The sequence below is a fragment of the Flavobacterium sp. genome (genome assembly GCF_013823965.1).
GTDB lineage: Bacteria > Bacteroidota > Bacteroidia > Flavobacteriales > Flavobacteriaceae > Flavobacterium.
On sequence record NZ_PNNA01000101.1, the window covers coordinates 1 to 115,343 of the forward strand.

Here is a 115,343-nt window from a genome sequence, read left to right on the forward strand (position 1 = left end):
GGCTCAATTTGAAATTAGAGTAAAATCTACTTCTGGTGCTACTGCTCCAATGTTTTCTAATGTAAATACAATTGTTATAACTCCTTACAGTACTGAAATTCCTAAAATTGCCGTTCCTGGAAATCACCAAGGTTGGGCACCAGCCACAGCGCCTTTATTAGCTGCCACTAAATTTGGAAACACAGATTTTGAAGGATACGTTTGGTTAGATGGTGAATTTAAATTTTTAGCAGCAAAACCTGATGGTACTTTTGATTGGGGAACTACTGATTGGGGTGATGATGGTACTTTTTCAGGTGTTTTAAAAGCAGAAAACGAATCAAATTGTACAACAACTGCAGGATATTACAAAGTAAATGTTGATACAAAAGCATTGACTTATTCTGCAACTAAAACAGTTTGGGGTGTTATTGGTTCAGCTTCTCCTGGAGGTTGGGATAACAGTACAGTGATGACATATAGTGCTTCAACAAAAAAATGGACAGTAACCGTAGCTTTGACAGCAGGAAATGAAATCAAGTTTAGAGCAAACAACGCTTGGGCTATTGATTTAGGTGGTTTCGATGCTGCTAAACCAGGTGTGGGAACTGAAATGAGTTATGGAGGTAAAAACATCGCCATAGCTTCTGCAGGAACTTACTTAGTTACTTTAGATTTAAGCAATCCTAGAGCTTATACTTATACTTTAGTTAAACAATAGTATACTTAATCTTAAAAAAAAGGGCTATCTTTGGTAGCCCTTTTTTTAATTAAAAACGTTTGACATGAAAAAAATTACTTTATTGTTTTTGTTAGTAACCGTGGTAAGTTTTGCCCAAATTACCACTTCACCGTCGCCAGCAATTGCAAACGGAGCGGTTACAATTAATTTTAACAAATCAGGAACGGCATTAGCCACTTATAGCGGTACTATTTATGCACACATTGGTTTGACGGTTAATGGGGTGCGCTGGCAATATGTAAAGGGGAATTGGGGCAACAATACCACTCAACCCGCATTGACACTTGTTTCTGGGACTACCTATAAATTAGATCTTACGCCAGATTTATTCACTTATTTTGGTGTAACCGCCGGAAGTTCAATTACCGAAATTTGTGTCGTTTTCAGGAATGATGCAGGAAATATACAATCGTCGGATACTTTTTTGAGTGTTGGGGCTTTTCAGGCTTCATTGGCCCAACCAGGCTCAGGTAGTAATACAATTATTACTTCTGGACAAAACTTTACCGTTTCTGCTTCAAATACTAATGGAAATGCCAACTATAATCTTTTGGCCAATGGGGTGAGTATAAATACGGCCTCAACTTCATCTTATAGCTATACAGATTCCAACATAACGACGAATAAGAGTTATGAACTTCAAATCACTCAAGGACTGGATTCGTTTGTGTATAAATTCACGGCAATGATCAATCCCGGGACAATATCAGAGGCATTGCCATCAGGTGTTGAAGAAGGAATCAACTATAACACGGCTGATCCAACAAAAGCAACTTTAGTTTTGGACGCACCAGGTAAAGACTTTGTTTATGTGGCTGGAAGTTTCAATAATTATCAGCCTGGTTCAAGTTATGCTATGAAGAAAGACCCAACTACGGGTAAGTTTTGGCTTGAGTTGACAGGACTGGTTTCGGGAACAAATTATAATTATCAATATTGGGTAGTTGACACGACACCACTTGCAGGTTCGCCAGGATTAGTCAAAACAGCCGATCCTTATTCTACCTTGGTATTGTCGCCATTTGACGACCCTACGATTCCTTCGACATCTTATCCTAACATGCCCGTTTATCCAGCGGGTCAAGACAGAGAAGTTACTGTTCTTAAAACAGGGCAAACGGCCTACAATTGGCAAGTGACTAATTTCAATAAGCCAAAGAAAGAAGATTTAATTGTTTATGAAGTTTTGATTAGAGACTTTGATTCCCATAGAAATTTTCAAGATTTGATTAACAAAATTGATTATTTCAAGAATCTCAAAATCAATGCCATCGAATTAATGCCGGTGATGGAGTTTGAAGGCAACGAAAGTTGGGGATACAATACGGCTTTTCATATGGCATTGGACAAATTTTATGGAACTTCCGATAAATTTAAGGAGTTTGTGGACTTATGCCATCAAAACGGAATTGCCGTAATTCTTGACGTCGCTTTAAATCACGCTTTTGGAAGAAATCCAATGGTGAGAATGTGGATGAAAGATCCCGATGGTGATGGTTGGGGCGATGCAAGTTCTGAAAATCCATATTTTAATGAATTTGCAAAACACAGTTACAGTGTTGGAAATGATTTTAATCATTCAGTAGCGGTTACCAAGACTTATGTGAAAAGAGTTACAAAACATTGGATTCAGGAATATAAAATTGACGGTTTCCGTTGGGATTTAACCAAAGGGTTTACACAAAATTGTACTGCAAGCGATGGCTCATGTACGGATGGATATCAAGCAGACAGGGTAGCCATATTGAAAGATTATGCCGATTATTCTTGGAGTTTGGATCCTACTCATTATGCGATTTTTGAACATCTAGGTTCAGATAGTGAAGAACAACAATGGGCTAATTATAGAATTGGTGAAACACCTAGCAAAGGAGTGATGATGTGGGCTGAAATGACTTATCCTTATTCTCAACTTTTAGGAGGCTGGGCAACAGGCGCAGATATTTCTAGAATTGGTAATGTGGCGCATGGATTTGCTGCAAAAAGAGTAATGGGTTATCCTGAAAGTCATGATAAAGAACGACTAATGTACACTGCATTTACCAGTGGAAATAGTGGTGGCGCTAAGCCTGCATTTGATAATCTGGATAATTGTCTTGCCAGAATGTCAGCCATTGGAGCCTCTTCTTTATTGGTTCCTGGGCCAAAAATGATTTGGCATTTTGCTGATCTAGGAATGCAAAACTCCATTTACGATTGTAACAACGGAACCGTTAACACAGAAAGCGATCCTACTACTGGAGATTGTAAACTGAACACTAAACCACAGCCACAATGGACAGAAAATTGGTTGGGAATAGCGCAAAGAGCAAAAATATACAATGATTGGGCTAAAATGATTGCATTAAAAATCAATGAACCTGTTTTTGAAGGGAATTATGCAATTAGTCCTGATGCCAGCAATCTTAGACAAAGAATTTACATTTATGATGATGCTTTGCCTTCGACACAACTTAAAAACGTGGTGGCACTTTGTAATTTTTCGGTGGGTAATTTAACTATTATTCCAAGTTTTCCTTACGCAGGAACTTGGTACAATTTGATGGACAACACAACTATTAATGTTACGGACGTGAATGCTGCTTTGTCAATTCCATCTGGTCAATTCTTGATTTATGGAAACAAACCATCGACTTTGGAAACAAATGATTTTAATTTTCTTGAGGAAGTGCATTTGTATCCCAATCCATCTTCGACTTATTTCACCATAAACACGAATACGTCAAAAGTGGAGATTTACTCCATCACGGGACAATTGGTAAAAAGTTTCAACGAAAATCAATCTAAAGCAAATCAATTCCCTGTCAGTGATTTAGACAAAGGAATGTATTTTGTAAAAGCATTGAATGAAAACAACGAAATTAAAGTGATGAAGTTGTTGAAGCAATAAAAACAACTTGTTAAAAACAAAAAAGGCTGTCTTTTCGGACAGCCTTTTTTATTGCATAAAACGGGATAGTTTACAATTTTCCAGCTTTAATCTCATCCACGATTTCTGGATTTAATAAAGTGGTGGTGTCTCCAAAGTTAGAGAAATCACCTTCGGCTATTTTGCGAAGAATTCTACGCATGATTTTTCCCGAACGGGTTTTTGGCAAACCAGAAACAAACTGTATTTTGTCCAACTTGGCAATTGGACCAATGTGGTCTGAAACGTGTTGGTTGATCTCTTTGGTCAAGTTTTCCCTGTCACGGTATTCTCCAGATTCTTTCAAGATTACAAAACCGTACAAAGCATTTCCTTTGACATCGTGTGGGAATCCAACAATGGCACTTTCTGCAACTGCTGGGTGCTCGTTTATCGCATCCTCGATAGGCGCAGTTCCCAGATTATGACCAGAAACAATGATGACGTCATCTACACGACCCGTGATTCTGTAATATCCAACTTCATCTCTCAAAGCGCCGTCTCCCGTGAAATATTTTCCTGGAAAAGCACTGAAATAAGTTTCTTTATAACGTTGATGATCGCCCCAAATGGTTCTTGCCATTCCCGGCCAAGGGAATTTAATGCACAAACTTCCGGTAACTTGATTGTCTTCTATTTCGTTGCGTTTTTCATCCATCAAAACGGCTTGAATTCCTGGTAATGGCAAGGAAGCATAAGTTGGTTTTGTAGGAGTTATAAAAGCAAGAGCCGAAATCAAAATTCCGCCAGTTTCCGTTTGCCACCAAGTATCAACCAATGGACAACGTTTTCCACCAACGTGGTCATTGTACCAGTGCCAAGCTTCTTCATTGATGGGTTCTCCTACAGAGCCAATAACTTTCAACGATTTTAAAGGATATTTTTGTACGTAAGACAAGTTTTCTTTTGCCAAGGCACGAATGGCGGTTGGTGCTGTATAAAATTGGGTTACTTTGTGTTTTTCAATAATTTCCCAAAAACGACTGAAATCAGGATAAGAGGGTACGCCTTCGTAAATCACGGTTGTCGCACCATTCAACAACGGACCATATAAAATATAGGAATGTCCGGTAATCCAACCAATATCGGCGGTACACCAGAAAATATCATTCTCTTCATAACTAAATACATTCTTGAAAGAATAAGCGGTATAAACCATGTATCCAGCCGTAGTGTGCACCATTCCTTTTGGTTTTCCTGTGGAACCGGAAGTATAAAGTATAAACAAAGGATCTTCGGCGTCCATAATTTCGGCAACATTATTATCCGATGCTTCGTCTAAAAGGGGTTGCAACCATTGGTCACGACCTTCTTTCATCGTTATGGAAGAGTTGGTTCTTTTGACAACCAAAACTTTTTCGACACAAGGACAATTGGTCAAGGCTTCGTCGATAATTCCTTTTAAATCAATTGTTTTTTCGCCTCTAAATCCACCGTCTGACGTGATGACCATTTTGCAGGAGCTATCATTGATTCTTGCCGATACTGCCGATGCGGAAAATCCGGCAAAAACCACCGAATGTATGGCGCCAATTCTCGCACAAGCCAATGTAGTTATGGCTAATTCTGGAATCATGGGCAAATAAATACAAACTCTGTCGCCTTTCTCTACTCCTTGTTCGCGAAGTACATTGGCCATTTTTGATACTCTTGTATACAATTCATTATAGGAAATGTGTTGTGCTTCTTCATTTGGATTGTTAGGTTCAAAAATAATGGCTGTTTTATCTCCTTTTTTGGAAAGATGTCTGTCAAGACAATTCTTTACAATATTTACCTTGGCATCCACAAACCATTTTATTTTGGCTTCGGCCATGTCAAACTCCATTATTTTTTCGGATTCTTGGTACCAAGTGAAGTTTTCGGATGCAATTTTACTCCAAAATTTTCTTGGCTCACGAACTGATTTGTTGTAATGTTTGAAGTATTGTTCTAGATTTTCAATTTTGTAATAACTCATAATGACTCAATTTTATTTTTATTTCTTATTATAAACACCAATTTCATATTTTTTTAAAACTTCCATAATTTCTTCCACGATGGCTTCGTCGTCAATGGTCGATGGAATTTGGAAATTCTCGCCATCGGCAATACTTCGCATTAGTTTTCGAAGAATTTTTCCTGAGCGTGTTTTGGGCAGACGTTCTACAATAACGACGTTTCGAAGGGAAGCCACGGCGCCAATTTGATGACGCACTAATTTGACGATTTCCTGTTCCAATTGAAAATGTTCTATTTCCTCTCCTAATTTGGTCACTACCAAAGCTAATGGAGTTTGCCCTTTCAATTCGTCATTAATTCCTATTACGGCACACTCGGCAACAGCATAATGCGAAGCCACAATTTCTTCCATTTCGACAGTCGATAGCCTGTGTCCGGCAACATTGATAACATCATCAACCCTTCCGGTGATGTAAATGTAATCATCTTCATCTTTAAAACCTCCATCACCAGAAAAATAATATCCTGGAAACTTGTTCAAATATCCCGCTTTGAACCTCGGATTGTCATTCCATAAATCGAGCAAAGCCCCTGGAGGCAATGGTAATTTTAGCACTACATAACCTTCTTCATTTGGACCTAATTCGATTCCGTTTTCGCCAAATATTTTAATGTCGTAACCGCAAACTGCTTTCCCTACAGAACCCGGTTTCACGATGGCTTTTTCAACGCCTATCATGTTCGAAACTATGGGCCAGCCTGATTCCGTTTGCCACCAATGGTCGATTGCCGGCACGGGAATGTGTCCTAAATACCATTCCAAAGTAGGAATATCGCAGCGCTCTCCAGCTAAAAATTGTGTTTTTAAAGAGCTTAAATCATATTGTTTTATGAAATCACCGTTCGGGTCTTCTTTTTTTATGGCGCGAATCGCTGTTGGCGCTGTAAACATCGCATTGACTTTATGTTCGTCAATTACTCTCCAAAAAGTACTGGCATCGGGTGTTCTTATGGGTTTTCCTTCAAAAATAATCGTCGCATTGCGGTTGATTAACGGGCCATAAACTATAAAACTATGACCCACAACCCAGCCCACATCCGAAGCGGCCCAAAAAACTTCATCTTCTTTTATGCCGTAAATATAGTGCATCGAAAATTTTAGTGCGGTGGCATAACCTCCCGTGTCTCTCACGATTCCTTTTGGTTTTCCGGTAGTTCCCGAGGTGTATAAAACGTACAAAGGATGCGTTGCGCTTACAGAAATGCATGGCGCTTCTTCTGAGCCGTATACCAAGGCATCATAGTCGACATCATACTTTTTGAATGGAACTCTAGCGCCAAGTTTTCTGTTAAAAACAATTACTTTTTTTGGTTTGTAAGTAGCTAATTCGATGGCTTCGTCTACCAATGGTTTGTAAGCTATCAATCTGTCAATTTCAATTCCCGAAGAGGCCGTAAGGATTACTCGGGGTTTGCAATCGTCTATTCTGATGGCCAATTCGTGTGGCGCAAAACCTCCAAAAACCACGGAATGTGTAACGCCAATTCTTGCACAGGCCAGCATGGCAAACGCTGCTTGAGGAATCATCGGCATATAAATCACGGCTCGATCTCCTTTTTTTAAACCCAGGGATTGCATGCCTCCGGCAAGTTTTGCAACTTCGTTTTTCACTTCCGAAAAGGAATATCTTTTTACGGTTTGTGTTACCGGCGAATCATATATCAATGCGGTTTTGTCGCCAAATCCGTCCTGGATGTGTTTGTCCAAGGCCAAATAACAAATGTTCAATTCGCCATCTTTGTACCAAAGCGGATAGCCATTTTCATCGGTAGACAAAATGGTTTCAGGAACGTTGTACCATTCGATTGCCTTGGCTTGTTCAGCCCAAAATTCTTCGGGTTGCTCGATGCTTTTTGTGTATATATCTTTATAATTCATTTTTTTGTGTGCTTAAAATTATGAGATTAATTCATTTACCTGTTCTACCAATTTCTTGATGGAAAAGGGCTTGACCACATACAAGTTTGCTCCAAGAGCAAGTCCTTTTTCGATGTCTTTTTCTTTGTTTTTAGCCGATAGAAAAATGACCTTGCAATGACTTAATCGTTTGTCTTTTTTTATTTGTTCCAATGTGGCAAAACCATCCACCATTGGCATCATCACGTCAAGAATTATGATGTCTGGAAGTTGATTTTCCAGAATATCCAACGCTTCTTGTCCGTCACGGGCGATAAAAACTTCAAAATTGTGTTTTTTGAAAGTATATTCCAGCGTCATCACAATGTTGGGTTCGTCGTCTACAATTAAAATCTTCTTCATTTTTTAATTATTTTCTGTTGTGTTGTAATTGGGTAAGGTAAAGATGAACGTGGCGCCGTTGGTTACATTGTCTTCTGCCCAAATGGTTCCTTTATGATGTTCGATTATTTGTTTGCAAATGGCTAATCCCAATCCGCTTCCAATGGGTTTTTTGACGTTTTGATTCCTGGATTGATAGAATTTGTCAAAAATTGCCTCAAAATCTTCTTTCATGATTCCTTTACCGTTGTTATGTATTCGGACTTCTACATTGTCTTGGTTTTCGATGATTTGTATCGAAATTTTGCCTTCTGTTTCCGAGCAGAATTTTATGGCATTCGACAGTAAATTATGAATCACCTGAACGATTCGTTCCTCGTCATAAAAAGCTTTTATTTCTTTATTGGCATCATCGAATTCGAGCGTGATTTTTTTGTTTTTAATCAGTTGATTCAAGGATTCCAGGGTTTTTTTGATGGTTCTCGAAATGTTGTTTCTGGAAAGATAAATCTTTTGTTTCCCGGTTTCGAATTTCTCTAAATCCAAAATTTTATCAATCAACCGATTCAATCTGTCGGATTCTGAAATGATGTTTTGCAAAAATTGTTTTCGCACTTCTTCCGGAATATCGTCGTCGTCGTGCAGGATTTCGCTCGCAGCACGAATGGCGGTGATTGGCGTTCGCAATTCGTGGGTAACGGTGTCCAGAAATTCGTCTTTTTGAATGTCTTTGTTCACTAATTCCTGATTGGCATTTTTTAACTGTTCGGATATTTTTTGTAATTCGTTGGAGGTTTCCGTAAGTTTCTTGTTTACAATAATGTTTTCCTTCGATTCTTCCAAAATCCGCAAGACTTCGGTCAGGCTGATTTTGTCTTCTTTTATAACGCTTGAGATCAGAATTTTGGCAGAAGCCGTACCAATATGTCCGGTCAATAAATTTTCGGCAAATTTTATGAATCGAGCATCGGCGGTAGTTACTTTTTTATCAATGTTGTATTTTAGATTGAAAATTGTCAACGCCCGCTTGGTTCTTTCTTCGCCAAGAAACCGCTGTAAAACTTTTTGAATATCTGAAATATAAGCGGTTCCTTTCCACACAAAAGCATCTTCGTGATTGGTAATGTATTTGTCAATGTCCACAAACATTTCGGCATAATTGCGTTCCCTGTAGTTCCCTTTGAAACTCACGGAAATGCCCATGTAACAAACGACATTAAAAAGCAAACTCCAGAAAACGGCATGAGGAATTGGTTCCAAATAATCCAAGCCAAAGAGCTGAAATGGTTTTAGCAATTCGATTCCCCAAGGTCCTTCCTGAACGAATAAGTTGGAGGAATTCGTGATTCCTATGGCATACGGCAACAAAAGGGTGTAAAAACAAATCAAAAATCCGATAATCATTCCGATGATGGCTCCTTTGTTGGAACCTCTTCTCCAGAATAAAGCACCGAAAAAGGCAGGTGCCAATTGCGCAATTACCACAAAGGAAACCAATCCTATGGAAACCAATGAATAGTCCAAAATGAAAATTCGGTATATGGCATACGCCAAAATAATGAGCGAAAAAATTCCTATTTTCCGACTGTTTACAATTCTTTTGCTGTTTTTTTCTTGCGAAATATTTTCTAATGAACCAATGAAGCCATAAGGAATCAACAAGTTGTTGCTCAACATCGTAGCCAAGGCAATCGACGAAACAATTATCATGGATATGGCTGCAGAGAATCCGCCAAGAAATACCAAAACGGTCAGGGAATTATTGTCGAAGAATTGTGGAATCAACAACGAATAGGTATCGGAGTTAAGTCCTTTTCCTTCAAAAAGAATATTTCCTCCCCAAGCTATTGGAAAAACAAAAATATTGAACAACAATAAATACAAAGGAAACAACCAAATGGCTGTTTTGATATGCGCTTCTTTATTGTTTTCCACTATTGCGGCGTGAAATTGTCTTGGCAAAAGAAAAATGGCAAACATGGATAAAACACAAAGAAAAAACCAATTGATTCCGCTTGTGACATCGCCAAGAGAATTCTTTTTGTCAAAATTTTCAAGGACTGCAGCTTTGGTGTAAATGTCGCCAAAACCATCGTAAACAAAGTAAGTTACATAAACGCCAATAATGATAAAAAACACTAGTTTCAAAATCGATTCCATGGCCACTGCCGTCACGATTCCGCGTCTTTTTTCAGAAGCATCAACATAGCGCGTCCCATAATAGGATGCAAATAAGGCCAATGCGATACAAACATAAGTTGTCGTGTCGGTAAAAATATTGGAACTGGATTGGGTTTTTGTAACGATATGAAACGTGTCCGAAATTGATTTCAGCTGCAATGCAATATATGGAACAATTCCAAAAACGCAAATCATCGTGACCAAAGCTCCCAGAAACCGGCTGTTTCCGTATCGTAAAGAAATAAAATCGGCAATACTGGAGATTTTGTTCACCCTAGAAATTCGGATAATTTTTTTGAGGATAATTATCCATGTGGGAACAATTAGAACAGGACCCAAATAGATGGGCAAATAGCTTAAACCAGAATTTGCGGCAACGCCAATGCTTCCGTAATACGTCCAAGCAGTACAATACACTGCCAATGAAAACGAATAGATGTACGGATTGTTTGTCCATTTTGAATGGCTTCTTTTTTCTGCCCAATAGGCGATGTAAAAAAGAATGGATAAATAGATTCCCAGGATGGCTAAAAGCCCAATGCTACTCATAATATCTTTTTATGATTAAGTAAGTAACCGCAATTGAAAGTAGCCAAGCCGAGAAAATGTATATGTAAATGACAGGAAATCCGAAAAGCGGTTTGGAGCTGTCAAATAAAAGCAAAAGTGGAATATTCAACGCTAATAGCATTAGCATTGAAAGTATTACCAACTTTTGTTCATGTCTCTTTTTCATAATCCTAAAAATACGCAATCTCCACTATAAAATGTGGAGATTGCTATTTTTTATTTTAATCTAACTATTTGTGTCTTGTTTCGTCGTATTCTCCCATCAAGGCATAGTAGCCAAAAGTTCCCAATCCGATAACGATTAATGGAGTAAGTACAAAAAGGATGATTATTCCAAATACTAAGTCTTCTTGTTTTCCGGATGCAAATTTTGGCAGTCCAAATTCGAAGATGCAAAAATAGGCTGCAGCTACTGACAATGCTAGCCAAACCATTCCTAAAGCTCTTTTTAATTGATTCATGTTGTATGTTTTTAGACGTGAATATTTTTATTGTTATTTTTGATGTAAACCATTCCAATGACAAAACATACCGAGGCAATTATTATTGGATACCAAAGTCCTTCGAGATAATACTCGGCATCGCCAGCGTTTTGACCGTTAATTACCAAATAAGTGGAAATGGCAGGAAGCAATCCTCCAAAAATTCCGTTTCCGATGTGATAAGGCAATGACATTGAGGTGTATCGAATTCTTACCGGGAACATTTCTACCAAGAAAGCAGCGATTGGACCGTAAACCATGGTAACAAATATCACTTGGATGAATACTAAAAGCACTAACATCCAACTGTCGCTTGTGTTGATGTTGAGGGTTGTTTTGATTTCTGTTTTTGGTTTTCCATCAACAATCATCGCTTTACCGTTTTCCAAAGGAACTGTTTTTATTTCAAGAAGCTTGGTTCCATCTGTATACTCTTTGTTTGTGGTATAGATGGAGTCCATCGTTTGCTTTTTGTTTTCTTTTATTTCGGCCACAAGTTTAGTTTTTTCCACAATTTCGGTTTTGTTTTTTACCGAGGTGGTTTCATACATCGTTTTGTAAATAGGTCTGTAAAGCAAAATGGCCAATAGCATTCCTCCCATCATGATGTATTTTCTTCCCACTTTGTCGCTCAACCATCCAAAAAGAATGAAAAATGGCGTTCCAAGTACTAAGGCAATTCCAAGTAAAGTATCCACTTGTGACGAATCGATTGACATTACGGTTTTCAAGAAACTCATGGCGTAAAATTGGCCTGTGTACCAAACCACGCCTTGTCCCATAGTAGCTCCAAATAAAGCCAACAATACAAATTTGTAGTTGTAGCGATTTCCGAAACTTTCTTTCAAAGGATTTTTACTTGTGGTTCCTTCGCTTTTGGCTTTGGCAAAAACAGGAGATTCTTCCATGTTTTTTCGAATCAAGTACGAGATGAGAACCATAATGATGGAAACCCAAAACGGAACTCTCCATCCCCAAACGTCAAATTGTTCTGGAGTCAGTAAATTTCGGGTGGCTAGAATTACCATCAACGAAATAAATAAACCTACAGTTGCCGTAGTTTGAATCCAAGAAGTCCAATAGCCTCTTTCGCCAACGGGTGCATGTTCGGCCACATAAGTTGCAGCTCCTCCATATTCGCCGCCAAGTGCAAGACCTTGAAGCATTCTTAATATTAATACTAATAAAGGCGCCAAAAATCCAATGGTTTCATAACTTGGAATACAACCTATTAAAAAAGTGGCTCCACCCATTAAAAGTAAAGTTACCATAAAGGTGTATTTTCTTCCAATTAAATCACCCAATCTTCCGAAGAAAAGGGCGCCAAACGGACGAACCACGAAACCTACTGCAAATGTTGCCAATGTTGCCAAAAATGCGGCTGTAGGGTTGTCGGCAGGGAAAAATTTTGTTGAAATCACGACGGCCAAACTTCCGAAGATGTAGAAGTCATACCATTCAATCATTGTGCCCATTGAGGAAGCGGAAATCACTTTCCAAATTCCTTTTGTAGATTTTTTAGTCATAAATTAGTTGTTTTTGGTTATTGGTTTAAAATAAATATACACAGGAAACCATTGTTCTAAGATTTCCAACATCTTTTTTGTTTGTTGTCGCTTTACCGTATAAATCAGCATCTCCCCAGGTCGCAGCGGTATATTCTAATTCTGGAGAAACCCTGAATTTGTTTTTCTTGAAATCGACTCTCCCTGAAACTCGCCATACATTATCTACAACTCTTGATCCCGTAAGTCCTCTCATGTAGATGGAATTTAATGCGGTTGCAGCAGTATTGGCTCCATTGTTTTTTGAATTTCCAAAGAAGAAGCCTGGCGCAATGGATTTTCCGTTGCTCGCAATGTCAACCCAAAAAGAAGTGGTTTTTGTAGGGTCATAAGATTGGATTCCAGCGGTGGTGGTTCCTGTAAAACCTCCCAGCATAACCAAGTTGTTCATATTTCCGCCAGAGATTCCATAAGCTTTAATGATAACTTTATCATTTGAATATTTGGCATAGCCAAATACGGAAGAACTGTTTACTTTTTCTGTCGTAACAAGGTTGCTTGCGCTAACGGTCAAAGGTTGCATGGATTTGTATTCAACTCCAGCGCCTAAAAACACGTTTTTTCCTTTGTATTGAAGTTGTGCGTTTAATGAAGGTAAAGCAGAGTTGATGGATGAAGAATTTTGAGAGCCTGGACCAGGAGCCGTAAACTCTCTTTCTTTAAAAGCCGTGAACGTTGCCGAAAGTTCTTTGGTGAAATTTTGTTTCAATTTAACTTGGGAGGCCCATCCAAAAACATTAAACAGGATTCCGGTATTAAAGTTTTCAACCCCTGGAAAAACTTCTGGAATAAAAGTAGGATACCAAGTTTGTCCCATTGTCAATGAGGTTTTAGACCAATCCATGTTTACAAAAGCATGTCTTAATCTAAAAAGTCCAATTGTGCTTGTGGTTGCTGTTTCAGAGTTTCCGAAGAAATCGCCTTCAAGAGTTCCGCTCATTTTTGCACCCCAAACATCAGGACCTTTAACTTTGACACCCAATCTTGAAGTAATAGCCAAAAAATTTGATTGTCCAACGGCGTTTATGTCCTTGCCATTGGCATCAAGTGCCACATCTAAAGGGTAAAGATTTAGTTGTTCTTCTCTAACCTGGGCGCTTTTTCTGGTGTCCCAAATATAATCAGTTCGTATAAAGCCATAAAGGCTTACATCCCATTCTTTTGCTTGAACAGTTGGAGCGGCAGGAACCACGACTGGAGTTGAAGTAGCTGTTGGTGTTTGAGAATATCCTTTTATGGAAGCAATTCCGATTAAAAGAACAACGTAAATTTTTTTCATGATGAATCAGAATTTGGTTGGTTATCTGGATTGGTTTTAACAGTGCCAAAGTCTGATTTTTTATTTGATTAAAAAAATATTGATATATTTATATGTAAACTAATATAGTTAATCCTTGAATCGTTCCCATTTTATTAGCATAAACTTGTCGCCAAGTTCAGTTATTATCATTCCGGCTCCCGAAAGTAATTCTTTGTTTTTAAGGTATTCCACCAGTTCCATATGGTTAAAAATCTTGTAAGTAGGATGGTAATTGGTTTGCGAAGGTTTCTTGATGTTAAAGGTCCTTACCCAATTGCTGACAGTAACGTGTGAAACCCCGATAATCCGCTCGATTTCTCTATAACTCAGTCCTTCGAGATACAGTTGCAGTGCTTTGGTAACATAGTAATCGTCTATCTTTTTTCCTATTTTATTGACCGTAAAAAAGTAGTTGCATTTTTTACACAAATACCTTTGTTTGTTGTTGATTACGCCACTTTTTACGATATGATTGTTTTGGCATTTCGGACAGGATAAAATCTCCATATATATAATTTTTGCATAAATATAGTAAATTTGCAAATATGTTTATTTGAATTTCACAATTAATAGATAATAAAATTATGATACACGTATTTTTATTGGTAAATTCATACGATTTTAATAAGTTTATGTGGTTTTTGTAAAGAGGGCGGAATCAGTTTTACGGAATTACAAAAGTTGTGGATTGTTTTGTGTTTTCTAAAGGTGAACCCTGTTTGATTTTTTTGAGAAAGAAATGCAAATCGAAACAGCAGAGTGAAAAATGGCTTAAAAAATCTATATTTACAAATCTTTAAATTAAAAACCCATGTATAAAATCTGTCCGCTTTTAGTTTTCTTTTTTCTTTTAAATTGCAGAGCACAAGATAAACCGAACCTGCTTCCGATAGCAGATGAGGTTGTGAATTACAAGATTGAACAGGTTGCCACAGGAATTTCCATTCCGTGGGGCATGGTTATGTTGCCGGATGGAACTTTGCTTGTGACAGAAAAAAGCGGCATTCTTTTTCATGTCAAGAATGGCGTTAACACCGAGGTGAAAAACGTTCCTAAAGTGTATTCTCGAGGTCAGGGAGGGTTGCTGGATATTGTTTTGCATCCTGATTATGAAAAAAATGGCTGGATTTACATCAGCTTTTCATCACAAGATGTGGAGGGCGAAGGAGGAAACACAAAATTAATTCGGGCAAAATTAGTTGACGACAGTTTGACCGAAATTCAAGATTTGTACAAAGGCACCCCAAATACGACCGGTCCAAATCATTTTGGTTCTCGAATCGCTTTTGACAACGAAGGCTATCTTTATTTTAGCATTGGCGAAAGGGATAAAAAATTTGTCAACCCTCAAGACGTTAAAATCGATGGAGGAAAAATATATCGTTTACATGACGACGGGAGAATTCCTGCCGACAATCCATTTGTGGGACAAGCTGGAGCAAAGGAAGCTATTTTTTCTTACGGACACCGCAATCCGCAAGGGCTGGCCAAGCATCCGGCAACGGGCTTGATTTGGTCTCACGAGCACGGTCCGCAAGGAGGTGACGAAATCAACATCATCAAAAAAGGAGCTAATTATGGTTGGCCCGTAATCACTTACGGGATTAATTATGATGGCAAAATCATAAGCGATATCACTGAAAAGGAAGGAATGGAACAACCGCTTCATTATTGGCTTCCCTCTATCGCGCCTTGTGGGATGACTTTTGTTACCAGTGATCGTTATCCGGATTGGAAAGGACATTTGCTTGTTGGTGCCTTGAAATTCAAATACTTGGAGCTGCTTAAAATCAAGGATAATAAAGTGATAAGCAGACAAAAAATCGCTACTGATATTGGTCGTTTAAGAAACGTGATTCAAGGCAGTGACGGTTATATTTATATGGCGGTGGAACAAAAAGGGATTTTTCGAATTATACCAAATTAATGCATGGTTTTTAATAAATTATATTTTTGGATTAGTCCAATTTTACTCGGATTTTTTTATACAAGTTTAACCAGTTCAATTTCAAACCAAAATATTGACATACAATATGTATATCAAGAAAAAGCAAAATTGCAGCAAAGTATTAGCAGGGGAAATGATATTTATGTTGATTTCTGCATGCAATGTCATTTGGCAAACGGAAAAGGAGATTTGGTTAATATTCCGCCGCTTGACGGTTCTGATTGGCTTACAAAAAAAAGAAAATTAAGCATCCAGTCCGTAAAGTTTGGACAGAACGGGCCAATTACGGTCAATGGCAAAAAGTTTAACAACATAATGCCTCCGTTAGGTCTTTCGAATCAAGAAGTAGCCGATGTAATGAATTACATCATGAATTCCTGGAGCAACAAGCAAAAGAAAATGGTTACAATTGAAGAGGTTGCGGCTGTGGATAAGTTGTAATCTGGGTTCAAGTGTAAATTTATTTTATCCCAGAGACTTTTGTTGGTTCCATAATCTCAGGTTAAAATAATAGATTACAATACAAAAACCGTACAGTTCATAAATCAAAAAATCCCTGAAGCCTTATTTTATAAAGGATTAGGGATTTTTTTGTGGTACCTCCAGGGATCGAACCAGGGACACATGGATTTTCAGTCCATTGCTCTACCATCTGAGCTAAGGTACCTCGCTAATGCGGGTGCAAATATAGGATGATTTTTAATTTATCCAAAACAAATTTTAAAAAAAATCAATTCGTACCTTCGCATTATTAAAGATAAATTATGATTCTAGCTGTCGATATTGGAAATACCAGAATTAAAGGTGCTGTATTTGAGGATGCTACCCTTTTGGAAAATTTTGTTTTTTTGAAAACGGAACTTCAAAAAAATATTCAAAATATTTTGGAAAAACACAAAAATATAACCCATTTAGTGGTTGCATCGGTTTCTGATGTCGAAAAACAATCCTTTTCTCTCTTTGAAAAAGACGTAAACATTCATTTTCTTTCGAACAATGATTCTTTCCCGTTTGTCAATTGCTATGAAACGCCAAAAACATTGGGAATTGACCGATTGGTACTTGCAACAGGAGCAACACTCCAGTTTCCTGGGCAAAATCGATTGGTTGTTGATGCAGGAACGTGCGTTACCTATGATTTTATTGACGAAAACAACAACTATTTGGGCGGCGCCATCTCACCAGGATTAAAATTAAGATACGAAGCCTTGCATCATTTTACGGCAAAACTTCCGTTGTTGTCACTGCAAAGTCCTCAACATTTAATTGGAAATTCAACGGCTGAATCCATTCATTCCGGTGTGGTAAATGGACTTGCTTTTGAAATAGATGGCGTCATCAATCAATATAAAGCGCAATTTTCAAACTTTATAATAATTTTAACGGGTGGAGACACAGAATTTTTGGCTAAACGATTAAAAAATACCATATTTGCCAATTCAAATTTCCTTCTCGAAAGTTTGAATCAAACATTTCAATATAAAATCAAAAATGATTAAAAAAATTTTAATAAGCGCCTGCTTGTTTTTATCACTTGTTTCTTATTCTCAAGAAGGAACCTCGTCACCTTACTCTTTTTATGGAATAGGCGAGACAAAATTTAGCGGTACACTTGAAAATCGCTCCATGGCTGGATTGTCAATAGCCCAAGACAGTACTCATATTAATTTGCAAAACCCGGCAAGTTACGCAAACTTAAGATGGACTGCTTTTGCAATTGGAGGAAGTACGAATAAAACAAAACAAAAAACCGCCACCGAGTCAGGAAGTGCCCAAAAAACGACATTGGACTATTTGGCTTTAGGCATCCCGATGAAAAAATTTGGGGCTGCTTTTGGTATAATTCCATACTCTTCAGTTGGGTATAGAATACAAAACAACACTACAGACGACACCCAAAACAATAAACGTTTTAACGGTTGGGGAGGTTTGAATAGGGTTTTCCTGGGTTTTGGATATAAAATAACTTCAAATTGGAATGTTGGTGTCAATGCCTATTATAACTTTGGAAAAATTCAAACCAACAGTTTGGAATTTATTCCTTACGTGCCAATTGGCTCACGTGAATTGAATATCGCCACATTATCAGGGATGAATTACAACATTGGGATGATGTACAAAACTAAAATCAACAAAAAACTGTCCTTGTTCAGTGGTGTGTATTATACTCCATCGAGCACTTTGAAGTCCGAAAACACCAGAAATATTGAAACGGTAAGTTACAATTCAAGTTTCGATTTGCAAGTTGTGGATACTTTGGCAGTTCAAATCTCTAAAAAGGATTTGAAATTAGCCCAAAAATGGTCCTTTGGCGCAGGAGTTGGAGATTCCAAGAAATGGCTTGTAGGTGCAGAAATTTCCCTTCAAGATGTGGGTGAATTGGCAAATAATTACAATGCCTTGGACAATGTGGTTTATGGTAAAAATGAAAAATACAGCATAGGTGGTTATTATACTCCTAACCCAAGTCCTTATTCCAATTATTTCAAAAGAATTACTTATAGAGGAGGTTTTAAATATGAAAAAACGGGACTTATAATCAATTCACAATCCATAAATGATGTCGGAATGACCTTTGGGGCGGGATTGCCCATAACAGGTTCCTTGTCCAATGTAAACGTAGGCTTGGAAATTGGGAAAAAAGGAACAACAAATGCCGGTTTGGTTCAAGAAAATTATTTCGTTGTAAATCTGAGTTTTTCTTTGAGTGATAAATGGTTTGTCAAAAGAAAATTCAATTAAAATCCAATTCCGCTTTCCTGTTAATCAACAACTGCTTTGCTAAGTTTAAAGTATGACTTTATTAAAAAAATACCGAATCCTGATGCCTGTTTTGGTTGTGGCCACAACGCTGTTTGTTGGGTGTGAAAGTAATTTTAAGGAAGTGCAGAAAATCAATTTCTCGGAGTTTGTGCCCAGCGGCGAAGCCGACAAAATAAACCTGAAGTATACGGATTCCGGTCGAATAACGGCCATATTGGTCAGTCCAAAAATGCGGGAGTTTGCCAGTGTGGATTTCCCTTTTACGGAATTTCCAAAAGGAATTGACGTGACATTATACGACGCCAAAGGAAAAAGAACCTTCATTAAATCTGATTATGCCACTTCGTACAAGTTCACCAACATTATTGATTTAAAGGGAAACGTGAAAATAACTTCTCAAGACGGGCAAATTCTGGAAACCGAACAATTGTATTTCGACCAAAAAAACGAATGGTTTTTTACAGAAAAAGACTTTAAATTTACAGACCCAAAAGGAGTTTCAAACGGACATGGAATCGATTTCAGCAAGGATTTCAAAGTTATTAATTCACAAAGAATTGCTGGCGAACTAGAATCTTCCGATTAATTTTATACATTTATATTATGAATTACCTTAAATACACACAATACATATACCTGGTAGCGGCCGTTTTTTTTACGATTAGAGCCGTGGAAATTTGGGATCAAGACAACGACCAACATTTTCTTTTTCTGGGAATCGCTGTCCTTTCCGTTTTTATGTTCTTCTTTAGACGAAGATTTTCAAAGAAATTTGAAGATAGAAACGAGAAACCCTAATTTATGGGAATTGGTATCATAATAGTGTGTTTAATACTATGTGCCTTTTTCTCGGGAATGGAAATTGCCTTCATTTCTTCCAATAAAATTTACTTGGAAATAGAAAAGAAACAAGATGGTTTCATTTCCAATATTTTAACAAAACTTACCGAAAAACCCTCAAAATTTATTGCCGCAATGCTCATTGGCAACACCATTGCATTGGTGGTTTATGGGTTTTTAATGGGTGAATTGGTGATGCAATGGACCACTTTTTTGGGATTTCATTTCTCGAATTTTGCGGCCTTGGCCATTCAAGTCATTTTGACGACAATTGTGGTTTTGATGACAGCCGATTTTTTGGCCAAAGTTTTTTTTCAAATTTATGCCAATACCTTGATAAAGGTTTTTGCCCTTCCGGCTTATGGTTTTTATAGGTTGTTTTATTACATTTCCTCTTTTTTTATCTGGATTTCTGATTTTGTTTTGAAAATACTCTTCAAATCCGAAGGCGATCAAATGCCCTTGTATTTTAGCAAAGCGGAACTCGGAAATTACATTACCGAACAAATGAGCACCGTTGAAGATTCTCAGGAAATGGATTCCGAGATTCAAATGTTTCAAAATGCCTTGGATTTTTCTGGAGTAAAAGCAAGGGATATCATGAGTCCAAGAACCGAAATCGTGGCTGTTGATTTGTTTGATTCCGTTGCCGAATTGAAAGAAATGTTTATCGAAACCGGTTATTCCAAGATTTTGGTGTATCAAAATTCACTCGATGACATCATTGGTTACGTTCATTCTTTTGAGTTGTTCAAGAAACCTAAAAACATCAAATCGATTGTAATTCCGGTAGAATTTGTGCCCGAAACCATCTATATAAAAGACGCGATGAACTTGCTGACCAAAAAGCGAAAAAGCGTGGCAGTCGTTTTGGACGAATACGGAGGAACATCTGGAATTATTACCATAGAAGATATTGTCGAAGAACTTTTTGGCGAAATTGAAGACGAACACGATTCCGATGAAGAATTCATCGAAAAAGAACTCGAAGACGGCACTTATATTTTCTCGGCTCGATTGGACGTCGAATATTTAAACCAAACCTACAAACTTTCAATTCCAGAAGATGATTCATACGGAACACTCGGCGGATTTATAGTCGATTTTACTAAAGATATTCCTCAAAAAGGAGATGTAATCACCATAGGAATCTATCATTTTGTCATTGAAGAAGCGACAAACAAGAAGATAGAATTGGTTAAAATGACAATAAAAGAATGATTTTTTTTGGCAAATCAAATTTTCTTGCAAATTATAGTGTTAGTAGTATAATTATTAATTAGATAATTGTATTTTCGCAAACTGAATATAAAAATTAACAACAATAAAAATGGCAGTTTTAGCAAAAATTAGACAACGTTCCGCTTTAATGATAGTGGTTATTGCATTCGCATTATTTGCATTTCTAGTACCAAGTCTTTTCAACAAAGGGAATTTTGGTAGTACATCTAAAGACGTGGGAAGCATAGATGGGAAAGATATTTCATTTGAAGACTTTAGAGTAAAAGTAAGCAATCTTGAAAAAAGTCAACAAGGAATCACTCCAACCGCAGCAGCAAATAGAGTTTGGGAACAAGAAGTTTCTATTGCTTTGTTAACTTCTCAATTTGATAAATTAGGCTTGAGAGTTGGTCCAAAACACATTATGGAAGTGTTGAAAGCCGATCAAAATATAGGACAAAATCCACTGTTTTTAAACGCTGCAGGAGGTTTTGACGAAGCTAAATTCAAAGAATACTTCAAGTCAAATCCAGAGCAAGCACAGTTCTTGAAAGACAGGGAAAAAGACGCCGAGCTTAACGCCAAATATCAAATTTATAACAATTTGATAAAAGCTGGATTGTACACAACTGAAAGTGAAGGAAAATTGAAATATGAAATGGAATCCAACAAAGTGAATTTTGCTTATGTGGCTGGATTGTATTCTACAATTAAAGACAGTGAAGTAAAAGTTACAGATGATGAAATTGTGGCTTTCATGAAAAAGAACGAGAAAAAATACAAAGCGGACGAAACACGTGAAGTAGAATATGTTTTGATCGAAGACAAAGCCTCTCCAGAAGACGAAGCCGAAGTGAAATCCAAAATAAACGCATTGTTGTCCGGAAGAGTGGTTTACAACAACGCCACAGGCAAAAACGACACCTTGCCAGGATTTAAAGCCGCAACAAACACCATCGAATTCGTGAATTCAAATTCAGATGTTCCTTATGATTCTACTTATGTTGCCAAAAAAGATTTGCCTGCCATTGATGCCGACAAATTATACAACTTGGCGCCAGGTGAAATTTATGGTCCATACATGTTCGGAAAATACTATTGTATTTCAAAATCAATGGGCAGAAAAGTAGGAGCCAATGCAAAAGCAAGTCACATCTTGATTAGCTATGAAGGAACACAAGTTCCAAACCAAAAAGAAAAGAGAACCAAAGAAGAAGCCAAAGCAAAAGCAGAAGCGATCTTGGCCCAAGTAAACGCCAATCCGGATAGTTTCTTGATGTTGGCTTTCACGGCTTCTGATGATTCATCGGCTCAACAAGGTGGTGATTTAGGATATTTTGGTCCAAATCAAATGGTGAAACCGTTTAATGATTTTGTATTCAACAATCCTATCGGGAAAGTTGGATTGGTAGAAACTCCTTTCGGTTTCCACATCATTAAAGTAACCGACAAGCAAGACGGAATTCGTTTGGCAACAATCGCCCAAAAAGTGGAAGCTTCAGAAATGACTTCGGATAAAGTATTTACTCAAGCAACACAATTTGAAATCGATGCAATCGAAAAAGATTTTGCCAAAACTGCCGCAGCCATGAAATTGAAAATTGCACCAGCAGTTACCGTGAAAGGTATGGACGAATCTTTTGGAGCATTGGGTAACCAAAGAAACATCGTGAGATGGGCTTTCGAAGACGGAACCGATGTAGGAGCCATCAAAAGATTTGAAGTGGCTAATTTGGGTCACGTTATCGCAAAAGTTAAAAAAGTAAATCCAGAAGGATTAATGGCCATAGATTTGGTTAGACCTTATGCAGAACCAATTCTTAAAAACAAGAAAAAAGCTGAATTAATTAAAGCTAAAATGGCAGGAACTTCATTGGAAGCGATTGCAAAAGCAGTTGGTGCGCCAATTCAACAAGCTGTTGACGTTACCATGGATAATCCAGTTTTGACTGGTGGAGTTGGTCAAGAGCCTAAAGTGGTTGGAAACGCATTCGCATTGGCAGCAGGAAAACTTTCTGCTCCAATCGAAGGAAATACAGGAGTTTATGTAGTGTTGAACAAAAGCACGTTCAAAGCACCAGTATTGAAAAGCCACGCAGCTTATGTTTCTAAACTAAAAGCTCAAAGTGCAGGAGATGCTAACAGAGTTATTCCAGCTTTGAAAGACAATGCGAAAATTAAAGACAACAGAGCTCAATTTAATTACTAAATTGAAACTTAATTAAATATAAAAATCCCGAGCAATCGGGATTTTTTTTGTTTAAAATACAATCGGAAGATATAAAAAGACACTAATTTTTTTGACTTTGTAGCTACAAATCACAAAATCATGTCCTTATAAGAAACGATGGTTTTGAAACCTCTTTCCCTGAAATAATCTTCTGGATTTTCTTTGGCGATGGCCAAAACAAAATCGCCTCCCCAAGCACCAAGGCTTTTGATGATGCCATTAAAGTCGGGAAACAAGGATTCTTTTATGGTTTTCATTTCCAGGATGTTGCTCATTTTAGCTTCGTGTTCTTCCAATGCTAAGGCAAATTTATGAAGGGTTTTCGCCTTTAAAGCTGCTTGAGTTATTTTATTATTTTTGATAATCGCATCGGCTAAATCTTTGTTTTTGTTGTTGTGATATGAAGCGATAGCCGCTTTACTGTTTTGTTTTTTATCTAAATAAACGAAATATAGATTTTCAGAGAATTCAGGCTCGAAACTTACTTTTTCGACAATTGGTTTGCCCTTATCCAAATGATACAAAATAGGGCCGTCATTTTGTGCACAGGCAATGTCGTAACCGCTGCCGCCAAAACTATTATTAAGCAAAACAAAAGCATCAATATTTAGCCATTGTGCAATATTATTAATCAAGGTTGAAGAAGTTCCCAACCCCCAATTTCTAGGAAATGTGAGTTCCGTTGTAATTTTAAAACCTTCGGAAGGATTCATAAAATCAGGATTTAATAAATACCCTTCGTGCAGGATTTCTATCAGCGTGTTTCTTACAGATGTATTTTCTGTGATTATTTTATTCGAAATATCCGCAAACGAAAAAGTGTCTTCAAACCAAATGTGTCCATCAACGTCATAACTTGTCCATTTTATTTCTTGATTGTTTCCTTTTTCCACAATCAGGTTTTGTCCAAATTTTGTTGGCAAGGCAAAAGCATTGGCACCATCAAGAACCAAATATTCTCCCGTAATAAATAGTTTTCCGTTACTGTAAAATTCTTTCTTCATTTAGTTTATTGGGTTCTATTTCTAACCACAAATTGCACAAATTAATTCTCGAGAATTTGTGAAATTTGTGGTTGATATTAAATTTGCTTCCTTAAGGTTTCAATATAATCCACGACGGCACTGTGGGAAACCACGTGGTGTTTGAAATGTTTGCGAATGGCATGGCGTTCTTCATCATTGGCGTCAAACTGGTTCAGGATGTTGTTCAGGTGCATTTTCATGTGTCCGTCTTGGATTCCCGTGGTGGTTAATGAACGCAAGGCTGCAAAATTTTGTGCCAAACCTGCCACTGCAACAAACTGCATTAGTTCTTCGGCAGATGGATTTTCCAACATTTCCAATGATAATTTTACCAATGGATGCAACGAAGTCAAACCGCCAACCGTTCCCAAAGCCAACGGAACTTCCAGCCAAAAACTAAAAATACCATTTTCGATTTTGGCGTGCGACAAACTCGAATAGTTTCCGTTTCGGGAAGCATAAGCATGAATTCCAGCTTCAACGGCACGGAAATCATTTCCCGTGGCAAGTACAACGGCGTCGATTCCGTTCATGATGCCTTTGTTGTGGGTTACGGCTCGAAAAGGTTCCACTTCGGCAATTTGAACCGCTCTGATGAATCTTTCGGCAAATGCTTTTGGATTCGGGATGTGTTTTTCCACAAGGTCATCAACCAGACAGGAAACTTCGGCACGAACGATGCAATTGGGCACATAATTAGAGAGAATGCTCATCACGACTTCGATGTCTTTTTCTTCTTCGGAAAACAAATCATAAACTTGGGCTTCTTCTTTCAAGGTTTGGGCAAATTGCTCCAAACAGGAATTGATAAAGTTGGCGCCCATGCTGTCTTTGGTGTCAAAAGTGGCGTGCAGTTGAAAATAATTGGGCAATAAATCCGTCTTGTCTTTCAGGATAATATCCAGAATTCCGCCGCCACGCTTTTGCATGTTTTTGGTAATGCTTTCCGTATTGGTAAAAAAGTGGGCTTTGGTTTGGGCAAAAAACAGGGCAAGTTTAGATTCATCCCCTTTGAAAATAAAATGGACTTGGCCTATCTTTTCAGTATTTATGACGGTGGCTTTAAATCCGCCGCGAGTGGACCAGAATTTCGCTGACTTTGATGCTGCAGCCACGACAGAACTTTCTTCAATCGCCATCGGAATGCTGTTGTATTTTCCGTTAATCAGAAAGTTGGGCGCAACTCCAAGCGGAATGTAAAAATTGCTTATCGTGTTTTCTATGAATTCATCGTGTAGTTTTTGAATTTTCTCGTCAGAATTCCAATAGGTTTTTAGTAAAGCTATTGCTTCTGAAGGATTGGAAAAATATTCTTTGGCGACCCAGTTTATTTTTTCTTCTTTGGATAATTTTGAAAATCCAGCGACGGCGTTGCTCATATTTTTTAATATAACGGTTTATGATGCCGCAAAGATACGGTTTCCGTTTTATTAGATTAGCATTCTTTGAATATGGCCGAGTTATTGCTTTAAAGTTTTCGACCACAAATTGCGCAAATTGTCACAAATTTTACTGTGTTTAAACCGAATTTACTTCGCCTGTTTGCTTTGCTTGATTCAAGAATTTGCGTGAATTTGTGTAATTTGGGGTCAACTTTTTTATTAACCTGATTCCAAGAAAAACTACATTCCAGTCCTAATTGCTTCCACGGGATCCAGTTTTGCAGCTGAAATGGCAGGGAGAATCCCTGAGATTAAACCAATTAGCGCGGCCAATCCTGTTCCCAAAAGAATATTGCCTATTCCCAAAACGAATTCAAACTCCAGGGCTTTGGTCAAAACAAGGGCGATAATCCAAACCATGAATAAACCAATAATTCCTCCAATTACCGAAAGAATAATGGCTTCGAACAAAAATTGGAACAAAATAAAACGGTTTTTGGCTCCCAAAGATTTCTGGATTCCAATGAGATTGGTGCGTTCTTTTACGGAAACAAACATAATGTTAGCAATCCCAAAACCGCCCACAAGAAGTGAAAATCCGCTAATGATCCAGCCAACCATATTCATTTGAGAAATAATTCCGTCAATTAAATCTGTGAATCCCGAGAAAACATTAATGAAGAAATTGTCTATTTCTCCCGCTTTCACGCCACGAAAGCTTCTTAATTTTTGGCTGATTTCTGCTTTGTAAGCGTCCATGTCGACTCCGCTTTGGGGTTTGAAAATGATTACGTTTACCAATGCCTTGTTGTTGTCGCCAAATCTTTGTCTGACGAAATTCACGGGGATGAAAGCCGATGTGTCATTGTTGCCGAACATTCCGGATCCTTCTTTTTTCAAAACCCCGATAACGGTAAAACGCTGGCCATACAAACGTATTTTTTTGCCAATGGGATCTGCATCCTCAAATAATGATTTTGCAATTTCATTACCTATAACCACGACAGGAGCGGCCGAGTTTGCTTCGGATTCATTGTAAAATCGTCCATCTTCGAACTCAAGTCCTTGGATGTCGATAAACTCGTGCGAAACGGGAACAACATTGACGTCAGATACGGTATTCGAGCCACTTTTAATGGATTCTCTTTTGGTAAATATTTGGTAGCCCATTTGATCGGTATTGGTCATTGCACCTTTCAAATAAATGTATTCATCGTATTTTACATTCGGGAATTGCTCTCTTTTCCACTGCGGAATTTCTGAAGGACCAAACGACATTTTCATTAAATAAATGGTGTTTTTATCTAAAGAACTCAAATCTTTCGTGATTTTTCTGTCTAATGAATCTACGGCGGCAAGTACTGCTATAATCGAAAATATTCCAATGGTTACGCCAAGTAGCGACAATAATGTGCGCAGTTTGTTGTTGCGCAAGGCATTTATTGCAAAACGGAAACTCTCTGATAATAGTCGAAAATAAACTAGCATAAAACCGGGATTTGTGTTATTGTAAAATTCCAAAAATTTTCTTCATAAACCTAATGAAAACTCACTGCCGTATTGGTAGTGTTTTTTAAGATATTGTTACAGAAATACATTTGAATTTTAACATCAAAAAAACTACTTTTGCACCACAAAATTCTAACTACACGATGAACACAACTAAAACAATCAAATCGGCATTAATTTCCGTCTTTTCAAAAGAGGGTTTAGAACCCATAATAAAGAAATTACACGAGCAAAACGTAATCTTTTATTCTACTGGAGGAACGGAAGAATTTATTAAAAATCTTGGTATTCCAGTTGTGCCGGTTGAAGATGTCACTTCTTATCCATCCATTCTTGGCGGAAGAGTGAAAACCTTGCACCCGAAAGTTTTCGGCGGAATCTTGAATCGTCAAGACAACGAAAGCGATGTGCAACAAATGAAGGAATACGACATTCCTCAAATTGATTTGGTGATTGTTGATTTGTATCCTTTCGAAAAAACGGTTGCTTCGGGAGCCAGCGAAAGCGATATTATCGAAAAAATTGATATTGGAGGAATTTCATTAATTCGTGCTGCCGCAAAAAATTTCAAGGATACCGTAATCGTTCCTTCGGTTGCAGAATATCCTTTGCTTTTGGATACCATCAGTAAACAAAACGGAGCAACAACATTGGAAGACAGAAAATTATTTGCCACTAAAGCATTCCACGTTTCTTCTCATTATGATACGGCAATTTTCAACTATTTCAATACGGATGAAACCATTTTGAAAACCAGTATTGCTGACGGACAAGTGTTGAGATATGGAGAAAATCCACACCAAAAAGGATTTTTCTTTGGTGATTTTGACGCGATGTTCAACAAAGTGCATGGAAAAGAATTGTCATACAATAATTTATTGGATGTTGATGCAGCCGTGAATTTGATTAACGAATTCAAAAATGACGAACCAACTTTTGCCATTTTAAAACACAACAACGCTTGCGGATTGGCAACAAGACCAACCATTAGTGAAGCGTATAACGTGGCTTTGGCTTGTGATCCAACTTCAGCTTTTGGTGGTGTTTTGATTGCCAATTCAAAAATTGATGTTGAAACTGCTAACGAGATCAACAAATTATTTTGTGAAGTGGTGATTGCTCCAAGTTATGATGAAGCGGCCATTGCCATTTTGCAAGAGAAGAAAAACAGAATCATCTTGGTTCAAAACGATGTGGAATTGCCTCAAAAACAAGTGCGAACTTGCTTGAATGGAATTTTGGTTCAAGAAAGAAACAACATCACGGATACTAAAGCAGACTTAAAAACCGTTACCTTAACAGCGCCAACGGAACAAGAAATGGAAGATTTGATTTTTGCGTCAAAAGTGTGTAAAAATACCAAGTCCAACACGATAGTTTTTGCCAAAAATGGAACCTTGATTTCATCGGGAACAGGACAAACCTCAAGAGTGGACGCCTTGTTGCAAGCTATTGAAAAAGCACGTACATTTGGATTTAGCTTAGAAGGTGCTTCGATGGCGAGTGATGCTTTTTTCCCTTTTCCGGATTGTGTGGAAATTGCGAAAAATGCTGGAATAACAGCTGTTATTCAACCAGGAGGATCCATAAAAGACCAATTGAGCATTGATTATTGCAATGAAAATAAAGTTGCAATGGTATTTACAGGAACACGTCATTTCAAACATTAATTTGTTTAGCTTTGTACGTCACAAATTTATAACTTTTAAACCCTTAAAAATTTATGGGATTTTTTGATTTCATGACCGAGGATATTGCGATAGACCTTGGTACCGCAAACACTTTAATCATACACAATGATAAAGTCGTAATTGATAGCCCTTCCATAGTTGCTCGCGATCGAATTTCGGGAAAAATTATTGCCGTTGGTAAAGAAGCCAATATGATGCAAGGGAAAACCCATGAAAACATTAAAACGATAAGGCCTTTGAAAGACGGTGTAATTGCCGATTTTGATGCTTCCGAAAAAATGATCAGCATGCTCATCAAAAGCATTCCGGCATTGAAAAAAAGAATGTTTACGCCAGCATTGAGAATGGTGGTTTGTATTCCTTCCGGAATTACCGAAGTGGAGATGAGAGCGGTAAAAGAGTCTTGTGAAAGAGTAAATGGTAAAGAAGTATATTTGATTCACGAACCAATGGCTGCGGCAATTGGTATCGGCATCGACATCATGCAGCCAAAAGGAAACATGATTGTGGATATTGGAGGAGGAACAACGGAAATCGCCGTTATAGCATTGGGTGGAATTGTGTGTGACAAATCGGTGAAAATTGCCGGTGACGTTTTTACCAATGACATCGTGTATTACATGCGTACCCAACACAACCTTTTTGTTGGAGAAAGCACTGCGGAAAAAATAAAAATTCAAGTAGGAGCAGCCATCGAAGATTTAGAATCTCCTCCAGAAGAAATGTCGGTTCAAGGTAGAGATTTATTGACCGGTAAACCTAAACAAGTAGCGGTTTCTTATAGAGAAATTGCCAAGGCTTTGGATAAATCCATTCAGCGAATTGAAGATGCCGTAATGGAAACCTTGTCCCAAACACCTCCTGAATTAGCAGCGGATATTTACAACACGGGGATTTATCTTGCCGGTGGAGGATCGATGTTGAGAGGATTGGACAAAAGAATTTCACAAAAAACAGATTTGCCGGTTTACATCGCCGAAGACCCATTGAGAGCAGTAGTTCGTGGAACGGGAATGGCACTTAAAAATCTTGTAAAATTTAAAAGTGTTTTGATTAAATAAGGAAGTATTTAGTTGAGGGTGTTATATTTAAGGTTTTACATATATTTTATAAAGGTAGAAAATGCAGCAAATATTTAATTTTATTTATAAAAACAGCAATAGGTTGCTGTTTTTGCTGCTTTTGGGTATTTCGTTATTTCTTACCATTCAATCCCATTCGTATCATCGAAGTAAAGTGATTAGTTCTGCCAATTTTTTGAGTGGTGGAGTTTATGAACGCATCAACAACGTGAGCGAATATTTGAATTTGAGAACCCAAAACGATGCACTTGCCCAAGAAAACGCGAAATTAAGAAGCCTGCTTTTTGCTGTAAAGGATACAGCTGCAATTCCAAAATTGGACAGCATCAAAGGATTGCATCCCAAAGATATTATCGTTTCTAAAGTAATTCACAACTCCTTTAATTCGCACGAAAATTACTTGACCTTGAATTCTGGCAGTCTTCAGGGCGTGAAACCAGACATGGGTGTCATCAACAGTTTGGGAATTGTGGGAATCATTGACAACACATCGGCAAATTATGCTACCGTAGTCAGTATCTTGAACATAAAATCCCAAATCAACGCCAAACTTAAAAAGTCAAATCATTTTGGGTCTTTGACTTGGGACGGCAAAAGTACCGGTTATGTGCAATTGATGGATGTTCCTAGATTGGCAAGCATAAGAAAAGGAGATACCATCGTGACAGGTGGACAATCAGTAATATTTCCTGAAAACATCAATATTGGAACTATTGACAGAATTTATGAAGAAGTAGAAACTCATTATTTCAAGATAGAAGTAAAACTATTTAATGACATGACTAATTTGGGTCACGTATATATCATCAAAAGCAAGAATCGTGAAGAAATTATCAATTTAGAAAAAAAGGAAGAAAAAGATGAATAGTGCCTTATTCGTAAATATTTTTCGTTTTCTGCTTTTGCTGGCAGTCCAAATAGTTATTTTCAACAATATGAACTTTTTGGGTTACATCAGTCCATTTCCCTATGTTCTTTTTATAATATTATATCCGGTAAACGGCAATAAATTCGGGCTTTTATTGGCTGGTTTTTTTCTGGGAATTATTATGGACATGTTCAGTAATTCAGGAGGAATCCACACGACGGCATGTTTAATTTTGGCGTATTATAGACCGTATCTTTTCAAATTTTCCTTTGGGTTAAGTTATGAATACCAAACTATTAGGTTAAATGATGTTTTGACACCCGAAAGATTTTCGTTTATACTGCTTTCAGTGTTAATTCACCATTTTATTTTGTTCCTGTTGGAAGCCTTTAGTATCGGTTTCCTGTTGGATACTTTGTTTAGAACACTGTTAAGCACCATTTTTACAATTATTATCTGTATTATAATAATATATCTTATTAAGCCGAATAGAAGATGAGAAAATTGCTGCTTCCTTCCTTGATTATTATTGTAGCGTCTTTACTGGTATTACGTCTTTTCTATTTGCAAATTATTGATGATTCTTTTAAATTAAAATCAGACAATAATGCCATCAAAATTAAATATGACTATCCCGAAAGAGGTTATATTTATGACAGAAACGGAGTATTGTTGGTTGCAAACCAGCCTTCTTACGACATCATGGTCATTCCAAGAGACATAAAAAATATTGACACTTTGGAATTTTGCCAATTATTGGATATTACCAAAGAAGATTTTTTGAAAAAAATTGCCAAAGCCAAGGTGTACAGCCCTCGTTTGCCTTCCGTGTTTTTACCTCAATTGAACAAAAGTGAATTTGCAGCGTTCCAAGAAAAAATGCGAAAATTTGAAGGCTTTTATTTTCAAAAACGTTCCCTTCGAGATTATCAAGTTAATTTTGGGGCCAATGTTTTTGGGTTCATTACCCAAGTCAACGAAAAGCAGATTGAAAAAAATCCGTATTACAACAGCGGAGATTTAATTGGCAAACAAGGCGTTGAAGAGAGTTATGAAGAAATATTACGTGGTATCAAAGGCGTGAAATATTATCAGAAAGATAAATTTAATCGCGAAATTGGTTCCTTCAAGGATGGAAAATACGATACCATTGCCGTTCAGGGAGAAGACATCAACCTTACCCTGGATATGGTGCTTCAACAATATGGTGAGGAATTAATGGTCAACAAAAGAGGTGGAATTGTCGCCATCGAGCCATCAACTGGCGAGATTTTGGCATTGGTAACGGCACCGTCTTATGATCCGGCCATTTTGGTGGGTCGTCAAAGGTCCAAAAATTATACTTTGTTGTACCGCGATTCCATTGCAAAACCTCTTTATGACAGAGGACTATTGGCAGAATATCCTCCTGGATCTCCATTTAAAATCCTGACTGGACTTGTGGGACTTCAAGAAAACGTGATAGAATTGAATACCACTTTTATGTGTAATCACGGTTTTGCTTATGCGCCTGGTAGATTTCAAGGATGCCATTGTGGAGGAGGAGCTCGTGATCTTCACGTTGGAATTTATAAATCCTGCAATGCCTATTTTTCCAATGTTTATTTACGAACTATTGGAAAATATGCCAGTGCACCTTATGCCGTGGATGTTTGGAGCAACCATGTGAAAAGTTTTGGACTTGGACAATTTATGGGTTATGATTTGCCAACAGGAAAAAAAGGAAAGGTTCCCACATCTAAAACCTACAAAAAAATGTATCCAGATTGGGGTTGGAGTGGAAAAACCATTATATCAAATGCCATTGGACAAGGAGAGGTCTTGATGACACCCATTCAATTGGCCAATATGATGGCAACGGTAGCCAACAGGGGTTATTATTACACGCCCCATATCATCAAGAAAATTGAGGGTCATAAAATTGACTCGAAGTTTACCACCAAACACGTGACTACCATAGATAAAAAATATTTTGAACCCATGATAAGTGGTTTGTTTGATGTTTACAATATGGGAACAGCCGCTGGTTTAAGGGTGGAAGGTATTGATATTTGCGGTAAAACTGGGACTGCAGAGAATTTTGCAAAAATAGATGGCAAAAGAACACAACTAGAAGATCACTCCATTTTTGTGGCGTTTGCACCCAAAGACAATCCTAAAATCGCTATCGCCATCATGATCGAAAATGGAGGTTTTGGTTCAACCATTGCCGGACCAATAGCCAGTTTAATGATTGAGAAATACTTAAGAGGAAAGATTACCAGAACCGACTTGGAAAAAAGGACCTTGGAGAGAAGTTTGCAAGATCGATACGCCAAGTTAGGTGGTTTGTCTGAAGTGGTTAAACGAGAAATGAGAAGAAAGGATTCCATTTTGAAAAAGAAAACAGCAATTCTATTGCCAAAAATTGATACTACTAAAAGCAATTAACTAGCGATTCATTTGAAATGAAAAATCAAAGTATAAAGAACAATCTCGATTGGATATGTGTCATCATCTACAGCTTATTAGTAATAATGGGTTGGTTGAACATCTATTCCTCTTCGTTGTCGTCCATGGAAGATACTTTTGAAAAGCAGTTAATCTTTATTGTGTTGACCATTCCATTAATTTTCGTCATTCTTTCTGTTGATGGAAAATTTTATGAAAAATATGCCAGTATTATCTATGGAATTTCCTTGTTGTCCTTGGCAGGATTGTTTGCGTTTGGGAAGACTATAGCCGGTCAACGTTGCTGGTATGCTTTTGGAAGTTTTACGCTTCAACCTTCGGAATTTGCAAAAGCCGCAACAGCATTGGCATTGGCCAAATATTTAAGCGATACGCAAATCAATTTAAAAGATGTCAATCGACAAATCCAAGCATTGGCCATTGTCTTTTTGCCGGTGATGTTGATATTGCCGCAGCCGGATCCGGGAAGTGCCTTGATATACAGCATTTTTATTGTTGTTTTATATCGCGAAGGTTTGCCTGCCTGGTATATTTGGACTGGATTTTTGGCCATTCTTTTATTCGTGTTGACACTTGTGTTGCAACCTCAATATGTAATTCTTCTGGCTTTATTGGTGATAGTTTTGGTTCATTTCAAGTCTAGATTAGGTGACAGAAATATTGTTTTGAGCAGCATTCTTTTTGTTTTGATTTCCGGATTTGTCTTGTCCGTGAATTATGTTTTCGAAAATGTGTTCAAACAACACCACCGTGATCGTTTTAATATATTGTTGGGAAAAGCCGTCGACATGAAAGGGATTGGTTATAATACAAATCAATCTGAAATTGCCATTGGCTCAGGAGGCTGGTTTGGAAAAGGATTTCTTGAAGGAACACAAACCAAAGGAGGTTTTGTGCCGGAACAACATACGGATTATATTTTTACAACCGTGGGCGAAGAATGGGGATTTTTGGGTTCTCTTTTTGTAATTGCCCTGTTTGTGGGATTGTTTTTAAGGATTATTTACCTCGCCGAAAGACAGAAAACAAAATTTAGTCGCGTTTATGGCTACTGTGTGGCAGGAATTCTATTCATTCATTTCTTTGTGAATATTGCCATGGTATTGGGGGTATTTCCAACCATTGGCGTGCCGTTGCCTTTCTTTTCTTATGGAGGATCCGGACTTTGGGGCTTTACCATTTTGCTGTTTATTTTTATAAAAATGGATGCCAATAAGGTAAACGAATGGTAGTTAATTAAAACTCCAAGATTTATAATCGCTATTTTTCTCTAAACTGTTTTCGATTTTGTCATTCAATTTTGGAAAGAAATCTATTCCGGTCATTTTTTCGATTTGGTCCACTGAAACCACAAAATCATATATTGGTTTGTCACTTTTTTTGCTTGGAACCAAAAAAGCAATCATTTTATAACGGCCATTGGAATTGTCCAACAAGATTTTATAAAAATAATTGGGAACCGAAACGTTCTCTCTGCCAATTGTTTTCAGTGAAGGTTCCAAAATGCCTCCGGTAATTACATACACGCCATCATATTTTGTTGCCCAATACCGCGTTTTTTGTTCTAATCTATTCCAAATCCCGCTATTGAAATCGTGTCTTTGTGGAGAAATATTTGAGGTAAAAAAAGTGTCGTTATACGCATTGATGGCAAACTCCATATCACCGGCCGGACAAAGATGGCCTTTGTCATAACCTGATTTTTTATAATTGCGCCAATCAGCGGAACCTGTTTTTACTTTCGAATCCTCTATGAAATAGGGTCTTTTAAAATTGGCATTTTTTACATAACTTTTTTTCAATTCGTAGGCAACCCATTCTGCTTGTTCGTGTTTTTCGCTATAGGATAAAGTGAAATAATCGTGTTTTATGATTTGATTCGTAGTGGATGAAGGCAGGTAATCAAAGGAGTTGCTTGGGTTTCTTTTTTCGTTGTTGGAATTTTTGGGCAATAAAACGGAAACGGAAAGCGATTCGAAAAGAAAAACTACAATGATTCCAAAACTAAAAACGCTCCAGAAATTTTTCTTGAATTTCTGGAGCGTACTAGCAGTTGTTGATTGCTTTGTATGAGTCATTAATGAAGGTTAATGCTTATGTTTTAACTAGTTTTTGTTTCTTCAATGTTACGGGAACCGTTTTTTTCACGACAGGTTTGGTTTGTAAATCGTCCAGAACATTCAAGGCTTCTTCTACATAAATGTCTTTCGATAAACTCTCGTGCCATCTTTCCCTTTTTTCTTTGAGGGAAGCATCTTTATTCATTGCTTCGGCTTCTTGCGGCAAGGAAGTGAATTTTGCATGATAATCATAATCCGAAATTGGCTTGAATTTTTTATTGGTGTCTTCAATTGCTTTTTGGGTCTTTTTAAACGCTTCCATTTTCAGGCTGTACAAATTTTCTTTGCTTCTTTCATCAATCCATTTTGCATTTTCTTCGATTAATTTGAATTGTGGATTCAGCGCGATTCTTTTCTTTGAATCTGCAATTGCTTTTTCAAATTTTGCGTTTTTAGTCCAAACACTGTATGTTGCGGGGTCAATTTTGTCCCAAGGCATGGCATTGTCCACATCGCGCTCGCCCATTTTCAAATAAGCATAGCGATCCGGCATGACAATATCACTGCTCACGCCTTCTAGTTGAGTGGAGCCTCCGTTTATTCTATAAAATTTTTGCGTAGTTGTTTTCAATGCGCCTAAATCTCCTGAGCTGCTGCTTCGAACAAATGAATTCAAATCAATCACGTTTTGAACGGTTCCTTTGCCATAAGTTTGCTTGCTGCCAATGATGATTCCTCTTTTGTAATCTTGAATGGCTGCTGCCAAAATCTCGGAAGCTGAAGCCGAAAAGCTGTTGACCATGATTACCAACGGTCCGTCCCATTCAATTTTTTTGTCTCGATCATATAAAACTTCTTTTTTTCGTCCGGCGGATTTTATTTGCACAATGGGACCTTGTTCGATAAACAAACCGGCAATATCCACCACTGTCGAAAGCGAACCTCCACCATCATCGCGAACATCAAGCACAATTCCGTTTACCCCTGCTTTTTTCAAGGATTCCACTTCTGCGGCAACGTCTTTTCCAGCATCACGGCCGTCCTTGTTTTCAAAATCAATATAGAATTTTGGCAAATAGATTACGCCATATTTTACGCCATTTCTTTCCACCACGCTTGATTTTGCATAGGTTTCCTCAATTTCAACAATATCTCTTATGATTGAAATGGTTTTGATGCTTCCATCCACTTTTTTTACGGTAAGACGAACCTCGGAACCTTTCGGACCTTTAATTTTTTTGACCACATCGTCTAGACGCATTCCTACAATGTCAAGAGGTTCTCCATTTCCTTGGGCTACTTTCATCACGATGTCGCCTGCTTCGAGTTGTTTTCCTCTCCAAGCTGGACCTCCTGAAATAAGTTCCGTGATTTCGGTAAAGTCGTTTTTCTTTTGAAGACGAGCTCCAATTCCTTCAAATTTTCCGCTGATGCTTACATCGAAACGTTCTTTTTCTTCGGGTGGAAAATAATTGGTGTGTGGATCAAATCGGGAGGTGATGGAATTGATGTATACCGAAAACCAATCGTCTCGAGTTAAATCCTTCATGAATCCAAAATATTCGTCCAATGATTTCAAGGAACTTTCACGCGTGATTTTTTCTAATTCCTCAAAAGTTTTTGGCTTGCCGTCAGAAGATTTTTCTTTTTCAGAAATGGCTAATTCATCAACAAACTCACCAGGTTTTGCAACCTCCGAATTGGTTTTGACATCCTTGTCAACAATTCCTTTTTCTTTGTTTTCTTGAATTTTCAAGCGATCTGTCAACGAAGAAAGAGTGGACAATTTTATTTGTTTGCGCCATCTTTCCTTTAGTTCTTGCGTGTTTTTGACATAAGGCGCTTTTTCATAATCGGTATTGAAAGTCTCGTCAATGCTGTAATCAAACGGGCTGCTTAAAATATCTTTGTACAGTTTTTTGCCTTCTTCCATTCTTGTCATCAATCGGTCATAAGTAAGATTGAAAAAAGTCAAGTCTCTATTGAGTAATTGATCGTCTAATTCAGTTTCGAATTTTGAAAATTCGTCAATATCGGATTGCAGGAAAAACCTTTTGGATGGATCCAGTGCCTGAATATAATCTTTGTAAATTCCTTTGGAAAAAGTATCGTCAATTGTCGCGGGGCTGTAATGTCCTTTTTCGATTACAAACGTCAATAACTCCAAAAGCATTTTGTCCTTTTCGGGATCCACGCTTTTAGTGGAATTAATCTTGAATGCAAACAAGGTTGCCGAAAGTATAACTACAGCAAGTATTATTTTATAATTTCGTTTCATAAAACTAATAATAGTATCCATAAATATTTAAAATCCAAATTACGTAAAAAACTATGCCAACAACTGCTAATACTCGCATAAATTTTTGTTAAAGATATAAAATTGTTTTTTTTCTTTCGGGTTTAATCTACTAACTGTATTAATTTTGTTTCTTTGTTTGCTTAATGTCTCCAAGTTTTTATTTGGAATTTAATCCCAATAATTTGAATACACATCCAATGGAAAAAAAACAACCTTTAATCCTGGTCACTAATGACGACGGGGTTTCGGCTCCCGGAATCCGGGCATTGATAGCCGTTATGGCAGAAATAGGCGAGGTCGTTGTCGTGGCTCCTGACAGTCCCCAGAGTGCGACGGGTCATTCCATAACCATAAATGATACTTTGTATATCAATAAAATTTCCACGGACAAGGAGGGCATTCTGGAATACAGTTGTTCTGGAACTCCGGTGGATTGCGTGAAACTGGCAGTTAACGAAATCCTGAAAAGAAAACCGGATTTGTGTGTCTCAGGAGTGAACCATGGTTCGAATTCATCGATAAACGTGATTTATTCCGGAACGATGAGTGCTGCTGTCGAAGCTGGAATCGAGGGAATTCCCGCCATTGGTTTCTCTTTGTTGGATTACGATTGGAATGCCGATTTTGAGCAAATTAAATCCTTTATTCGAACCATTACGTTAGAAGTATTGGAGAAAGGACTTCCCGAAAGTGTGGTGTTGAACGTGAATTTTCCAAAATTGAAGGAAGAGCAAATTCAAGGCATAAAAATTTGTCGCCAAGCAAAAGCAATCTGGATGGAGAAATTCGACAAACGACAAACACCCCAGGGGAGAGATTACTTTTGGCTCACCGGAGAATTTGTCAACCAAGACCGCGGCGAAGATACCGATGAATGGGCACTTGCCAATGGCTATGTTTCAGTGGTTCCGGTACAGTTTGATTTGACTGCACATCACGCCATTCAACAACTCAATACTTGGAAATGGAATGAATAAGACGGAATTAGTAATTGGTTTTGTTATCGGGATTTTGGCTTCCGCGATTGGAAGTTATATTTTCATAACTTTTTTTACGGACTTTGATTTCTTGGCTGGAATTCAAGCGATGAAATCTGAGGGGAAAATAGGTAAATTAATTACATTGGGTTCCATTCTTGATTTGGTTGCTTTTGGTATTTTACTAAAAATGAATAAAGAGATTATGGCTCGAGGAGTAGTTCTGGCGGTTATTATTATTGCGATTGTTACTTTATTTGCATAAATTTGATGAAACGGCAAAAATGAAATACTACATTATAGCAGGAGAAGCTTCGGGGGATTTACACGGTTCAAATTTGATGAAAGGATTGTACAAAGAGGATTCCAATGCCGAGATTCGGTTTTGGGGAGGCGATTTGATGCAGGCCGTGGGCGGAACTTTGGTAAAGCATTACAAGGAATTGGCTTTTATGGGTTTTGTCGAAGTGCTTTTTCATCTAAAAACGATTTTGAACAATATCAAAATATGCAAGAAAGACATTGTAGATTTTCAACCCGACGTGATTATCTTTATAGATTATCCCGGTTTTAATTTGCGCATTGCCAAATGGGCCAAAGCAGAAGGTTTTAAAACCCATTATTATATTTCGCCACAAATTTGGGCTTGGAAAGAAAGCCGAATTGCAGACATCAAACGCGATATAGACAAGATGTACGTGATTTTGCCTTTCGAAAAAGATTTCTATGAAAGCAAACATCATTTCGCCGTTGAATTTGTGGGCCATCCACTGATTGATGCCATTCACGAACAACCAAGAATTGATGGCACTATTTTTAAAAAAGAAAACCAATTGAGCGAGAAACCGATTATTGCCATTTTGCCCGGAAGCCGCAAACAGGAAATTGCCAAAATGCTGTCGGTGATGTTGAGCGTGGTCAATGATTTTCCGGAATATCAATTTGTGATTGCCGGTGCGCCAAGCCAGGAATTTTCTTTTTATGAAGGTTTTATAACCAATGAAAACATCAAATTTGTTTCGAATCAAACGTATCCGTTATTGCAAAACGCCACGGCAGCATTAGTGACTTCGGGAACGGCAACACTGGAAACGGCGCTTTTTAAAGTTCCGGAAGTGGTTTGTTACAAAGGGAGTTGGATTTCCTATCAAATAGCCAAACGCATCATTACCCTAAAATATATTTCGTTGGTCAACTTGATCATGGATCAAGAAGTCGTGACCGAATTGATTCAAGAGCAATGCTCCCGGAAACCTATTCGGGAAGAATTGAAGAAAATCTTGAACCCTGATTATCGCAAAGCTCTTTTGCATAAATATGATGAGCTGGAAGAAAAATTGGGAGGTATTGGTGCCAGCGAAAAAACGGCCAAATTGATTGTCGCGAATTTGTGATGACTCTTGTTTTTTGCAATCATTCCCAATAGTCAAAAAATAAACACGAATTCCACGAGTTACAAACCGCAAGTTAGCGGTTATGGTAGGACGACCGCAAACCCAAAGTGAAAACATAAAACGAACAGACAATGGCCAACGAAGTATTATTTACAGAAAGTCAAAAATTTAAGCAATGGTGGTTATGGTTAATTCTGTTAGGAATTAATGGACTTTTTTTATTTGGACTATTCAAACAAGTTATCGGTGGCCAACAATTTGGTGACAAACCTATGAGTAATGTAGGACTTATTGTTACAACAGTGCTGACAATCGTATTGACAATTTTGTTTGTAAACTTTCGCCTTGACACAACTATAACAAAAGATGGAATATATGTTCGTTTTTTCCCGTTTCATTTAAAGTTCAAACATTACTCTTGGGACAGTTTGACAAAATCATACGTTAGACAATATTCACCGCTGACCGAATACGGTGGTTGGGGCTTGCGACTTGGACTTTTTGGAAAAGGAACTGCCTATAATGTTTCAGGTGACAAAGGTTTGCAACTTGAATTTACAGACAAAAAGAAATTGCTTATCGGAACAAACAAACCAGACGAATTAACCGAAACGCTTAAAAAAGTTGGACAACTAAATCAATGACAAGAATCACAACCGCTTATAGCCATTTTGCAAACGCGGGGGGCGTGCTTCTGTGAAAGTGAAGTGCTAAATTCAAGCTTTATATATCTAATGATGTTTAGTGCTAAAAATCTCCGTCTTCTCAAACGGCAAAACGTTGTTTTTTGTTACGGTTTGTTGCGGGAAGTAGGGGAAAGGCCGGGAGAAGAATCCACCCTGAAATAGGGGAAAAATACCACTTGTTGCTTATCGGAACTTTTTTTTAGTTGCAGGCTTTTTGTTCTTTGCGTTGCATTATTCGATTTGATTCGTACACCATTTGGCGGATTGTATGTACTGGGAGTCAATTTCATCCTTAGGAAACCAAAATTTCATAAAGTTCAATCAAACAATTGGCCGCGGCCAATTGTATAAATGACCGCGGCTATTTATACATTTGACCGCGGCCAATTATCAAGTTTCTACTGACTTTTTCCAAAATTCATCTTGAACAAAGGTATTGCTGACCTAAACCCAAGGGTAAAGACGTCGTTAAACCATTACTCATTGAACTCAGGTTAATAAATGATTTTCTTGGTAACGACTTGGCCGTTTTGCAAGCTTACTTTTACCAGTAGCGTTTGGTGGCTCGAAGTAAAATTTGTCAAGGTCAGTTCGTTGCTGTTGACTTTTTCTTTTTTGAATAGTTCTCTTCCCAAGAGGTCGTAAACCAAGATTTTGTCCATTATTTCCACTGCCGAATTGACTTTTATTTGTTTGTTTTTGGTGGAAACCAAGACATGATTTTCCTTAGTTTCTATATCAGTGGTTCCCAAAGTTTTGTTGGTGTAGCGCAGGATGAAACGGTCGTTGAAGGTGCCTGCCACGGTATTAAAAGTATAATTTCCGCTTTTTAAGTCAAACACGGTATTCATTAATTTGTCTTCAATAAACACGGCTTGATTAGCCAGTGCTCCATCCACTTGGTCAATGTTTATGGTAAAAGGTCCCTCGATGGATGTCCTGAATCCCAATGGGACTTCGTCGTTTTCATTAAATGGCAATGCCCTTCCTTGAATTACCAGATTTTTGTCTTGGTTTACACTATAAAAATCCACAAACTCATTGGCGTCAAAAGTCTCGCCATCAAAACGGCTGTCGTATCCATTTGTGGCATTTGTTATGTAACCAATTAGGGTTTGCTTGAAGGCCCCTTGAGGGTTTTTTAAATTTAACCAAATGCGGTGTTTCTCTAAAAGTGCTGTTTTTGTTGCAGGATTTCTAGTTTTGAAAAACTGGGAGTTGTTCAGAATACTTTCATTAATGTTGTCTACTCGCATACTATTGTTATATACAATGGTAGTTCCAGAGGTTATTGCTTTACTGGATGCAAAAAATCCTTGGCCAGAGGCAATTTTACCTGTTGGTTTTTCGCTACCGTTTGGAGCAGGTGATCCACCAGAAGAAAAAGCAACGTCATTTATGCCTATTCCTCCAACAGGATTGTAAGCGGCGTAATCGTCCAATGAATAGGTGTAAGCCCAGCCAAGACCGGGATTAGGGATGTTTTCCGCGAGATTCATTGGGGTTTTATGCGTCCAGAAATACAGTGTTCCATCTAAAACTGCAGAATTGGCGTCCAAAAATGCATCTGCATCCAAAGCAGAAGGATATGGGTTTCCCAGAAGATATGATTTGTCTTCAGCAACATTCGGGATTGAGTATACTCCATTATTTGGCACACCTGTAAAAAAAGCATCAAATGAAGCGAGAAAAGGGGATTCAGGACCTCGAATGATATAGCCGATACCTGCTAGCATAGAGGTTGCAGATGATTCTTGTTTCCAAGTTTCAGCAGAAGAATCATAAGAATAGTATTTGTCCCATAGTGTCAAATTTTGGGAAACGCCACCCAGGGTGTAATTCGCAACGGGAGAAGACCAATAGGTATAATCCGTGCGGAAAATAGGAGGAGTGATTCTTTCGTAACTAATGCTGCCCGTGTTTATGCCTGAATCACTTACTTGCACTAAACTGCCATCGTCTTCTATGTCTAGATAACCATTATTTGTCAAATCATTTTGAATTTTGACATATTCATTAGCAGTTATTGTCAATGTATATGATGTATTTACGACTACACTGCAGGCGGAAAAACTTCCATTCACGCTAGTGTCGTAATCTGCATTAATAACCGCAAGCTTGCTTATGGATGGAGTAGTTATTGCATTATTTACATCTCTCCAGTCAGTGCCGTTCCAAGTAATGGTGCCGTCAATAATCTTGACTGCGTTAGAGGCCGTGTAACATGTGTTTGTATTCTCTCTAATTTGGCAATAGTATTGATAATTGATTACGGTTGAAATGTTCGCTATTGATAAGGTTGCGGTTAAAGATCCTGTGTAATTTGTATTATCCGTGATTTCTGTCCAGCCGGTTGCGCCAGGAGCAGAAACGAACCATTGATAGGCTAATTCTTTTGTGTCAGCGGGAGCGGTTCCGTTATACCCTTCGGTTCCTGAGACAGTCAAAGTAGCGGTTTTACAAGTTGAAGTGTATGATGGGATTGTCACTGTTGGTGGAGTTCCTGAAATGAAATTATAAGTGCCAATGTCGGTATAGTCGTTGTTACTACAATCCTCTTTATTTGTACCCACAAAATCAATAATATCCCAATCCGAATTATCATAAGCTGTTGATGGAAGTGTAGCTGTATTTTTCCTTCTGAATGTTACTCCGTTAGTTTCTGTTGCAAAGATTGATAATGATGATGTTGCCCAATTTGCATTACCATACTCTCCCCAACTATCTATTTTAGTAGCACCATTAAATAATGCAATATGATCATTCTCATTTGCTTTAAAATTAACGCCTAAATTTGTTGTGCTTTGTGATGCCAATGAGCCATCTCCATAAAGAGTTGTACATAAATTATCATCTCCAAGTGCAACAATATAGGTTGAACCAGAAGCTAAAGTCACATTACTTAAATTAAGCGGAGTACCTGAATAAGTGCCCCCATTAGAAGCGGTATTAATAGAATATCCACTTAGGTTTTTAGAAACCCCAGTTCCGTTATAAATTTCTAGATAAGTCAAGCCACCCCAATTGGAATCCGTCACTTCACTAATAAACAAATCAGAAGCATTAGTTCCGCCTTGACAGGAATTTGCTTTATTATCCACAACTGTAAAAGCGTTTGTAGCCTGACAGCCTGTTGCATTTGTGGTAACTATATTTCCAGATGTTGCCCCACTTGGTATAATAACTTTTATTTGTGTTGCTGACACATACGTTATGGAAGTTGCTGCAACTCCATTAAAGGATGCTGTTGCTCCAGTCAAATTATTTGATGTTGCATTTATCGTCACTTCTGTACCAACTGGCCCGGAAGTTGGGGTAATGGTGTTAACTGCTGCGGTAGCGCAATTGCCCGTTCCTTGAATCAAAAAGGTATAGGGGTTTTCGTCGCTGTCATTGTTAGAAATAGAAATTGTTGCAGTTCTTGTACCTGTCATTGTTGGTGAAAAAGTAATCACAAAAGATGTACTTGAACCTCCAACAACCGTGGTAGAAGGGACTGTAGTGACAGTAAAATCTCCAGGATTTACTCCACCAATACTTACAATGGGTGCTCCTGTCAAGTTCAAGGCTGCAATCCCCAAATTCTGGATTTCATAATCTTTTGTTGTCGAGGAACCAATGCTTGTCGCTGCAAATAAAGTATTGTTCAATCCATTGGCAGTAGAACTTCCATTGACAATATTATTCGTCCCTCCCGTCAAACCTTTGATGTTAATTTCACGGTTTCTGTTTCCGGCACTAAAATGATTATCTGGTGTTGATACTGGTAAATCTGTAACAGCACTTATTATTAAAGTGTTTAAACTAATTGTAGATCCATTTGTCCATTTAGTTCCGTTCCAACTCGCAGAAACACTATTGCTTTCTGTGCCAACAATATCTATCGGCAAATAGGTTCCAGTAAAAGTGAAATTAGGATTTGTAAAAGCTCCTGAACGATATACAGACCAATATCTTGTAATATAATCGGTTGAAGAATCTATATTTGGATGAATAATGTCATTTACAGCAACATTTATGTAAGCTGTTGCTGAATATGTTGTTGCGCTAGAAAAACTTATAGTCGCAGGCGAATATTGTGCTCCATCGGTTGATGCAATTCTATCTCCAATTGGAAAAGTAAATGATGGATAACTAGTGGTGTATCGTTTTCTCAATATTCCTATTGACCCTGCCATATCTGCAATTACAAAACTATTTGAAGAAGCCCCATTTGTTGTAACAACATCTTCTAAAGTCATTGTATTTGCACCCAAATCAATCAAACCATTCGTCAAGTTTAAAGCCGTATTTATTGTCACGTCAGAACCCATTGTACAACCCACGGTTGCGGCTTGACGATTCATTGTTAATGTTCCTAAATTCAAATTAGAAGCAAAAGTCAAAGTCCCTATACTTCCTGTTCCTAATAAAGTAAGGTTTGAAGTTATAGTTCCTTTAAAAGTTCCGGAGCCATTAATCACATTAGCAACTCCGGCAGTTCCAATAGTTAATGTTTTACTATTCAAATCAAAAACATCGGTTGCACTACTAAACGAAATAGCGTTTCCGGCGTTTGGTGCCGAAACAATCAAATCACTTAATAATTGTACTGTTGTACTTCCGCTTACCGGCTGAAAAACGATATAGGGAATTGTTAATGCCGATACAGAAGAAACGATTTGTGTGCCATTTTTCGTAAAGAAAACTGCCCTACTATTTCCATTAAATGTTCCAGTATTGGTAAAATTACCTCCTAATTTTAAATCGTCGCCAACGGCATTTCCCAAAGTTAAATTACCATTGTTTATTAAATTGCCAGCAACAGTCAAAACACCTCCCGAAGCCCCTCCTCCGTAATCCATATAAAAACTGGAACCAGAATCTATGGTTAAGTTTCCATTTATGGCTTTTGCCAAAGGTGTTCCATTATTATAGTTCAAAGTTGTATTGCCACTTAATTTAACATTATTAGGATAACCCGGAGTTGTCCCTATGGTTCCAACACCCAATGCCTGCCACTCATTCCCTCTGCCATAATCAGATACCCCCCCTATATTGTAAATTAAGGTGGATGCACTACCATATATTGGCGATTGATTAAAAAAACCACCCCCATTTATTTGGGCAGTACCATTTAAAGTTAATGTCGAAGATGTTAAAGTCACCCCTGCAGCCGTGGCAAAAGTTCCGGCAACAGTTCTGTTGGCAGAATTTAAAGTAACACCACCTTGAAGTACATTTACATTAAAAGGACCACTCGTGGAAGGCCAAAAAACATCTGTATTGCTAACCCCATAACTTCCAGAACCATTAAAGTTTAAAGTTCCCGTAGCTCCATAAGTAAAGTTGTTTCCTGAAGCATATCCTCCACTATTTAATTGGAAAGAGCCATTCACGGTAGTTGTTCCTGTTCTTGTTAATGAGGAAGATGTGTAAACGGTATGTCCCGCTGAAATTGTAACATTATCGGTACTTACTGGAACTAGATTTGTTGACCAAGTTGCTGGAGTATTCCAATCCCCAGAAGTTATAGAATATGGACCGATTGAAGATACATTTCCATTAAATGTAAAATCATTAATACTAAAAGTTCCTCCAGAAGCACTCGCATTCCACCCGTAAATACGAAAAGTGATTGCTGAAGTTATATTTTGAAACAAACCTGCTGATAATGAAATCGTAGTTCCAGTAGCTGATGGCGTACCAATATCTGCATTATACCCATCTAAACTTGAGCGAAATGCAAAAGAAGTTGCACCTGTGCCTGAAGCTTGTGCTGTATACACGAAATTGAAGAAATTAATTTTATATCCTGGATTCGGAGTTAGTGTAAATTCAAAATAATCGTTTGCATTTAAAGATAATGAATTCCAACCATCTGCTGTATATCTATTTAATGCCGCAACTCCATTAATACCAGAACCTCTTGATATTCCTGTTGAGTTAATATTTAAATCTGTAGTTTGTCCAATTGAATATGGACTTGATTGAACAGTTGATGAAAAAGTTAAGGGATTAGTCAGAATACTTTGCCCATAACTCCCAAAACCAATAAACAAAGCAATTGTAACAAAAAGTAATTTTAATCTCATAAAGTGGGGGTCTATATCTTAATACTGGATGTCATTTTTATCCATAAGAGCATAGATTAAGAGAATATTTGGTAGGATTTGGGGATATAAACTTACAGCTAAAGACAATACTTTCAAAACTTTTACATTAAGAAATTATTAACAATTTACGGTAATAAGTCACTGGTTTCAAGGAGTTTTTGCAATATATCGACCAAATGCAATTATGTTCGATGAAAACTCGAAAATCTTCCAAAAACAAGTTTTTTCGTAGTCTTAATAGAATATAAAAAAACGTGTGTTTATGGAATATTTTTAAAAAAAAGAGCGGATTTTCTTAATGTTGTGCTTCTAGTGTAACTATAATATTTTTATCAAAGTTATTTCGTATTAAAAAAAGTGTACTTTTATCATTATGAAAGTGTTACAGTTTCCTTTGGCGAGAATAACGATAGGGTTTGTAACCGGAATTCTTGTTGCTTATTACTTCAAACCGGCTCTTTCTTTTGTATTTGGATTGCTTTTCATCGCGGTTTGCTTTTTTATAATTCTCTATTTTATTTCAAAAAACAAGGTTGTGGCGCCAATTTATTTTGGTCTTGCCACTTATTTTTTGGCTTTTAACATTGGCACAAGCACCCAAATCATCCACACGGATTCTTTTCAAGAAAACAACTACAGTAACGGGAAATCGATTTTTAATCAACCGCATTTGGTTGCTGTTACCGTCAGGGATAAACTGCGAAGTACTGCTTATCACGACCGTTATATTGTCTTGGTAAACCAGGTTGACGATGTGGCAAAGTCGGGAAGATTGCTCTTGAATGTTAGAAAGGACAGCTTGACGCATACATTTGAAACAGGAACTCATTTGCAAATCAACGGGAGTTTGTACCAAAACAGTCCCTCCAAAAACCCAAACCAATTTGATTACGGCCAATACCTTGAAAGCAAACAAATCTATGCCCAGCTTTATGCCGATGCTTCGGATATTAAAATTGGCTCCTTCATCACAAAAGATATCTGGTATTACACTTCAAAATTGCGGTCAAAAATCATTCGAAACTTGGAGAAAAGTAATTTCAACAAAGCCGAACTCCATGTTGCCGTTGCTTTGATTTTGGGACAGCAACAGGATATTTCGCCCGAGATTATCAAGGATTATCAATTTGCCGGAGCAGTGCATATTTTGTCGGTTTCGGGATTGCATATTGGGTTCATACTACTTTTTGTAACTTTTTTGCTGAAACCTTTTCCCAACACAAAACGCGGTTCGTTCCTCAAATTAATCGTCATTTTGTTCTCCTTGTCTTCTTTCGGATTGATTGCAGGCTTGGCTCCCTCGGTGCTTCGCTCGGTTACGATGTTTTCTTTTGTCGCTATCGGAATGTATTTGAGGAGAAGCACCAATATTTTTCACACTTTGCTGGTTTCCATATTGCTCATTTTGCTTTTTCAACCTTCTTTTTTGTTTGACGTGGGATTTCAATTGAGTTATGTGGCTTTGTTTTTCATTCTTTGGCTGCAACCTTTATTGGCAGGTCTTTGGTTGCCAAAGTATGTGTTTGCCAAATATTTTTGGGAAATTCTCACGGTTTCCTTTGCGGCACAAATGGGCACTTTTCCTTTGAGCATTTATTATTTTCACCAGTTTCCGGGCTTGTTTTTCGTGACTAATTTGGTTATCATTCCATTTTTGAGCGTGATAATGGGATTGGGTGTTTTGGTGATGGTCTTGGCAGCATTAGATTCTGTTCCGCTTTTTTTGGCCAAATCATTGGAATGGAGCATTTTTATCCTGAATAAAATCATCAACTTTATTGCTTCGTTGGAACAATTTATCATTCAGGAAATCTCGTTCAATTGGCAGTTGTTATGGAGCATTTATTTGTTGCTGATTGCCACGATTATTTGGTTCAAAAAGCCAAGTTTCAACAGACTGGTTTTGGCATTGTCAACAATAATCATTTTCCAAATCACTTATTTCCAAACGCATTGGGCAATCCAGCACCAAAGTGAATTGGTCATTTTCAACACGAAAAAAAGCACCTTGATTACGGAACGCAAAGGAGAGAAGATTACTTTGTATGCCAATGACAGTCTGTTGAAAACGGCTTTAGACAACAAAACACTTGCTTCTTATTCGATGGGAAATTTCAGTAGTTTGAAAGTTAAAAAAAGATTGCAAAACTTGATTTATTTTAACGGGAAAAAGATTTTGGTTATGGATAGTTTGGGTGTTTATCCAAAGGATATTCGGCCAGATATTGTCCTGTTTACCCAATCGCCAAAAATAAATTTTGAGCGTTTTCTGGAAACCATGAAACCCAAAATGGTAGTTGCCGATGCTTCGAATTTCAGGACCATTCAAAAGCAATGGAAAGCCACATGCCTAAAAAAGAAAATCCCTTTTCACGCTACTGCCGAAAAGGGATTTTATAGATTGGATTGAAGTTATTTCTTTTTCAGGATTTCATCGGCAACGGCCAGCCAAGCTTTTGGCCCTCCGGCAACATAACCCGTATTTCCAATGCCCGTAAAACTGGATTTCCCGTTTTTTACAGTGGCAGTGGCAAACCAAACTGTCGGAAATCCTTGTATCCCGAAGGTTTGTTGCAAACTGTTGTTTTGGTTTTTAATGGCATCGGACTGAGGCGTTTTTCTGGGAAAATCTAGTTCTACCAGTACAACATTTGTCTTTGCCCATTTGGCAAATTCTGGAGTTTTCAACACCTCTTTTTGCAAACGGATGCACCAACCGCACCAATCACTACCGGTAAAAAACAACAACATTGGTTTCTTGGTTTTATTGGAAACTTTTATGGCTTTGTTGATGTCGGTTTCCCAGGTTAATTCTTGTGCCTGAACGGCAAAAGAGGCCATTACCACTAATAATGTTATAAATGTCTTTCTCATATTTATATAATTTTTAAATTTATTTTTCAAAAATAGTGCCATTATCTAATGCCATGCATCAATCTTTTGATTACCGGAGACATTACAATGGCGAAGAGGCCGACCACAATAGAAATCAGTGTCAACATCCAAAAGAAATAACTCAATCCGTGTTCGTCGGCTATTTTATCGATGTTTTCGCCAAACATTCCCGCTCCTTTCATGCCAATTGCGACTGCAAGATACCAAACTCCAAACATAAATGCAATCATTCTAGCGGGGACTAGTTTGCTCACGTTAGACAGTCCCACGGGCGAAATACACAATTCGGCCATTGTATGAAAAAGATAAACCAAAATCAGCCAAATCATGCTTGCCGAAGCCGTTTTGGCTCCTGGCGCGATATCATTTGCACCAAAGGCAACGCACGCCATTCCCAAACCAAGCAATCCCATTCCGATTCCGTATTTGAAATTGGCGGAAGGATTGTATTTGCTTTCCCACCATTTCGAAAATAATGGCGCCAACGAAATGATGAACAACGAATTTAAAGTGGAGAACCATGTCGCGGGAACTTCGGTTAATGGAATGGTTACTTTCTCGATTTTTAAAAACCGCAATGTTTCATCAGACAAGGATAAATAACCGGAGGTATAATAATCTTTGGCCAACATCCATAAAGCAATTGTCCAAATGATTACGAAGCTGCTACTTAAAATAAAGGCGGCCAAAGTATATTTCTTGAAAGTTTGTTTGAATAATAATGCCAAAACCCATGTTATTATGGTCAAAGGCAAAACGGTAATCAGGGAGTTTACGACTAAAAAAGTCAGGCTCCAATTTCCTTCCAAAACGCGATTGGTGTAATCAGCGGCAAAAATGGTTAAACTGTTTGGCGATTGTTCGAATATTGCCCAAAAGAAAATAGTTAAAAAAGCGAAAAAAGTTACCGCCATTAATTTTTCCCTAGTAATTTTAGAGTATTGGGTAAATCGGTAAATAAGCAACATAATGAACAAAATCAAAGCCGTGACAATGGCTATATTATTACCGTTTTCGCCCAAGAATCCAAAAACATCTATTTTTCCGCCTGAAATTTTTGAAACCGGAGCATTCAAAATCCACAGTAATCCCAAGCTGGCCATTATGGCAATTAATCCCAATTGGATTGGCGTGAACGGATTTCTTTTGTCGCTATCCGATACTTCTATTTTTGCCTTGCTTTCTTTGTTTGGCTTTAAACCAATGTCGCCAAAGATGTTTTGGGACAACCAAAATTGCAACATTCCGAAGAACATAAAAATTCCTGCCAATCCAAAACCGTAACTCCAGCCCACTTTTTCGCCTAAATAGCCGCAAAGCAATATCCCAAAGAAAGCGCCAGCATTCACACCCATATAAAACAGGGTATAAGCACCGTCTTTTTTTTCTGGACGGTCTTTGTACATTTCGGAAATGATGGAAACCATGTTGGGTTTAAAGAATCCGTTGCCGAAAACCAGTAAAACCAATCCAAGGTAAATGGAAAATTCTGTTTCAACGGCCATCGAGGCGTGTCCGAAAGTCATCAAACTGGCTCCAATAACCACAGCCCACCGATACCCGATTTTTTTATCGGCAAAATATCCTCCCATCATCGTGGACAAATAAACCAGTCCCACATAAGAACCAAATAGGGAAGAGGCATTTTCGCGACTCCATTCCCAACCTCCGTCCATTGCCGAAGCCGTTAAGAACAAAATGAGCAGGGAGCGCATTCCGTAGAAGGAGAATCGTTCCCACATTTCGGTAAAAAACAGCACAAATAATCCGGCTGGATGTCCTAAAACGGGGTTCTTGAAAAATTGGTCGGTGGTGTTTTGAGTCATGGAATTTTATTTTACTTCCTGCATTAATTTTTTTACCAAAGGGGAAATCACTATTAAAATTACTCCTGCAATCAAGGCGTAAATGGCCAGTTGTTTGTAACCGTCGGCATACACGACCAGTTTTTCGGCATTGGAAGCGTTTTCTGAAGCTCCGGCGATATTGGCACCCAATAATCCGGCGAAATATTGTCCGTAAGCACTGGCGAGAAACCACATTCCCATCATTACGGCCTGTAATTTGGCAGGCGATAATTTGGTCATGATGGACATTCCTATTGGAGACAAGCATAATTCTCCAAAGGTGATTATGAACCATCCAAATGTAAATAAGTCCAACGAAGTAACACCATTGGCATCAGCAAAAAACTTGGTGTAATAAAACACCCAGAAACCGCCTGCCAGAAACAAAAATCCCAATCCAAATTTCACAACGGTGTTCGGTTCTATTTTTCTTTTACCCAACCAAAGCCAAACTAAGCCAACCAAAGCCGCGAAGGCAATCACGAAGAAAGAATTGGCTGAATTGTTCACGCCGTTGGGATCAAGTTTAACGCCAAGAACTGTATTGTCTAGATTGCTTGCCGCAAATAAACTCAATGAGCCACCACTTTGTTCGAAAAAAGCCCAAAATACAATGGAAAACAGAATGAAAACCAGGGCAGCAATTAGTTTTTTATTTTCTTTGATAGAGAAATTTTTCATTTCATAAAGTAAATACAGCAAGGAACATGGCCCGATGATGTACATGAACATATCGGTATATCCAGAATTGGAAACCAAAAGGATTACCATCGGAACAACAAGTATTGATCCTATGTAAGTGCTGTATTCGTATTTTTTTCTTTTTGAATTTTCTATGTCCAATAAAGGAGAAAGCCCAATTTCTCCAAGCGATTTTTGGGTTTGAACGAATGTCAATAAACTTATGATCATCACAACCGATGCAAATCCGAAAGCAAAATTCCAACGCAAATGTTCAGGAATTACGGAAGAAAGCATGTTTCCATTGGCAACGGCAATACACAAATAACCTCCAATTAAAGCGCCTAGATTAACTCCTGCATAGAACAATGAAAATCCGGCATCTCTTCGATTGTCGTCATCTTTGTAGAGTTTTCCAACCATTGTCGAAATATTGGGCTTGAAAAAACCGGTTCCTATTATGGTAAAACTAATTCCGAAAAAGAAGAATTGTTTAGGGTCGATTGCCAAGATTACGCTTCCCACAATCATTAGAAGTCCTCCCCAAAAAAGGGATTTTCGATAACCTAAAATCTTGTCGGCAAATAAACCTCCAATAAATGTAAATGCATAAACAAAAGCCTGTGTCGCTCCGTATTGCAAGTTAGCCACTTCGTCGTTCATCATCAACTGGTTTACCATAAAAATAACCAGCATTCCGCGCATTCCATAGAAACTGAAACGTTCCCACATTTCGCTGAAGAATAAGTACCACAATTGTTTGGGGTACTTGCCTTTGAAGTTTTGTATTTGTTCTAAAGTTAATTTGGTTTCCATAATTTTAATTGATTCCTTTTTCTTTCATTACTTTGTTCAGGTTTTTTACCAAGGCAAACATAATCAACGTGGCCAACATCAATAAACCAAAATTCACCCAAAAAAAGTTGGCTTTGTCATCATAAGTGTCCCACAAACTGGCCAAGACTCCGCTTAATTTATTTCCGATAGACGTCGATAAAAACCAACCGCCCATCATCAAGGCCGTGATATTTTTTGGACTTAACTTGGAAACTACCGACAATCCCATTGGACTCAGGAATAATTCTCCAATGGTAATCACGCCATAATTGGCCACTAACCACCACACGGAAACTTTTTCGGTGCCGTTATTTCCTATATGGACTGCGGCAATCATCACTAAAACGGATAGGGCAGAGATTAATAGTCCGAAGGCAATTTTTGTGGGCGTTGAAGGTTCTTTCTTTCGGCTTCTTAAAAAGGTGAAGAATGCCACGACCAATGGTGTCAACAAAATAACCCAACCCGGATTGATGGATTGGCTTAAATTGGCAGACCAAGTAAATATTTTATTTTCTTCTTTGGGCAATTTATCTTTGGCCACATTTCTGAAATACAAAGGATAATCGACCACTTTTGTTACTTTTCCATCTTTTTTCTGAATGCGAAAAGCAGAGTCGTATAAAGCCACAGAGTCTTTTTTATAGGTTAAAGTATCGGTAAGAACAAGCTTTGAACCTATCTGTTGTGCCGTTCCGGTCAATTCCCTGTCGGTGTATTTATCGCCCCAATTGTTTAGTGCGGAACCATTTAATTTGAATACAGCCCAGAACAAAATCACGACGGCAAAAATGGACAATAAAGCGCCTATTGGTCGTTTGTCTTCCACTTTGGCCTTGAAATAAAGGCTTCCGTAAAAGAAAATGATTGGAATACATGCAAAGACGAAAGCATCGGTGCTGTCAGAACCAAAAATCGAACTGTCGAGGTTGGCATCTGAAGTGACTCCTTTTAAAAGCCAACCGATTACACCGAAAATAACCGATGGCAACAAGATGAAAAGCACAATTTTATAAAAAGGCATGTCTCCTTCTTGTACTCCTTTTTTCTCTGTTTTGTCGCCATAATGTTTGGTTCCAATCAAGAATACGATTACGCCTATAAACATTCCCACACCAGCAGCCATAAAGGCTTCCTGCCAGCCAAAAAGAATTTTCAGGGCAGCACCAAAGAAATTGCAAATAAAAGCTCCAACATTTATTCCCATGTAGAAAATGTTGTAGCCTTCGTCTTTCTTGTCTTTGTATTGCTCGTCGTTGTAGAAATTACCCAGTAATGTCGAAATGTTTGGTTTGAAAAATCCATTGCCCACAATCACCAAAGTCATGGCCGTGTAAAGCATTGGCAAACTGTGAATTCCCATCATCATATAACCCACACCCATCATCAATCCTCCAATAACGATGGATTTTCGATAGCCTAAATACCTGTCGGCAACTAAACCGCCTATGAAAGGCGTCAAGAACACCAAGGCGATGAAAGTTCCATACAAATCAGAGGCTTCCTTTTCCGTCATGGCAAAACCAGCCTCGACATCTTTCAGGTATAGCGTAAAAATACCAATCATTAAATAATAGCCAAAACGTTCCCACATTTCGGACAAAAATAAATAAGGCAATGCTTTAGGGTGATTTTTCCACATAATGAATCGTATTAAAAAACAAACCTACAGGGAATTCTTGTAGGTTTGAAAGAGATATAAAATAGGTTAAAAATATTATCGAATGCCGTGCATCATTTTTTTCAAGAAAGGAGTCAATGCAAACAAAATTATGGATGCAATTCCTGTCAAAACAACAAAAACCATAAAGAATTCGAAGAGATTGTGAATTTCAAATCCCGCAAAAATGGGGTTGTGATCGCTAATTTGATTGGCTGCCAATAATTTTAATTGTTCAGCAGTAGGAGTGATTGTCTTGTCTAAAACGCCTTGCAAATCAATGCCAAGTTCTTTGGCTTTAACAAATTTATCGCCTGTAGCCGGCATAATGGAACCTAAAGTTCCCGCTAAAGCATAACCAGAAGCATTGGACAAAAAGAAAACTCCGTACAATAAGGAAGAAAAACGTTTTGGAGATAATTTTCCAACCAATGACAAGCCTATTGGCGACAAGCACAATTCAGCACAAGTTTGGATTAGATACAAAAGAATCAACCATTTGATGGCCAGCAATCCGCTGTTTCCTAAATCTTTTACGTTGTGGGCAATAATGAAATAACTCAACGCAATCAAAGCCAAGCCAAAAGCTTGTTTCATAGGCGAAATAGGTTCACTGTCCTTGCTTCTCAAATAATCCCAAAGCATGCTAAATGGAATAGCAAAAGCAACTACAAACAATCCATTAAAAATTTGAACCATTGACGGCGGCATGTTCCATCCAAAGAAATTTCTGTCCGTTTGGTTATCCGCGATAAAAGTCAATGAAGAACCTGCTTGTTCGAAAGCTGCCCAAAAGAATATGATGAAGAAAGCAACAATGTAAATTACAAATATTCGGTCTCGCTCAATTTTAGTCAATGATGAATCAGAAACAATTAATCCTGCCAATGTTAAACCACTGGAATAAATCAAGGTGTAAATTAAATTTTGATCAAAAACAAAATGGATTATCGCTCCCAATACCAAGAACATGATTCCGGCAATTATCAATGCTTTTTGAGAAAAAACCGCTTTTTGAGATTCACCTTCTTCAAAATCCGACGAATCATTTTTAGATGGCAATCCACCAAGAGGTCTTCCTTCCGGAGTGACAACATATTTATTTTTCAAAACATAAAAAATGGCTGTTCCAATAAGCATTGCTACTGATGCTGCCAAAAATCCCCATTTGAATGCGTGAATATCGCGAATTCCTTCAGCATCTTTAACATCTCCAACAATTGGACAAATTAATTGACCCAAGAAAGCACCTAAATTAATTCCCATATAGAAAATGGTGAAAGCAGTATCGAGTTTGCTTTTTTCTTGTTTAGGGTACAAACTTCCCACCATACTGGAAATATTGGGTTTGAAAAATCCGTTTCCAAAAATGATGATTCCCAAAGCAGACCACATCAAGGCATTGGCGAGACTTAAATTTGTTCCGAAAACACTGGCGCTGGTAAACAATAAAAATTGCCCAATGGCCATCATCAAGCCGCCCAATAAAATACAGTTTCTGTTTCCAAAGAAACGATCGGCAATAAAGCCTCCCAACATCGGGGTCAAGTAACAAAGTCCCAGAAAACCTCCATAAATCAAGGAAGCATCTTCCTCTTTCATCATTAATGAATTGACAAGGAACAATGTCAAGATGGCCCGCATTCCGTAGAAGTTGAAACGTTCCCACATTTCTGTTCCAAATAACACCCAAAGTCCTTTTGGATGTGCTGTTTTTACTGCTGCTTCACTCATTTTTTTATTTTGGTTAAGGTTATTGATGTAAATTATTTTTGTTTTAGATTAGTCATCACGCGATTTGATGATGTTTTACAAATTATCATGGATAAAAGTAGTCATTTTATTGTACAATTGAATTCTGGTTTTTCCGCCAAAAATTCCGTGATTTTTATCGGGATAAATTTGGGAATCAAATTGTTTGTTGGCTTGAATTAAGGCTTCCATCATTTGCATCGAATTTTGTACATGAACATTGTCGTCAGCCGATCCGTGGATCAACAAAAATTTTCCTTTGAGTTTGTCGACAAAATTGATTGGAGAATTATCGTCATAACCATTCGGGTTTTCTTGCGGCGTTTGCATGTATCTTTCGGTGTAAACGCTGTCATAAAAACGCCAATTGGTTACCGGAGCAACGGCAATCGCCATTTTGAAAACGTCATTCCCTTTCAAAATACAATTGCTGGACATGAATCCGCCATACGACCAACCCCAAATTCCAATTCTGGATTTATCTACATAAGGGTAGTTTCCAATGACTTTGGCGGCATCAATCTGGTCTTCGACCTCGTATTTTCCGAGTTGGTTTTGTGTTATTTTTTTGAAATTGGCGCCTTTGAAACCGGTTCCTCTTCCGTCAACGCAAGCCACAATGTAGCCTTGTTGGGTTAGCATCATAAACCAATATTCATTCGAACTTCCCCATTGATTTGCGACTTGTTGTGAGCCGGGTCCTGAATATTGAATCATGAAAACAGGATATTTTTTGGAGGCATCAAAATTCTTCGGTTTCATAATCCAGGCATTTAGCTCATTTCCTTTTTCTGTTTTTAGCACGAAAAATTCTTTTTGAGGCAATTCGTAGGATTTCAATTTTGAAGCGAGGGTTTGGTTGTTTTCTATGACTTGAACTTGTTTTCCTGTTTTGGACTCGTTCAAAGTATAAGTCGTTGGCTGGGAAGCCGTCGAAAAGGAGTTGATGAAATATTGAAAATTGGGGCTGAAAGTGGCTGAATTGGTTCCCGTATTCTGGGACAACTTGACTTTGTTTTTCCCGTCGAGGTTAATTTTGTAAATCCCCCTGTTGATGGAACCGTTTTCTACCGATTGATAAAAAATAGTTTTGGTTTTCTCGTCAAAACCGTAATATTTTGTCACTTCCCAATTGCCTTTCGTTACTTGATTTCTCAATTTTCCGGTTTTGTCATACAAATAAATGTGGTTGAAACCGTCTTTTTCAGAAGTCCAAATAAAACTGTTGTCTTTCAGGAAAGTTAAATTGTCAGTGTCGATAAAATCGATATACGATTTGTCTTTTTCATTCAGAGCCACCTTTGTTGCCGCAGTTGTTCCGTCAACAAACAACAAGTCCAAATTGTCCTGATGGCGATTCAGTATTTTTGCAGATAAAACATTGGCGTCGTTTGTCCATTTTATCCTTGGAATATAAAAATCATTGTATTGGCGCAAATCTACATTCTTAGTGGATTTTGTTTCCACGTCGTATAAGTGTAAAGACACCAATGCGTTCTTTTCGCCAGCTTTCGGATACTTGAAAGTTTCTATTTTTGGATACAAATCTTTTGCAAATACCGACATCGAAAACTCTGGAACCTGGCTTTCGTCAAATCGAATGAAGGCTATTTTTTTGCTGTCTTTGCTCCAGTCGAAGGCTCTTACAAAGGCAAATTCTTCTTCATAAACCCAATCCGTGATACCATTGATTATGGTGTTTTTGCTTCCGTCGGTGGTGATTTGGGTGTTAGATTGAGAAATGATGTCATAGATGAAAAGATTGTTTCCTTTGGCGTAAGCTATTTTTTTTCCATCAGGCGAGAAAGTAGGCTCTTGCACTTGTTCGAGAATCTTGCTCAGGTCCTTGGTTTCGATATTGTAGAGGAAATAATCGGCTGTAAAGGAATGTCTGTAAATAGAATTTGTATTATTGGCAATCAAAATCATTTTTTCGTCTGAACTGAAAGAATAACTTTGAATTCCACCGGTCAACTTGGGCTGATTTTTAGTATCGATTAAAGTGGAGACTTTTTTCAAGGTTGCAAAATCGAATAAATCAATTTGCGTGTTTCTTGAAGTTCGATCATAATTCAAGACGGTATATTGGTTGGTGTTTTGCATGGACTGGAGTTTGTCCATTCCTTTGGCACTAAATTCACCATTAAAAATGGCTTCAACAGTGATTTTTTGTTGTCCAAAAACGCACAAACCCAACAATAAAAACAAGAAGGTAATTCTATTCAAATGCATAAAATTTAGTTTGATATAATAACTGCCAATTTTAGTGAAAATTTTGCAATTATTTCACGTTTTGAGTGTTAAATGTTAAAAATATATTGGATAAATTTCCTTAAAAAAGTGAGTATGATGGAAATAAAAAGCCGCGAAGACCCCAAAAATTTAATTGTGAGGCATTCACGGCTTTTCTTGGCTTGTAATCCAAGAAACAAATTTATAATTTTTGCTTTTTTTTGATGCTTTTTTAGAATGAGATATCAAAAAAAAATCCCGATTATCTCGGGATTTTAATTATCTGATATTGTTATTCTGTATCAAATCTATATACAAATTGATGGAATCTTTCAACTCTTTTCGAGGAGTGATAAAGTCCAGAAAACCGTGTTCAAGTACAAATTCGGCAGTTTGAAAACCTTCGGGCAAATCTTTGCCTGTAGTGTCTTTTACGACTCTAGGACCTGCAAAACCAATTAATGCGCCCGGTTCAGAAATGTTGATGTCTCCAAGCATGGCATATGAAGCTGTTGTTCCTCCAGTTGTAGGATCAGTACATAAAGAAATGTAAGGAATTTTTGCATCGGCCAATTGGGCTAATTTAGCGGACGTTTTTGCCAATTGCATTAATGAATAAGCAGCTTCCATCATTCTGGCTCCACCTGATTTGGAAATCATTACAAAAGGAACGTTGTTGTTGATGGAATAATCAATGGCACGAGAAATTTTTTCTCCTACAACTGCACCAATGGATCCGCCAATGAAAGCAAAATCCATACAGCAAACTACCAAGTCTTTTCCTTTTGATTTTCCAACGCCTGTACGAACCGCATCTTTCAATTTGGTTTTAGCCATGACGTCTTTCAAACGGTCTGAATATTTTTTGGTGTCCACAAACTGCAAAGGGTCTTTTGAAGTCATTTTTGCGTCTAATTCAATGAATTCATTGTTGTCAAACAATATTTCAAAATATTCGGCGCTGCCTATTCTCACGTGAAAACCATCTTCTGGGCTAACCCAAAGATTTCGCGCTAATTCTTCGGCATCAATAACTTTTCCGGTAGGTGATTTGTACCAAAGTCCTTTTGGGACATCCATTTTGTCTTCGGTAGCTGTCGTAATTCCTTTTGCTGTTCTTTTAAACCAAGCCATATATTTAATGGATAATGGATAATTGACAATGGATTATTATTAATTGTCAATTATCAATTGTTAATTATAATGTGTTCACGTTATTCAAATCTGCAAATGCTTGTTCCAGTCTGGCGTTGAAAGTAACCTCACCTTCACGCAACCATTTTCTTGGATCGTAGTATTTTTTGTTTGGAGCATCAGAACCAGTTGGATTTCCGATTTGAGTTTTTAGGTAATCAATGTTGTCTACCATAAAGTCACGAATACCTTCAGCAAATGCAAATTGCAAGTCGGTGTCGATGTTCATTTTTACTACACCATAGCTGATACCTTCTCTTATTTCTTCTAATGTGGAACCTGAACCTCCGTGGAAAACGAAATCAACTGGGTTTGGTCCCGTTTTGAATTTGTCTTGAACGTAATCTTGGGAGTTTTTCAAGATTTTTGGAGTCAATTTTACGTTTCCTGGTTTGTAAACACCGTGAACGTTTCCAAAAGAAGCCGCAATTGTGAAACGTGGGCTTACTTTTGATAATTCTTCGTAAGCATAGGATACTTCAGAAGGTTGTGTGTATAATTTTGAACTGTCAACATCAGAGTTGTCCACGCCATCTTCTTCACCACCTGTAATTCCTAGTTCGATTTCCAATGTCATTCCCATTTTACTCATTCTAGTTAAATATCCTTTACAGATTTCGATGTTTTCTTCGATAGGTTCTTCGGATAAATCAATCATGTGAGAAGAGAACAAAGGTTTTCCTGTTTCGGTAAAATGTTTTTCAGAGGCATCCAATAATCCGTCAATCCAAGGCAATAATTTTTTGGCACAGTGGTCAGTGTGTAAAATTACGGTTGCTCCGTATGCTTCTGCTAAAGTATGGATGTGTTTTGCGCCAGCGATTGCACCAGCGATTGCTGCTTTTTCACCGGCATTGGAAAGTCCTTTCCCTGCATTAAATTGTGCTCCACCATTTGAAAATTGGATGATAACGGGTGCATTAAGTTTAGCTGCAGTTTCAAGAACTCCGTTTATGGTGTTTGATCCCGTAACGTTAACTGCCGGAAGTGCAAACCCTTTTTCTTTTGCATAATTGAAAATTTCTTGAACTTGATCTCCTGTAGCTACGCCCGGTTTGATATTGTGTGCCATTGTAATTTATTTTGTTGTTTATTTTATTTTGTTGTTTTTCCGACTGCAAAAATAAGAATTAATTAGCATTAGAATGGATAATTTATTCCAAAATTAAATACAGAATTACCGAAATCGTAATCGTTGAACCATCTTTTATCAATTTCATTGGCTGGATTGTACGTTTTAAACCCTAAATCTAATCGGGCCACGAAAAAACTAAAATCGTAACGCAAACCAAATCCAGTGCCTAGGGCCAATTCTTTTAAATCACTTAGATTGTTCAACCGTGCTTTTTCGTCAGTCACATCATCGAGCACATTCCAAATATTGCCTGCATCGGCAAATAGGGCTCCTTTTAAACTGCCCAATATTTTGAATCTAAATTCGGTGCTTAGGGCAATTTTCATGTTGGCTTCATTAAAATCATTGACGGCACCACTGCTTCCTGGACCTAAACGGTAAGGTTGCCATGCCCTGTTGTCGTTAGAACCTCCAGCAAAATAACTTCTGGAGAATGGAATGTTTTTTGAATTTCCGTATGGAATGGCAATTCCAAAAAAAGATCTAAAGGCCAATACTTTTTCTTTGGATAAATCCCAATATTTGATATAATCGAATTCAGTTTTTATGTATTCTGAATATTCTAAATTAAAAATTTTATAATTCCCATTGGCATTTTTAGGCAAATTTGCTGCGTTTGAAACCAATGATAAAAAAGAGCCCGCAGTTTCAATTTTTGTTCTAAAAAGGTAGAAGTTGTTGTCTTTCAAGTCGTTTCTGGTAGATTTAGAAAAAGTGTAATTTGTGGCCAGAATAAAGTCGTTTTCAGTAAGTCGAATCCTTCGTTCTTCAATGCTGTTAACGTCCATGTAAGCTTGGTCAGCCGGAATTAAAGCCGTATTGTTCGATAAAACGGCATTGGTAAATCCTGAAGTTCCTTCTTCAATTTTTAAATCGCCAGTGTCTTTGTCAGCCCAGTCGGGGTTTGTGTTGTAGACTCTTCCAATTTTATTTAAGGCATCATAGGACGATTCATAGACATTGAAATAATTCTTCGGGTTCAAATTTCGTACATATTGCATGTTAAAGAGGTCAAAACGGGCAGTATTGTTTTTTTTAGGAGTCCAATTGTAAGCCAATAGGGCGGTAAAATTCTCTTTGTCTAACCCAATATTTTTCTGGGTCGACAATCCCGTCGACAGTTGTGTGGACGGAATCATGCTTTTGGGAATAATTTTTTCGGTTGAAAAAGGAAACCAAATTCGAGGAATATTTAGTTTTAAATCAATTCCGTATTCCAATACATTAAAAAATTGGCTGTCCGGATTGGCTAAATCTTTTGAAGAACCTATGTTGCCTCGTGCTGAAACTTCGAGTGTTTCGGCTCCACTAAAGATGTTTCTAATGCTTTCCGTGACACTGCCAGCAATCCCGAAAGTTTGAATGTTGGAATGAGTCACGTCAAATGTGGTGTTCAAACTGTATTTTTTTCGAGGGGACAGATAGACTTTGGCTATCAAGGATTGGGCAGTTGTGTCTCTTTTGTCCATTTCGTAAAGAATGGTTGGATAGTTAAAAATCTTGAGATTATTCAAGTAACGTGTGGTCAAAACGGTTCTAAAATCGGCAAATAAACTTCCCTTTGTGATAAACACCGCATCGGTTATGGCTCGTGGTTTGTATTTTAATTTTTCATGGCTGTACAAATGAAAATTATTGTAGGTTGTGCTGTCCGTAATTTTATCGTTGCTGTTTGTTGCCGAATAATCGGTATAAATATTCACATCGCTTATTTTGTATATTTTGAAAGGGACTGTTCTGGTAGAGTCATTTTCTTGAATGGAATAGTTGTTTATTTTTAAATTTATGTTGGCCTTGTTTTTAGTATTTAGGGTGTCGATGTCAAACGTTACGTAATTAGGTTGAAAATTATATACGCCATTGTTCCTGAAATGAGTGGTGATTCTATTTTTTTCATTGTCAAAATCTTCTGTTTTATATTGATTTCCAGATTTCAATAAAGAATTGGCTTTGGTTGCCTGGTACATTGAATCTAATGCTGGAGTGTAAATTGTAGTCTTCAAAGAATCTAAAAAATAGGGATTCCCAGTAGTTATGGTATATTTTATTTTGGCTTTTTTGGCACTTATGCTGTCTAATTTATAATTGGCTTTTACGCCAAAAAAACCATTGTTGAAATAATAATATTTTAATCTCGAAATCGATTTGTTGGTTCTTATCGTGTCAATAATTACGGGAGCTTCGCCGGTTTTTTTCAAGAATTCGTGAATCCCCTTGTACCAAAAAGATTGCCCAAGTCGATCCACTTGTTTTGCTGACAGCCATTTGGATTGTTTTTCATACTTGCCGGGATTATTGATAAATTTGGCTTTATAGGATGAATCTGGCTTTGGTTTGGCAATGTTGAATAAGTTCAATCGCAATCGATAACCAAGGATGGAACTGTTTGGTTTTTGATACAATTGATTAATGACATCATCATTCTTCACGGTTTTGTCATTGGCCAAGATTTCATTTTTGGTTAGTAGCTGTTTTCCGTCCGGGACACGTTTTACAGTGTCGCAAGCCGAGATAATTATTCCTATTAAAATAAATGTTGCTATTTTTGTGCTAATCTTTTTCAAATGGTCTGAAATATTTAATTCAAAAGTACATTTTTTATGGTTAGTAAAAACCAAATAAAACTTATAACGAGTTTACAACAAAAAAAATATCGATCAATCAACCAATTATTTTTTGCTGAAGGCATAAAGGTAATTCAAGAATTGGTGGAATCAAATTTTGAATTGGTTCATTTGTACACGACCCAAAATGATTTTGAGGAAGTTTCGAATGACAAAAAAACGATAATTTCTGAAAATGATTTAAAAAAAATCAGTGCTTTGGCAACGCCAAATACTTGTTTGGCAATTTTTAAAATCCCCAGCGAGAAAAAAACCAATGAATCAGGATTGATTCTTGCACTGGATTCCATTCGTGATCCCGGAAATTTAGGAACCATTTTGCGATTGTGCGACTGGTTTGGCATCGAACAATTAATTTGTTCGAAAGAAACGGTTGATATTTATAATCCAAAAGTGGTTCAAGCCACAATGGGCTCCATTGCCAGGGTCAACGTCAATTATGTGGATTTGGAATCATTTATCGACAAAACCAAATTAGCCGTTTTCGGAACTTTTATGGACGGAAACAACATTTATAAAACTGATTTGCCCCAAGAAGGCATTATTGTCATGGGCAATGAAGCCAATGGGATTTCGCCAGAATTGGAAAGATTAATTAAAAACAGGCTGACCATTCCCCGTTTTGGGACACTTCAAAAAACAGAAAGTTTGAATGTCGCCACGGCCACGGCAATTATTTTGAGCGAATTTAGAAGATTGTCCTAAAGTTCAAATCTGCCAACTTTTTTACTAGTGGAACGTGAAATTGACAAATACCGCCCTAGATTTCATTGATTCAATGTTTCCTGTCCAAGGACTATTGGGGTCATTGTCTCGAATTAATTCGTCTTTAAGTCCAAAAACGCCTCTTATGGAAGGCGAGAAAATAAAATATTCCGAAAAAATATCAATTCCAAAACCCATTTCATAATTTGTTGTCCAAGGATTAACCCTAAAGCGATTTTCAGAATTATCGTCTATTGATTTCGAATTACTCGATAAATTTAATGTGGCCGAAACTCCACCCAACAGATAGGGTCGAACATTTCCAGTCCTGAGCGAGGAAAACTTTAGCAATAACGGAAAATGAAGGTAAGTACTATTAACTTGTCTAAGCATATCCATAGGAGTAGGTGTCGTTGGGAAATAGCTTAAGGGATATTGTAAATCCCGGGTTGTGTAATACAATCCGGGTTCAAATCGTAAACTGACGTATTCTTGAAGTTTCAAATTTGCAACAAGACCTACGTTGAAACCCGTGCTTTTTTTTACAAGAATGTCTTCACTGACCGTTTTGTAATCTATCTTGAAATCGTAGGAATTGAAACCCAGATAAAAACCAAAATACAGTCGTTGCTTTTGAAAATTTTCCAAGTTAATGATAGGGTCCCTGCCAAATAATTTATTGGGATTTTGCGCCTGTCCTTTTATGGCAATGCTGAATAAAATCAAGACGACTATTTTTCTCATACTATTTCTTGGAAGCTGAATAAATTGTTGCCACGCCAAATGTTTGCGGCAAAGCAACTACATTTATAAACCCAATTTTTTTCAAAATATTGTTCAAGGCTTCGCCATAAGGGAAAGCCGCCGCAGATTCTGATAGGTAGCCATAAGCAACATTGTCTTTTGAAAATAATTTTCCAATGATTGGCAAAATATTTTTGCTGTAAAAATTATAGCCTTGTTTGTAAGGAGTTTTGTCCGGCACCGACGTTTCTAAAATGACAAAAACGCCATTTGGCTTTAAGACTCTCAAAATTTCTGCCAATCCTTTTTCCAGATTTTCGAAGTTTCTAACGCCAAAAGCAACCGTGATGGCATCAAAATAATTGTCCTCAAAAGGCATGTTTTCGGAATCGGCCAAAACCATTTCGATAGTGTTGGACAGGTTTTTTTCTTCAATTTTTTTCTTGCCCACTTCGAGCATTCCAGCCGAAATGTCCAATCCAATAATTTTTTCGGCCTTGGTTTGCGTCATTAAAATAGCCAAATCTCCCGTTCCAGTCGCAATGTCCAGAATGGTTTTAGGATTGGTTTTGGCTACCATTTGCAAAACTTTTTTGCGCCATTTTACATCAATTCCAAAAGAAATAACCCTATTAAGATTATCGTAATTACCGGAAATGGTGTCAAACATTGATGCTACTTGTTCTTTTTTGCTTAAAGTGGAGTCTTTGTATGGAGTGATATTCTTTGACATTTTTTAAAATTTTAGCAAAGGTAAACTAGATTTTTGGATAATAAATGTTTAACCGCAGATTCGCAGAATTTTTTTAAAGTTTTTTTAATAAATCTGTGGTTGAATTAAGCGTTTCGTTTCTTGTTGCATTTTTATCCGTAAGATCCTGTCGTTAGATTTTTATTTTTTCCTGACGAATGTTTGAAAGGTATAATCATAAAGGTGTTTTTCATCTTTTGGATTAAATATTTCGGAAGCTAATTCCCAGATTTCAGGATTTATTTCCGGGAAATAAACATCAGCTTCAAACGAATGATGGACACGGGTGATGTCAAGTTGGTCTGCTAAATGGATGGATTGCGTGTAAATTTCGCCGCCACCTATAATGTATAAGTCTTCCTCTGTGGGGCAAACGGCTATGGCTTTTTCAACATTTGGAACCACGATGCAGCCGTCGTGCGTAAAATCTTTTTGTCGTGTAACAATTACGTGAGTCCTGTTAGGTAAAGGTTTTGGGAAACTTTCAAAAGTTTTTCTTCCCATAATGATATGGTGTCCTGAAGTGATTTCCTTGAAACGTTTGAAGTCAAGGGGCAAATGCCAAAGCAAATCATTATTTTTTCCTAGAGCGTTATTTTCGGCGACTGCCGCAATCATAATTATCATTTTTCTGTTGAGGTTAGGTTTGGAAAATCATTTTCTACTTTCGTTTGCAATTGGGTTATTTTTTTTTGTTGCAGCGCAATCAGTCTTTCTATTTGTTCTCTTTCCCAGTCTTTGTTCATAAAACAATCTGTTATGTACACTTTTATAAAATGCATGATCAGGACAAAAAGCCATGCCGTAATTACCCAAATAGACCAATTTGCCGTAAGTCCAAAAACTAAAAAATAATTGCCAACAGCCAAAAATATACTTCCTAAAAGAAACAAGACCAAATGAAAAAAGAGTGATTTTTTTTGGTTTATTCTTTTTCTGGCATATTCATATAGTTCGTGTTGTCCTTTTTCCATAGTGAATGATTTTGATTATAAAGATAAAATTTATTTTGAATTTCCATTATTTTGATCCAAGATTATTCCAAGAGAAAGCGTTTCGTGGTTTGGAATGTATAAATTTTATCAATTATTTTTATGAATAAGCCTTAAAATTACTAGTGTTGTTGGTATAGTCATAAAAATTGACACTAAATGTTGAATGTCCAAAAAAAAATATTTTCTTTGTCCCATAAATCTAAAAATGAAATAGTTATGGCAATAAAAAAACAATTTGTAAAAACCAAACCAGTTTGTAAAGTTACATTTTCGGTTGAAGCCAAAGAAGCAAATACAGCTTCGGTTGTAGGAGATTTCAATAATTGGAACCCAGCAGAAGGAGAATTGTCAAAATTAAAAAATGGCACTTTCAAAGGCGTTTTTGATTTGCCAAAAGATGCTGTTTATGAATTTAAGTATATTGTTGACGGTGCTTATGTCAACGAACCGGAAGCAGATTCTTTCAAATGGAACGATTTTGCAGGAGCCGAAAATGGAGTATTAGAAGTATAATAATAAGTAAAAAATCCGCTGAAAAGCGGATTTTTTGTTTTTATGGATTAAAGCAGACTTTATAATCTAGCTTTTATTTTTGCTATTACAAACAGTCAGAAACTGAAGTTGACATCTATTGTTCCTTTAAGAATTTAGGAGAATAAGGTAAAAAATATGCACTGTTGAGCAAAAATCACACAGCAACACTTCCTTTTATCGAGTCGTGCGGTTCGTAATTTTCTAACGTGAAATCGTCATAAGTAAATTCGAAAATGTCTTTTACGGCAGGATTCAAAATCATTTTTGGCAATGATTTTGGTTTGCGCGACAATTGCAATTCGAGTTGCTCAAAATGATTGTTGTAAATATGGGCATCGCCAAAAGTGTGGATAAATTCGCCGGCTTCCAAATCACAAACTTGGGCAATCATCATGGTGAACAGGGCATAAGAAGCGATATTGAAAGGTACTCCAAGAAAAATATCGGCACTTCTTTGGTACAATTGGCATGACAATTTTCCGTCGGCAACATAGAATTGGAAGAAAGCGTGACAAGGAGGCAAAGCTGCTTTATTGTTGGCCACATTTTCTGCAAATGATATCGAAGTGTCCGGTAAAACGCCAGGATTCCATGCAGAAACCAGCATTCTTCGGCTGTTTGGATTGGTTTTCAATTCTTTGATAAGATCAGTGATTTGGTCAATTTCCTCGCTGTTCCAGTTGCGCCATTGGTGTCCGTAAATGGGGCCTAAATTGCCGTTTTCATCAGCCCATGCGTCCCAAATTTTCACGCCATTTTCTTGAAGATATTTAATATTGGTGTCGCCTTTCAAGAACCAAAGCAATTCGTGTATGATTGATTTGAGGTGTAATTTTTTCGTGGTCACCATTGGAAAACCTTCTGCTAAATCAAATCGCATTTGGTAACCAAAAACGCTTTTTGTTCCTGTTCCTGTTCGATCTCCTTTTTGATTTCCGTTTTTTAAAACGTGTTTTACTAAGTCTAGGTATTGTTTCATGTCATTGCGAGGAACGAAACAATCTGTTCGTTCTTATGGTTGTTTTCTGTTTTCTAATCTTGTTTCTGCAACTGGTATTATTGTCTTCTCGAAATTTCGTCCCTGATTTTAGCTGCCTTTTCATAGTCTTCGTGGCTTACGGCTTGATCCAGCAATTCGTTTAATTCCTGCAAGCTGTTTTTTGTATAGGTTTCGCCAGATTTATTGCTTTCTTCTCCCAACCCAAAAGTTTCAGGGTTCGAAAGCACGTCGTCTAAATCCTGTGAACCTTTATCAGCGTCCAATGGATTTGCCTTCAAGTAAATACCGGCTTTGTCCAAAATGTTTTTATAAGTAAAAATAGGAGCATTAAATCGCAAAGCCAACGCAATGGCGTCGGATGTCCTGGCGTCAATTATTTCTTCGATTTTATCTCTTTCACAAATGATGCTGGAGTAAAAAACCCCGTCGACCAACTTGTGAATGATGACTTGTTTTACTACAATATCGAAACGTTCTGCAAAATTTTTGAATAAATCATGGGTCAAAGGACGTGGTGGTTTTATTTCTTTTTCCAATGCAATGGCAATGGATTGAGCTTCGAAAGCACCAATAACGATAGGCAACTTTCTTTCGCCATCAACCTCATTTAAAATCAAGGCATATGCTCCGTTTTGGGTTTGACTGTAAGAAATTCCTTTTATGGATAATTTAACTAAGCTCATAATTGAAGAGTTGAAAAGTACATAGTGTCTTAAATTTACGAATTTTTGCTTTGAGTGTAAAATAAAAATGCAATTTTAATCAAAAAACGCGAGACAAAAAAGCTGCCACAAGCAAAGATACGATTATCTTGTTTGTGGCAGCTATATTTTTGGGCGAATGCTATATTTAAGAATGCGACGCTTTAAAGGCTTTCAGTTTTTCGGTTAATCTAGGCACGACATCAAAAGCATCTCCAACAATTCCATAGTCGGCAACTTTAAAGAAAGGTGCTTCCGGATCTGTATTGATGACCACTTTTACTTTTGAGGAGTTGATTCCCGCAATGTGTTGAATCGCACCCGAAATTCCAATGGCAATGTATAAATTTGAGGCGACTGGTTTTCCTGTTTGGCCAACGTGTTCTGAATGAGGTCTCCAGTCTAAATCGGATACCGGCTTGGAACAAGCTGTTGCAGCTCCTAGAACTTCGGCTAATTCTTCAATCATTCCCCAGTTTTCAGGGCCTTTTAATCCACGACCTCCAGAAACCACGATATCGGCATCGGCAAGGGAAATTTTTCCGGAAACTTTTTCCACGGATTCCACTTTTATTCCAAAATCATTGTCTCCAATAGTTGGATTAAAATCTTCTTCGGTCAAATTGGAAGCACTTTCGAAAATGCCGTAAGAGTTTTTGGCCAAGCCAAGAATTTTCACGTCAGTGTCAATCTCGGTAATATTGAAAGCCTTGTTTGAAAAGGCATTTCTTTTTACTTGAAAAGGCGAAGTGCTCACGGGCAATCCCACCACATTCGAGGCAAAACCAGCTTCCAACGAAACGGCAACCAATGGTGCAAGATAAATGCTGTCAGTGGTTGAAGAAAGCAAAACCAGTTTGGCACCTTCTTTTTGGGCGGCTTGTTTGATGACATCGGCATAGGCTTTTGCCGAAAAACCAGATAGTTTGTCATTGGTTACTTTCAAAACTTTGTCCACTCCATATTTTGATAATTCCGAAACATCTGTGGTATTTATGGTTACGGCTGTAACGGTTGTTCCTAATGATTCGGCTACTTTTTTTGCATAAGAAGCCAATTCGAAAGCTACTTTTCTGAATTTTCCTTCTACGGATTCTGCATGTATTAATATTGACATAATGATTTTAGATTGCAGATTTTAGATTTCAGATTTCAGAATCTGGAAACTAAAAACTTGATTGATATTGTATTTTAAATTAACGATTTAGATGCGATTTTATACTGCTGTCTGCAATCTAAAATCTTAAATTACTTTTGCTTCGTTGTGTAATAAATTGATTAATTCGTCCAAGTTGTCGGCAGCGACTAATTTCACGGCAGATTTTGGTGCAGGTTTTTCGAATTTCACGGCTTTGGAGTTTATTGAAGCCTCAACGGGTTCTACCACGGTCAATGTTTTTGTTCTGGCGGTCATAATTCCTCTCATGTTCGGTATGCGTAAATCTTTTTCTTCCACCAATCCTTTTTGTCCTCCAATGATTAGGGGCAACGTTGTTGAAACGGCTTCTCTTCCGCCGTCAATTTCGCGGATGGCTTTTACGTTTGTTCCGTCTACGTTTATTTCGGTGCAAGCATTTAGAAAATTATAGCCCAGAATTCCGGCAATCATTCCGGGAACCATTCCGCCATTATAATCCAAGGATTCTTTACCGGCAATCACAAGGTCGTATGCGCCGTTTTTTATCACTTCGGCAAGTTGTTTGGCAACAAAGAAACTGTCCGTTGGATTAGCATTCACTCGAATTGCATCGTTGGCGCCAATGGCCAGTGCTTTTCTTAAAGTTGGCTCCGTTTCCGGTCCACCTACATTGACAACGGTAATCGTTGCGGCTTGTTGCTCTTGAAACCAAACGGCACGAGTCAAGCCATATTCATCATTTGGATTGATTACAAACTGAACTCCATTAGTGTCAAATTGGGAATCATCATTGGTAAAATTAATTTTTGAAGTAGTATCAGGAACGTGACTGATGCAAACTAATATTTTCATAATTTGGATTTTTTTCTAAATTGGTTTCACAAAATTATAATAAATAATCCGAATAATATACTATGCGTGCATAATATTTTAAACAAACTATTACGATTTCGCATTCTCATAGAATCGGCTTCCCGTGCTTTGGGCCTTGATGTTGCCTAACAGCTCGAGTGGCTATTGGGAAGTTCCTTGTTATTTTAAACAAAATTTATGCTTTTAAGTGGTATAAAATATTTATTTTTGCCTTTCGAAAATTACACAGAAACCAAAAATATGAGAACGATACAATTTAGAGAGGCTATTTGCGAAGCGATGAGTGAAGAAATGCGTCGCGACGAGTCGATATACTTAATGGGTGAAGAAGTTGCCGAATACAACGGTGCCTACAAAGCCTCTAAGGGAATGCTTGCCGAATTTGGCGAAAAAAGAGTAATTGACACTCCAATTGCAGAACTTGGTTTTACCGGAATTGCGGTAGGTTCGGCAATGAATGGTTGCAGACCGATTGTGGAATACATGACTTTTAATTTTGCCTTGGTTGGTATTGACCAAATTATAAATAACGCTGCCAAAATGCGTCAAATGACAGGAGGTCAATTTAACATTCCTATCGTTTTTCGTGGACCAACCGCTTCTGCGGGACAATTGGGAGCCACGCACTCACAAGCGTTGGAAAACTGGTTTGCCAACACTCCGGGTCTTAAAGTGATTGTTCCATCAACGGTTTATGATGCCAAAGGGCTTTTAAAATCTGCGATTCGTGACAATGACCCCGTTATTTTTATGGAGTCAGAACAAATGTATGGCGACAAAGGCGAAGTGCCAGATGGAGAATATACGATTCCTATTGGTCTTGCTGACGTGAAACGTGAAGGAACCGATGTTACAATTGTGTCTTTTGGAAAAATTATCAAAGAAGCTTTCATCGCTGCCGATGAATTGGCCAAAGAAGGAATTTCTTGTGAAATTATCGATTTGAGAACCGTTCGTCCAATGGATAACGAAACAATCTTGGCTTCGGTTAAAAAAACAAATAGATTGGTAATTCTTGAGGAAGCTTGGCCTTTTGCAAGCGTTTCTTCCGAGATTACTTATATGGTTCAAGAACGTGCTTTTGATTTTCTTGATGCTCCAATACAACGTATCACTACTGCCGACACTCCAGCGCCTTACTCACCGGTATTGCTCAAAGAATGGTTGCCAAATGCCGAAGACGTTGTAAAAGCAGTAAAAAAAGTATTGTATAAAAAATAATTTTTGATTTTAAATTTTTTCTGTTTCGGAACTTTAAAATTAATTTTTTATCGAATTAACTATATTTGAAACTTCATCAGAATTCTAAATTCGATGAAGTTTTTTTGATTATGAAAAAAAATATATTACTTCTTTTATTCGTTTTATTTGCCACATCAAACGCTTTTTTTGCCCAGACAAAAGTTAGCGGAGTTGTTGTGGACAAATCCAATAAACCTGTCCCGTTTGCCAACATAGCTTTCAAAAATTCCAATGAAGGTGTAGTGTCCAATGAAGACGGAATTTTTTATTTAGAATCCCCAAAAACGTATCAAACAATCGTAATTACTTCAGTGGGATTTTCCGACAGGGAAATCGAATTGGAAAAAGCAGTCAATTATAATCTTAAAATTCAATTACGGGAAATCGAGAGTTTGAAAGAAGTGGTTGTATTTAGGGGGAAAACCTCTAAAAAGAATAATCCGGCACTTGATATTCTGAAAAAGATTTGGGAACGAAGACGAAAAAATGGTTTGCATCTGTTTGCCCAATACCAAATGGAAAAGTACGAAAAAATAGAATTCGACTTGAATACCATTGACACGGCCTACATGAAAAAGAAACTTTTCAAAGGAATGGAATTTATTTTCAATCAAGTAGACACGTCAAAAATTACGGGAAAAACCTATTTGCCCATTTTTATAAACGAGGCCTTGTCGGATGTTTATGGAGACAATAAATTAAAGAAGGTCAAAGAAAAAACAAAAGCAAATAAAACCTCGGGATTTAATGGAAACCAGCAAATTTTGTCTTTTGTAAACGATTTGTATTCGGATTTTGATGTTTATGACAATCACATCACTTTTTTTGACAAAAGTTTTACAAGTCCTTTATCCACAACAGGAGTTGACGTTTATAATTATGTGTTGAGAGACAGTTCCTACGTTGATAATAAATGGTGTTACAACATTGTTTTTTATCCAAGACGTAAAAACGAATTGACTTTCAAAGGCGATTTTTGGGTGAGTGACACCACTTTTGCCCTAAAAAACATCAATATGGCAGCCACCAAAAGCGCCAATATCAACTGGGTAAAAGACATTTATATCGAGCAGGAATTTGAAGTAATGAACGATTCCGTTTTTCTTTTGACCAAGGATTACATGATGACCGATTTTGCCTTGAACAAAAAAGAAAAATCCAAAGGCGTTTACGGAAAACGAACCACTTTTTACCAAAATCATAAATTCAATATCCCAAAACCCGAGAAATTTTATAAGGATGAGGTCAATTATTTAGACAAAGAAATCTACAATAAACCAGAAGAATATTGGGAAGAAAATCGTTTCGAAAACCTGACCAAAGACGAGAAAGGCGTATATAAAATGCTCGACACCTTGCAAACCGTCAAGAAATTCAAGCAAATATACAGCTTGGTCGAAATATTGGACAGTGGCTACATTAATTATGGAAATTTTGATTTTGGTTCCCTATATTCGGTTGTTGGAAAAAATGTTGTCGAGGGATTGCGTTTGCGAGCTGGAGTGCGAACTTATTTTGGACCAAACGATCCTTGGCGATTGCAATCGTACCTCGCGTATGGGTTCAATGATAATAAATTCAAATACGGACTTACCGGAAAATGGATGGTCGAAAAGAAAAAAAGAATCATTATATCAGCCGGAAACCGCCGGGATATTGAACAAGTTGGTGCTTCCCTGACAACAACCAACGATGTTTTGGGTCGTAATTATGCTTCTTCGGGACTGTTGACATTTGGAAGCAACGAAAAATTGACCAACGTCAATTTGAGTAATATTCAAGTAGAAATAGAACCCGTAAAAAACCTCACTTTTGGAACGGGAATTTCTTACCGAACTTTGCTATCGGCCACGCCGGCATTTAGTTTGGATTATTACACGGATTTATCTCAAACAACTGTAAAAAGTGAAGTAAAACAATCCGAAGTGAACTTGCAGGTTGAATACACGCCAAACAGGAAAACAATAGCTTATGGAGTCGAAAGAGATTATGCAGACAGTCCTTTTACCAGTCTTTTTGTAACCTACAGCCAAGGGTTCAAAGGGTTGTTTTCCAGTGATTTTAACTACAAAAAACTGCAATTATATTACAAACAACCCATAATTATTGGTCCATTGGGGCGATCAAACATCACTGTCGAAATGGGAAAAACATTCGGTTACATTCCGCTGGGATTAATGAGTATTGTGCCGGGAAACCAATCCATTTTCGACATTACAAATACGTTCAGCAATCTTAAATACTACGAATTTGTAACGGATCAATACGTTACTTTGAAGTGGGATCACGATTTTCAAGGACGATTTTTTGCCAGAATTCCGTTTATGCGAAAATTAAATTGGCGTGAAAATATTGGCGTGAAATCAGTTTATGGAACGGTTTCGGATGAAAACAGGGCGATAAATGCTTCGGGATTGGTTTACAATGCGCCCGAAAAAGTGTATTGGGAATACAGCGCAGGAATTGGGAATATCTTCAAGTTTTTTCGTGTTGACTTTTCGTGGAGAGGAAATTATCTCGAAATGCCGGATGCCAGTAAATTTGCGGTAAAAGTCTCGTTAGGTTTTTATTTTTAGAAGCCAATCTTGCTGTAAATAAGTAAGGTTTCCATTTCTGTCAAGGCTAAAAACGAAATTATGCAACAAGCCATTCAACATCTTTTCAAAATAGACGCTGTTTTCAAACATATTGTCGAAAAATATGGAATGCCAATAATTCCAAAGCGTCCGCAAGGTTTTGAAACTTTGGTGCTTTTGATTTTGGAACAACAAGTTTCGATTGATTCAGCCAAAGCCACTTTTCTCAAACTCAAAGCCAAAGAAATAAATTTTCAACCGGAATTTCTGTTGCGTATTTCAGATGAAGAGTATAGAAACATTGGCGTAAGCCGACAAAAAGCGTCCTACATCAAGGCGCTGTCCCATTCGATAATTCACAATGAAATTGATATAGAAAGTCTGGCAACCAAATCTTCGCAACAAGTTCGGGAGGAATTAATCAAAATCAAGGGAATTGGCAACTGGACCATCGATGTATATTTGATGTTTTCACTTCAAGCACCGGACATCATTCCGCTGGGAGATGTTGCCGTAGTCAATACCATAAAGGAGTTGCTCAATGTTCATAACAAACAAGAAATGGAAAACTATGTTGTAAAATGGAGTCCTTATCGGTCAGCCGCAACATTTTTATTGTGGCATTATTATTTGAAAAAAAGAAATAGGACGGTAGTTTATTGATTCGCAATAAACTGTAATACGTAGATAAAACTACTTTTTTTATTGTAAAAGGATATTGTTTGTCTATTTTTGTGGCAATAAATATAGACACTAAAATGGGCAAAGCAGATTTAACATCTTTTGATGTACTTATAGAAATACCAAGAGGAAGCAGAAATAAATACGAATATGATTTCGAAATAAAAAGAATGCGTTTCGACAGAATGTTGTTCTCGTCGATGATGTATCCGGCAGATTACGGATTTATTCCAGAAACATTGGCATTGGACGGCGATCCATTGGATGTTTTGGTTTTAATAAACGAGCCAACATTTCCGGGATGTGTCATGCAAGTAAAGCCAATAGGTGTTTTCCACATGGCCGACGACAAAGGACCTGACGAAAAAATTATATGTGTCCCAGTTTCGGATCCCATTTGGAATTCTTTGAATAATTTATCCGATATCAATCCTCATTTATTGAAAGAGATTGAGCATTTCTTTCAAGTTTACAAAGACCTTGAAAACAAAAGTGTCGATGTTGAAGGTTGGGGAGACTTGGGTGAAGCATTGGCCATCATTGCTGAATGTACGGAGCGTTTTAACCAAATCGAGAATAAACCGGAAGGGTTGTTTAGTATTAAATAACAAAACAAAAAAAAGACCTCAACACTTTAGAGTTTTTTTTCAATTATAACGAATTGCAAAGAAAGTTTTTGTCATATTACCAATAAAAATCACGGTTTGTTTGGCATTAAATAAATTATATTCATTATTTTTTATAAAAAGCAATATTCTAATGTAAGAATATTGCTTTTTTGGTTTCATTATAGTACGTTTGCATCCTAATTTTAGTACTTTTGTACCCAAAAAAAATTTATAAAAAAATATATTTATGAATACAATAATGATTTATGTGCCAATAGTTATGGCATTAATTGGACTAGCTTTCATGGCTTTCAAAAGAGCTTGGGTTTTGAAACAAGATGCCGGAGACGGGAAGATGAAAGAAATTTCAGAACACATTTATGAAGGAGCATTGGCTTTCCTTAAAGCTGAGTATAGATTATTGGCAATATTTGTGGTTTTTGCAAGTGTCGTTTTGGCCGGAATTACCTTTTTGCCAGGAACTTCAACTCATTTATTCATAGTAATTGCTTTTGTTTTTGGAGCATTTTTCTCGGCTTTGGCTGGAAATATGGGAATGAAAATAGCAACAAAAACAAACGTTAGAACAACCCAAGCAGCTCGTACGAGTTTGCCACAAGCATTAAAAGTGTCTTTTGGTGGAGGAACAGTAATGGGATTGGGTGTTGCAGGTTTGGCCGTATTAGGTTTGACATCTTTCTTCATCATCTTTTTCCAATTCTTCATGAACGGGGTTTGGACTTCTACTGAAGACATGACAATCGTTTTGGAAACATTGGCCGGATTCTCTCTTGGAGCTGAATCGATTGCTTTGTTTGCTAGAGTTGGTGGTGGAATTTATACAAAAGCTGCCGATGTTGGAGCTGATTTAGTAGGTAAAGTTGAAGCTGGAATTCCTGAAGACGATCCAAGAAATCCTGCCACGATTGCTGATAACGTAGGAGACAACGTAGGAGACGTTGCCGGAATGGGTGCCGATTTATTTGGTTCTTATGTAGCAACAGTTCTAGCCGCAATGGTTCTTGGAAACTACGTGATTAAAGATATGGGCGGAAACATTCAAGATGCTTTCGGTGGAATTGGGCCAATTTTATTGCCAATGGCAATTGCCGGTTTTGGAATATTATTCTCCATCATTGGAACAATGTTGGTTAAAATTACGGACAATGATGCAAAAGAAAAACAAGTACAAGGAGCATTAAATGTTGGAAACTGGGTTTCAATCGCTTTAACTGCTGTAGCTTGTTTCTTCTTGGTTCAATATATGTTGCCAGAAACCATGAAAATGAATTTCTTTGGCGAAGGAACACAAGAAATTTCTTCGATGAGAGTTTTTTATGCAACAATCGTTGGATTGGTTGTTGGTGGAGTTATTTCCTCAGTGACTGAATATTACACCGGTTTGGGAACAAAACCAGTTATGGCAATTGTCCAAAAATCTTCAACAGGAGCAGGAACAAATGTAATTGCCGGTTTGGCAACAGGAATGATTTCCACGTTTCCAACGGTATTGTTGTTTGGAGCCGCCATTTGGACTTCTTATGCTTTTGCAGGTTTCTACGGAGTGGCCCTTGCAGCTTCTGCAATGATGGCCACAACGGCAATGCAATTAGCAATCGATGCTTTTGGGCCAATATCTGACAACGCTGGTGGAATCGCCGAGATGAGTGAATTGCCAAAAGAAGTTAGAACTCGTACCGATATTTTGGATTCAGTAGGGAACACAACGGCTGCAACAGGAAAAGGTTTTGCAATTGCTTCGGCTGCGTTGACCTCTTTGGCTTTGTTTGCTGCTTACGTAACCTTCACGGGAATCGACGGGATCAATATTTTCAAAGCGCCAGTTTTGGCTATGTTATTCGTTGGTGGAATGATACCTGTGGTTTTCTCTGCATTGGCAATGAATTCTGTTGGAAAAGCTGCCATGGACATGGTATATGAAGTGCGTCGCCAGTTCAAGGAAATTCCAGGAATTATGGAAGGAACCGGAAAACCGGAATATGCAAAATGTGTTGATATTTCTACAAAAGCCGCTTTGCGCGAAATGATGTTGCCAGGTGTTTTGACTATTGGTTTTCCAATTGCAATTGTACTTTTAGGCAAGTTAGTTTATCCAGACAACAACCAGTTAATTGCTGAAATGTTGGGTGGATATATGGCTGGAGTTACCGTTTCAGGTGTGCTTTGGGCTATTTTCCAAAACAATGCCGGTGGTGCTTGGGACAATGCAAAAAAATCTTTCGAAGCTGGAGTCTTGATTAATGGTGAAATGACATACAAAGGTTCTGATGCGCATAAAGCAGCCGTAACCGGTGATACCGTTGGAGATCCATTTAAAGATACTTCTGGGCCATCGATGAACATCTTGATTAAATTGACTTGTTTGATTGGATTGGTAATTGCACCAATTTTAGGAAACGGAAGCGCTTCTGAAAGCAAGATGATGAACTGCACAATGGAGATGAAATCAGGAGCGATGATGGGTAAATGTGATATGTCAAAATGTGCCACGATGACTAAAGAGGAATGTGCTAAAATGTGTGACGAAAAAGGCTGTACTCCAGAGCAAAAAGAAATGTGCATGTCGCATTATGATGCAAACGGAAAATTTGTTGCGCCAACTGCTGAAAAAGCGTGTTGTGCCAAAAAAGCAACTGCGGATAAAAACGTTAAAGTTGAAATCATCAAAACTGAAGATGGAAAAGCAAGTGCAACGGTAACCACTTCCGAAAACGGAAATGTAGAAACTCAAGTTTTTGAAGGTTCATTAGAAGAAGTTAAAGCAAAAGTAGAAGCTTTAAAATAATATTTCTTAGTTTATTGTATAAAAAAATGCCTCACAATCGTGAGGCATTTTTCTTTTTATACTATGTGATAATCGGTGCAATCTAGGTTCTAAAACAATCCGTTCAACTCCGCATCAATTTTATTGATAATCATTCCCAAATCTTCGGGATTGTCCACAAAATTGATATTGTCCACATCAATAATCAATAATTTTCCCTTGGTGTAAGTTTGAATCCATGCCTCGTAACGTTCGTTCAATCGGTTGAGGTAATCAATGGAAATCGTGTTCTCGTATTCGCGACCGCGTTTGTGGATTTGACCCACTAAATTTGGAATGGTACTTCTTAAATAGATGAGCATGTCCGGAGGCCTTACCGTAGATTCCATTAATTCAAACAGTGATGAGTAGTTCTGGAAATCACGATTGGTCATTAAGCCCATCGCATGAAGATTGGGAGCAAAAATGTGCGCGTCTTCATAAATGGTTCGGTCTTGAATTATTTTTTTGCCGCTTTCGCGAATCTGCATCACTTGGCGAAAACGACTGTTTAGGAAATAAATTTGCAAATTAAAAGACCAGCGTTCCATTTGGTGATAAAAATCATCCAGATAAGGATTGTCGACCACGTCTTCAAAATGCGGTTCCCATTTGAAATGTTTTGCCAATAAGCGTGTTAATGTTGTTTTTCCAGCTCCTATATTTCCTGCTATCGCTATGTGCATTATGGTATCTTGATTTTATAATTTGTAATTTCTTGATTGGTAAAAGTAGCTAAAATTTGGTCTTTGTAGAAGAAATTTTTAAATGATTTATCCACATTTTCAATTGGGTAAACACTGTTTTTTTGGATATTTTGAAGCTGTAATTTTCCGTTTTTCGAAAAAAGAACAATATGGTCATTAATGATTTGAATCTGGTCAAAATCAGTAACTTTCCCCAAAGTCGTGATTTTTCCAAAAACATCTACGGCATACCAATTCAAGCTACTGTCAATCCATTGGAAAGTATTGAAATCGGATTCATAATATTTCAAGTTTCCTTGAATGGAAGGTGCCAGTGTTTGAAGCGTTTTTTTTAAGTAGTCAAAAAGACCGATTTGTTGTGTTAAACTATTGTAAACCCAAAGTCTGTTTCCAGAGGCAATTCCAGTGGCAGTGGTCATTATTGGAGCATCATTTTCGGAGAAATTTATTTTTTGCGTTTCACTCAATTGATTGTCCAATAGTATGATTGTGTTGAAGTTTTCATAAAACAAAACCATTTTCAATGGATTTTGGAAGTCAATTTTGGTTGGTTTTCCCAGCGAAATGTTTTTATATTCAAATAATTCCTCTTTCTTGCTTTTAGCCAAAACATTGTTTTTAATCGAATAGTAAAAACCAAATTGATCGTATCCCAGAAAATCGTCAGCGTTGAGCGCTATTGAATCCTGTTTAGTGGCCACATATTTATTCTGTCCAAAAGAAACAGTAAAGAAAAAAATAAAAAATAAAAGAAGTAGGTTTCTCATAAGTGTAGCAAATTACAAAAAATAGGATAAAAATGGCTAGATATTTTTAATTTCAATGCCTTGTTTGAATTTCATCCCGTTAAAAATGCATTCGGTCTATTGGTTTAGGGGACTCGTATATTTCATTTTTCAGCTTAGTTTATTAATTATACTTTTGAGGTAAAGTAAACATTTTCAAAGCTGAAGCCGGGTTGCGATTAAACCCTTTGCAATATTAAATGTCTTACTTTTTTAATATAAAAATTGTAACGAAAATACTTTTGAACAGTCTTATGGGTTACATTAAAAAAACAAACTTATGTCTAAAATTCTTTTTGCAATAGCATTATTTTTTTCAGTTCAGTTAGGAATTCAAGCCCAAGAATTTCAAGGTATGGCGGTGTATGAATCCAAAACAAGCACCTCGGATTTCAAAGCCAGAATAGAGGGCAATAAAGACATTTCTCCAGAAATGTTAAAAAATATGGAGGAACGAATGAAAAAAATGTTCGAAAAAACATTCACGCTCAATTTCGACAAAATGGCTTCGATTTATAAAGAAGAAGAGAAACTGGACACGCCAGGTCAAAACAATGGAGGAATGCGCATAATGTCTTCGATGACTGGAGGAGGAGGAACATATTACAAAAACATAAAAGAGAAAGCATATACCATCGACAAGGAGTTTATGGGAAAAGAATTTTTGGTAAAAGATTCATTGCCCAATTTAAAGTGGAAAATGGAAGGCGAAACACGAATTATCGGAGGATATAATTGTTTTAAAGCCACGGCGGTTCGTCCCGTGAGTACTACGGATTTTAGAAATTTAAGACCCAAAAAAGAAGAGGCTGCAACAGTGAAACCTGCCGATGCCACCAAGAAAACAAATTTTATGGACGAAATGGATTTGCCTAAAGAGGTTGTTGTCACGGCTTGGTACACTCCTGAAATTCCTGTAAATCAAGGACCGGAAGGATATTGGGGATTACCGGGATTAATATTGGAAGTAAACGACGGAAAAACGGTTATTTTATGTTCTAAAATTGTCCTTAATCCAAAAGAAAAAGCGGTCATTAAACCATCAACAAAAGGGAAGGTGGTAACTCAAAAAGAATTTGATGAAATTGTGGTAAAAAAAATGGAAGAATTTCGCGAAATGAATCGAGGACGCGGCGGAAACGGTGGGATGCAAATCCGAATCGAGCGTTAATTGCGCAGAAAAGCACCAGTTTTAACATTTCAATTTTTGCCTAATGAAAAACATATTTCTTGTCACTTTATTCCTTGTCAGTTCAATTTCTTTATCTCAAACCATTAAACTCGAAGGAATTATTTCGGATTCAAAAGCGCTTCCCATAGAAATGGCCAATGTTATGGCGGTAAACCAAGCCACAAAAGGGATGGATTCTTATGGAATTACCAATGATAAAGGAAAATATTCCCTTAATTTGAAACCCAACACAACCTATAGCATTAAAATTAGTTTTCTGGGAATGCAGGGTAAAGAGGTTGAAATTGTTACAACAACGGTAAATATCAATAAAAATATTAGTCTCGAAGATAGCGCTGTAGAACTTGATGGAGTCGAAATTATCCGAGAAATGCCTGTTTCCATCAAAGGCGACACGATAGTTTACAATGCCGATTCTTTTAAATCTGGAACCGAACGAAAACTGGAAGATGTCCTCAAAAAACTCCCCGGAGTCGAAGTCAACGCTGATGGTGAAGTAGAAGTGGAAGGCAAAAAAGTAACAAAATTAATGGTGGAAGGCAAAGATTTTTTTGACGGTGACACCAAATTGGGAGTCAAAAATATTCCTGCCGATGCCATAGACAAGGTTCAAGTGCTTCGAAATTTCAACGAAAATTCGATTTTGAAAAGCGTGGAAAATAATCAAGACAACGTGGCCATGAACATCAAGTTGAAATCAGGGAAAAAGAATTTCTGGTTTGGTGATTTGACCGCAGGAATTGGTGTGGGAATGTTGGATAGTCGCTATTTGATTAATCCTAAATTGTTTTATTACAACCCCAAATACAGCATCAACCTGATTACTAATTTCAATAATATTGGCGAGTTGCCCTTGACTATCCAGGATTACATGAAGCTGACAGGAGGATTTCGAGGCTTGATGGCCAAAGGAGGTTCCAGTTTTAATGTTTCGTCCAATGACTTGGGGATTTCATTGATGAGAAACAATCGAGCCAAGGAAATTGAAACCCAATTTGGAGCCGCAAATTTCTCCTATAATGTAAATAAAGCCTGGACTTTGAGCGGTTTTGGCATCATTTCTTCTTCACTTACGAATTTAGAAACCATTTCGCAAACCAATATTTTAGCCCCCAATTCTTCCGAAATTCAATCTACCGAAAATCGCAAGGAATTTGCAAATCAAAAAAGCAATTTGGGGATGTTCAAACTCAGTTCGAGCTACAAACCATCGACCGATTTTCAGTTTGATTACGATGTTTTGACCAAGGTTTCTAAGCAACAGGAAGATGCGCCTTCTGTGAGGGAATCCATAGTCGATAATATTTCCACAACCGAAATGGTCAATACGGCAAAAAAACAAGAACCAATTTCGGTAAATCAAAATCTCAGTTTGTTTTATACTGCAAGCGAAAAAAATATTTTTGCTGTCGAGATGCAACATTTATATCAGGAAGAAGATCCTTTTTATAATGCCAATCTAAAATCGAAACCTTTTAATTTAGCAGGTTATGATTCAGGACAACAAAGAAACGACATCACTCAAAACCGTTTCGTCAAGACAAGTAAACTGGATGCCAAAGTGGATTATTTTTATATGCTTACGCCAAAAAGCAACATCAATGTCACTTTTGGAAACACCTATTCGTATCAGAATTTCAATTCCAGCATGTATCAAATTTTAGACAATCAAACGATAAATAAATTGGATAATACCGTTAATAAAAATGACGTGAATTACAATTTCAATGATGCTTTTTTGGGTTTGCATTACAAGATTTTGACAGGGAAATTTACTTTTACGCCCGGCATCAGTGTTCATGGTTATCATATGACCAACCAACAATTGGGAACAGATTTTAACCAAAATTTCTCCAGAATTTTACCCGATTTGTTGGCTATTTATCAAATCAAGAAAGCGGAATCGTTGACCTATAATTTTTCGTACACCAATAGTTTTACCGATATCAACCAATTGGCAGAAGGTTATGTGTTTTCCAATTACAATAGTTTAAGAAAAGGAAGCCGAACACTCGAAAACGCAACGGCTCGCCAACATTCCTTGCGTTATTTCAAATACAATATGTTTAATCTAGAAAACATAACCGCTTTTTTAACGTATTCCAAACGAATTGATGCCGTAAAGACCAAAGCCTTTTACGATGGTGTAAACCAATCGTCAAGTCCTTACAATTCGGACTTTGCAGATGAAACTTTCTCCGGAAGTGGGTCTTATGGCCGTTCTTTCTTGAAGAATTACAAGGCTTCTTTTTCGGCAAACATCAATTGGTCATTGTTCAATAACATCCAAAACAATGTATTGTCAACAAATGAAAGTTTTACCCAAAGTTATACATTGAAAGCATCCACGAATTACAAAAAATTACCCAATTTAGAAGTGGGTTACAACATTGTCATCAATGATTATGCGAACAGTGTTTATTATACAGACCGACCATTTGCCAAGCTGGATTATTACTTTTTAAACAGTTTTTCCCTCGTGACGGAATATGAGTTTTACCATTATTACAACACTGAAAAATCAGTAAACAACGAGTATGATTTCTTGAGTGCAAGCCTGATTTATCAAAAGAAAGGCAGCAAGTTCGAATATAAAATCAGTGGAACGAATCTCTTGAATACTAAATCACTGAACGACGACAGTTTTTCGCAATTCTCTACCAGAACTTCACAATATACTGTTCAACCGAGGTATTTGATATTGTCTTTGAAGTATAATATTTAGAAGCTAATCCAGCTATTCATTGTTGTCCGGGCTAATAAAACGCAATTCTTTATGAATTGCGTTTAAATATTTTTAGTTTTTAATTCGAACCAGTACTTTGATTTGGTATCGGTCCAAAGTTTTCTTCTTTTCTTTTATTTCGCCACTTACGGTAATATAGGTAATCAAAATAGAGTATTTTGGAGATTCAATTTTTTGGGTAATCTTTTCCCCTGAATTTTCATTTTGGTCGAAAGCTGGATTTGCATTTATAAAATCAACAATTTTTAACGGAATGGTGTCTTGATCGATTTGCAAGTCCAAACCATAATCTTTTTTGGAAGAAATTACGGAATAGTTGATGTTGTTGATATTCAAACAGTCATTACATTTTAAATCATTGTTGGTTCCAATTGAAAAAGACATGTCATATCCGTGAATGTTTTCTATGTTTTGTTGTTCGTTTTTATGAAAATTGTAATAAAATTCATTGTTATTTTCAAACTTTTCTTGTCTGTAGTAACTGTCGCGGTATTGAAATCCCAATGCTTTCATAATTTGTGATGAATTAGCAGCTTTGTTCTTTTTGACAAGTGTGTCTAACTTGCCATTTGTATAAGGAAGAAGGATTTCCACTCCGTAATTCTTTTCCAAAAAGTCTACAATGCTACTCAAATCTTGTTCTTGTTCGAAAGTAAGTTTTGCTTTTTCGGTCTTTTCCAAATAGGTTTCAAATCTGCAAAGTTGACTGTTTTGAGAGATGCTGTCAGCGCTTTGCGGTCCAATAATCGACAGCAATCCCGCGATACACATACTGATGGGGATGAATTTTATTTTAGGCTGTTTTTGAGTAATAAAGTAGGCCACCACGATAGTAAGCCAAATGGATAACAGTAAAACATAATAGCGTTCGTGGGTAAATCCATAAAGATGGATACGATATAAAATTGCCCAAAACAACAGCCCAAGCAACGGAACAAGTAAATAATAAAACCATCGGTTAAAGGTTCGCATCCAAAGATTTCCGGTTTCCGTGGCTATTGGATGTACTAATAAAAAAGAAAGAATTCCGAAAATGGCAAATACTAAAACTAGATAGGAAACCCAGCCAATGGGCAACGAAAGTGTTACCAGAATTTTTGTCTCATAACAAATTAAAATAACCAAATAAAGACTAATTAGCGGCATTAAAACATACTGGGTGAAGTTTTTAAGGCCATTTGGATAGTTCAACGTTAGTGGATGTTCCGTATTGTTGGTTTCTGGAACACCGTTCAAAAAGAAAATGGTGTTGAAAATCCCAGCAATAGTAAAAAATAAATAACCGTAAATTTTGTCCTCAATGTCAATATTAAATAGTTTTTCAACGGCTGTTATCGCAATGGCTAGACCTAGATAAAGGACAACACTGTACAAGCCTCCAGTTAAAATTCGAAGAAAAAGACGCTTATTGAATTCCCAATATTCATCCTGATTGTATTTTTTAGGTAAAAAACCGGCAAACGAAACCAGTAAATGCAATGCGATATTGAGTACTAGAAATTGTTGTGTTTCTACTTCCGTAACCTCCTTCTTAAAACTAAAAACAAAAGCAAACGCCATGCTTCCAAGAGTCAAACTGGTTAGAAAACGAATGATGTTGTTTTTTTTGGAAGCCAAAAAGAACAAACTAATCGAAAGAAATAAAACCAAGCACAACAAACAACCCATTATGGCTTTTTCCAATAATTCTTTGGAATTCCGGTGTTCATCTTCAACAAGTAAAATGGCGAAAATGGTTCCACAAATGGCTGTTATTGTTTCTAAGGGAAACCTCAAAATAGTTTTTTGAGTAGCATTTATTACGTTCTGCAAAGAAGGAAATTTAGACATGGTTTTCTGGATTATTTAGTACTAAGTAAATAAAAATAGGGCATATCACCAAATAAAAAACCCTGACTAAAAATAGCCAGGGTTTTTTTGAGCGAACTTCGCGTATAATTTTGAGTACTTTTCGGTTAAATTTTACAATCCAAAAGCAGCTTTCACTTGATCCACGAAATCTAATTTCTCCCAAGTAAACAATTCCACGGTAACTACTTTTTCAATTCCTCCCGGAGCCTTGAAAGTTTTGGTTACGGTTTCTGGCTGACGGCCCATGTGTCCGTAAGCAGCAGTTTCGCTGTAGATTGGGTTTCTCAATTTCAAACGTTGCTCGATAAAGTAAGGACGCATGTCAAAAATGGCTTCCACTTTTTTGGCAATTTCTCCATTGGTCAAATTCACTTTTGAAGTTCCGTAAGTTTCAATGAAAATTCCCATTGGTTTTGCAACACCAATTGCATAAGAAACTTGAACCAAAATCTCGTCGGCAACACCAGCTGCAACAAGGTTTTTGGCGATGTGACGCGTGGCATAAGCCGCACTTCTATCTACTTTACTTGGATCTTTTCCGGAGAAAGCACCACCACCATGAGCGCCTTTTCCGCCGTAAGTGTCCACAATGATTTTTCTTCCTGTCAATCCCGTATCTCCGTGAGGACCTCCAATTACGAATTTTCCTGTTGGATTAATATGATAAGTGATTTTATCATTGAATAAATGAGCGTATTGTGGGTTGTTTTTGATGATTCTTGGAATTAAAATTCCAACTAAATCACTTTTAATTTTTGCCAACATCGCAGCCTCTTCATCAAAATCATCGTGTTGGGTCGAAATTACGATGGCATCGATTCGAGAGGGTTTGTTGTTGTCGTCATATTCCAATGTTACTTGAGATTTTGCATCAGGACGCAAATATTTGATTTCGTTGTTTTCACGACGCAAAACAGCTAATTCCTGTAATAATTTATGGGATAAATCCAATGCTAATGGCATTAAATTCTCGGTCTCGTTAGTGGCATAGCCAAACATCATTCCTTGGTCACCAGCGCCTTGTTCTTCTTTGCTGGCTCTGTCCACACCTTGATTGATATCGGCAGATTGCTCGTGAATGGCTGAAAGAACACCACAGGAATCCGCTTCAAACATGTATTCACTCTTGGTGTAACCAATTTTTTTGATGACATCTCTAGCAATAGTTTGAACGTCTAAATACGTTTCCGATTTTACTTCACCGGCAAGAATTACCTGTCCTGTGGTAACCAAAGTTTCGCAAGCCACTTTTGACTCAGGGTCAAATGCCAAGAAATTATCAATTAATGCGTCTGAAATTTGATCAGCTACTTTGTCTGGATGTCCTTCACTAACTGATTCTGACGTAAATAAATAAGCCATAATAATATCGTTTTTTAGAATTAAGCGAGGAAAAAAAGAATTGCCGGGAAAACAAACTAAAGAAGAGTTTCTGCTTTAGCATTTTTTCTACTGAAAATTTTTCAGCATTCACAATGAATTCATTTCATTATGAAGAGGTTGCAATCAGTTCAAATTTTTCCTCTTTTATTAGGGTGCAAATGTATGAAACCATTTTGAATTCTAAATTAAACTTAACTTTTTTTTGATGTTAAAAATTCGAATAGTCATTTTTTGGATTGGCTGACCTTTTTTAACACTAAATTACTTTATTGTTATTTTTTTTATAATTATTTGGATTTCTAAATATTAGTTCGCAAATTTGTTCCAACAAAAAGAAAAAAATGAATTTTAATGTTTGCAATATTTCCAAATCGATGCAGGACAATTCCTGTGGGTCGTTTATTGCTTAAATTTAAATTTAAAATGATATAGCAAAAGCCTCCCACAAAATGGGAGGCTTTTTTTTTTGAATCAATCACAAACTAATATTACCATGAAGAACTTAAAGCAAAAACAAATGAACACATGCAATGTCAAATCGATGATTTGTTCAAAGGCTATGATGTGTATTTGCGTCTGTTGATTCCGAAAGTATAAGTTTAACAAACTTGAAACCCTTTTGGATATGCGTCTAAAAGGGTTTTTTGTTTTTTAAGTCTAAAGCACAAGAATATTTCAAAATTAAATACAAATAAATCTAAAATCTAAAATAAATATTATGAGCACACTAAAATTTGCAACAAATGCATTACACGCAGGTCACGACGTTACTAAAACAGCAGGAACCAGAGCGGTACCAATTTATCAAACTAGTTCTTATGTATTCAATAATTCCGATCATGCAGCCAATTTATTTGGTCTTGCCGAAGCGGGATTTATATACACCAGATTAAACAATCCAACAAATGATATTCTGGAACAACGATTAGCAGCTCTCGAAGGCGGAATTGCCGCAGTTGTTACCGCGTCGGGAACGGCAGCCATTGCAACTTCGCTGTTGGTTTTACTCAAGACGGGCGATCATATCGTGGCCTCCAACAGTTTGTACGGTGGAACTTATAATTTGTTGAGCGCCACTTTGCCTAGATTGGGAATCACGACCACGTTTGTAGATCCATCGGATGCGTCCAATTTTACCAAAGCAGCCCAAGAAAACACCAAAGTGTTCTTTGCAGAAAGTTTAGGAAACCCAAAATTAGACGTCTTGGATTTGAAAGCCATTTCGGCGGAAGCCAAAGCATTTAAAGTCCCATTTATTGTAGATAACACGGTTCCCTCGCCTTATTTGCTAAACCCTATCGAACACGGAGCCAATATCGTGATTCACTCCTTGACCAAATACATTGCCGGAAATGGAACTTCCCTTGGTGGCGCGGTTATTGATGCAGGAACATTCGATTGGAGCAGTGGAAGATTTCCGGAGTTTACGGAACCATCAGCAGCGTATCACGGATTGGTTTATCACGAAGCACTAGGGAATGCCGCTTTCATTGCCAAAGTTAGAATCGAAGGTTTGCGGGATTACGGAGCAGCTTTGAGTCCATTCAATGCTTTCCAGATTATTCAGGGATTGGAAACTTTGCAAGTCCGCGTCAAGAAGCACAGCGAAAACGGATTGGCTTTGGCCCAATGGTTAGAAAGTCAAGACCAAGTTTCCTGGGTCAATTACCCTGGATTAAAATCCAGTAAATATTACGATTTGGCAACACAGTATTTACCTAAAGGGCAAAACGGTTTGCTAACTTTCGGCCTTAAAGGAGGTTTTGAAGCCGCCAAGAAAGTGGCCGATGAAACGAAGTTGTTTTCACTTTTGGCCAACATTGGAGACACCAAATCATTGATTATTCATCCGGCGAGCACAACGCACCAACAATTGTCAGATGCAGAACAAGTCGCAACAGGAGTTACCAAGGATTTGATCAGACTCTCGGTTGGACTGGAAGACATAGAAGACTTGAAAGCCGATTTACTGGCCGTTTTCGAAAATTTAAAAGTATAAAAAGCAACATATTTGGACTTGGGGAAACTGAATTCAATATGTTTTAAAATAAAAAAGAAGAACATCTAAAAATAAAACAGCATGAAAACACTAAAATATATTTCAAAAGCAATTCAGTTTCTTAAAAGTTTAAATCTGGGGACAAAGGGGAATACTGCCAATCTAGACGATTTTGAATTTACGCATACCAAATTTGGCATCAATTTAAAACAAGTTTCAGGGAAAGTACCCAATTCTTTGTTTCATCAAATGTATGCTGAAGAAAATGAAACCCTTTTTATCTAAAAAAAATCAGATTGAAAGGAAAATAAATTGTAAAACAAGCAACGGCGGGAGTCTGTTTATGGACTCTTTCCGGTGCTGTTTTAATTTTTAATGCAAAAACCAACTGGAGTAAAATTTGGTTGTTTAAAAAAATAGTGGTTAATTTGTGCCTTTAAGTTCACAAACGTATTGAAATGTTATAAAGAAAGCTCGAGGGAATAGACCCGATGAAAGCTTAGCAACCCTTTGCAAACGAAGAAGGTGCTACATTCTATCCCAATTAATAGGGAAAAGATAACAACAAGAATTCTGCTAGTTTACTTCTAGCTTTCTTTTTAATATTTCCAGACACAAATCAAAAAATTACAAAAGATTTGACATTGGAAAATAAACCAACATCTATTACAGTACCAAATTTCACCACCGAAAGTGGCACTTTTTACGCATCCCTAAATTTGAGTTTTCAGGTTTTTGGGCCAGCATTGAATGCTGCTCCCATTGTTTTGGTGAATCATGCATTGACGGGAAATTCCCAAGTAATCGGTGAAAAAGGTTGGTGGAATAGTCTTATTGGTCAAAACAAAACAATCGACACCACTAAATATACCATATTGGCTTTCAACGTTCCAGGAAATGGTTACGATGACGTCTTGATAGAAAATTACCTGGATTTTAATGCAAGAGACATTGCCAAACTTTTTCTTGCAGGAATCGAAAGTCTTAAAATCCAACAACTATATGCCATTATAGGAGGTTCCGTTGGTGGAGGAATTGCTTGGGAAATGGTCGCTTTGGAACCAAAAATCACCCAACATTTAATCCCGATTGCCACGGATTGGAAAGCTACGGATTGGTTGATTGCCAATTGTTTTTTGCAAGAACAAATCCTGAATAATTCTTCAAAACCCATTGAAGATGCTCGTATTCACGCTATGTTGTGTTATCGAACACCGGAATCTTTCAAGGCCAAATTCCAACGAACAACGAATGAAGAATTGGCTATTTTTAATGTGGAAAGTTGGTTGAATCATCACGGGAAAAAATTGCAAAAACGTTTTCAACTTTCGGCTTATCGTATGATGAACCAATTACTGAAAACCATTGACGTCACCAGAAACAGCGATTCATTCGAAGAAATTGTTTCCAGAATTGAAACCAACATTCACATCATTGCCATCAATTCAGACTTGTTTTTTACGGCCAACGAGAATAGGGAAACCTTCGAAGAATTAAAAAAATTGAATAAAAACGTTTCTTACGGAGAGATTGAATCCATCCACGGACACGACGCATTTTTGATAGAATATGAACAATTAGACAATTTGCTTAAGGACATTTTTTAAGCATTACACATATAGAACAGATGAAAGTATTAAAATTTGGGGGTAAATCTTTATCCAACGGAGAAGGAATAAACAAAGTCATTTCGATAATCGAAAATAAAGTCAATCAAGGCGAGGAAATTGCCGTTGTGGTTTCGGCAAGAGGAAATGCAACAGACGAACTGGAAGAAATTTTGGAAATTGCCGCTAAAAATGGAGATTACAAAACGCCTTTTGAAAGTTTCAAAAAAGTGCAAAATGGCGAATACCAAGAGATTGATTTGTCCGTGGAATTTGAAGTTTTGGACAAACTTTTTGAAGGAGTAAGCCTAATTGGCGATTACAGCAACAAAATTAAAGACCAAATTTTATCCCAAGGCGAATTGCTTTCGGCAAAATTATTGACTTCCATTTTAACCAAAAAAGGAATAAACGCCCACTTCACTGATTCAAGAGTCTTAATAAAAACGGATTCGAAATTTGGTGATGCCCAACCATTGGAACAAGTTTCCAAGAAAAATGTCATCAATTATTTCAAACAAAACTGCGATACCGTAAATATTATTACCGGTTTTATTGGTTCGAACAACAATAACGACACCACGACTTTAGGAAGAAACGGCAGTAATTACACCGCTTCGCTGATTGCGAATTACCTCGATGCCGAAGAACTTCAAAATTATACACACGTTGACGGAATTTACACGGCCAACCCAGATTTAGTTCCCGACGCAAAGAAAATCGATCGTTTGTCTTTTAACGAAGCGAATGAAATTGCCAATTTTGGAGCAACCATTTTGCACGCCAAAACCATTATTCCATTGTTGGAAAAAAATATTCCGTTGCGAATTTTAAATACTTTTAACCACGAAAATCAAGGAACATTAATCACTTCAAAATCCAATAAAGAAGGAATCAAAACACTTTCGGTTCTCGAAAATGTGTCGTTGGTCAACTTGGAAGGAAGAGGATTGTTGGGAAAAACAGGCGTTGATGCCCGTATTTTTAGGGTTATGGGCGACAATGACATTAGTGTGAGCATCATCTCGCAAGGTTCGTCTGAAAGAGGAATTGGGCTTGTGGTCAACGCTGATAAAGCGACCAAAGCAATGATTGAATTGGAGAAAGAATTTGAAAATGATTTCTATTCGAAAGACGTCAACAAAATTTCGATTACCGACGATGTTTCGGTGATTTCGATTATTGGTCAAGATTTGAGCACTTTTCATAAACCGTACACGGCCTTGATTAAAAATAAAGTCGTGCCGATTCTTTTCAACAATACGGTAACGGGAAAAAACGTGAGTTTAGTAGTCAAAAAAGCGCAACTGCACAAAGCATTGAACGTGATTCACGGAGAAATTTTTGGAGTTTCCAAGAAAATCAATATTGCCATTTTCGGTCACGGATTGGTGGGTGGAACTTTGATTAACCAAATTTTGGAATCGGCAGCGGCCATCGAAAAACGAAAAGACATTCGATTGAATGTTTTTGCGATTGCCAATTCCAAAAATTTACTTTTAAACAAAAACGGTGTTTCGCCGAATTGGAAAAACGAGATTCAAACCAACGGTTTCTCCTATACCATTGATGATGTTATTGCTTTCGCCAATGAAAACCACTTGGAGAACTTGATTGCCATCGACAACACGGCGAGTGCAACATTTGTTGAAAATTACATTCCGTTGGCAGAAGGAAGTTTCGACTTGATTTCGTCCAATAAAGTGGCAAATACCTTGAGTTACAAGTTTTACAAAGACTTGCGAAAAGTATTGGCGGAAAACCAAAAGAATTATTTGTACGAAACCAATGTTGGCGCAGGATTACCATTGATAGACACCATCAAATTATTGCATCTTTCGGGTGAAAACATCACCAAAATAAAAGGAGTTTTCTCGGGAACATTGAGTTATTTATTCAATAATTTTTCGGCAAAAGATGTTCCATTCAGCGAAATCCTGAAAGAAGCCATCGACAACGGTTACACGGAACCCGATCCAAGAGAAGATTTATGTGGAAACGACGTGGGCAGGAAATTATTAATTTTGGCTAGAGAATTGGATTTGCAAAACGAATTCGAAGAAATCAGCATTCAAAACCTTATTCCGGAACATTTGCGTGAAGGAAATGTTTCCGATTTCTTGCATAAATTAAAGGAATTTGATCCGATTTATGACAAAATTAAGGCAGCACAAGAACCAAATCACGTCTTAAGATACATTGGCGAATTGTCGGGAGATTTACAAAATGATAAAGGAAATCTCGAAGTAAAATTAGTTTCCGTACCTTCGGATACGGCTTTGGGCGGCTTGAAAGGTTCTGATTCTTTCTTCGAAATTTATACAGAATCTTATGGTGATCGTCCAATCGTAATTCAAGGAGCTGGCGCAGGTTCGGCAGTGACGGCGAGAGGTGTTTTTGGAGATTTGTTGAGATTGTCGGATAAAGGGTAAGATTATGGATTTCTGATTAACGATTTTTGAATTCAGATTTAAATAAAATAAAAAATGAAAATAACATTAGACAGAGTAAATGAAAACTTCCATTTCGAATTGAAAAACGAGCGTGGACATATTGTAAATGTAGATGCGCGTCCTGATTTTGGAGGAAACGACATGGGGCCAAGTCCAATGGAATTAATACTAATGGGAGTTGCCGGTTGCAGCGGAATCGACATGATTTCCATCTTGAAAAAACAACGTCAAGAAATTACTTCTTTCAAGGCTGAGGTCGAAGGCGAGCGCGTTCAAGTGGGCGAAGCAAAACCATTCAAGGATATTTACGTGGTTTTTTATCTGGAAGGAAACATCAAGGAAGACAAAGCAGCAAAAGCCGCCCAACTATCTTTCGAAAAATATTGCTCGGTTACCAAAACAGTGGAACCAACGGCAACGATACATTATAAAGTAGTTTTGAATGGACTGGAATTAGCCAAAAACTAAAATCATCACCATCACCTAAAAACAACAAACAACAGCACAATGAACGAACAAGAATTTGGTTTTGAAACCCAAGCCATCCGCAATCAATTAGAACGCACCCAATATTTAGAACATTCCGTGCCTTTGTACTTAACGTCCAGTTTTGTATTCGAGGATGCCGAAGATATGCGTGCCTCATTTGCCGAAGAGAAAGAGCGAAATATTTATAGTCGTTACAGCAATCCAAACACCAACGAGTTTGTGGATAAAGTTTGCCAAATGGAAGGTGCGGCGGCAGGATTTGCTTTTGCATCCGGAATGGCTGCGGTCTATTCCACCTTGGCTGCTTTGTTGAATTCAGGCGATCATATTGTTTCGGCAGGAAGTGTTTTTGGCGCGACACATTCTTTGTTTATCAATTATTTTCCAAAATGGGGAATTGAAACTTCCTATTTTGACATTGACAAACCGGAAACTATTGAAAGTTTTATCAAACCAAACACCAAAATTCTTTTTGCTGAATCGCCTACGAATCCAGCGGTAGATATTATTGATTTGGAATTGTTAGGTACAATTGCCAAAAAACACAATTTAATTTTGATTATCGACAACTGTTTTGCCACGCCTTATTTGCAACAACCCATAAAGTGGGGAGCGCATTTGGTAGTGCATTCAGCCACAAAATTAATGGATGGTCAAGGTAGAGTTTTGGGCGGAATCACTGTTGGTAATGCCGAATTGATTCAAAAAATCTATTTGTTTTCACGATTGACTGGGCCTTCTTTATCACCGTTTAATGCTTGGGTATTGTCTAAAAGTTTAGAAACTTTGGCGATTCGTTTGGATAGACATTGCGAAAATGCCTTACGAGTAGCCGAGTTTTTAGAACAACATCCCAACGTAAATAAGGTAAAATATCCGTTCTTGAAATCGCATCCACAATATGAAATCGCCCAGAAACAAATGAAATTGGGCGGCAATATCGTGGCTTTTGAAATCAAAGGAGGAATTGAAGCAGGAAGAGCTTTCTTGGATAAAATAAAATTGTGTTCGTTATCACCGAATTTAGGAGATACCAGAACCATTGTAACGCATCCAGCATCAACAACACACAGCAAATTGTCTGTCGAAGAACGTTTGGCAGTGAGTATTACCGATGGTTTGGTGCGCGTTTCCGTAGGATTGGAAACAGTGGCCGACGTAATTTCCGATTTGAAGCAGGCTTTGTCATAAGATTTTAGATTGATGATTAACGATTTTAGATTGCAGATTTGCAAACCAATAACAATTATAAATTATTCATTATTTTTCAATTAAAAACCATACTTTTATTGTTGTTAAAAGAGATGTTTATTTCTTGATTTTTTAATTCAAAAATCGTTAATCTCAATTCAAAAATCATAAATCTTTATAATGCTCTCAAAGAAAACAAAATACGGAATAAAAGCAATGACTTTCTTGGCTCACCAAGTAGATAAAACTCCTGTTCAAATTGCCGAAATAGCAAAAAGTGAGCATATTTCCATAAAGTTTCTTGAAAGTATTTTATTGTTGTTGCGACATTCTGGTTTTCTTGGAGCCAAAAAAGGAAAAGGCGGTGGCTATTATCTTATAAAAGACCCCAAAGACATCAATATGGCCGATGTGTACCGTACTCTTGAAGGACCAATAGCTTTATTGCCTTGCGTGAGCCATAATTTCTACGAAAAATGCGATGATTGTGTCGATGAAGCAAAATGTTCGGTGCACAAATTAATGACGGAAGTACGCGACAATACCCTGATGATATTGGAAAATAATTCTTTGGCTGATATTTCTTTTTAAGGGTTTTGTTCAGAGAAGAATACAAATTAAAAGCCCCTTTCATTGTGATGAAAGGGGCTTTTTTTAATTGTCAACAATCTCTGCCATAGTATTACAACACTACGACTTTGATCATTTTGTATTAAAGAGTTTCTGAATAACTTCCGTCTTTTGGTTGCAAATCTCCAGTGATAATTCTTATTAAATCGATTAACGCCCAAATTCCAAAACCTCCTAAAGTAAGCAATTGAACAACACCTTGCCAGATATATCCAAGGTAAAAACGGTGAATTCCAAGTCCTCCAACCACTAATGCAAGTACCAAAGCAACGATTTGGCTTTTTCCTGAACCCACGGCAGCAGGAGAAGAAAGAGTTGGTTCTACAGTTGATTGAGAAATTGTCGTTTGACTAGATCCATTAACTAATGCGTTCTCTACTGGGAAAGATGCATACATCGGAAAAGATGAAAACAATAGTAGCGCAAACATCGAAAGTAAAATTCTAAAATTCATAATAATTAAATTTTTAAGGTTTATCTTTGTAAATGTATACATTATAAATTATTACATGAGGATTTTTACTACTTTATTTTTTGTTTTGTTTTTTTTAACTAATTATGGTCAAAACAAATACGAATATTTTGGGGTTTTAAAACTCAACGGTAATTCAAAAACAGCTATAAGCTACCGACTTTTTTTTGAAATAAATGCAGGTTTGATAAGTGGTTATTCCGTAACGGATTTAGGCGGCGACAATGAGACGAAAAACTCCATTTCGGGTGTTTATAATTTGAAAACCAAAATATTAAAATTTAAGGAAGACAATATATTGTATACAAAATCTAATTTTTCCCAAAAAAGCTTTTGTTTCATAAATTTTGAGGGCAAAATTAAGTTGGCCGACAATTCTACTAAAATTGACGGAAATTTTAAAGGATTGTATAAAAATAAAACCAGTTGCATTGACGGTACAATAGCTTTAGTTGGTTCTGAAAAAATTTATAAAATTCTGAACAAAATTGAAAATAAAATAAAAAGCAGCAAGAAAATTGACGAACAAAAAAAGAAAGAAGTGTTTACTACAACTCTTGTCGACAATTTGAAAGTTAATAATTTGTTGAAGAACCAAAATTTGAATGTTTTTGCAAATTCCAACGAGGTTTTTCTTGACATTTTCGACGCCGAGTCAGAGGACGGAGATGTCATTAATTTGTATCAAAACGGAAAACTTATTTTGTCCAATTATACAGTTTTGAAAAAAATCAAACGATTTACCGTAACTTTAGATAACGCTCAAACTGTTTTCAAGATTGAAGCCGTAACGGAAGGCAAAGTAGGATTCAATACTACATCAATCAAAATTATTGACAGTGACAGGACTTTTGATTTGAAAACAAACCTCAAGAAAGATGAAAAGGCGGTAATATCATTTATTAAAAACTAAAGTAATTAATTGTTAGGTGGTAGTTTGTTAAAACTATTTTCGCCACCCTTCCAACAGAATTTAAAAGAACTTCACCAAGATTAAAAATGAAGTAAGCCAAACCTTGCATTCCGTATTTCGGGAATCAAGGTTTTTTTTCTCCGGCCAGCATTAAATTGCCTATTTCTCCGCGTTTTAGGATTCGTTTCGAATTACTTTAACAATAAAAAAATCAAATATAGTTTTTATATTTAGAATTATATAGTATTTTTGCAAACTTAATCTACTATCCCGATGGGGTAATGGATTTGAAAATAAAAAACATAAAAATAATGATTAAGAGATTTGTAAAAAATTTTAACGATACTGTAGGGGTAATGCAGAATAGTTCGTTTGCCAAGAGACTTTGGGTTTTTGTCCCGGTATTTTTGATCTTGGTATTATTGACAGTTTTAATATACAATCATTATGCTGATTTCACTTGGAATAATTTCTTGGCGGGATTTAACCAAGAGTTTTTGGTGTTTTTTGCAATTGGCGTTTTTGCCCAATTGGTCGACGGAACGTTAGGAATGGGTTATGGAGCGACTTCCACCTCCTTTTTATTAGCTTATGGAGTTCCTCCGGCAGTGAGTAGCACGGGAGTTCACGTTGCCGAAATGTTTACTACGGGAGCATCGGCAATTTCGCATCACAAATTTGGAAATATCAATAAAAAACTGGTAAAACACCTTTTGATTCCGGGCGTTTTAGGGTCAATTACAGGTGCTTATTTGTTGGCTGATGTAATCGATGGAGACGTAATAAAACCTTTTATTGCCGTTTATATGATGGTGCTGGCTTTTATTATTATTAAAAAAGCATTGGTGAAAAATATTGTAAAAAAGAAAACAAAAAGACTAGATCTTTTAGCTTCTTTTGGAGGTTTCATGGATTCCGTTGGCGGAGGCGGTTGGGGGCCAATTGTCACGTCGACATTGTTGGGACGAGGTAGAAATCCTCGCTATACCATTGGTTCAGTGAATGCAGCGGAGTTCGCGGTTTCTTTTGCCAGTGGTGTAACTTTTATGATTTTTGGTGGAATAAGCGGATGGCAAGTGATAATAGGATTGATTATGGGTGGCGTTATTGCCGCACCTCTTGCCGCTTTTTTGGTGAATAAAATCCAAAGAAAACCAATGATGATTATCGTTGGAATCTTAATTATTATTTTGAGTTTAAGAACATTGTCAAAATTATTATAATGAGTGCAACACTAACACAGACTTTGTCAGAAAAAACTAAAGGATTCTCCATCGAGGAAACGTTGTCTTTTTTGGCCAATGAATACAAAGATAAAGTGGTTTTTTCAACCTCTTTCGGGCAAGAAGACCAAGTGATAACCGCATTAATTGCCACAAACGATTTGCCCATTACCATTTTTACATTGGATACTGGGCGTTTGTTTCAGGAAACTTACGACGTTTTTCACAAGACCTTAAAAAAGTACAAGAAAGAAATTAAAGTCTATTTTCCTGAAGCTTCGGCAGTGGAAAAATTATTGGAAACTAAAGGCCCCAACAGTTTTTACGATTCAGTCGAAAACAGAAAAGAATGTTGTTTCATTCGAAAAGTGGCGCCCTTGACCAAAGCCTTGAAAGGGAATTCCGTTTGGATTACGGGTTTAAGAGCGGAACAATCCGAAAACAGAAATGATTTATCTCTTTTTGAATACGACGAAAAATTCGAAATCATAAAATTTAATCCATTGTTAAAATGGACCTTGAAAGAAGTCGAAGATTACTTGGAAAAAAATAACGTGCCCCAAAACGCACTGCATAAACAAGGATTTGTAAGTATTGGATGTGCACCTTGTACCAGGGCAATTACTCCTGATGAAGACATAAGAGCCGGAAGATGGTGGTGGGAATCCAGTCATAAAGAATGTGGTTTGCACCAGAAGTAAGGTTAGAGTTCAGAAGTTAGAAATTAGAATAAAAGAGAATAGAATAAATAATAATAGTTTACGAGATTTTAGTGAGGCTACAACAACCTTAAACTTTAAACTTTTAAATTTTTAAACTAAAAATAATGAGTTCCATATTAAAAACAAATGCTTTAGAAAGCGAAGCGATTTACATATTCAGAGAAGTAATTTCTCAATTTGATAAGCCGGTATTGCTTTTCTCTGGTGGAAAAGATTCCATAACATTGGTGCGTTTGGCACAAAAGGCATTCTTCCCTGCAAAAATTCCTTTCCCATTGTTGCATGTCGACACAGGGCATAATTTTCCTGAAACCATCGAATTTAGAGACAAATTAGTTGCTGAATTAGGATTGGAATTGATTGTTCGTAATGTGCAAGATGCCATAGACGAAGGCAAAGTGGTGGAAGAATCTGGAAGATATTCCAGCCGAAACAGCTTGCAAACCACTACGCTTTTGGACGCCATCGAAGAATTCAAATTTGACGCTTGTATTGGTGGTGCGCGTCGCGACGAAGAAAAAGCCAGAGCCAAAGAGCGTATTTTTTCGGTTCGTGATGATTTTGGTCAATGGGACGAAAAAAATCAAAGACCGGAATTATTTGATTTATTGAATGGTAAAATCGAAAATGGACAAAATGTTCGTGTTTTCCCAATTTCGAACTGGACAGAATTAGATGTTTGGAGTTATATCGAACAAGAACAAATCGAAATTCCATCGATTTATTTTTCGCACAAACGTAAAGTATTCTTGAGAGACGGCATGATTTGGTCGCATTCGCCATTCGTTTATCAAGAAGAAGACGAAGAGATTGAAGAAAGAATTGTTCGTTTTAGAACCGTTGGAGACATGAGTTGTACTGCTGCCGTTGAATCTTATGCGGCGACAATTGCTGAAGTTGTTGGCGAAATCAGGTCTTCCACCATTTCCGAAAGAGGAGCCAGAATAGACGACAAACGTTCTGAAGCTGCGATGGAAAAAAGAAAACAACAAGGTTATTTTTAATCCCCACCCCAGCCCTCCCCGAAGAGGAGGGAGCTGAAACAGGATTAGTGTTGGTTTTGAGTTTTGAAAAAAAGCAGACTAAATAAAAAAGAAAATATTAATTTATAAAAACATACCAGACTCGTCTCCCTCCCTTTGGGGAGGGTCGGGGTGGGGAAAAAGAATATGGAAGTTTTAAAAATAGCAACAGCAGGAAGTGTAGATGACGGAAAGAGCACATTAATTGGAAGATTGTTGTACGACACACAATCATTGACTACCGACAAAATTGAAGCAATAGAAAAAAGCAGCAAGCAAAAAGGATACGATTACCTCGATTTTTCCTTGGCCACCGACGGTTTGGTTGCCGAGAGAGAGCAAGGAATCACGATTGACGTAGCGCATATTTATTTCTCCACTGCGAAAAAAAGTTACATCATTGCCGATACTCCGGGTCACGTGGAATATACCAGAAACATGGTTACGGGAGCTTCGACTTCACAAGTTTCCATCATCTTGATTGATGCCCGAAAAGGAGTTATTGAGCAAACCTACCGTCACTTTTTTATCAATAATTTATTGAGGGTAAAAGATGTGATTGTAGCCATCAATAAAATGGATTTAGTTGATTATTCAGAAGAAGTTTTCAATAAAATCAAAGCAGATTTTCAAGCTTTGAATGCAAAAAGTGCCTACAAAGAACAAAACGTGAGCTACATTCCGTTGAGTGCTTTGACGGGAGACAATGTGGTGGAAACATTGGGAAAAATGCCTTGGTACACCGGGCAAACGATCCTGCAACACTTGGAAGCATTGGAATCCAAAGATGTTTATGATAACGGGCAAGCTCGTTTTCCTGTTCAAACCGTGATTAGGCCAAAAACGGAACAATATCATGACTTTAGAGGTTATGCCGGAAAATTATACGGAAACAATATTAAAGTGGGCGATGCAGTAACCGTACTTCCTTCTTTGACCGAATCGAAAGTGACCAATATCCACTTTTTTGACCAACAATTTGACGAAGCGACAGCAGGTTCTTCCATTACTTTGGAATTGGAAAATGACATCAACGTGACCAGAGGCGACATGATTGTAAAATCAAGTGAGCTTCCAAGAGTTGAAAAAGACATCAACACCACCATTTGTTGGATGGACAGCAAAAAATTGGTTGCAGGAACAAAATATTTGATACAGCACAATACCAATAGAGTTTTGGCCAAAATTGAAAGCGTGAAAAACGTGATTGCCACAGATTATTCGGGTTCAACTCCGGCAACTCAATTAGCAATCAATGAAATTGGAGAAGTGAGCATTAAATTAAGCAAGGCTTTATATTTTGACGCCTACAACGACAACAAATCAAATGGCGCTTTTATTTTGATAGACGTGGCGACCAATACAACAGCAGGAGTTGGATTTATACAATAGTTAATAGTGTAAATAAAACTGCTAAACCAACAAAACAACCAACAACAACGACAACAATAGAAATTATGCAAAGTTTTAGAACCGAAATAGAAGACCCAATTGTACAAAAAGACATTATCGATTTAGAGAGAAAAATCGCTTTATTTCGTGATGGAAAAATTGATGACGAACGTTTTCGCAGCCTTCGTTTGGCTCGCGGAATCTATGGGCAACGTCAGGAAGGCGTTCAAATGATTCGTATCAAATTGCCTTACGGGAAAGTAACGAGCGAACAATTAATGCGAATTTCAAAAGTTTCTGACGAATATTCAAGAGGTCGTTTGCACATTACCACGCGTCAGGATATCCAAATTCACTTTGTGAGTTTAGACAGAACGCCTGAACTTTGGGCTGAATTAGAAAAAGACGATATTACTCTTCGTGAAGCTTGCGGAAACACCGTTCGAAATATAACAGCCAGCGAAAATGCAGGAATCGACCCTGATGAACCTTTTGATGTGTCGCCTTATGCACACGCTTTATTCCAATTTTTGTTGAGAAATCCAGTTTGTCAGGAAATGGGACGTAAATTCAAAATATCATTTTCGTCATCGGATAAAGATACCGCTTTGAGTTATTTGCACGATTTAGGATTTATTCCAAAAATTGTCAATGGCGAAAGAGGATTCAAAATAATGTTGGGTGGTGGATTAGGTTCTCAGCCACAGCACGCCGAATTGTTATCGGAATTTGTGCCTGTAAATCAAATTATCCCAACTACCGAAGGAATTTTGAGAGTATTTGACCGTTTTGGAGAAAGATCGAGACGTTTGAAAGCACGTATGAAATTCTTGATCAAAGATTTAGGGGCTGAAGCCTTTTTGAAATTGGTTGATGAAGAGAAAAAAGCCTTGTCTTGCCAATCGTTCGAAATTGACACCACCGCATTTGATGGACCAATTCCAGAACCTTTATTGGTAGCTCCAAAAGTAGAAATTGCAGATAAAGAAGCTTTCGAAATTTGGAAAAAATCGAATGTATTTCAACAAAAACAAGCAGGATATGTTGCCATTGGAATCAAAGTTCCTGTAGGCGATTTTTATACAGACAAAGCTAGATTATTGGCCGATTTGATTAAAAATTATGGTGCCAATGAATTGCGTTTTTCACTAAGACAAGACATTCTTATTCGTAACATAAAACAAGACAATTTAGTCTTTTTTTACCAAGAATTAGAAAAACTTGGATTCGTGACTTTAGGATACAATTCTACTGCCGATATCACAGCTTGTCCAGGAACCGATACTTGTAATCTTGGAATTGCAAGCAGCACAGGAATTGCAACAGAGCTAGAAAGAGTTTTGGCTGCCGAATATCCGCAATACCATAGCAATAATGACATTACCATAAAAATCAGTGGTTGTATGAATGCTTGCGGGCAACACAATATGGCCGAAATTGGTTTTCAAGGAATGTCAATCAATTCTGGAAAGCTAGTTGCACCGGCACTTCAAGTGTTATTGGGTGGAGGAAATTTAGGAAATGGTCAAGGAAGATTTGCCGATAAAGTAATCAAAATTCCTAGTCGTCGAGGTCCAGAAGCTTTGCGTGCTATTTTGAATGATTTCGAAGCGAATGCCAACGGGCTTAAATTTTTAGATTATTACGATGCCAAAGGCGAAACTTATTTCTTCGAATTATTGAAACCTCTTTCGGAAATTGACAATCTAACAGATGAAGATTTTGTCGATTGGGGAAATGCCGATAATTATGTAAAAGCGATTGGTGTAGGCGAATGTGCGGGTGTAGTTATTGATTTGGTTGCTACTTTAATTTTCGAAGCTAAAGATAAATTGACTTTCGCACACGAAGCTTTAGTAGAAAAAAAATGGTCTGATGCTATTTATTTAACTTATGCAGGATTTGTAAATGGTGCCAAAGCGTTATTGCTTGCCGAAAATCAAAAAACAAATGCACACGCAGGAATTATCGATTTATTCGATACTGTTTTTGTGGAAAACAACAAAATTGCGTTGAATTCGTCTTTCAAAGATTTGGTGTACCAAATTAATAAAAACGAGCCTTCAGAGGAATTTGCCCAAAAATACATTCAAGAAGGAATTGCCTTTTTCGAAAATATTGAAAGCTATAGAACAAAAGATTTAGCAAATGGATAATATCGTAAAACCCAAAGTAACTTTAGTAGGAGCAGGTCCGGGCGATCCCGATTTGCTCACTATCAAAGGTGCAAAAGCACTTGCTCAAGCCAATGTGGTTTTGTACGATGCTTTGGCAAACGAAGAAATATTGGACTATGCTCCTAAAAATGCTATCAAAATTTTTGTTGGAAAAAGAAAAGGCTGTCACGAATATTCGCAAGCGAAAATCAATCAATTAATTGTTGATAATGCACTAACTTATGGCAATGTAGTGCGACTAAAAGGAGGCGATCCCTTCATTTTTGGTCGTGGTAGCGAAGAAATTGAATACATACTGAGTTTTGGAATTCCAACTTTTGTTATTCCCGGAATTTCATCCTCAATTGCAGTTCCAGCCAATCAGGGAATTTCTTTGACAAAAAGAGGCGTTTCCGAAAGTTTTTGGGTTATTACAGGCACAACATCTGACCATAAATTATCAAATGATGTAGCTTTGGCAGCAAAATCTACGGCAACTGTTGTAATTTTGATGGGAATGAGTAAATTGGAACAAATTGTGACACTTTTTCAAAACGAATCCAAAGGAGAAACTCCCGTTGCCATCATTCAAAACGGTACAATGCCCAACGAAAAAGTAGGTTTTGGAACCATAGACACCATTTCACAAGTGGTGAAAGACAACAATTTGAGTTCGCCAGCCATAATCGTCATTGGCGAAGTCGTGAAAGAACGTAATAAATTAAAAGGAATTTACAAGGAATATATTTCCAATAAAGTTTGCGCCAGAGAATAATCCCCACCCCAGTCCTCCCCAAAGGAGAGGGAGCTTGGAAAGGGAAAAAATAATAGATTATCAAGTTTCAACAGGTCATTTTCAGGTAGAAAAAATAAAATGAAAAAAAACGATTCAAACTCCAATATTCAAGCCTCGGCTCCCCCTCCTTTGGAGGGGGTTGGGGGGAGGAACGAACTATATCCAATTTTCCTGAAACTAAACCAACTCAATGTTCTCATTGTTGGAGGAGGAAACGTGGGCTTGGAAAAACTGACCTTTATGCTCAAATCCAGTCCAAACGCCAATGTTGAGGTAGTGGCGACCAGGTTTTTGCCTGAATTGGAAGCATTGGTCGAAAAACATCCCTCGGTAAAATTAACCCAAGCGAAGTTCAAGAAAAAAATGTTGAAAAAACGACATATGGTCATCGCTTGCACCGATGATTTAAAAGTCAATAAAAAGGTTTATGACCTGTCTCGAAAAAGATTCCTGATTTGCAACATCGCCGACACACCTCCTTTGTGCGACTATTATTTGGGTGGAATCGTGACCAAAGGAAACGTGAAAATTGCCATTTCAACCAATGGAAAATCACCAACAACTGCCAAAAGATTACGCGAATTTTTTGAAGAAGTTATTCCGGAAGATGTTAACAAAATGGTCGAAAACCTGAACGAATACCGCAAAACCCTAAAAGGCGATTTTCAGGAAAAAGTCGATAAAATGAACGAAATTACCCAATCTTTAAAGGGTAAACAATAAAATATACCTTGAATACTTGCAATTAATCGCGCTATGTACGTACTTTGCAGTGTTCATACATTTATTGATTGTTATCACGAAAGCCAGAGGGAATAGACCCGACGAAAGCTTAGCAACCTATTCATTTTCACCGAAAAAGGTGCTACATTCTATCCTGATTCATCGGGAAAAGATAACCACGAGAAAATTTCTCCCTTTCCACATAACAAATATAATTTTACGACCCTGTCAAGGCACAAAACCCTGACAGGGTTAGTTAGTTTAAATATACTGAAAAATGCCAAACATTCAAGAAGAAATCAAAAAACGAATTCTCGTGCTCGACGGAGCGATGGGAACGATGTTGCAACGCTATAATTTCTCCGAAGAAGATTTCCGGGGAGAACGTTTCAAGGATTTTCCACATTCGCTCAAAGGCAACAACGATTTGTTGTCCTTGACGCAGCCTCAAGCCATCAAAGCCGTGCACGCCCTGTATTTTGAAGCCGGAGCCGACATCGTAGAAACCAATACTTTTTCGGGAACCACCATTGGTATGGCGGATTACCATTTAGAAGATATTGTTTACGAACTCAACTACGAATCGGCAAAATTGGCTCGTGAAGTAGCCGATGAATTCACCGCTAAAAATCCAGACAAACCTCGTTTTGTTGCCGGTTCCATCGGGCCAACAAACAGAACAGCCAGTATGTCGCCAGACGTGAATGATCCAGGTTACAGAGCCGTGACTTTCGACGATTTGCGCATTGCCTACAAACAACAAGTCGAAGCCTTGATTGATGGAGGTTGCGATTTACTTTTGGTAGAAACTATTTTTGATACCTTGAATGCCAAAGCAGCACTTTTTGCCATCGAAGAAGTGAAAGAAGAACGTAATATCGATATTCCAATAATGGTTTCAGGAACCATTACCGATGCTTCGGGAAGAACACTTTCCGGACAAACGGTGGAAGCTTTCCTGATTTCGGTTTCGCATATTCCGTTGTTGAGTGTTGGTTTTAATTGCGCTTTGGGAGCGGATTTGTTGAAACCTTATTTGCAAACTTTGTCACAGCATACATCTTTTAACGTTTCAGCACATCCCAATGCAGGATTGCCAAACGCCTTTGGAGAATACGACGAAACACCAGAGCAAATGCAAGCCCAAATACGAAGCTATCTTGAAGATAATTTAGTAAACATCATAGGCGGTTGTTGCGGAACAACCCCAGAACACATCAAATTGATTGCCGATATTGCCAAGGAGTATAAACCGAGGGTTTCGACGGCAACAATGTAATCAAGGAGATGCGATTTATCGCGTCTAAATTATAGCCACAGATTCACAAATAAAATCTGTGAATCTGTGGCAAAAAAATAAAAAAAATGGCAGAAAAAAGAAGAAATCTGGTATTATCGGGATTAGAACCCTTGATCATTACGCCCAAAAGCGTTTTTGTCAATGTTGGAGAAAGAACGAATGTTACCGGTTCCAGAAAATTCCTTCGATTAATCAAGGAAGAAAAATACGAAGAAGCATTAAGCATTGCCAAAGAGCAAGTAGAAGGCGGCGCACAAATCATCGATGTCAATATGGATGAAGGAATGCTGGACGGCGAATATGCAATGGTCAAATTCCTGAATTTAATCGCAGCCGAACCAGATATTTCGCGTGTGCCGATTATGATTGACAGCTCGAAATGGAATATTATTGAAGCCGGTTTGAAGGTCGTTCAAGGAAAATGCGTCGTAAACTCTATTTCCTTGAAAGAAGGCGAGGAGCAATTTATTCATCACGCCAAATGGATCAAACGTTACGGAGCCGCCGCCATTATTATGGCTTTTGACGAGGTAGGTCAAGCCGACAATTACGAACGTAGAATAGAAATTTGTCAACGTTCGTATGATATTTTGGTTAATAAAGTGGGCTTTCCGCCACAGGATATCATCTTCGATTTGAATATATTTCCAGTGGCAACCGGAATGGAAGAACACCGCCTGAATGCTTTGGATTTCTTCAGGGGAACCAAATGGGTTCGGGAAAATTTGCCACACGCACACATAAGCGGCGGTGTGAGTAACGTTTCGTTTTCGTTTAGAGGAAATGACGTGGTTCGTGAAGCGATGCACTCGGTTTTCTTGTATCACGCCATTAAGAATGGAATGACGATGGGAATTGTAAACCCGGAAATGCTTTCTATTTACGACGAAATTCCAAAAGATTTGTTGGAACACGTGGAAGATGTAATCTTGAATCGTCGTGATGATGCCACTGAAAGATTGTTGGATTTTGCCGAAAATGTAAAAGGCGATGTCAAAAGCAACGAAAAAGAAATTCAGGAATGGCGCTTGGGAACCGTTCAGGAAAGGATAACGCACTCTTTGGTTAAAGGTGTGGATGCCTTTATAGAACTGGATGTGGAAGAAGCAAGACTAGCCGCAACAAAACCAATAGAAGTAATCGAAATCAACTTGATGGCAGGAATGAATGTCGTTGGGGATTTGTTTGGTTCAGGGAAAATGTTTTTGCCTCAAGTGGTAAAATCGGCACGAGTGATGAAAAAAGCCGTGGCGTATTTGTTGCCTTTTATTGAAGCAGCAAAGCAAGTGGGCGACAAAGAAGGAAACGGAAAAATATTGATGGCAACCGTAAAAGGCGATGTTCACGATATTGGAAAAAATATCGTTTCGGTGGTTTTGGCTTGTAATAATTATGAAATTATCGATCTTGGAGTTATGGTTCCGCCAGAAAAAATTATTGCAGCAGCCATTGAACACGAAGTGGATATTATTGGTTTGAGTGGATTAATCACGCCTTCTTTGGACGAAATGGTGTATCTCGCCAAGGAATTGGATAAACGAGGAATGAAAATCCCCGTGATGATTGGTGGAGCAACCACTTCGCGTGCACATACTGCCGTGAAAATTGCGCCTCAATATCAATCAACAGTGATTCACGTAAACGATGCTTCGAGAGCCGTTACGGTAGCCGGAAATTTATTGGACGACAACAGTCAAAAATATACCAGCGACATTCGAGCTGATTATGATGCGTTTAGGGAATCGTTCTTGAATCGTTCACGTGACAAGAATTTCTTGAGTATTGAAGATGCCCGTAAAAATAAATTACAATTGGATTGGGCTAATTTTACTCCCGTAAAACCAAATGTAATTGGCGAACAAGTGATTGAAGTGGATTTGGAAGTTTTGGTTCCGTACATCGACTGGACGCCATTTTTCAGGACTTGGGAATTGTTTGGGAAATATCCAGCAATTTTGACGGATGAAGTGGTTGGCGAACAAGCCTCTTCTGTTTTTGAAGATGCTCAAGCCATGTTGGAAGTGATTTTAAAAGAAAAGAAATTACAAGCCAAAGGAATTTACGGTATTTTTCCGGCGAATCAGGTCAACGATGATGATATTGAATTGACAGACGAAAACGGAAAACCATTGCAGACCTTCTTGACTTTGCGTCAACAAGCCCAAAAATCAAAAGGCAAACCGAACATTGCACTGGCCGATTTTATTGCGCCAAAAGATAATGGTGTGGTCGATTATATGGGCGCATTTTGTGTAACCACCGGTTTTGGTGTTGACGAATGGGCAGCGGAATTCGAAAAGGATTTGGATGATTACAATTCGATTATGGTCAAAGCATTGGCAGACCGATTTGCAGAAGCATTCGCCGAATATTTACACGAAAAAATCCGTAAGGAAATTTGGGGATATGCCGCACACGAAAACCTGAGCACCGAAGCAATGATTGAGGAAATTTACGAAGGAATTCGTCCAGCACCAGGTTATCCGGCTTGTCCAGACCATTTAGAGAAACCAACCATTTGGAAATTACTGAATGTGGAAAAGGAAATCGGAGTGACCTTGACCGAAAGTATGGCGATGTGGCCGGCTTCTTCCGTTTCTGGATATTATTTTGGAAATCCGGAAAGCAAGTATTTTGGCCTCGGAAAAATAAAAGAAGACCAAGTAATTGATTACGCCAAACGAAGAAATATCCCAACGGAAACAGCCTTGAAATGGTTAAATCCTAATATAGCAGATTAAAAAAAGGTTTTAGGTTTAGGGTTCTAGGTATAAGGTTTACCTATGACCCAAAACCCAAAACCCAAAATCCAATAAAATGAAAGTAACAGAACATATAGAAGAAGCAAAAGGGAAAACATTATTTTCCTTTGAAATTATTCCGCCACAAAAAGGGAAAAGTATTCAGGAATTATACGATAATATTGATCCGTTGATGGAGTTCAAACCGCCTTTTATTGACGTGACAACTTCGCGTGAAGAATATATTTATGTGGATAAAGGCAACGGATTATTGGACAAGAAATTGACCAGAATGCGTCCTGGAACTTTGGGAATTTGCGCGTCCATTAAACATAAATATTCTGTTGACACAGTTCCTCACGTGCTTTGCGGAGGATTTACAAAAGAAGAAACAGAGTATTTATTGGTCGATTGTCATTATCTAGGAATCAACAATGTAATGGCTTTGCGTGGCGATGCAATGAAAGATGAGCAATCTTTTGTGGCAAAAGAAGGCGGCAATAATTATGCGGTTGACTTGGTAAAACAAATTTACCAATTGAATCAAGGGAAGTATTTACACGATGTAATGCACATTGACAACAAGGCTGATTTTTGTATTGGCGTTGCCGGTTATCCCGAGAAACATTTGGAATCTCCTTCCTTGATTTCGGATTTGAAAAGATTGAAAGAAAAAGTAGATGCCGGTGCTGATTATGTGGTTACCCAAATGTTTTTTGACAATGCAAAATACTTCGAGTTTGTTGCCAAAGCCAGAGAAATAGGAATCACCGTGCCAATTATCCCGGGAATCAAACCCATTGCAGTACAGCGACATTTGCAAATTTTACCACAAATCTTCAGAATCGACTTGCCGGAAGATTTAATTCAAGCTGTCGAAAAATGCAAAAACAACGCTGATATCAGGCAAGTGGGAATTGAATGGGCTATCCAACAATCTATGGAATTGAAAGCTGCCGGCGTTCCTGTTTTGCATTATTATTCTATGGGTAAATCAGAAAATATTAGACAAATAGCGAGCAAGGTTTTTTAGAAATCAAAGCAATTTTGTTTCAATCAGTCCTCACGGGTTTTTAAAATTGGTGAGGACTTTTTTTTGCACCAACTTCGTAATTGCTTTAAAAAATTGCTCCCAAATTTTTATTTTTTAGGTTGGTTTGCAGTGTTTTTAAACCATTGGCATTGGTAAAATCAAAAACGGATTTGATGCTCAAAATTTGATTAGAATGTAGTAATTTAGCTGTTTTAAGGAAATATGGAGTTTTATTTGTGTTTTCTGGACCGTACAAGCATTTACTTTATTTAAAAATATGAAATTAACACTGAAAATAAACCAATTCAGAAGATCCTTGATGCGAAGCATTACGGGTAATATTGGTAAATCCAATCAAAGTCAAAAATTAGAATTAATAGATCCAAACCAAATAAAAAGGGTGTTAATTTCTAGGCCAAACCACAGATTGGGAAATCTGCTCTTAATCACGCCGCTCGTTCAAGAAGTGTATCGAACGTTCCCCAATTGTAAAATTGATTTATTTGTAAAAGGAAATTTGGCTCCAATAGTTTTCGAAAATTATGAAAGTATTGGACAAATAATTAAACTTCCCAAGAAGCATTTTAAAGAATTATCCGCGTATTTAAAGGGATGGATTTCGATCAAAAAAAATCATTATGATCTGGCCATTAATGTTGACAAGGATTCTTCTTCCGGAAGATTGTCTGTCCAGTTGGCAAATGCAACCTACAAGTTTTTTGGAGAAGCTGGTGAAGATGTCCAGTCCCAATATGACGATTACAGTCATATAGCCAAGTATCCCGTTTATAATTTAAGAAGTTATTTGGCACAACTTGGGATTCCAAAAAATGAAAGCCCAGTTCCGTCTTTATTGCTTCAATTGGGCGATGATGAAAAAACCGCCGGAAAAGAGATTTTAGATCAATTGGTAAGTCCCGATAAAAAGACAATTTGCCTGTTTACCTTTGCAACGGGAGCAAAGTGTTATTCGGTAGAGTGGTGGGCTAAGTTCTATGAAAAGATGCAAATCGAGTTTACAGATTACAATCTTTTGGAAGTTTTGCCAATCGAAAATGTGTCTCAAATAGGTTTTAAAGCGCCCACTTTTTACAGTAAAGATATTCGAGAAATAGCCGCTTTTTTTTCAAATACTGCAGTTTTTATAGGAGCCGATAGTGGAATGATGCATTTGGCAAGTGCTGCCCAAATACCAACAATTGGGCTGTTTTCGGTTACTAACGTAGAGAAGTACCAGCCTTACAATGCAAACAGTGTTGCCATTCAAACCGATTCGACAGAATTGGACGACTGGATTAAAACAATACATAAGGTTTTAAAAGGAAACGAATAAAAACTAAAATTATTTATTTCGTAATTTCCCTAAAAACGGCTTCCAGATTTTTATTCTTTTGGTTGAGTTGAAGTGTTTTCAAACCATTGGCATTGGCAAAATCAAAAACGGCAGGCCGCATGTCTTTGTCGGCATTGAATGTCAATTCCCAAATCATGTCTTGCCTGTTCTTGTAGGAAGTCAGGTTTTCGATTTTGGCAATTAATTGTTCTTCTACTTTATTGTCAAATTCCACTTCGATAATTTGTGTTGCTTCTGCCGAGATTAAGTTGTCCAGTTTCTTGTCGGCCACAATTTTTCCGTTGTTGATGATGATTACTCGGTCGCAAATGGCTTCCACTTCCTGCATAATATGCGTCGAAAGGAAAACGGTTTTGTCTTTCCCCACGTTTTTTATCACGTTCCTGATTTCGACCAATTGATTTGGGTCCAATCCGGTTGTTGGCTCATCCAAAATCAAAACATCGGGATTGTGCAACAAAGCATTTGCCAAACCTACACGTTGGCGAAAACCTTTGGATAATTGTCCTATTTTTTTGTGACTTTCATTGGATAAACCTGTCAATTGAATCACTTCTTCAATTCGGGTTTTGGCAATGTTATAAACATCGGCATTGAAAGCCAAATATTCTCTCACATACAAATCTAAATACAAAGGATTATGCTCGGGCAAATAGCCAATAGATTGTTGCACGGCTTTGGCCTGCGAGTCAACGTCAAATCCATTTACGTTTGCCGAACCTTCATCGGAAGCAATATAAGTGGTCAATATTTTCATCAAAGTCGATTTTCCGGCACCATTTGGCCCCAGAAAGCCTACGATTTCTCCTTTTTTAACAGCAAACGAAATGTTGTCCAATGCTTTTTGAACACCGTAACTTTTCGAAATGTTATTTACTTCTATGGACATTGTCTTTTTGTTTGTTGCAAAAGTAAACAGAAAAAATATTGATTTATTGTTTTTTTATAATCATTGTCAATTTCATATAGATTTCTATATTTACCGTAAACTTTATAAATAATGGAGATAAAAGACACGACATCGGGTAGTTTCTTGAAGAACTACAGCAGTATTTTATTGCTTTTGGGAGGAATTTTGGCTGGAAGCATTTTGGGATTGATTTTTGGAAAAGGAGTCGAAGTGATAAAACCCTTGGGCGATATTTTTCTAAACTTGTTGTTCACGGCAATCATTCCGTTGATTTTCTTCACGATTTCGTCTTCGATTGCCACTTTGGAAAAAACGGAAAAATTGGGAAAATTATTCAGCATAATGATAGGCGTTTTTTTGGGAACCGTTCTTGTGTCTGCCATAATAATGATCTTGGGAGTTTTGTTGTTTCCAATTCATCAAGACATCATTATCTCGAAAATCCCATTGGAAAACATTCAATCCGGAACTGCCGGTTCACAAATCACGCAGTTGCTTACTGCCAATGATTTTTCTGAATTGTTGTCCAGAAAAAGCATGTTGGCCTTGATACTATTCTCCTTTTTGATAGGATTTGCCACTTTGCAATCTGGTGAAAGGGGACGAGATTTTAAAAATTTCCTCAAATCAGGAGACGAAGTGATGAAGCAATTATTGCATTTGATCATGAAAGCGGCTCCAATAGGTTTAGGGGCTTATTTTGCGTATCAAGTGGGAATTTTTGGACCGCAATTGTTTGGTACTTACGCAAAACCATTAGGATTGTATTATGCAGTTTGCGCTTTCTATTTTGTGGTATTTTTTAGCTTGTACGCCTTTATGGCTGGAGGAAAAAATGGACTTGCCGTTTTCTGGAAAAATAATATCACGCCTTCATTGACCGCCTTGGGAACGTGCAGCAGTATTGCCACAATTCCTGCAAATTTGGAAGCTGCCGATGAAATGAAAATCCCGAGCCACATTAGTAACATCGTTATTCCGCTTGGCGCACCTTTGCACAAAGACGGATCATCAACGGCATCAATCATAAAAATAGCAGTTATTTTTGCCATGTTTGGCAAAGATTTTACAGAACCAAGCACTTTACTCTTGGCATTGGGAATCACCGTAATTGTTTCGGTGGTGGAAGGCGGAATTCCAAACGGAGGTTATATTGGCGAAGTTTTGGCCATAACCGTTTATGGATTCCCCATGGAACAAGCCTTGCCGGCAGCCATGATTGTTGGAACCTTGGTCGATCCAATGGCCACTTTGTTGAATGCCAATGGCGATTTGGTTGCCTCGATGATGGTTACCCGAATTTCTGAAGGGAAAAAGTGGCTTTCGAATGCTTTGGATTCCTAAATTTGGATTCCAATAAAAAAACTTAAAGCCAATAAACTCCCACAAGTGCCGTTGCTTAATTGTAATTTTTAGACTTCATTTTTAATGATTATACAATTAAAAACAAATTATATTGAGAATTCTTTTTTTGTTCGATAAAATCAGTATTTTTTTTTGGTTAGCAAAAAAATATTTATACATTCGCAAAGAAATTTAGCAAAAAAACCATAACAAAATGTCATCAAACCGTTTTTATTTTAGCAATTCTTTTTATTTCTTCTTTAGGAAGTAAGGATTGTCTATGGTTATTTGAAAGATTAAGAAACAAATAAAACTAATATACAATCCTGATGAAAATCAGGATTTTTTTTTGAACATAAATGAGAACAAAAATTGCGATACAAGGTATAATAGGCTCTTTCCACCATCAAGTGGCTCAAGAATATTTTGGCAATGACATAGAAGTGGACGAATGTTTGTCTTTTGAAGAATTGGTAGACAGTGTTTTGTCCGGTAAATCGAATCAGGCGGTCATGGCAATCGAGAATTCCATTGCGGGACCAATTATTCCAAATTATGCCTTGATTGACAAAAACAACTTGCACATTGTCGGGGAACATTATTTGGATATTCACCAGAATTTGATGGCTTTGAAAGGCCAAAAAATTGAAGACATCCAAGAAGTGCATTCGCATCCGATGGCTTTGTTGCAATGTATGGAGTTCTTGAAAAAACATCCCAACATCAAATTGGTCGAAGATAAAGACACCGCCGAAACAGCACGAAGAATTCACGAAAAACAGTTGAAAGGAATTGCGGCAATTGCCAGCAAAACCGCTTCTGAAATGTATGATTTAGAGATTTTGGCGCCGGAAATACAAACGATTAACAATAATATGACCCGTTTTGTCATTATAAACAAAGAAGAAAAATTTGTTGAAGAAGACGAAATCAACCGAGCTTCCATCAAATTTGAATTGGATCACAAACGCGGAAGTTTGGCGGCAGTTTTGAATGTAATGAGCGATTGCAAACTGAATTTGACCAAAATTCAATCTTTGCCAAAAATAGAAACTCCTTGGAAATATTCGTTTTTTGTGGACGTAACTTTCGATAAATATGAAGATTACGCCAAGGCAAAATCGTTATTGGAAATTATGGCAGAATATTTCAAAGTGTTGGGTGAATATAAAAATACAAAACCGTGATACAAACAGCAAAACGTTTAGACATAGTCGAAGAATATTATTTTTCTTCGAAACTTCGTGAAGTAAGACAGTTGGCTTCCGAAGGGAAACCCATCATCAACATGGGAATTGGCAGCCCGGATTTGAAGCCTTCACAAGCGGTTATTGATGCGGTAAATTTGGCAATGCAGGAAGAAAATGCACACCAATACCAGAGTTACCAAGGTTTGCCGGAATTGAGAAAAGGAATGGCCGATTTTTATCAAAGCAATTATGGAGTGGCCTTGAATCCGAATACGGAAATTTTGCCTTTGATGGGTTCCAAG

Annotated in this window: 89 protein-coding genes, 1 tRNA gene and 2 riboswitches (1 of these 92 running past the window's edge); of the genes, 52 read left to right on the top strand and 38 right to left on the bottom strand. The window is 37.5% G+C overall.

The window, feature by feature from the left end:
* Window positions 1-700, top strand: a 700-nt coding sequence (locus C0430_RS12040; RefSeq protein ID WP_290870458.1) for a SusF/SusE family outer membrane protein, incomplete at its 5' end; no start/stop codon positions are given.
* Between the two features lie 64 nt (window positions 701-764).
* Window positions 765-3,611 carry an alpha-amylase family glycosyl hydrolase gene (locus C0430_RS12045; RefSeq protein WP_290870461.1) on the top strand — a complete coding sequence of 949 codons (2,847 nt, stop codon included), beginning with the start codon at window positions 765-767 and terminating at the stop codon, window positions 3,609-3,611.
* A gap of 70 nt (window positions 3,612-3,681) precedes the next feature.
* Here C0430_RS12045 and acs read toward each other — a convergent pair whose 3' ends face one another.
* The 8 genes from acs to C0430_RS12090 all read right to left on the bottom strand — a co-directional run bounded on the left by acs (window position 3,682) and on the right by C0430_RS12090 (window position 14,474).
* Window positions 3,682-5,589 carry an acetate--CoA ligase gene (acs, locus tag C0430_RS12050; RefSeq protein WP_290870464.1) on the bottom strand — a complete coding sequence of 636 codons (1,908 nt, stop codon included), beginning with the start codon at window positions 5,587-5,589 and terminating at the stop codon, window positions 3,682-3,684.
* Window positions 5,590-5,607: 18 nt separating this feature from the next.
* A complete protein-coding gene (locus tag C0430_RS12055; RefSeq protein WP_290870467.1) occupies window positions 5,608-7,509 on the bottom strand; it encodes an AMP-binding protein in 1,902 nt (633 codons plus the stop codon).
* 18 nt (window positions 7,510-7,527) lie between these two features.
* Window positions 7,528-7,890 carry a response regulator gene (locus tag C0430_RS12060; protein ID WP_290870470.1) on the bottom strand — a complete coding sequence of 121 codons (363 nt, stop codon included), beginning with the start codon at window positions 7,888-7,890 and terminating at the stop codon, window positions 7,528-7,530.
* Window positions 7,891-7,893: 3 nt separating this feature from the next.
* A complete protein-coding gene (locus C0430_RS12065; RefSeq protein WP_290870473.1) occupies window positions 7,894-10,599 on the bottom strand; it encodes a sensor histidine kinase in 2,706 nt (901 codons plus the stop codon).
* A 251-nt stretch (window positions 10,600-10,850) separates the two neighbouring features.
* Window positions 10,851-11,081 carry a DUF6814 family protein gene (locus tag C0430_RS12075; RefSeq protein ID WP_290870479.1) on the bottom strand — a complete coding sequence of 77 codons (231 nt, stop codon included), beginning with the start codon at window positions 11,079-11,081 and terminating at the stop codon, window positions 10,851-10,853.
* Window positions 11,082-11,092: 11 nt separating this feature from the next.
* Window positions 11,093-12,628, bottom strand: a complete 1,536-nt coding sequence (locus tag C0430_RS12080) for an MFS transporter (RefSeq protein WP_290870482.1) — start codon at window positions 12,626-12,628, stop codon at window positions 11,093-11,095.
* 25 nt (window positions 12,629-12,653) lie between these two features.
* Window positions 12,654-13,946, bottom strand: coding sequence for a hypothetical protein (locus C0430_RS12085; protein ID WP_290870485.1), 1,293 nt, complete (start codon window positions 13,944-13,946; stop codon window positions 12,654-12,656).
* Between the two features lie 108 nt (window positions 13,947-14,054).
* Window positions 14,055-14,474, bottom strand: a complete 420-nt coding sequence (locus C0430_RS12090; RefSeq protein WP_290870489.1) for a helix-turn-helix domain-containing protein — start codon at window positions 14,472-14,474, stop codon at window positions 14,055-14,057.
* Between the two features lie 304 nt (window positions 14,475-14,778).
* Between C0430_RS12090 and C0430_RS12095 the strand changes: the two genes are divergently transcribed.
* Both C0430_RS12095 and C0430_RS12100 read left to right on the top strand, forming a co-directional pair.
* Window positions 14,779-15,894 (top strand): PQQ-dependent sugar dehydrogenase, encoded by a 1,116-nt coding sequence (locus C0430_RS12095; protein WP_290870491.1) that lies wholly within the window; start codon window positions 14,779-14,781, stop codon window positions 15,892-15,894.
* A 129-nt stretch (window positions 15,895-16,023) separates the two neighbouring features.
* Window positions 16,024-16,356 (top strand): cytochrome c, encoded by a 333-nt coding sequence (locus C0430_RS12100; RefSeq protein ID WP_290870494.1) that lies wholly within the window; start codon window positions 16,024-16,026, stop codon window positions 16,354-16,356.
* Window positions 16,357-16,509: 153 nt separating this feature from the next.
* Here C0430_RS12100 and C0430_RS12105 read toward each other — a convergent pair.
* A tRNA-Phe gene (locus C0430_RS12105) sits at window positions 16,510-16,582 on the bottom strand.
* A gap of 97 nt (window positions 16,583-16,679) precedes the next feature.
* Between C0430_RS12105 and C0430_RS12110 the strand changes: the two genes are divergently transcribed.
* From C0430_RS12110 to C0430_RS12135, 6 genes are all read left to right on the top strand, one after another.
* Window positions 16,680-17,414: a type III pantothenate kinase gene (locus C0430_RS12110; RefSeq protein WP_290870497.1), complete on the top strand. Its 735-nt coding sequence runs from the start codon at window positions 16,680-16,682 to the stop codon at window positions 17,412-17,414.
* Complete coding sequence (locus tag C0430_RS12115; RefSeq protein WP_290870500.1) at window positions 17,407-18,657, top strand: hypothetical protein; 1,251 nt, start codon at window positions 17,407-17,409, stop codon at window positions 18,655-18,657. Before C0430_RS12110 ends, C0430_RS12115 begins: the two co-directional genes overlap by 8 nt.
* A gap of 52 nt (window positions 18,658-18,709) precedes the next feature.
* Window positions 18,710-19,264, top strand: coding sequence for an LPS export ABC transporter periplasmic protein LptC (lptC, locus tag C0430_RS12120; RefSeq protein ID WP_290870503.1), 555 nt, complete (start codon window positions 18,710-18,712; stop codon window positions 19,262-19,264).
* Between the two features lie 17 nt (window positions 19,265-19,281).
* A complete protein-coding gene (locus C0430_RS12125) occupies window positions 19,282-19,476 on the top strand; it encodes a hypothetical protein (RefSeq protein WP_290870506.1) in 195 nt (64 codons plus the stop codon).
* Between the two features lie 3 nt (window positions 19,477-19,479).
* Complete coding sequence (locus C0430_RS12130; RefSeq protein ID WP_290870509.1) at window positions 19,480-20,739, top strand: hemolysin family protein; 1,260 nt, start codon at window positions 19,480-19,482, stop codon at window positions 20,737-20,739.
* 109 nt (window positions 20,740-20,848) lie between these two features.
* Window positions 20,849-22,948, top strand: coding sequence for a peptidylprolyl isomerase (locus C0430_RS12135; RefSeq protein WP_290870512.1), 2,100 nt, complete (start codon window positions 20,849-20,851; stop codon window positions 22,946-22,948).
* 110 nt (window positions 22,949-23,058) lie between these two features.
* Here the strand turns inward: C0430_RS12135 and C0430_RS12140 are convergent, their stop codons facing one another.
* The 3 genes from C0430_RS12140 to C0430_RS12150 form a co-directional block, all read right to left on the bottom strand.
* Window positions 23,059-23,973: a GYDIA family GHMP kinase gene (locus tag C0430_RS12140; protein ID WP_290870515.1), complete on the bottom strand. Its 915-nt coding sequence runs from the start codon at window positions 23,971-23,973 to the stop codon at window positions 23,059-23,061.
* Between the two features lie 77 nt (window positions 23,974-24,050).
* A complete protein-coding gene (locus tag C0430_RS12145) occupies window positions 24,051-25,373 on the bottom strand; it encodes a hydroxymethylglutaryl-CoA reductase, degradative (protein ID WP_290870518.1) in 1,323 nt (440 codons plus the stop codon).
* 243 nt (window positions 25,374-25,616) lie between these two features.
* Window positions 25,617-26,864, bottom strand: a complete 1,248-nt coding sequence (locus C0430_RS12150; RefSeq protein ID WP_290870521.1) for an ABC transporter permease — start codon at window positions 26,862-26,864, stop codon at window positions 25,617-25,619.
* 164 nt (window positions 26,865-27,028) lie between these two features.
* On the opposite strand from C0430_RS12150, the gene purH reads away from it, so the two are divergent.
* From purH to rodA, 6 genes are all read left to right on the top strand, one after another.
* Complete coding sequence (gene purH / locus C0430_RS12155; RefSeq protein ID WP_290870523.1) at window positions 27,029-28,555, top strand: bifunctional phosphoribosylaminoimidazolecarboxamide formyltransferase/IMP cyclohydrolase; 1,527 nt, start codon at window positions 27,029-27,031, stop codon at window positions 28,553-28,555.
* Window positions 28,556-28,608: 53 nt separating this feature from the next.
* Complete coding sequence (locus C0430_RS12160) at window positions 28,609-29,637, top strand: rod shape-determining protein (RefSeq protein ID WP_290870525.1); 1,029 nt, start codon at window positions 28,609-28,611, stop codon at window positions 29,635-29,637.
* A gap of 61 nt (window positions 29,638-29,698) precedes the next feature.
* The gene (gene mreC / locus C0430_RS12165; RefSeq protein WP_290870528.1) at window positions 29,699-30,526 is read left to right on the top strand and encodes a rod shape-determining protein MreC; all 828 of its coding nucleotides are present in this window, start codon (window positions 29,699-29,701) and stop codon (window positions 30,524-30,526) included.
* Window positions 30,519-31,025: a rod shape-determining protein MreD gene (locus C0430_RS12170; RefSeq protein ID WP_290870531.1), complete on the top strand. Its 507-nt coding sequence runs from the start codon at window positions 30,519-30,521 to the stop codon at window positions 31,023-31,025. Before mreC ends, C0430_RS12170 begins: the two co-directional genes overlap by 8 nt.
* Window positions 31,022-32,956, top strand: a complete 1,935-nt coding sequence (mrdA, locus tag C0430_RS12175) for a penicillin-binding protein 2 (protein WP_290870540.1) — start codon at window positions 31,022-31,024, stop codon at window positions 32,954-32,956. The genes C0430_RS12170 and mrdA overlap by 4 nt, the downstream gene beginning before the upstream one ends.
* 17 nt (window positions 32,957-32,973) lie before the next feature.
* A complete protein-coding gene (rodA, locus tag C0430_RS12180; RefSeq protein WP_290870543.1) occupies window positions 32,974-34,209 on the top strand; it encodes a rod shape-determining protein RodA in 1,236 nt (411 codons plus the stop codon).
* Here rodA and C0430_RS12185 read toward each other — a convergent pair whose 3' ends face one another.
* The gene (locus tag C0430_RS12185; RefSeq protein ID WP_290870546.1) at window positions 34,210-35,055 is read right to left on the bottom strand and encodes a DNA/RNA non-specific endonuclease; all 846 of its coding nucleotides are present in this window, start codon (window positions 35,053-35,055) and stop codon (window positions 34,210-34,212) included.
* Between the two features lie 16 nt (window positions 35,056-35,071).
* Entirely contained in the window at window positions 35,072-37,336 is a 2,265-nt protein-coding gene (locus C0430_RS12190) for a carboxy terminal-processing peptidase (protein WP_290870549.1), read from the bottom strand.
* Between the two features lie 197 nt (window positions 37,337-37,533).
* Here C0430_RS12190 and surE point away from each other — a divergent pair, with 197 nt between their 5' ends.
* From surE to C0430_RS12210, 4 genes are all read left to right on the top strand, one after another.
* A complete protein-coding gene (gene surE / locus C0430_RS12195) occupies window positions 37,534-38,313 on the top strand; it encodes a 5'/3'-nucleotidase SurE (RefSeq protein WP_290870552.1) in 780 nt (259 codons plus the stop codon).
* Complete coding sequence (locus tag C0430_RS12200; RefSeq protein WP_290870555.1) at window positions 38,306-38,578, top strand: hypothetical protein; 273 nt, start codon at window positions 38,306-38,308, stop codon at window positions 38,576-38,578. The genes surE and C0430_RS12200 overlap by 8 nt, the downstream gene beginning before the upstream one ends.
* A 19-nt stretch (window positions 38,579-38,597) precedes the next feature.
* Complete coding sequence (gene lpxB / locus C0430_RS12205; RefSeq protein ID WP_290870558.1) at window positions 38,598-39,707, top strand: lipid-A-disaccharide synthase; 1,110 nt, start codon at window positions 38,598-38,600, stop codon at window positions 39,705-39,707.
* Window positions 39,708-39,838: 131 nt separating this feature from the next.
* Window positions 39,839-40,351 carry a hypothetical protein gene (locus C0430_RS12210; RefSeq protein ID WP_290870561.1) on the top strand — a complete coding sequence of 171 codons (513 nt, stop codon included), beginning with the start codon at window positions 39,839-39,841 and terminating at the stop codon, window positions 40,349-40,351.
* A gap of 536 nt (window positions 40,352-40,887) precedes the next feature.
* Here C0430_RS12210 and C0430_RS12215 read toward each other — a convergent pair.
* The gene (locus C0430_RS12215; protein WP_290870562.1) at window positions 40,888-46,467 is read right to left on the bottom strand and encodes a T9SS sorting signal type C domain-containing protein; all 5,580 of its coding nucleotides are present in this window, start codon (window positions 46,465-46,467) and stop codon (window positions 40,888-40,890) included.
* 394 nt (window positions 46,468-46,861) lie between these two features.
* On the opposite strand from C0430_RS12215, the gene C0430_RS12220 reads away from it, so the two are divergent.
* Window positions 46,862-48,898 (top strand): ComEC/Rec2 family competence protein, encoded by a 2,037-nt coding sequence (locus C0430_RS12220; RefSeq protein ID WP_290870566.1) that lies wholly within the window; start codon window positions 46,862-46,864, stop codon window positions 48,896-48,898.
* Between the two features lie 2 nt (window positions 48,899-48,900).
* On the opposite strand, the gene C0430_RS12225 is transcribed toward C0430_RS12220, so the two are convergent.
* The 9 genes from C0430_RS12225 to C0430_RS12265 all read right to left on the bottom strand — a co-directional run bounded on the left by C0430_RS12225 (window position 48,901) and on the right by C0430_RS12265 (window position 63,285).
* A complete protein-coding gene (locus C0430_RS12225) occupies window positions 48,901-49,362 on the bottom strand; it encodes a thioredoxin family protein (RefSeq protein ID WP_290870576.1) in 462 nt (153 codons plus the stop codon).
* Window positions 49,363-49,403: 41 nt separating this feature from the next.
* Window positions 49,404-51,209, bottom strand: a complete 1,806-nt coding sequence (locus C0430_RS12230; protein WP_290870579.1) for an oligopeptide:H+ symporter — start codon at window positions 51,207-51,209, stop codon at window positions 49,404-49,406.
* Window positions 51,210-51,215: 6 nt separating this feature from the next.
* A complete protein-coding gene (locus tag C0430_RS12235; RefSeq protein WP_290870582.1) occupies window positions 51,216-52,727 on the bottom strand; it encodes a peptide MFS transporter in 1,512 nt (503 codons plus the stop codon).
* 4 nt (window positions 52,728-52,731) lie between these two features.
* The gene (locus C0430_RS12240; RefSeq protein ID WP_290870586.1) at window positions 52,732-54,390 is read right to left on the bottom strand and encodes a peptide MFS transporter; all 1,659 of its coding nucleotides are present in this window, start codon (window positions 54,388-54,390) and stop codon (window positions 52,732-52,734) included.
* A gap of 75 nt (window positions 54,391-54,465) precedes the next feature.
* Window positions 54,466-56,142, bottom strand: coding sequence for a peptide MFS transporter (locus tag C0430_RS12245; RefSeq protein WP_290870589.1), 1,677 nt, complete (start codon window positions 56,140-56,142; stop codon window positions 54,466-54,468).
* 75 nt (window positions 56,143-56,217) lie between these two features.
* Window positions 56,218-58,392, bottom strand: a complete 2,175-nt coding sequence (locus C0430_RS12250; protein ID WP_290870592.1) for a S9 family peptidase — start codon at window positions 58,390-58,392, stop codon at window positions 56,218-56,220.
* 279 nt (window positions 58,393-58,671) lie between these two features.
* Complete coding sequence (gene accD / locus C0430_RS12255) at window positions 58,672-59,526, bottom strand: acetyl-CoA carboxylase, carboxyltransferase subunit beta (RefSeq protein ID WP_290870595.1); 855 nt, start codon at window positions 59,524-59,526, stop codon at window positions 58,672-58,674.
* Between the two features lie 64 nt (window positions 59,527-59,590).
* Window positions 59,591-60,658, bottom strand: a complete 1,068-nt coding sequence (gene fbaA / locus C0430_RS12260; protein ID WP_290870597.1) for a class II fructose-bisphosphate aldolase — start codon at window positions 60,656-60,658, stop codon at window positions 59,591-59,593.
* A gap of 68 nt (window positions 60,659-60,726) precedes the next feature.
* Complete coding sequence (locus tag C0430_RS12265) at window positions 60,727-63,285, bottom strand: BamA/TamA family outer membrane protein (protein WP_290870600.1); 2,559 nt, start codon at window positions 63,283-63,285, stop codon at window positions 60,727-60,729.
* Window positions 63,286-63,321: 36 nt separating this feature from the next.
* Here C0430_RS12265 and C0430_RS12270 point away from each other — a divergent pair, with 36 nt between their 5' ends.
* The gene (locus C0430_RS12270; protein ID WP_290870602.1) at window positions 63,322-64,050 is read left to right on the top strand and encodes an RNA methyltransferase; all 729 of its coding nucleotides are present in this window, start codon (window positions 63,322-63,324) and stop codon (window positions 64,048-64,050) included.
* A 24-nt stretch (window positions 64,051-64,074) separates the two neighbouring features.
* Here C0430_RS12270 and C0430_RS12275 read toward each other — a convergent pair whose 3' ends face one another.
* The 4 genes from C0430_RS12275 to C0430_RS12290 form a co-directional block, all read right to left on the bottom strand.
* Window positions 64,075-64,794, bottom strand: a complete 720-nt coding sequence (locus tag C0430_RS12275; RefSeq protein WP_290870605.1) for a porin family protein — start codon at window positions 64,792-64,794, stop codon at window positions 64,075-64,077.
* Window position 64,795: 1 nt separating this feature from the next.
* The gene (ubiE, locus tag C0430_RS12280; RefSeq protein ID WP_290870607.1) at window positions 64,796-65,527 is read right to left on the bottom strand and encodes a bifunctional demethylmenaquinone methyltransferase/2-methoxy-6-polyprenyl-1,4-benzoquinol methylase UbiE; all 732 of its coding nucleotides are present in this window, start codon (window positions 65,525-65,527) and stop codon (window positions 64,796-64,798) included.
* 159 nt (window positions 65,528-65,686) lie between these two features.
* Window positions 65,687-66,172 carry a dihydrofolate reductase gene (locus C0430_RS12285; RefSeq protein WP_290870609.1) on the bottom strand — a complete coding sequence of 162 codons (486 nt, stop codon included), beginning with the start codon at window positions 66,170-66,172 and terminating at the stop codon, window positions 65,687-65,689.
* On the bottom strand, window positions 66,169-66,519 hold the full coding sequence (locus C0430_RS12290) for a 2TM domain-containing protein (protein WP_290870612.1): 351 nt from the start codon (window positions 66,517-66,519) through the stop codon (window positions 66,169-66,171). The genes C0430_RS12285 and C0430_RS12290 overlap by 4 nt, the downstream gene beginning before the upstream one ends.
* A 237-nt stretch (window positions 66,520-66,756) precedes the next feature.
* Between C0430_RS12290 and C0430_RS12295 the strand changes: the two genes are divergently transcribed.
* A complete protein-coding gene (locus C0430_RS12295; RefSeq protein WP_290870615.1) occupies window positions 66,757-67,053 on the top strand; it encodes an isoamylase early set domain-containing protein in 297 nt (98 codons plus the stop codon).
* 175 nt (window positions 67,054-67,228) lie between these two features.
* Here C0430_RS12295 and C0430_RS12300 read toward each other — a convergent pair whose 3' ends face one another.
* The 4 genes from C0430_RS12300 to C0430_RS12315 all read right to left on the bottom strand — a co-directional run bounded on the left by C0430_RS12300 (window position 67,229) and on the right by C0430_RS12315 (window position 70,765).
* Window positions 67,229-68,053 carry a thymidylate synthase gene (locus tag C0430_RS12300; RefSeq protein WP_290870618.1) on the bottom strand — a complete coding sequence of 275 codons (825 nt, stop codon included), beginning with the start codon at window positions 68,051-68,053 and terminating at the stop codon, window positions 67,229-67,231.
* A 77-nt stretch (window positions 68,054-68,130) separates the two neighbouring features.
* Complete coding sequence (locus C0430_RS12305) at window positions 68,131-68,757, bottom strand: bifunctional nuclease family protein (RefSeq protein ID WP_290870621.1); 627 nt, start codon at window positions 68,755-68,757, stop codon at window positions 68,131-68,133.
* 166 nt (window positions 68,758-68,923) lie between these two features.
* Entirely contained in the window at window positions 68,924-69,892 is a 969-nt protein-coding gene (locus tag C0430_RS12310; RefSeq protein WP_290870624.1) for an electron transfer flavoprotein subunit alpha/FixB family protein, read from the bottom strand.
* A 126-nt stretch (window positions 69,893-70,018) separates the two neighbouring features.
* Window positions 70,019-70,765 carry an electron transfer flavoprotein subunit beta/FixA family protein gene (locus tag C0430_RS12315; RefSeq protein ID WP_290870627.1) on the bottom strand — a complete coding sequence of 249 codons (747 nt, stop codon included), beginning with the start codon at window positions 70,763-70,765 and terminating at the stop codon, window positions 70,019-70,021.
* A 198-nt stretch (window positions 70,766-70,963) separates the two neighbouring features.
* Between C0430_RS12315 and C0430_RS12320 the strand changes: the two genes are divergently transcribed.
* The 5 genes from C0430_RS12320 (at window position 70,964) to C0430_RS12340 (ending at window position 78,699) form a co-directional block, all read left to right on the top strand.
* The gene (locus tag C0430_RS12320) at window positions 70,964-72,007 is read left to right on the top strand and encodes a pyruvate dehydrogenase complex E1 component subunit beta (protein WP_290870630.1); all 1,044 of its coding nucleotides are present in this window, start codon (window positions 70,964-70,966) and stop codon (window positions 72,005-72,007) included.
* 110 nt (window positions 72,008-72,117) lie between these two features.
* Window positions 72,118-74,604, top strand: coding sequence for a DUF5686 and carboxypeptidase-like regulatory domain-containing protein (locus C0430_RS12325; protein ID WP_290870633.1), 2,487 nt, complete (start codon window positions 72,118-72,120; stop codon window positions 74,602-74,604).
* Window positions 74,605-74,664: 60 nt separating this feature from the next.
* The gene (locus tag C0430_RS12330; protein ID WP_290870636.1) at window positions 74,665-75,267 is read left to right on the top strand and encodes a DNA-3-methyladenine glycosylase 2 family protein; all 603 of its coding nucleotides are present in this window, start codon (window positions 74,665-74,667) and stop codon (window positions 75,265-75,267) included.
* A 95-nt stretch (window positions 75,268-75,362) separates the two neighbouring features.
* Window positions 75,363-75,893 carry an inorganic diphosphatase gene (locus C0430_RS12335; protein ID WP_290870639.1) on the top strand — a complete coding sequence of 177 codons (531 nt, stop codon included), beginning with the start codon at window positions 75,363-75,365 and terminating at the stop codon, window positions 75,891-75,893.
* Between the two features lie 247 nt (window positions 75,894-76,140).
* The gene (locus C0430_RS12340; protein WP_290870642.1) at window positions 76,141-78,699 is read left to right on the top strand and encodes a sodium-translocating pyrophosphatase; all 2,559 of its coding nucleotides are present in this window, start codon (window positions 76,141-76,143) and stop codon (window positions 78,697-78,699) included.
* Window positions 78,700-78,788: 89 nt separating this feature from the next.
* Here the strand turns inward: C0430_RS12340 and C0430_RS12345 are convergent, their stop codons facing one another.
* The gene (locus tag C0430_RS12345) at window positions 78,789-79,403 is read right to left on the bottom strand and encodes a deoxynucleoside kinase (RefSeq protein WP_290870645.1); all 615 of its coding nucleotides are present in this window, start codon (window positions 79,401-79,403) and stop codon (window positions 78,789-78,791) included.
* A complete protein-coding gene (locus C0430_RS12350; protein ID WP_290870649.1) occupies window positions 79,403-80,191 on the bottom strand; it encodes a hypothetical protein in 789 nt (262 codons plus the stop codon). The genes C0430_RS12345 and C0430_RS12350 overlap by 1 nt, the downstream gene beginning before the upstream one ends.
* 298 nt (window positions 80,192-80,489) lie before the next feature.
* Here C0430_RS12350 and C0430_RS12355 point away from each other — a divergent pair, with 298 nt between their 5' ends.
* Window positions 80,490-81,380, top strand: coding sequence for a GLPGLI family protein (locus C0430_RS12355; RefSeq protein WP_290870652.1), 891 nt, complete (start codon window positions 80,490-80,492; stop codon window positions 81,378-81,380).
* 43 nt (window positions 81,381-81,423) lie between these two features.
* The gene (locus C0430_RS12360; protein ID WP_290870656.1) at window positions 81,424-84,126 is read left to right on the top strand and encodes a carboxypeptidase-like regulatory domain-containing protein; all 2,703 of its coding nucleotides are present in this window, start codon (window positions 81,424-81,426) and stop codon (window positions 84,124-84,126) included.
* Between the two features lie 72 nt (window positions 84,127-84,198).
* Here the strand turns inward: C0430_RS12360 and C0430_RS12365 are convergent, their stop codons facing one another.
* Window positions 84,199-85,923, bottom strand: a complete 1,725-nt coding sequence (locus tag C0430_RS12365; RefSeq protein WP_290870658.1) for a DUF4153 domain-containing protein — start codon at window positions 85,921-85,923, stop codon at window positions 84,199-84,201.
* Window positions 85,924-86,109: 186 nt separating this feature from the next.
* Window positions 86,110-87,360, bottom strand: a complete 1,251-nt coding sequence (gene metK, locus C0430_RS12370) for a methionine adenosyltransferase (protein WP_290870661.1) — start codon at window positions 87,358-87,360, stop codon at window positions 86,110-86,112.
* A 739-nt stretch (window positions 87,361-88,099) separates the two neighbouring features.
* On the opposite strand from metK, the gene C0430_RS12375 reads away from it, so the two are divergent.
* The 7 genes from C0430_RS12375 to C0430_RS12405 all read left to right on the top strand — a co-directional run bounded on the left by C0430_RS12375 (window position 88,100) and on the right by C0430_RS12405 (window position 95,711).
* Window positions 88,100-89,380, top strand: coding sequence for an O-acetylhomoserine aminocarboxypropyltransferase/cysteine synthase family protein (locus tag C0430_RS12375; RefSeq protein ID WP_290870664.1), 1,281 nt, complete (start codon window positions 88,100-88,102; stop codon window positions 89,378-89,380).
* 81 nt (window positions 89,381-89,461) lie between these two features.
* On the top strand, window positions 89,462-89,665 hold the full coding sequence (locus tag C0430_RS12380; RefSeq protein ID WP_290870667.1) for a hypothetical protein: 204 nt from the start codon (window positions 89,462-89,464) through the stop codon (window positions 89,663-89,665).
* Window positions 89,666-89,838: 173 nt separating this feature from the next.
* Window positions 89,839-89,945, top strand: a riboswitch (SAM riboswitch).
* A 79-nt stretch (window positions 89,946-90,024) separates the two neighbouring features.
* Window positions 90,025-90,987, top strand: coding sequence for an alpha/beta fold hydrolase (locus C0430_RS12385; RefSeq protein WP_290870670.1), 963 nt, complete (start codon window positions 90,025-90,027; stop codon window positions 90,985-90,987).
* Between the two features lie 20 nt (window positions 90,988-91,007).
* Window positions 91,008-93,419, top strand: coding sequence for a bifunctional aspartate kinase/homoserine dehydrogenase I (gene thrA, locus C0430_RS12390; protein WP_290870673.1), 2,412 nt, complete (start codon window positions 91,008-91,010; stop codon window positions 93,417-93,419).
* A gap of 54 nt (window positions 93,420-93,473) precedes the next feature.
* Complete coding sequence (locus C0430_RS12395; RefSeq protein WP_290870678.1) at window positions 93,474-93,908, top strand: OsmC family protein; 435 nt, start codon at window positions 93,474-93,476, stop codon at window positions 93,906-93,908.
* 39 nt (window positions 93,909-93,947) lie between these two features.
* Window positions 93,948-95,120, top strand: a complete 1,173-nt coding sequence (locus C0430_RS12400) for an aminotransferase class I/II-fold pyridoxal phosphate-dependent enzyme (protein WP_290870681.1) — start codon at window positions 93,948-93,950, stop codon at window positions 95,118-95,120.
* 180 nt (window positions 95,121-95,300) lie between these two features.
* The gene (locus C0430_RS12405; protein ID WP_290870684.1) at window positions 95,301-95,711 is read left to right on the top strand and encodes an Rrf2 family transcriptional regulator; all 411 of its coding nucleotides are present in this window, start codon (window positions 95,301-95,303) and stop codon (window positions 95,709-95,711) included.
* A gap of 121 nt (window positions 95,712-95,832) precedes the next feature.
* On the opposite strand, the gene C0430_RS12410 is transcribed toward C0430_RS12405, so the two are convergent.
* Window positions 95,833-96,204 carry a TM2 domain-containing protein gene (locus C0430_RS12410; RefSeq protein WP_290870686.1) on the bottom strand — a complete coding sequence of 124 codons (372 nt, stop codon included), beginning with the start codon at window positions 96,202-96,204 and terminating at the stop codon, window positions 95,833-95,835.
* 55 nt (window positions 96,205-96,259) lie between these two features.
* Between C0430_RS12410 and C0430_RS12415 the strand changes: the two genes are divergently transcribed.
* From C0430_RS12415 to C0430_RS12470, 12 genes are all read left to right on the top strand, one after another.
* Complete coding sequence (locus C0430_RS12415; protein WP_290870689.1) at window positions 96,260-97,135, top strand: hypothetical protein; 876 nt, start codon at window positions 96,260-96,262, stop codon at window positions 97,133-97,135.
* A gap of 311 nt (window positions 97,136-97,446) precedes the next feature.
* Entirely contained in the window at window positions 97,447-98,358 is a 912-nt protein-coding gene (locus C0430_RS12420) for a sulfite exporter TauE/SafE family protein (RefSeq protein ID WP_290870691.1), read from the top strand.
* Window positions 98,358-99,059 carry a phosphoadenylyl-sulfate reductase gene (locus C0430_RS12425; RefSeq protein WP_290870694.1) on the top strand — a complete coding sequence of 234 codons (702 nt, stop codon included), beginning with the start codon at window positions 98,358-98,360 and terminating at the stop codon, window positions 99,057-99,059. The genes C0430_RS12420 and C0430_RS12425 overlap by 1 nt, the downstream gene beginning before the upstream one ends.
* Before the next feature lie 125 nt (window positions 99,060-99,184).
* Complete coding sequence (cysD, locus tag C0430_RS12430; protein ID WP_290870696.1) at window positions 99,185-100,084, top strand: sulfate adenylyltransferase subunit CysD; 900 nt, start codon at window positions 99,185-99,187, stop codon at window positions 100,082-100,084.
* A gap of 165 nt (window positions 100,085-100,249) precedes the next feature.
* Window positions 100,250-101,494: a GTP-binding protein gene (locus C0430_RS12435; protein ID WP_290870703.1), complete on the top strand. Its 1,245-nt coding sequence runs from the start codon at window positions 100,250-100,252 to the stop codon at window positions 101,492-101,494.
* A gap of 65 nt (window positions 101,495-101,559) precedes the next feature.
* Entirely contained in the window at window positions 101,560-103,650 is a 2,091-nt protein-coding gene (locus C0430_RS12440) for a nitrite reductase (RefSeq protein ID WP_290870706.1), read from the top strand.
* A complete protein-coding gene (cobA, locus tag C0430_RS12445; protein ID WP_290870710.1) occupies window positions 103,643-104,425 on the top strand; it encodes a uroporphyrinogen-III C-methyltransferase in 783 nt (260 codons plus the stop codon). The genes C0430_RS12440 and cobA overlap by 8 nt, the downstream gene beginning before the upstream one ends.
* A gap of 99 nt (window positions 104,426-104,524) precedes the next feature.
* Window positions 104,525-105,169, top strand: coding sequence for a bifunctional precorrin-2 dehydrogenase/sirohydrochlorin ferrochelatase (locus C0430_RS12450; protein ID WP_290870713.1), 645 nt, complete (start codon window positions 104,525-104,527; stop codon window positions 105,167-105,169).
* A gap of 68 nt (window positions 105,170-105,237) precedes the next feature.
* Window positions 105,238-105,348, top strand: a riboswitch (SAM riboswitch).
* 98 nt (window positions 105,349-105,446) lie between these two features.
* Window positions 105,447-106,448 carry a homocysteine S-methyltransferase family protein gene (locus tag C0430_RS12455; protein ID WP_290870719.1) on the top strand — a complete coding sequence of 334 codons (1,002 nt, stop codon included), beginning with the start codon at window positions 105,447-105,449 and terminating at the stop codon, window positions 106,446-106,448.
* An 86-nt stretch (window positions 106,449-106,534) separates the two neighbouring features.
* Entirely contained in the window at window positions 106,535-109,210 is a 2,676-nt protein-coding gene (gene metH / locus C0430_RS12460; protein ID WP_290870721.1) for a methionine synthase, read from the top strand.
* A 76-nt stretch (window positions 109,211-109,286) separates the two neighbouring features.
* Complete coding sequence (gene metF, locus C0430_RS12465; RefSeq protein WP_290870723.1) at window positions 109,287-110,243, top strand: methylenetetrahydrofolate reductase [NAD(P)H]; 957 nt, start codon at window positions 109,287-109,289, stop codon at window positions 110,241-110,243.
* 277 nt (window positions 110,244-110,520) lie between these two features.
* The gene (locus C0430_RS12470) at window positions 110,521-111,576 is read left to right on the top strand and encodes a glycosyltransferase family 9 protein (protein ID WP_290870725.1); all 1,056 of its coding nucleotides are present in this window, start codon (window positions 110,521-110,523) and stop codon (window positions 111,574-111,576) included.
* 13 nt (window positions 111,577-111,589) lie between these two features.
* On the opposite strand, the gene gldA is transcribed toward C0430_RS12470, so the two are convergent.
* Complete coding sequence (gldA, locus tag C0430_RS12475; RefSeq protein WP_290870727.1) at window positions 111,590-112,486, bottom strand: gliding motility-associated ABC transporter ATP-binding subunit GldA; 897 nt, start codon at window positions 112,484-112,486, stop codon at window positions 111,590-111,592.
* 111 nt (window positions 112,487-112,597) lie between these two features.
* On the opposite strand from gldA, the gene C0430_RS12480 reads away from it, so the two are divergent.
* The 3 genes from C0430_RS12480 to C0430_RS12490 all read left to right on the top strand — a co-directional run.
* Window positions 112,598-113,851 (top strand): dicarboxylate/amino acid:cation symporter, encoded by a 1,254-nt coding sequence (locus tag C0430_RS12480; RefSeq protein WP_290870729.1) that lies wholly within the window; start codon window positions 112,598-112,600, stop codon window positions 113,849-113,851.
* Between the two features lie 359 nt (window positions 113,852-114,210).
* Entirely contained in the window at window positions 114,211-115,038 is an 828-nt protein-coding gene (locus C0430_RS12485) for a prephenate dehydratase (protein ID WP_290870731.1), read from the top strand.
* Window positions 115,035-115,343, top strand: partial view of an aminotransferase class I/II-fold pyridoxal phosphate-dependent enzyme gene (locus C0430_RS12490; protein WP_290870733.1) — the 5' end (the start) only. The gene runs 837 nt beyond the window's last position; 309 of the gene's 1,146 nt are visible here — the first part of the coding sequence; it begins with the start codon at window positions 115,035-115,037; its stop codon lies beyond the right edge, outside the window. The genes C0430_RS12485 and C0430_RS12490 overlap by 4 nt, the downstream gene beginning before the upstream one ends.

Coding starts and splice junctions, on each gene's coding strand:
- C0430_RS12400 (WP_290870681.1), top strand. CDS start 93,948: ATGAACGAACAAGAATTTGGTTTTGAAACCCAAGCCATCCGCAATCAA.
- C0430_RS12440 (WP_290870706.1), top strand. CDS start 101,560: ATGCAAAGTTTTAGAACCGAAATAGAAGACCCAATTGTACAAAAAGAC.
- C0430_RS12160 (WP_290870525.1), top strand. CDS start 28,609: ATGGGATTTTTTGATTTCATGACCGAGGATATTGCGATAGACCTTGGT.
- C0430_RS12335 (WP_290870639.1), top strand. CDS start 75,363: ATGGGCAAAGCAGATTTAACATCTTTTGATGTACTTATAGAAATACCA.
- C0430_RS12425 (WP_290870694.1), top strand. CDS start 98,358: ATGAGTGCAACACTAACACAGACTTTGTCAGAAAAAACTAAAGGATTC.
- C0430_RS12360 (WP_290870656.1), top strand. CDS start 81,424: ATGAAAAACATATTTCTTGTCACTTTATTCCTTGTCAGTTCAATTTCT.
- C0430_RS12095 (WP_290870491.1), top strand. CDS start 14,779: ATGTATAAAATCTGTCCGCTTTTAGTTTTCTTTTTTCTTTTAAATTGC.
- purH (WP_290870523.1), top strand. CDS start 27,029: ATGAACACAACTAAAACAATCAAATCGGCATTAATTTCCGTCTTTTCA.
- C0430_RS12125 (WP_290870506.1), top strand. CDS start 19,282: ATGAATTACCTTAAATACACACAATACATATACCTGGTAGCGGCCGTT.
- C0430_RS12395 (WP_290870678.1), top strand. CDS start 93,474: ATGAAAATAACATTAGACAGAGTAAATGAAAACTTCCATTTCGAATTG.
- ubiE (WP_290870607.1), bottom strand. CDS start 65,527: ATGTCAAAGAATATCACTCCATACAAAGACTCCACTTTAAGCAAAAAA.
- C0430_RS12340 (WP_290870642.1), top strand. CDS start 76,141: ATGAATACAATAATGATTTATGTGCCAATAGTTATGGCATTAATTGGA.
- C0430_RS12140 (WP_290870515.1), bottom strand. CDS start 23,973: ATGAAGAAAGAATTTTACAGTAACGGAAAACTATTTATTACGGGAGAA.
- thrA (WP_290870673.1), top strand. CDS start 91,008: ATGAAAGTATTAAAATTTGGGGGTAAATCTTTATCCAACGGAGAAGGA.
- C0430_RS12230 (WP_290870579.1), bottom strand. CDS start 51,209: ATGACTCAAAACACCACCGACCAATTTTTCAAGAACCCCGTTTTAGGA.
- C0430_RS12190 (WP_290870549.1), bottom strand. CDS start 37,336: ATGGATACTATTATTAGTTTTATGAAACGAAATTATAAAATAATACTT.
- C0430_RS12270 (WP_290870602.1), top strand. CDS start 63,322: ATGGTTAGTAAAAACCAAATAAAACTTATAACGAGTTTACAACAAAAA.
- lptC (WP_290870503.1), top strand. CDS start 18,710: ATGACTTTATTAAAAAAATACCGAATCCTGATGCCTGTTTTGGTTGTG.
- mrdA (WP_290870540.1), top strand. CDS start 31,022: ATGAGAAAATTGCTGCTTCCTTCCTTGATTATTATTGTAGCGTCTTTA.
- C0430_RS12210 (WP_290870561.1), top strand. CDS start 39,839: ATGGCCAACGAAGTATTATTTACAGAAAGTCAAAAATTTAAGCAATGG.
- C0430_RS12480 (WP_290870729.1), top strand. CDS start 112,598: ATGGAGATAAAAGACACGACATCGGGTAGTTTCTTGAAGAACTACAGC.
- C0430_RS12325 (WP_290870633.1), top strand. CDS start 72,118: ATGAAAAAAAATATATTACTTCTTTTATTCGTTTTATTTGCCACATCA.
- surE (WP_290870552.1), top strand. CDS start 37,534: ATGGAAAAAAAACAACCTTTAATCCTGGTCACTAATGACGACGGGGTT.
- C0430_RS12235 (WP_290870582.1), bottom strand. CDS start 52,727: ATGGAAACCAAATTAACTTTAGAACAAATACAAAACTTCAAAGGCAAG.
- metF (WP_290870723.1), top strand. CDS start 109,287: ATGAAAGTAACAGAACATATAGAAGAAGCAAAAGGGAAAACATTATTT.
- C0430_RS12090 (WP_290870489.1), bottom strand. CDS start 14,474: ATGGAGATTTTATCCTGTCCGAAATGCCAAAACAATCATATCGTAAAA.
- C0430_RS12045 (WP_290870461.1), top strand. CDS start 765: ATGAAAAAAATTACTTTATTGTTTTTGTTAGTAACCGTGGTAAGTTTT.
- C0430_RS12115 (WP_290870500.1), top strand. CDS start 17,407: ATGATTAAAAAAATTTTAATAAGCGCCTGCTTGTTTTTATCACTTGTT.
- C0430_RS12215 (WP_290870562.1), bottom strand. CDS start 46,467: ATGAGATTAAAATTACTTTTTGTTACAATTGCTTTGTTTATTGGTTTT.
- C0430_RS12200 (WP_290870555.1), top strand. CDS start 38,306: ATGAATAAGACGGAATTAGTAATTGGTTTTGTTATCGGGATTTTGGCT.
- C0430_RS12145 (WP_290870518.1), bottom strand. CDS start 25,373: ATGAGCAACGCCGTCGCTGGATTTTCAAAATTATCCAAAGAAGAAAAA.
- fbaA (WP_290870597.1), bottom strand. CDS start 60,658: ATGGCACACAATATCAAACCGGGCGTAGCTACAGGAGATCAAGTTCAA.
- C0430_RS12080 (WP_290870482.1), bottom strand. CDS start 12,628: ATGACTAAAAAATCTACAAAAGGAATTTGGAAAGTGATTTCCGCTTCC.
- C0430_RS12305 (WP_290870621.1), bottom strand. CDS start 68,757: ATGAGCTTAGTTAAATTATCCATAAAAGGAATTTCTTACAGTCAAACC.
- C0430_RS12435 (WP_290870703.1), top strand. CDS start 100,250: ATGGAAGTTTTAAAAATAGCAACAGCAGGAAGTGTAGATGACGGAAAG.
- C0430_RS12320 (WP_290870630.1), top strand. CDS start 70,964: ATGCTTTTAAGTGGTATAAAATATTTATTTTTGCCTTTCGAAAATTAC.
- C0430_RS12345 (WP_290870645.1), bottom strand. CDS start 79,403: ATGCACATAGCGATAGCAGGAAATATAGGAGCTGGAAAAACAACATTA.
- lpxB (WP_290870558.1), top strand. CDS start 38,598: ATGAAATACTACATTATAGCAGGAGAAGCTTCGGGGGATTTACACGGT.
- C0430_RS12380 (WP_290870667.1), top strand. CDS start 89,462: ATGAAAACACTAAAATATATTTCAAAAGCAATTCAGTTTCTTAAAAGT.
- C0430_RS12295 (WP_290870615.1), top strand. CDS start 66,757: ATGGCAATAAAAAAACAATTTGTAAAAACCAAACCAGTTTGTAAAGTT.
- C0430_RS12450 (WP_290870713.1), top strand. CDS start 104,525: ATGAAAAAAAACGATTCAAACTCCAATATTCAAGCCTCGGCTCCCCCT.
- C0430_RS12285 (WP_290870609.1), bottom strand. CDS start 66,172: ATGATAATTATGATTGCGGCAGTCGCCGAAAATAACGCTCTAGGAAAA.
- mreC (WP_290870528.1), top strand. CDS start 29,699: ATGCAGCAAATATTTAATTTTATTTATAAAAACAGCAATAGGTTGCTG.
- C0430_RS12410 (WP_290870686.1), bottom strand. CDS start 96,204: ATGAATTTTAGAATTTTACTTTCGATGTTTGCGCTACTATTGTTTTCA.
- C0430_RS12055 (WP_290870467.1), bottom strand. CDS start 7,509: ATGAATTATAAAGATATATACACAAAAAGCATCGAGCAACCCGAAGAA.
- C0430_RS12150 (WP_290870521.1), bottom strand. CDS start 26,864: ATGCTAGTTTATTTTCGACTATTATCAGAGAGTTTCCGTTTTGCAATA.
- C0430_RS12225 (WP_290870576.1), bottom strand. CDS start 49,362: ATGAGAAAGACATTTATAACATTATTAGTGGTAATGGCCTCTTTTGCC.
- C0430_RS12135 (WP_290870512.1), top strand. CDS start 20,849: ATGGCAGTTTTAGCAAAAATTAGACAACGTTCCGCTTTAATGATAGTG.
- C0430_RS12350 (WP_290870649.1), bottom strand. CDS start 80,191: ATGAGAAACCTACTTCTTTTATTTTTTATTTTTTTCTTTACTGTTTCT.
- cobA (WP_290870710.1), top strand. CDS start 103,643: ATGGATAATATCGTAAAACCCAAAGTAACTTTAGTAGGAGCAGGTCCG.
- accD (WP_290870595.1), bottom strand. CDS start 59,526: ATGGCTTGGTTTAAAAGAACAGCAAAAGGAATTACGACAGCTACCGAA.
- C0430_RS12315 (WP_290870627.1), bottom strand. CDS start 70,765: ATGAAAATATTAGTTTGCATCAGTCACGTTCCTGATACTACTTCAAAA.
- metH (WP_290870721.1), top strand. CDS start 106,535: ATGGCAGAAAAAAGAAGAAATCTGGTATTATCGGGATTAGAACCCTTG.
- C0430_RS12075 (WP_290870479.1), bottom strand. CDS start 11,081: ATGAATCAATTAAAAAGAGCTTTAGGAATGGTTTGGCTAGCATTGTCA.
- rodA (WP_290870543.1), top strand. CDS start 32,974: ATGAAAAATCAAAGTATAAAGAACAATCTCGATTGGATATGTGTCATC.
- C0430_RS12065 (WP_290870473.1), bottom strand. CDS start 10,599: ATGAGTAGCATTGGGCTTTTAGCCATCCTGGGAATCTATTTATCCATT.
- C0430_RS12220 (WP_290870566.1), top strand. CDS start 46,862: ATGAAAGTGTTACAGTTTCCTTTGGCGAGAATAACGATAGGGTTTGTA.
- C0430_RS12415 (WP_290870689.1), top strand. CDS start 96,260: ATGAGGATTTTTACTACTTTATTTTTTGTTTTGTTTTTTTTAACTAAT.
- C0430_RS12405 (WP_290870684.1), top strand. CDS start 95,301: ATGCTCTCAAAGAAAACAAAATACGGAATAAAAGCAATGACTTTCTTG.
- C0430_RS12470 (WP_290870725.1), top strand. CDS start 110,521: ATGAAATTAACACTGAAAATAAACCAATTCAGAAGATCCTTGATGCGA.
- C0430_RS12485 (WP_290870731.1), top strand. CDS start 114,211: ATGAGAACAAAAATTGCGATACAAGGTATAATAGGCTCTTTCCACCAT.
- C0430_RS12290 (WP_290870612.1), bottom strand. CDS start 66,519: ATGGAAAAAGGACAACACGAACTATATGAATATGCCAGAAAAAGAATA.
- C0430_RS12085 (WP_290870485.1), bottom strand. CDS start 13,946: ATGAAAAAAATTTACGTTGTTCTTTTAATCGGAATTGCTTCCATAAAA.
- C0430_RS12245 (WP_290870589.1), bottom strand. CDS start 56,142: ATGAGTGAAGCAGCAGTAAAAACAGCACATCCAAAAGGACTTTGGGTG.
- C0430_RS12375 (WP_290870664.1), top strand. CDS start 88,100: ATGAGCACACTAAAATTTGCAACAAATGCATTACACGCAGGTCACGAC.
- C0430_RS12310 (WP_290870624.1), bottom strand. CDS start 69,892: ATGTCAATATTAATACATGCAGAATCCGTAGAAGGAAAATTCAGAAAA.
- C0430_RS12170 (WP_290870531.1), top strand. CDS start 30,519: ATGAATAGTGCCTTATTCGTAAATATTTTTCGTTTTCTGCTTTTGCTG.
- C0430_RS12420 (WP_290870691.1), top strand. CDS start 97,447: ATGATTAAGAGATTTGTAAAAAATTTTAACGATACTGTAGGGGTAATG.
- gldA (WP_290870727.1), bottom strand. CDS start 112,486: ATGTCCATAGAAGTAAATAACATTTCGAAAAGTTACGGTGTTCAAAAA.
- C0430_RS12240 (WP_290870586.1), bottom strand. CDS start 54,390: ATGTGGAAAAATCACCCTAAAGCATTGCCTTATTTATTTTTGTCCGAA.
- C0430_RS12250 (WP_290870592.1), bottom strand. CDS start 58,392: ATGCATTTGAATAGAATTACCTTCTTGTTTTTATTGTTGGGTTTGTGC.
- C0430_RS12110 (WP_290870497.1), top strand. CDS start 16,680: ATGATTCTAGCTGTCGATATTGGAAATACCAGAATTAAAGGTGCTGTA.
- C0430_RS12455 (WP_290870719.1), top strand. CDS start 105,447: ATGCCAAACATTCAAGAAGAAATCAAAAAACGAATTCTCGTGCTCGAC.
- C0430_RS12130 (WP_290870509.1), top strand. CDS start 19,480: ATGGGAATTGGTATCATAATAGTGTGTTTAATACTATGTGCCTTTTTC.
- C0430_RS12185 (WP_290870546.1), bottom strand. CDS start 35,055: ATGACTCATACAAAGCAATCAACAACTGCTAGTACGCTCCAGAAATTC.
- cysD (WP_290870696.1), top strand. CDS start 99,185: ATGAGTTCCATATTAAAAACAAATGCTTTAGAAAGCGAAGCGATTTAC.
- C0430_RS12300 (WP_290870618.1), bottom strand. CDS start 68,053: ATGAAACAATACCTAGACTTAGTAAAACACGTTTTAAAAAACGGAAAT.
- acs (WP_290870464.1), bottom strand. CDS start 5,589: ATGAGTTATTACAAAATTGAAAATCTAGAACAATACTTCAAACATTAC.
- C0430_RS12060 (WP_290870470.1), bottom strand. CDS start 7,890: ATGAAGAAGATTTTAATTGTAGACGACGAACCCAACATTGTGATGACG.
- metK (WP_290870661.1), bottom strand. CDS start 87,360: ATGGCTTATTTATTTACGTCAGAATCAGTTAGTGAAGGACATCCAGAC.
- C0430_RS12355 (WP_290870652.1), top strand. CDS start 80,490: ATGTCTAAAATTCTTTTTGCAATAGCATTATTTTTTTCAGTTCAGTTA.
- C0430_RS12330 (WP_290870636.1), top strand. CDS start 74,665: ATGCAACAAGCCATTCAACATCTTTTCAAAATAGACGCTGTTTTCAAA.
- C0430_RS12275 (WP_290870605.1), bottom strand. CDS start 64,794: ATGAGAAAAATAGTCGTCTTGATTTTATTCAGCATTGCCATAAAAGGA.